Source organism: Leisingera sp. ABM4_101 (assembly GCF_056158725.1).
Genome location: NZ_JBSWTV010000002.1, coordinates 1,744,888 through 1,855,747, shown reverse-complemented (window position 1 = coordinate 1,855,747; position 110,860 = coordinate 1,744,888). Strand labels below are relative to the sequence as shown.

Here is a 110,860-nt window from a genome sequence, read left to right as displayed (position 1 = left end):
CCCGATGTCCCAGGGCATCGCACTGGAGGGCATGCGGCTGGTCAAACACTACCTGCCGCGCGCCTATGCGGATGGGACGGACATCGAGGCCCGCGCCCAGATGATGTCGGCGGCGGCAATGGGCGCCACCGCCTTCCAGAAAGGCCTCGGCGCAATCCACGCGATGAGCCATCCCATCGGCGCCCATTTCAACACCCACCACGGTACCACCAACGCGGTCTGCATGCCCGCCGTTCTTGAGTTCAACGCGCCGGCGATTGCGGACCGTTTCACCATGGCGGCGGCTTACCTGGGAATTGCGGGCGGCTTTGACGGCTTCCGGCGCTTCGTGCAGGAGCTGAACAACTCCTTGAGCATCCCACGCGGTCTCTCGGAGCTGGGTGTCACTGAGGCTGCCGTCCCCGAACTGGTCAAGGGCGCCATCACCGACCCCTCCTGCGGTGGCAACCCCATTGAGCTGACCGAAGAGAACCTCACCCAGCTGTTCAAAGCTGCAATGTGAGGAACAAGCCTTTTGCCAGGCTGCAGCGCTCTCCGTCCTGCGGGGAGCGCTTTTTCATGCAGCGTCAGCCGCTGACGTAGACCTTGTCCTTGGGGTAATAAAAAATCTTCTGATTGTGCAGGCGGCCCAGCAGTTCGTGGACGCGGCGCAATGTTTCCTCCGCGCTGCTGCCAGGGACAGGCTGGCTCTCAGACAAGCTGTCCCTAGTGGTCTGCAGAGCGGTTTCGATCAGTTCCATGTCCTCAACGGACAGTTCGAACATGTCGTTATACTGGGGCATCTCGGCTCCTTTTCCGGCTGGCTTGACTGGACTGGCTGTCCACAGGCTGCCCCACGGGGCGCCGCAAAGCTACTGAAAACCGTTCTGCTGCCTATTGCCTTCGCCGGAAACAGCTGCCGCATTCACCAGCACCGGGCTATAGAGTTTCCCCTAAGCTGATCGCAGGTGTCAGACGGTCGAAAACCAGCCTCTCTGCCCCGCGGGTTTCCCGTGATTTCAGGATGATCCGCGCCGCACGCTCTCCGATTTCATGGCGGCAGGCATCGGTGGTCGCCAGTTGTAGCGGCAGCCCCTGCAAAATTTGCAGGTTGTTGAAGCCTGCCAGCGCAATATCGCCGGGAACCGACAGTCCCGCGACCAAACAATGCATCAGCCCGCCCACGCTCATCACATCGCTGGAATAGTAAATGCAATCAAGGTCCGGGCTGCGCGCAAGCATCTGTGACGTCAGCTGGCGGCCGGTCTGGATCGAGCTTTCGCCGGAATAATGTTCCAGGTCGGCAAGTGCCACACCTTGCGCTGCCAGTCCGTCCGTGAAGCCGTCAAACCGTTTCCGGGCGCGGAAATCCTGCGGCATCTTGGTTCCGATAAAACCGATCCTGCGGTAGCCGCCTACCAGGATCTGCTCTGCCATATCGCGGCCAGCCTGCAGATGTGAAATGCCAATGCAGTGCCGCACCGGATCACCATCCACATCCATCACCTCAACCACCGGGCAATCGGCCTGCTGCAGCATGCGCCGTGTAGCCTCCGTATGCTCCAGCCCGGCAACGATCAGTCCCGAGGGCCGCCAGCTGAGCATTTCACGGATGACACTTTCTTCTTCCTCCAGATCATAACCCGACACCCCGACCACCGGCTTCAAAGGGCTGTCTTTCAAGACAGCAGAAATACCCGAGAGCACCTCGGGGAAGACGAAGCTGTTGAGCGAGGGCACCACCACTGCCACCAGGTTGACCGATTGCGAGGACAAGGACCCGGCAATCCGATTCGGCACGTAGCCATGGGTGCGGGCAATTTCCTCGATCTTCGCCTTGGTCTTGGCGGAGACATCCGGGGCGCCGCGCAGCGCGCGGGAGGCGGTCATTTCGCTCACTCCCGCCAGTTTCGCGACGTCTTTCAGCAGCAGTTTCTTCGTCATGCACCCATGCTCTTGCAGTTTGCTGGCCGCTGCAAGGGGCCGCTGGCGGGCGCGGGGGTTGATTTAGCCTACCGTTATCGATATCGGTACCGGTATCGAAATCGTTATCGCTACCGGATTCACTTCCGGTGCAACAGCCGGAGATCAGAGATGACACTGAAGATTGCAATCAACGGCTTCGGGCGGATTGGCCGCGGGGTGCTGCGGGCGCTGCTGGAAAGCGATGCCAAGGATATCGAGGTGGTGGCCATCAACGACCTTTCGCCCCCGGAGACTCTTGTGCACCTGCTGAAATACGACAGCGTTCACGGACGCCTGAAGACACCCGTGTTTTTGGCCGATAACTTGATCCGCGTCGGTCCTCACAGCATCCGTCTGAGTGCGATACGCAACCCGGAAGATTTGCCCTGGCAGGATGTTGACATCGCCTATGAGTGCACGGGCCTGTTTACTGCCCGCGCACAGGCAGCGCGGCATCTTCAGAACGGCTCCAGGCGGGTGCTGATCTCCGCCCCCGGCAAGGATGCCGACCGCACGGTGGTCTATGGCGTCAACCACATGGATCTGGCAGCGGAAGACCTGATCGTCTCCAACGCCTCCTGCACCACCAACTGCCTGGCGCCGCTGGCCAAGGTGCTGGACGACGCCTTTGGCATCAAGACCGGCTACATGACCACAATCCACGCCTATACCGGCGACCAGCCGACCCATGACACCAGCCACGAGGATCTCTACCGCGCCCGTGCAGCCTCACTGTCCATGATCCCCACCTCCACTGGTGCGGCCCGGGCGATCTCCGAGGTCCTGCCGCATCTGAAGGGCCGGCTGGAAGGCTCTGCCATCCGGGTTCCCACCGCCAATGTCTCCGTTGTGGATCTGAGCTTTGTGCCTGAGCGACCTGCCACGGTTGAAGCTGTCAACGGCGCGGTCAAGGCAGCCGCCGGAAACGGTCTGGAGGGGGTTCTGTCCTACGAGGAGGATCCGCTGGTCTCTGTCGACTTCAACCACGACCCCCACTCCAGCTGCTTTGCTGCTGCCCAGACCTCCGTTACCGCCAACGGGCTGGTGCGTGTTGTCAGCTGGTATGACAACGAATGGGGATTCTCCAACCGGATGCTGGACACTGGCCGCCGCATCGGCACTGTGATGAATGCTGCCGAGGTCGCGCTGGCCAGCTGACTGGATCCTCCCGCCCGTCCTCGGCCCCGCGGGCCTCCTCCCGTTGGGCCCAGCGCCGCTCTGAAGCGCGGCGCTGCAGCGTTTGCCGCAAGGCCTTTGGCCCTCAACAAGGCCAGCCGGCAAAAAAGCTGACTCCAGGATGCGCTAAATCAAACTCCCGTCCGGGTACCGCTGGCATGACCCGCTGAATTGCGCCAGAAATAGCGCAAGACATGACCAGCTACAGGAGACCGGCGTGACCGTCACCCGTGAAACCGTCCTCGAGGCGCTCAAATCCATCACCGATCCCGTCAGCGGCGGCGACATCGTCAGCGCAGGCATCGCCCGCGCGGTGACCGTCGACGGCAGCACCGTCCGCTTTGTGCTGGAGATCGATCCCGGAAAGTCCGAAGCATACGGCCCGGTACGCGACAAGGCCGACGCAGCCGTCGCAGCGCTGCCGGGGGTGGAGAAGGTCTCTGCCATGCTGACCGCCCATTCGGAAAAGGCGCCGCCGGACCTGAAGCCAAAGACAACTGCCCAGCCCCAGCAGCAAGCGCCGCAGAAAGTGCCAGGCGTGGCACGGATCCTCGCCGTAGCCTCGGGCAAGGGCGGCGTCGGCAAATCCACCGTCTCGGCCAACATCGCCTGCGCCTTGGCGATGCAAGGGCGCAAGGTGGGCCTGCTGGATGCCGATGTCTATGGCCCGTCTCAGCCCAAGATGCTGGGCGTCAGCGGCCGCCCCGCGAGCCCGGACGGCAAGACCATCCTGCCTCTGCGCAACCATGGCGTCACTATGATGTCGATGGGGCTTATGACCGGCGAGGATCAGGCTGTGATCTGGCGCGGACCGATGCTGATGGGCGCTTTGCAGCAAATGCTTCTGCAAGTGCAATGGGGCGAGCTGGACGTGCTGATCGTCGACCTGCCGCCGGGTACCGGCGACGTGCAGATGACGCTGGCGCAAAAAACTCATGTGGACGGCGCCATCGTGGTCTCCACCCCGCAAGACGTGGCGTTGATCGACGCGCGCAAGGGCATCGACATGTTCCGCAAGATGAACGTGCCAGTCTTGGGCATGATCGAGAACATGTCCACTCACATCTGCTCCAACTGCGGCCATGAGGAACACGTATTCGGCCATGGCGGCGTGGCGCAGGAAGCGCAAAAGCTAGACGTGCCGCTGCTTGGCGAAGTGCCGCTGCACCTGGACGTGCGGCTGGCCGGCGACAACGGCACCCCAATCGTGGCAGCCGAGCCCGGCAGCCCCCAGGCCAAGGTCTTCCTAGACATTGCCACCCAACTGGTCGACGCAGGCGCCGCCTGACCTCTGCCAGCCCCGGGTCAAGGGCCGCAAAACGGCGGCGCGCAGCGCTTTTTGCCCTTGAGGCGGGGCTGGCAGACCTGAGAATAGAACTGGCGCTTCAGGGCACACCTGCCCCTGAAGCGCTTCTCAGCAGACTGAATTCGCCGCGCAGCGGCGCCACGCCCAACTGTGAGGCACATTCTTCGAATGTGCAGCAGCAGGCGGGAGTATTTGCATTCCGGATCAAGAGTACTTTTCCAGGAACGCTTCTGCCCGCAATATGCGGAAATCCGGCAGCGCGGTGCGCAGCGCATCGTGGCTCCAGTTCCACCAGGCCAGGTCCATCATCTGCTCGGCAACCGCTTCAGGATAACGGCGGCGGATCACCTTGGCGGTGTTGCCGCCAACGACCGTGTAAGGCGCTACATCCTTGGTCACTACCGCGCCTGAGGCCACAACAGCGCCATGCCCGATGGTCACCTCTGGCTTGATCATCGCCCCATGGCCGATCCAGGTGTCATGTCCGATACTGGCAGTACGCCCGGCGCGGCGGTCAAACCACTCCGCGTCATCTTCCGCATCATCCCAGTAGCTTGCCGAACGGTAGAGAAAGTGGTGCAGAGAAGCTTTCTCCATCGGGTGGTCAGAGGCGCCGATCCGCACGAAGCTGGCAATATTGGCAAACCTGCCGATCTCTGCGTTGGCAATGTCACAGATCCGGTCGCAATAGCTGTAGTCGCCGAGCACCGCGTTTGCCACCCGGCTGCCGGCCCCAATCTCCACATAGGCACCTAAACTACTGCCAGTGATCGTGCAGTCCGGGTGGATGAGCGGCGCCTCGCCCTGTAAACGAGCCATGAGCTGTCCTATTGTTGAAATCCGAAACCGGGTCAGGGCAGCAGAAAGGCTTCGCCCTCTGCTTTCCGCGGCTTGCGCTTGGCCTTGCCGCCCTCGCCCTCGCCCTTGATCAGGCGGCGGCGCAGCCAGCCGGAGAACCAGTCCATCAGCATCACCATCAGAATTATCAAGGTAATGTAATAGGCCACCTCCTCCCAGTCCTTCTGGGTGATGATCGCCTGGGTCAGCAACAACCCGATGCCGCCACCGGTGATCGCGCCGATTATGGTCGCCGACCGTGTGTTTGACTCGAGAAAATACAGGAGCTGGCTCAGCAGAACCGGCGTAATCTGCGGGATTACCCCGAAGCGGTAGCGTTGCACCGGCTTGGCTCCGGTTGAGGCCGCCCCCTCGATCTGCTTCTGGTCAACGTTCTCCAGCGCCTCGGAGAAGATCTTGCCAAAGGTGCCGGTATCGGTCACCAAAATCGCCAGCGCGCCGGTCAGCGGACCGGGGCCAAAGGCCCGCGCCAGCACCACCGTCCAGATCAGCGAATCGACGCCACGCACAAAGTCGAAGAGGCGGCGCATGGCAAAGCGGATGCTGCGCAGGGGCATGAAGTTTCGGGTCGCCAAAAAGGCCAGCGGCAGCGCAATGATGCCCGCACCAATAGTACCCAGGAAGGCCATCAGCAGGGTCTCAGCAATGGCCCAGGCCACATCCTGATGGCGCCACATCTTGTTGGTCCAGAACTCCTGGAAGATTGCACCACCCTCGCTGGTGGCAGCGCGCTGCAGAAGTTCCCCTGCCCCCATGCCGTAATACGGGCTGTCGAGGGTAAAGAAGAACAGCTCCCATCCCGCGAAATAGCGGAAAACTTCCGCCCGGTCGCGGGTCACGGTCAGGCGCCCGGCCTCCGTGGTTATGGCCAGGCGGTTCTTCGAAACGCTGATCCATTCCGGCACATCACCGGCAGGCAGTTCCGCTTGCACGCCCGCGCCGCGGCTCGGGCTGGCCCGCACAGTGCCATAGCCGGGGATCACGTATGCGATGGCCTCCGGGCCGAAGGTGACCCTATGCCCGCCCTCCAGATCAATGACTGTGGTCTCGCCCAGGGCTACCCACTCCGGTGACATGCCATCGGGATAGGCCGCCTTGCGCTCGCCCTCAATCGCCACCGACACCTCACCGCTGCGGTTGTCGCGGGTGACATGGGTCTTGTAACTGTAGCTGTCGCTGACCAGGGTCTTGGCGTTGTCCAGGCTGGCACGCTCCCACAGGCCGGCCATGTCAAAGGCTACAAGAACATAGGCCAGATAGGCCAGCACCGCAGCGGGCAGGGCAAAGTTCATCAGCCGCTTCCTGAGGAACAGCCGAGAAATGTCATACTTCAGGTCCGACGGCGTCAGGGTGGTGTCAAAAGTGGTCATGCCTTCGCTCCATTGGTCAGGCGGTCACGCAAGAGGCCGGACAGCTGGTCAACGGCCACGATGGTGACAAACAGAAGAAGGAAGATCGCGGCGGCCTCGTCGTAGCGCCCCTGCCCCCAGGACATGGCGTTCTTCAGCTCATAGCCGATGCCGCCCGCACCGACAAAGCCAAGGATGGCAGAGGCCCGGATATTGATCTCAAACCGCAGCAGCGCATAGCTCACATAATTCGGGCCGACCTGCGGAATGACCCCCAGTGTCATCCGCTGCGCCCATGTGGCCCCGACCGAGGTGAGGCCCTCAACCGGTTTCAGGGAGGCATTCTCGTTCACCTCGGAAAACAGCTTCCCCAGCGCGCCGGCGGTGTGGATGGCGATGGCGATCATCGCTGGCACCGGCCCGCCGCCCAAGACAAAGATCAGCACCAGCGCAATGACGATTTCCGGTATGGCCCGGCAGATGTCGCTGATGCGGCGGAACAGCGGGATCAGCATAGGCCAGGGCGCCATGCCACGGGTCGCCAGCAGTGACAGCAGGGTGCCAAACACGGCCCCAATCAGGGTCGAGGCGGCGGCGATGTTCAACGTCTCCACCAGTGCCGGAAAGAAATGCACCACATGCCCCGGCAGCTGCGCGGCCTTTTCGGCGGCTTCCGCAAGAACCTCGGACGGGTAATCAAAGATGCGGGTGAACCCGTCGGCAAAGGAGCCTGCATTGCGCGCATCCGCAGTGCGGAACCCCGCGGCCATCAGCGCCACAAAAACCGCCAGAAGGATACCGCCATAGAGCCGCTTGCGCTGGGTATGAGCAGTGTAGTGCCGCCGGATGTCCTCGATGCCCGGCCGGGCGGCTGTTAAATCTGCCATTTGGGTTTCCTGGTCTTCAAATGATGCCCGATGCAACTGCTATCGGGAAATTACGGAGTTCCAGTGCACGCCCGGAACCCCGCAGAGCACAGTTGAATAAGTCCTGGGCTGAAATTACTCGGACTTCAGTTTCCGGGCTTCGATGATGACCTCATAGGCGTCATGGGTGATCGGCATCAGGCCTTTGGATTCGCCGCCCAGCACGTTATACATGCAGTCCGGGTCGATGGAGTTCATCGAGGCCAGCAATCCGGTCATCTTGACCTTCACATCTTCGGGCAGCTCGGTGCGCAGCACAAACGGGCCTTCCGGGATCGGTGCGGATTTCCAGATTTCGACCATGTCGTTCATGTCGACCAGGCCTGCATCAACCGCACGACGCAGCGCGCCGGAGTTGTAGCCGTCTTCCCACTCACCCAGGCCGTCCGCCCAGGTCACGCCGCCCTGCACATCGCCATTGGCAACCGCAACGATGGTCTGCTCATGCCCGCCGGTAAATTTCACTTCACCGAAGTAGTCGCCGGAGTCCATGGTGGCTCCGGTCACCTGCGGGATTTCGATCGAGGGGATCAGGTAGCCCGAGGTGGAGTTCGGGTCGCCGAAACCGAAGGTCTTGCCCTTAAGATCCGCCAGCGAGGCAACTCCGCTGTCCTTGCGGGCAAATCCGATGGAATAGTAGCCATAGCCGCCATCACTGTTGACCTTGACCAGAACCGGTTCAACCGCTTCAGGATCTGACAGATAGGTCTTGGCATAGCCAGAGGCACCCAGCCACGCCATGTCGATGGTGCCGCCCAAAAGGCCCTGGATCACGCCATTATAGTCGGCAGGGGCAAACAGCTTGGTCTCGACACCCAGCAGCTCCTCGCTCTGTTCACGCAGACACTCCTGCTTGCTCAAACGGTCCTGAGCGTTTTCGCCGCCCAGAATACCGATGCGGAATTCCTTGATCTCTTCTGCCGCAACAGGGGCAGTCAGCGCAGTGGTTGCCAGAACGGCAGCAATCAGTTTCTTCATCTCATGTCTCTCCGGTTGGGTCCCGGCAGAGCAGCCCGCCGGGTCGATGAATTCAGGTTCGGGCTTACTCAGCGGGAATGGCGGAGCGCATCGCGTCCGTCTTTTCCAGCCTTTCGATCTCGGTTGAGGTGGCGGCCTCGGAAAATTCCTCTCCGGCGCCGTAGATCTCCCGGGCCACACCGGTGGTCAGCTGCTCCGGCAGCCCGTCAAAGACGATGCGCCCGTCGCGCATCCCGACCACCCGGTCGCAATAGCGGCGCGCGGTGTCCAGCGTATGCAGGTTGGCAATCACGGTGCGCCCGTCTTCCTCGTGGATGCGGCGCAGTGCCTCCATCACGGTTTGGGCGTTCATCGGGTCCAGCGAGGCAATCGGCTCATCCGCCAGAATGATTTTCGGGTTCTGCATCAGCGCCCGGGCAATCGCCACCCGTTGCTGCTGACCGCCCGACAGCGCCTCCGCCCGCTTTGCCGCATGTTCGGCAATGCCGAGGCGGTCGAGGATGTCGATCGCCGTGTGAATATCAGCCATTGGGTACAGGTTGAACAGCGTCGCCATCGCATTGCGGCGGTTCAACGTGCCGTGCAGAACGTTGGACACCACATCCATCCGCGGCACCAGGTTGAACTGCTGGAAAATCATCGCGCACTCGGACTGCCAGGCGCGCTTGTCCCTGCCCTTCAGGCCGGTGATTTCGCGGTCCTTGAAAAGGATGCGCCCACTGCTGGCGTCCTCCAGCCGGTTCAGCATCCGCAGCAAGGTGGATTTGCCTGCGCCGGAGCGGCCAATGATGCCGATCATGCAGGGCTTGTCGATGTCCAGCGTGGCGGTATCCACCGCGATCTTACCGCCGAAACGTTTGGTCAGTTTGTCAATGCGCAGCACCGGGGCGCTCCCTTCTCGTTCCGGGATTGCCTAGCCGCCCTGCTCAAAGCTCATGTGTCACTGCCGTGAAAGTTTTGTAACGCGGCCCGGCGCAACCCGAAGGCGCGGCACTCAAGGAAACGGACCCGCTGCGCAATCTGCCCCCTGTGCACAGCGGTCCGGACAGTCTATACGGCCTGCGACTCCTCATTTCCCTTTGCAAAAGGAAGCTGCCAGATGTCCTTTGACCGCAAGATCAAGATTGCGCCCTCCATCCTGTCTGCCGATTTCGCCAACTTTGGCCAGGAGATCCAGGCGATCGAATCCCAAGGCGCAGACTGGGTGCATGTGGATGTGATGGATGGGCATTTCGTGCCGAACCTCACCTTCGGTCCGCAAGCCGTGAAGGCGTTCCGCCCGCATGTGAAAACCGTGATGGACGTGCACCTGATGATCGCGCCGGTCGATCCCTATATCGACGCCTATGCCGATGCCGGTGCCGATGTGCTAACCGCCCATATTGAGGCAGGCCCGCACATCCACCGCACCCTGCAGGCGATCCGCGGGGCGGGTATGAAAGCAGGCGTCGCGCTGAACCCCGGAACCCCGGCTGAGGCGGTGGAACATTTGCTGGACCTGACAGACCTTGTCTGCGTGATGACCGTGAACCCGGGCTTTGGCGGCCAGAAGTTCATCGACATGACCGCCAAAATCCGCCGCCTGCGTTCGATGATCGGCGACCGTCCTGTGCATATCGAGATCGACGGCGGTGTCGACCCCACCACCGCGCCGCTGGTGGCCGAAGCCGGCGCCGACGTGCTGGTCGCAGGCTCCGCAGTGTTCAAGGGAGGCTCGGTCAACACTCCGGAAGTCTACGGCGAGAACATCCGCAAGATCCGTGCCTCGACCGAAGGCACCTGGACCTGAGCACCGGCCTCTCCCGCCAATCGCCGGGCGCATCCAAGATGCGCTGCTCTTGTTGGGCCAGGCGCCGCGCGTTCCGCGCGGCGCTTTTTCGTGCTACGGTCAGCGTTTGCGTGCCCAGCCCGGCAAAGCCGGGCCGCGTCCTGATGGCCCTCGACGGGCCGGAAGGGCGCCTGCCCGCCAGTTCAGCTGCTTTTGTTCAGTGAGTCGAAGGTTTTGCCCTCAGCGACCAGCTTCTCAAGCAGCGGCGCGGGCTGCCAGAAGAACCCGTCCTCAACCGCATAGGTCTTGATATCGGCCAGGATGCCATCCAGCCCCTGCAGATCCGCCCATTTCAGCGGCCCGCCCCAGAAGCGGGGGAAGCCATAGCCGAACAGCATCACCATATCCACATCCAGCGGGCGCCGGGCGATGCCTTCGCCCACCACCTTGGCGGCCTCGTTGACCATAGCGCACATATAGCGGCGCAACACCTCCGCGTCGGAGAACTCCCGCGGGGTCACACCCTGCTGCTCCTGATCCTTGGAAATCAGCTCCGCCACCTCCGGGTTCGGCACGCCGCCGCGCTTGCCTGCCTCATAGACATAGAATCCCTTGCCGGTCTTCTGGCCGAAATCGCCGCCCTCGCAGAGCAGCTCGTAGAACCGCGGCACCCGCTCGCGCGGATCCCGCGTCGGCGCACGGCGCTTGCGGGCGGCCCAATTGATATCCAGCCCGGCAAGATCCCCCATTGCAAACGGCCCCATGGGGAAACCGAAAGTGGTCACCACCTTGTCCACCTGGTAGGGCGACGCCCCATCCAGCACCACATATTCCGCCGCCTTGCGGTAGGCGTTCATGATCCGGTTGCCGATGAATCCGTCACAGATGCCAGAGCGCACAGCGACCTTCTTCAACCGCTTGCCCAGGGCAAAGCCGGTGGCCAGAACTTCCGGCGCAGTCTTCTCCGCCACCACAACTTCCAAAAGCTTCATCACATGCGCGGGCGAGAAAAAATGCAACCCAATCACATCCTGCGGGCGGGAAGTTGCCGCGGCGATCTCATCCACATCCAGATAGGAGGTATTGGTCGCCAGCACCGCCCCCGGCTTGCAATGCGCGTCAAGCTTGCCAAAAACCTCACGCTTGACGCCCATGTCCTCGAACACGGCCTCGACCACCAGATCCACCTGGCCCAGCGCGGCATAGTCCGTGGACACGGTCAGTGCCTCGCCGGTCAGCTGATCATATTGCGCCTGGGTGATCTTGCCCCGTTTCAGGGCCCCCTGCAGATTACCCTCGATCCGGCCGCGCGCTGCAGCAACCCCCTCTTCGGTCATTTCGACCAACACCACCAGCAATCCAGCCAGCAGCGCTGCAGTGGCGATGCCCGCGCCCATGGTGCCGCCTCCGATCACCCCCATGGCGGAAACGTCCCGCGGTTCAACGCCTTCCAGTTCCGGCAGCTTGCTGACCGCCCGCTCCGAGAAGAAGGCATGGATCAGCCCCTGCCGCTGATCCGATTCCATCAGCTCAGTGAACAGCGCGCGTTCGCGCTTGAGCCCGGCTTCAAAGCTCTCAGCCTCTACCGCCGCCTGCACCGCCCGCACGGCCGTCGCCGGAGACAGCTGGCCGCGGCCTTTCTTCAGCGTCGCCTCATAGGCTGCATCAAAATCCACCGCTTCCGGCGCAGGCATTTCCCCAACAGCCCGGCGCGGCGCGCCGGCATCCAGCAGTTCCTGCGCATACGTCAGGCCGATTTCACGCGGCTCGCCCTCTTCGATGCGGTCGATGATACCCTTGTCCAGCGCCTCCGCCGCGCTGATGTGGCGGCCCGTGGTAATCATCTCCAACGCCACCTCAGACCCGGACAGACGCGGCAGCCGCTGGGTGCCGCCAGCCCCGGGCAGGATGCCCAGGTTGACCTCCGGCAGCCCCATCTTGGCCGAAGGCACCGCAATCCGGTAATGCGACGACAAGGCCACCTCCAGCCCGCCGCCCAGCGCAGTGCCGTGCATGGCAGAAACCACGAGCAGCGGCGAGGCTTCGATCCGGTTGCACAGGCCCGGCAGCCAAGGTTCCTGCGGCGGTTTGCCGAATTCGCGGATATCGGCGCCAGCAAAATATGTCCTGCCTTCACCGTAGATCAGCACCGCCTTGGCACCCTCCACTTCAGCACGCTCAACCCCGGCCAGCAGCCCCTTGCGCACATCAATGCCCAGTGCGTTCACAGGCGGGTTCTGCGCCTTCAGAACGGCAATATCGCCGACGCGCTCATATGCAATGGCTTCACTCATCCGGTTTTCCTCTCTCTTCCGCGGCGGCAGTGCCTGCGCCTGGCTCCCAACAGATTAGGCACAGCAGCCGAACCGGCGCCAAGCCCCAATGGCAGCAGAAAAACCGCAAACCCCGCGTCGCGGTGCCCACAGCCTCAGGCCGCCTGTCATGCTGGCGGTTACGTAACAGAAACCGATGTAAATGGAAACTTTTTGAAACACCTTATCAGGCAAACCAGCAATGTGGCCTATCAGCTGGCTTCGACCACTCCGCTGCTGATCCAGCCATCCAGGATTTCCAAGACCTTGGCAGAGAACTCTGCATCATTGATATGGCAGTCCAACTCATGCAGCTGAGCATTCCCCGGGCAGCCGCGCCGCATTTCATCACAAAAGACCCCCAGCCCCTCCGCATCATACAGTGGAGCGCCGGGGCGGTCCCATTCGTTGCAGCCGCCAGCCGGCAGCAACAGCGCCACCGGAGCTTGCGCAGAAGAGAGCTTGCCGCAGATCGCCTGCGCCACCTGCCGCCTTTCCCCCGCTTCCAGCATGGCAGAGGTCAGCAGCCGGTTGTGGGCATGTGTCTCCCGGTCTCGCAGCTGTGTCGGCGTCTCCTGCCAGCCCACAAAATCCACCAGATCGTAGCAGCCCGGCGCCACCATCTGCGGCGTGCCGGATTTCCCGGCATTGGTCATCCGGTCCGCCCCAGCCGAAAGCCCGCCGAACAGGTGGTTCGAAACCTCTTGCGGGGCAAAATCCATCACCGCGGCAAATGCGCCCTCCGCCGCCAGGCTCTCAAATGCGCGCCCGCCCATTCCGGTGGCGTGGAACACCGCCACTTCGAACCCGCGGTCCTCCAAGGCGGGTTTCAGCGCCACCATATAACGCAGCACGGTCTTACCGAAGGAGGTCATGCCAATCAGCGGCCGGCCGCGTTTGGGCGGCTCCACTGCCCGCGCAGCCCCCAGCACCGCACCGGCTGCCTGGCTGAGCGACGCCTTGCAGATCGAGTTGAGACCGTAAAGCCCGCCCGCCCAAAGGATCATCTGCACATCGGCCGGCATCCGCTCCGGAGGCATCAGCGGTGAAAACGCAACGGTGGAGACTATGTACTTGGGCACCCCCACCGGCAGGGCCGCGCACATGTCCAGCGCCAGATCCGTGCCCATAGTGCCGCCCAGCACGATCACGCCATCAATGCGGCCCGCACGGTACAGCTCCAGAGCCTTGGCAGCAGCCCCCGCACCCATGATCTGCATGGCAGTATTCTCGTCACCGGAGTCGATTGCCGCCTGGATCGAACTGCCCCCGGCCTCAGCCACCTCATGCTTGCTGACATCTGTTGGCTGGCTGGGATCGCCCAGCACGCTCACATCCATTGTCAGCACATAGCCGCCCTGACCGCGGATCACCTCTGCCAGATATCCCAGCTCATCGTCCTTGGTGTCATAGGTTCCGGCAACCAGGATCGTTTTGCTCGTCATATTCCGTTCTCCCTGCGGCCTGCGCCCTGAAGCACATAAGCCCTTTCATCTTTCCCCAAATACTCCCGCCGGAGGCCGCAGGTTTTGCCTCGCAAAACCTGCTTTACAGTTGGATCCACGCGGTCTTCAGGTCGGTATATTTGTCCAGCGCATGCAGCGATTTGTCATGCCCATTTCCGGACTGGCCGACGCCGCCCAGCGGTACAGTGTTGTCTGAACCACCATAGGTGTTCACATGCACAACGCCTGCCCGGATACCCGCCACCATCCGGTGGGCTCGGGACAGATTTGCGGTCCACACTCCTGCGGCAAGGCCATAGTCGGTGGCGTTAGCAAGGCTCAGCGCTTCTTCCTCGGTTTCGAAACTTGTCACTGCCAGCACCGGCCCGAAGACCTCGCGCTGGAACAGTGCGTGATCGCGGGCCACATGGGTGACGATGGCCGGCGCCATATAGGTGCCGCCGGTCTCTTCCAGAATGCGCGTGCCCCCGGTAATCACCTGCCCGCCCTCAGCCCGCGCCATATCCATGAAAGACAGGTTCTGGCGCAGCTGAGTTTCGGAGTTCACAGCACCAACCTGCGTGCCTAGATCCAGCGGATCGCCAACCCGCAGCGCTTCGGTCTCGGCCTTCAGCATTTCCACGAATTCGTCGTGAATGGAGGCTTCGACCAGCAGCCGCGAGCCTGCCACGCAGACCTGGCCCGAATTGCGGAAAATACCTGCAGCCGACACTTTGGCCGCCTTGGCCAGATCCGGTGCATCCGCAAAGACGATGTTCGGAGACTTGCCGCCCAGTTCCAGATAGCAACGCTTGAGGTTTGAGCGCGCCGAGGCTTCCAGCAGCTTGCGGCCAGTCGCACCGGAGCCGGTGAAGGCGAGTACATCCACATCGTTTGACATCGCCAGTGCCGCACCGGCCTCGGCGCCGGAGCCAGTCACCACGTTCAGCACCCCGTCCGGCAATCCGCATTCGGAACAGATCTCTGCCAGCCTGAGCAGCGTCAGCGAAGCGGTCTCAGCAGGCTTCAGCACAACCGAGTTCCCCATTGCCAGCGCAGGCGCGAGCTTCCAGGCGCCGATCATCAGCGGGAAGTTCCAGGGCACGATGGCGCCCACCACCCCCACCGGCATCCGGTGAACCAGCCCCAGCACATCCGGTGCGGTTGGCGCGACCTCTCCGGCCACCTTGTCCAGCGCCTCGGCGTAATAGCGGAAGGTGCCCGCCGCCGATCCTGGCTCGGCCTTCAGCGCCATGTTGAATTCGGTACCGTTGTCGCGCACACCCAGCACTGCCAACTCAACCGCCTCGGCCTCGATCCGGTCCGCAATCCTGTGCAACACCTGCTTCCGTGCGGCGGGGCTCTGTCCCGCCCAGCGGCAGTCCGCAAACGCCCGCCGCGCCGACGCCACAGCGTTTTCGACATCTGCTGCAGAGGCGCCTGCCAGTGTCGTCAGAACAGATCCGTCAACCGGCGAAGCAACTTCGAGTGTCTGGCCCGAACCTTCTTTCCATGATCCTTCAAGAAAGAGTTTCTGCGGCGCCACATCAAGCTGCCGAAGCTTGTCGATGCGCTGTTGGTCTGCCATTCGGCCTCCTTCAGTTCTTTCCGGTCCTTCAGCACCCGCAGGATATGGACCGCCAGAACGATGATGATGATGCAAAACAGGATGAACGCCACCGGACGGTCAATGAAATCAAGGGGTTCCTTCACCCGCGCCATGCCCGCGCGCAGCTTGACCTCCATGATGCCGCCCAGGACCATGCCCAGAATGATCGGCACGGAGGGCAGCGACAGGCGCTTCAGCACGTAGCCGAGGATGCCGAAGGCTGCAGCCATCACGCAATCGGTAGCGGAGTTGCGCAAGCTGTAGACCCCGACGAAGCTGAGCGTCAGGATGCAGACGCCGAGGAAGCGGTTGGGGATGCGCACCACCTGGATCAGCGATTTGGTAGCAAAGAGCAGGAAGACAAGAACCAGGACATTCAGCACCAGCAGCGCAAGGTACAGCGCGACGACAAAATCCATGTCGTTCTGGAACAGCCCCGGCCCCGGCACCACGTTGTGCACGTAGAAGACCGAGAGCATCATCGCCGTCAGCGCCTCGCCCGGGATGCCCAGCGCCAAGAGCGGAACCATGGCGGCGGCGGGCACGGCGTTGTTGGCGGTTTCTGCCGCGATCAGCCCTTCGGAGGAACCATTGCCAAAGTCCTGCGGCCGTTTCGAGGTCTTCTGCGCATAGGTGTATGACATGAACTGGGCGGTGAATTCGCCAACGCCGGGGATCATCCCCATCAGCACGCCGAAAGATGCGGAAACGCCAGCCACGCGGGGGTGGCGGGCCAGCTCGCGCAGCCCCTGGAACATGCCGCCGCGCAGGCGGGTCAAGCGCACCTTCTCATCCTCGTCCGTCAGCAGCACAAAGGCCTGGGAAATGGCGAACAGGCCCAGCACCACCACGATCAGGTTAATGCCGCCGCCCAGGAAGTCCTGACCGAATGTGTAGCGCTGGGTGTATTTCACCGGCTCCAGGCCGATGGTCTGCAGGAAGATCCCGAAACAGGCCAAGGCGCCGGCAACCAGTGCCTGGCCTCGGTGGGCGACAACCACCAGGATAAGGCCCAACAACGCCGCCAGGAAGATCTCGCGCGAGCCGAACATCGGCGCGACCTTGGCCAGCACCGGCGCAAACAGGATCAGGCAGATGACCGAGAAGATGCCGCCGAAGAAACTGGCGGAGTAAGCAAGGCTCAAGGCCCTGCGCGGCTCTCCCCGCGCGGTCATCGGGTAACCGTCATAGGTGGTGAGCGCATTGACCGCGGTGCCGGGCGTGTTGATCAGGATCGCCGGGATAGAGCCGCCGTACATGGACGATCCGTAGATCCCCAAGAGGACCGTGAGGCCGACAATCGGGTCCATCGAGAAGGTTGCGGGCAGCAGGATCGCAATGGCAACGGCGGGGCCGACGCCAGGGATAGCGCCGATCAGCACGCCGCCGACCGAGCCCGCTAGCAGCGCCAGCGCCACGTCCCAGCGCATCAGGATGTCAATTGCAGAGAGGATCAGATCCATGACAGGCGCTCAGAGGTAGAGAATGAAGAAGCTGCGCAAAGCGCCGGGCAGATACTCATAGACCAGCGCGCCCGGGATCTTGACCGACAGGAAGCCCTTGAACAGCACCACGACAATGATGGCAAAGGCAACGCCTGCCCAAAGCATGAAGCGGCTGCGGTAGCCCATCCGCCGGCACAGAAGCGGCACGAACGCCATCGTTACAGGCAGGTAGCCGATAATAGGCACCAGCAGGACGTAGCCCATGAACCAGCCTGCAAATTCGAACACCTGCCCCCAGCGTTTCACTTCCCACAGGTCATAACGGCTGACCCGCCGCCAAGGCAGTTTGTAGAGATGCAGGCCGCCCATCAGCGCCATGCCGCCAATGGCGACGGCAGGCCAGAACCGGGGCTGGGCAAACAGCTTGGTCTTCTTGACCCAAGCGGTCTGGTCACCGATCAGGGCCAGCAGCAGCAGCGCCGTGCCCAACAGGATGAGGCCAAAGACCAGCTGTCCGCGCCGCGGCCCGGCAAAGCGGTGTTCACGTTCCGAAGGCATAAGAGGAGTTCTTTGTCCGCGCGAGTGAAAAGGCACCGGGGCCAGTCACGGCCCCAGTGCAGGGGGAGATTTACTCAGACAGCAGACCACCGATGCGGGCCATGGTGCCGATATCATTGGCGACACGGGCCGCACTGTCGTCCGCGCTTTGCCAATAGACCAGCGCGCCGGTTTCCTTGGCGACGTTCTGGGCACGTTCACTCATCACGGTCTTCTCTGCGACGGCAATGATCTTGTCGCGCACGTCCTGCGGCGTGTCCTTGGTCACAAAGAGACCGTTCCACAAAGCGATGTTCAGGCTCGCATCCAGCTCGCCGATGGTCGGCGCATCAGGCGCCAGCGGAATGCGCTCATCGGTGATCGAGACCAGCACTTTGACCTGATCCAGGCAGGGCAGCACCAGCTGCAGCGTGGTGTTAATCACATCCGCGTCGCCGGAGGCTAGCGTGTTGCAGTCCAAGGCGTCAAAGGCCGCGTCCGAGCCCCACTCAAAGCCGGCGTTCTTGGCATAAGCCTTGGTCACCTGAGTCGGGGTCAGCACATCACCAAAGTGCCCCAGCGCCACGTCGTTTTCCTTGGCATAGGCCGCCAGTTCTTCCATCGTGCTGTAGGGCGCATCGCCGGACGTGGCGATCACGAAGGGATAGGTCAGGAAAATCCCCAGCGGGTCGAATTTTTCAGGCGTCAGCGGCGGGATGTCGATCTGGTGGCCCATCACCGGCACGCCGATCACGAAAGAGCCGATGGTGTAGCCATCGCTGGGCGCATTGGCGACCTCGATCGCACCCGGGAACGGCCCGCCGCCGCCGCCCGGCTTGTTCACCACTGCAGCCGCGACGCCGTATTCGTTCTGGAAGTCCTCTGCGATCATCCGGGTCAGCACATCCTCCAAATCACCCGGAGGCCAGGGCACGATGAAATTCACCGGCTTCTCCGGATATTCGGCCTGCGCGGCAACCGCGCTCAGCCCCAAAGCCGCGGCTGCAACCGCACCTTTCATCAGGGTCTTGAGTTTCATGGCTTTCCTCCCAGCTTTTTAGATCGGTTCATTATTCGAACCATTGGTTTGAATTTAGATTGACAGTCCACCCCGTTATCTGTCAACAAAATTGCATCACGGGTGCGCCTTTTTCGAAGATAGCCGCCCGCAAGGACGACACAGGGAGCACAGGCAAGCGCATGGGAACTGTATCCAAAGCCTTGTCATTACTGACATATTTCAACCACGGCAGGACCGGAATCGGGCTGAGCGACCTCACGCGCCTGTCCGGCATGAATAAGGCAACCGTCTACCGGATGATGACCGAGCTGCAGGAATTGGGCTTTGTCGAACAGACCGATGGCGACCGGATGTACCGGCTTGGCCCGCAGGTTCTGCGGCTTGCCGCCCTGCGCGAGGCAGCGGTGCCAATTCTCTCGGTTTCGCGCCGGGTGCTGCGCGATCTGAGCGATGAGACAGGCGAAACCACCCACCTTTCGCTTTTGCAGGGCAGCCAGCTGAATTCGCTGTCGCATGCCTACTCGCCGCGCCATGCCACCAAAGTGATGATGGAAGATGCAGAGGTGCTGACCTACCACGGCACCAGCTCCGGGCTTGCCGTGCTCGCCTATGCCGACCCCGGATTTGTCGACGGCGTGCTGGCCCAGCCGCTGCAAGCCCACACCACGGAAACCGTCACCGACCCGCTGCAGATCCGCATTCAGATTGCCGAGATCCGCGATACAGGCATGGCCCAGTCGATCGGCGGTTTTGAGGCCGATGTGCACTCCCACGCGGTGCCGGTCTTCGGCCCCGACCGCCAGGTAATCGGCGCGCTGGCCGTGGCGGCTCCTGTCTCACGCATGAGCCCCGAACAGAAGCAATTGATCCCGGCAGCCCTGCGCCGCGCGGGTGCCACCCTCACCCATCGTATCGGCGGCTCTGCCCCCGCGGACTACCCGCAGGACGATACCGCCTGACTTCCCCTTCTCCAGCCCCAGCAGGGCTGCATCCAGGAGCTGACCGCATGAAAGACTCCAACTTCCTGAAAGAACACAATGCCAAGTCGCTGTGGCACCCGATGGCGCATCCCGGCGACAGCCTGGCCAATCCGCCCGCTATCATCACCTCTGCGCAAGGGGTGAAGATCACCGATGTGGACGGCCATGAGGTGGTCGATGCAGTCGGCGGCCTGTGGAACGTGAACCTCGGCTTTTCCTGCCAGCCGGTGAAAGACGCCATCGCCGCGCAACTCGATGTGCTGCCCTATTACTCCACCTTCCGCGGCACCACCAATGATCAGGTGATCCAGCTGGCCGAGGAACTGCGCAAGTTCTTCGCACCCGATGGTCTGACCCGCGCCTTCTTCACCTCCGGCGGCTCGGATTTAGTGGAAACCGCGCTGCGGCTGGCGCGCCAGTACCACAAGATCCGCGGCGCAGAAGGCCGCACCAAATTCCTGAGCCTCAAAAAAGGCTACCACGGCACCCACATGGGCGGTGCTTCAGTGAATGGCAATGCCAACTTCCGCACTCAGTACGAGCCGCTCTTGCCCGGCTGCTTCCAGATCCCGGCACCGTATACCTACCGCAACCCGTTCAATGAGAGCGATCCGGAGCGGCTGGCCCAGCTTTGCCTGCAGGCGCTGGAGGACGAAATCGCCTTCCAGGGCGCAGGCACTATCGCGGCTTTCATCATGGAGCCGATCCTGGGTGCAGGCGGTGTGATCCCGCCGCACAAGAGCTTCATGCCCGGCGTGCGTGAGATTTGCTCCAAACACGGTATTCTACTGATCGCTGACGAGGTGATCACCGCTTTCGGCCGCACCGGCTCCTGGACCGGCTCGCGGCACTGGGGGGTGCAGCCCGACATGATGGCCACGGCCAAGGCGATTACCAACGGCTACTTCCCATTCGGTGCGGTGATGATCGCGGACCATTTGACCGAGACTTTCGAGAAGGACACCAGCGGCAAAGCCGCCATCGGCCACGGCTACACCTATTCCGGCCATCCGGTTGGAGCCGCGGCGGCGCTGGCTTGCCTGGAAGAGACGCTGAAACTGAATGTGCCGGAAAACGCCACTGCCCGGGGTACCCAGCTGCATCAGGGACTGCTGTCGCTGCAGCAGAAATACGAGCTGATCGGCGACGTGCGCGGCGGCCATGGGCTGATGAGCGCGCTGGAACTGGTTTCAGACTGCGCCACCAAGGCGCCGGTAGACAAGAAAACCATCGGCAGGCTGCAGGAGGTTGCCTATGAGGCTGGCGCCATGGTGCGGGTCTCCGGCCCCAACATCATCCTCTCACCGCCGCTGGTGCTGAGCGAGGCGGAGGCAAATACCATCCTCTCCGCCCTGGACGCAGGCTTCGCGGCGGTGAGCTGACCCAGGCGGCAACCGCTGCCGCGCCCGGACCGCCAGGTCCGGGCGCTACCAGATGCCATGGCGGGCCCGAAGCATGTGCTTCGGGCCTGCGCCTTCGGTGGCGCCGCTGACGCGGCGCGGTTGCGTAATACGGAAACGGACCCAGCCGCCGCAGCCGCGCCTGTTGCATCAAGCTATGATCATATTCCGGGTCAGACCGCCGGTATTTCCAGTACCAGCCCGCCCAAGTCCGGATGCGTCTCGATCTGGCAGCTGAAACGGCTGATTTCCCGCCGCCCCTCAGCAAGATCCAGCACTGCCTCTTCGAATTCGCCGGCCTCACCGCATTCCGCCGCCCACTCCGGATCCACGAAGACATGGCAAGTGGCACAGGCGAGACAGCCGCCGTACTCGCCCGCCACACCAGGCACATCATGTGCCAGCGCCGCCTCCAGCAGGCTTTGACCATAGTCCACTGTTGCCGTGACAGCCCCTCCACCCGGCAGCTTCCAGGTGACTTGCATCGGTTTTCTCCGCGGGTAGTCAGATGAAATGCACGTAAAAATCGCGCATACCGTCGCCTTCCAGATCGCGGGTCTTGCGCACCTCCTTGCGCTTCATGAAGACGTGGTTGGCGACCAGTTCGGACCCGACGGCACCGGCAAGCACAGTGTCCTTCTCCAGATCAGCCACAGCCCCCTTCAAGTCTATTGCCGTGCCCTCGCGGGCATCGGTGCGGTCGAACCCGTCTCCGGTTTCCATCGGAGGCAGCTCGTGGCCGGTCTCTACCCCAAGGCGTGCAGCCTGCAAGACAGCCGCAACCGTCGTGTAAGGGTTGGAGGAGGCATCCGCCATCCGGTGCTCCAGCCGCGCCTTGGCACCGCCTTCCGAGCTGATCCGCGTTGTCACATTGCGGTGGTCGCCGCCCCAGTTCTGCCAGTAGCCCGACAGCGACCCCGGCTGCAGCCGCATGTAGCTGTTGGCGGTTGGCGCAATCAGCCCCGCCAGCCCCTTGTGGTGATGCAAAAGCCCTGCCAGGCAGCCGCGTGCCAAATCGTTCATATGCTCCGGCCCGCCCCGCGGCCCGGAGGACAGCGCGTTGCCGCCCGCCTCATCGGCGAAGGAGAAGTTGATATGCATGCCCGAGCCGCCGGCCTCGGCCACTGGTTTCGGCATGAAGGTCAGGACAATGCCGTATTCCAACGCCACCTCCCGCGCCATCAAGCGGAACAGCACGATGTCATCCACCGCCTTCACCGCGTCGTCAAAGGTGAGCGTGTATTCAAACTGCGGGCTGTCGAATTCAGCGGTGATCATGTCGAGCGAAAAGCCCATGTCATCCGCCATCGCCCAGATCCGGTCATTGAACCGCAAGGGGTCGGCAAAGGGCCCAGTACCGTAGACCACTCCGCCTGGCGCATCATAAGGCATCAGCCGCCCACGGTCGTCTGCCTGCAGGGCAAAAGCTTCCAGCTCAATCCCGACTTTGGGGGTCAGCCCGTGTTTCTGCCAGTCCGCAACCGCCCGCTTCAGCGCCCAGCGCGGGCACAGCGCCAGCGGCTGGCCTTCATCATCGTAAAGATCACCCAGCACCACCTTTGTAGAGGCGTGCCAACTATCGCGGATATCGTCATGCAGCCATTTCAGCTCCATGTCCGGCAGTCCCTGTTTCACCATCGAACCGGGCGCATCCAGCAGATCCTTGTCGTAATGGGTGCCAAAAACTGAGCGGCAAAAGCGGGTCGAGTCATCGCCGATCTTGGAATTCGGCAAGTACTTTCCCCGCATGATGCTAAGGTGGTCGCAGAACATCGCGCGCAGACGGGTCTTCATGGCTCTGGGTCCTTCTCTGCTGGACAGTCATCGGCATCGTTTGCCCGTGCCTTATTACTTAACATATTTAGCGGTTATTGCGGAGTCTTTCCTGCCAGACAGCGCCCTCACACAGCTTCCACACGCACCGGCAGCTGCTTGATGCCGCCGACAAAGTTCGAGCGCAGGAATTTATGCGGACCGGCGGCCTCGATGTGCCGGATGCGCTTGGCCAGCTCCTGGAACAGCACCGTGACCTCCAGCCGCGCCAGCCACATCCCCAGGCAGACATGCGGGCCGAACTGGCCGAACGACAGATGCCGGTTCGGGCTGCGGTGCAGATTCACGTGAAATGGATCCTCGAAATAGCCCTCGTCCCTGTTGGCTGAGGCAAACCAGTACAGAACCTTGTCGCCTTCGCGGATGGTCTTGCCATGCATTTCCACATCCCGCGTCGCGGTGCGGCGGAAATAGAGCGCCGGTGTCGCCCAGCGGATGATCTCATCGGCCGCCGTCTCCCAGACCGCACCACCCTCCTGCATCTGCGCCAGCAGTTCGGGCTGATGGCACATCGCCTGGATACCTGCAGCAATGGAATAACGTGTGGTGTCATTGCCCGCCGCCACCAGCAGGCAAAAGAAATTGCGGAAATCGGTCTCGGTAATCACCGAGCCATCCTTGGCCGGTTCCAGGATCAGGCTCAGCACGCCCGAAGTATCGCCCTTCTTCGCCTTTTCCTCCATCAGCTCCTTGGCATAGATGTACAGCTCCGCCCCGGCGGGCGAGTTGAACGGCATCATCCGGAACTCATCCGTCTGCATCTTGTCCAGCACGTGGGAGGTGAAATCCGGATCGGTATTGGCAATCAGCGCATCGCCTTTCTCGACCAGCCAGGGCAGGTCTGCCTCCGGCAGCCCTACCACCCTGCCCAGCATCCGCATCGGCAGCTGACGGGCGATTTCCTTGGTGGCGTCGAACTCCCCCTTGGCCAGCGCCTGATCCAGAATATCGGCGCAGAGCTCGCGAATGTCCTGCTCATACTGTGCCATGGTGGTCTTGGAGAACGCTTTCAGCAGCTTCATCCGCACCTTGGAATGTTCCGGCGGATCGGTTTCCTGAAAGGTGCGCCGCGCCAGGTATTCCTCGTAGGACTGATCCTCCATCCGGATCCCGCGCGCAGAGGAGAACACCTCGGTGTTCTTGTTCATCACGGTGATGTCTTCATAGCGCGTCACCGACCAGAAATTCTTGCCGCCTTCGTATTCGGTCCAATGCAGCGGATCCTCCCGCCGCAGCCGGGCGAAGGTGTTGTGCGGTGCACCATGGGCAAAGGTGTCATGGCTGGTCAGATCCGCATAACCGTCGTCGGTGGGGGTCCAAACTGTCATTGCGGGCTTTCCTAAGTTGCTTGCTTAATGTATATTAATGAGCACCATAAATATGTAAACGAAAATCTTGCGAGCCTTCTCATGCACTTGGCCATCCTGATGACCAACACCGACGAAAGCGGCTTTGCCCAAAGCCACCCCAAGGACGGCGAAAAATTCACCGACCTGGTCCTGATGGCACGGCCAGGCTGGCGCACCACGGTGTTTGCCGTAAAGGACGGTGTATTCCCGCAGGATCTGTTCAAATTCGACGGCGCGATGATCACCGGCAGCCCAGCCTCGGTCCGCTCCGGCGCGCCTTGGATCACACAACTGCTGGCGCTGATCCGCACTGCCCACGCCCGGCAATTCCCACTGTTCGGGGCCTGCTTCGGCCATCAGGCAATCGCAATGGCACTTGGCGGCAGCCTGGATCACAATCCCGGCGGCTGGGTGCACGGGCTTACCCGCAACCGCTTGCTTACCCGCCCGGACTGGGCCGCCGCCCTGCCGGAAGAGTTGAAACTCTACGGCTCACATTGTGAATACGTCAGCCGCCTGCCGCCAGACGCGGTCCCGCTCACCAAGAGCAACGGGCTGAATTCGGGCTGCACCCTGGGCAGGCATATCTTCACATGCCAGCATCATCCGGAGATGACACACGGGTTCATCTCCGCTCTGACCGAAGAAATGAGGGACACGCTTGGCCCCGGCGCCTATGCCCGCGCGGTTGCAAGCCTTGCGGAGCATTCCGACCAAACAAAATTTGCCGAGAGCCTGGCGGCGTTCTTTGAACAGGCTGCCCGTCCCTGACGCGCCGGCTTCTTTCTGGTTAAATATACCCTGCCGAAGGCCCGGAGCCGAAAGGCTCCGGATCATCCCAGCGCTGCCAGCAGATCCATCACCGTGACCTGGTCGAATTGCACATGCGCTATCATCGCGGCCTCTGCCCCCTCCCGGTCATGGGCAAGGATCAGCTGCGCAATCTTACGGTGCTCTTTGGCCGACTGCGCGATGACGCCGGGATAGCGGTAGCGCGCCCGGTAATAGGCCATCAGCTTGCGCGCATTGGTCTTGATCATCTCGACAAGAAACGGATTGCCGGAGCCTTCCGCAACACAGGCATGGAACCGCAGGTTCAGCTGGTAATAGCCAGCCGGATCATCATCCTGCTTTTCCGCTGCATGTGTCTCGCAAGCCGCCACGGCCGCTTGCAGCTCTGCCGCTTGCGCTGGAGACAACCGCCGCGCCGCCAGCGCCGCCGCCTGCCCCTCCAGCCGGGCATGCACTTCCAGGATCGCCAGGAATTCCTCCAGCGTCGGCTTGAACAGCACCGCCCCTTTGCGCGGCAAACGCTTGATCAATCCAATGGCTTCCAGCTGGATGAAAGCCTCGCGCACCGGTGTGCGGGACACGCCGTGCCGCTCCACCAGCTCGCTTTCCTCCAGCGGCGCGCCGGGCACCAGGCGGCCTGCCTCGATATCCTGAAGGATTGCGTTCAGAACCTGTTCTGTCTGCCCTGCCATTGCGCCGCCTTTGATGCGTTTGAGGCCAATTTATGCGCCTCTTCTCTGCTTGGCAACGCGCGCCGGGGGCGCTGCCCCCGCCCTTGCGGGCTCCCCCGGAGTATTTTTGGCAAGATGAATGACGGTCTCAGGCCTGAGGCACCGGGCCGCGGTATTTCTCCGTCAGTTCCGGTGCAACCTCATCTGCCTCAAAGACGCCCAGCAGGATGCCTTTGCGCCCGGACTTGCCGCGGCGAGCCTTGATCTGGGCGTCGGAAAGCGTGATCCGCTGCGACATACGCAGCCCCCATTTCAACAACCGGTCATACATCAGGTCAATGACCTCCTGATGCGCAGCGCCCTTGGCGAGATCCACAAGCTCGTCCGGGTCATTCTCCATATCAAACAGCATTGGCCGCAGCCCGCCTTCGGCATGCATGAACTTCCACCGCTTGTCTGTTACCATGAAGAGGCGCGCATCTTTCGGCTCCAGCCCCAGTTTGTCGCACAGCGGCATGGTGGAGTAGTCGAACTCAGCAATGGCATAGTCCCGCCACTCCGGTATTTCCCCGTGCAGGAAGGGCATCAGCGAGCGCCCCTCCAGGATATGCGGCGCCGGTTCGCCGCCAGCTGCCTCAAGGAAAGTGGGCAGCAGGTCGATCGCCTCCACCAGCTCATCACAGGTGGTGCCGCGGGAGGCATCGGCCTCTGCGCGCGGGTCATAGATGATCAGCGGCACCTTGATCGAGGGCTCGTGGAACAGGTTCTTTTCCCCCAGCCAGTGGTCGCCCAGGTAATCGCCATGGTCCGAGGTCACCACGATCATCGTGTCCCGCATCCGGCCGGTTTCCTCCAGCCAGGCAAACAGGCGGCCCATCTGATCATCGGCCTGTTTGATCAGCCCCATGTAGGCGGGAATGACTTTCTCCCGCACCTCATCACGGCTGAAGGTCTTGCCGATCTGGTTATTCATCATGCCGTTGAACACCGGATGAGCAGCCTCCCGCTCCGCATCCGAGCGCACCACCGGCAGCACATGCTCCGGCCCGTACATGTCATGGTACGGCGCGGGCACGATATAAGGCCAATGCGGCTTAATATAGCTGAGGTGAGCACACCATGGCCCCTCAGCCTGCTCTATGAATTCCATAGCCTGCGTAGTCAGCCAAGGCGTTTCACTGTCTTCCCCGGCGACATTGGCAGGCTTGTCCGCATTGACCATGAACCAGCCGGAAGCGATGTCCCCCCCCTCAACCCCGGCATTTGCAAAGTCGTTCCAAGGGTTTTCCCCCGGGTAGCCCTTCGCCTTCAGATACTCATTATAGGGGCTGCGCTTGCCGTCATAGAACCCGTCCGGCCCCTCCGCCCACAGCCCGTCGTCGCGCACCCAAGGATCAAAACCGCATTCCGACTGGCGCACGCCGATCACACTGTCCGGCGCCAGCCCCAGCCGCTGCATGCCCTCCGCATCCGCCACCATATGGGTCTTGCCGATCAGGTGGCAGCCCATCCCCGCCTTGCGCAGGTGGTCCCCCATGGTCCATTCACCGACCCGCAAAGGGTAGCTGTTGAACTGCACCCCGTGGCTGGAGGGGTAGCGCCCGGTATAGCTCGACATCCGCGAAGAGCCGCAGGTCGGCGACTGCACATAGGCGCGGGTAAAGCGCACGCCTTTGGCCGCCAGCCCGTCAATATGCGGTGTCTGCAGATGCGGGTGGCCGGCACAGCTCAGATAGTCGAACCGCAGCTGGTCGAACATGATATAGAGAATGTTCATCGGCGCCTCCTGCTAAGTCCGGCCGCAGTATTAAACAAGTAAAGCAATCCTGGCGAGAAGATCTTCTTGACCACCCGGCAGGGATCGCAGAACAGTTAAACTCTTTGCAAAGCTGATTTCAGAATTCCGCCATGTCCCGGGAAGCCCCCGCAACAAAAATCCGCCCAGCCGCTGCACAGGATTGCGCCGCCCTTGCCGCGCTTTCCATCGAGGTCTGGCTTACCACATATCTGCGGGACGGCATCAGCCAGGGTTTCGCAGAATATGTGCTGAGCGAGTACACGCCCGGCCATTTCGCCGCGGCGCTCCAGCGGGCAGAAGAATGCCTGCTGGTGTCGCAGAACAGCCAGGATGGAATCGACGGCTATATCCGGCTGGTGCACGGGCGCCCAAGCCCGGCAGGCGCCTCTTCCTGCACTGAAATCGCCACGCTTTACGTCCGCCCTTGCGCCCAAGGCAGGGGTGCCGGCCCTGGACTGCTCCAGGCCGGGCTTGAGGCCTGCGCAGCCCGCTCCTGGGACGCGCCCTGGCTGGCAGCGAATACAGAGAACACGCGCGCCACCGGCTTTTATCTCCGGCACGGATTCGAGCGCACGGGCCTAACATATTTCCAGCTGCAGGACCGCCAGTACCCCAACGATGTCTTTCAGTACCGCGGCCCGATACCTGCTGCCGCAAACTAACCGGCGCAGCCTCCCGTCCGCCGCCAGTCTTTCCAAGGAAAGACCTCCTCCGGCTGAGTTTTCAATGCCCCGGCGACGGGCAGAAGAGCCCCCTATTGCTCAAATGCCAGCGGTGTCCACCCCCCGGTCCATTTCGAACAGCAGCTGCCCGGCCGCGACCTGCTGCCCTTGCAAGACTGCAACCCGGACGATCCTGCCCGCGCCCGGCGCCAGGATCTCATGCTGCATCTTCATCGCCTCCACCACCGCCAGGCGGCTGCCTGCTGCAACGGTTTCTCCCTCGCCCGCGCAAATCTCCAGCAAAAGCCCATGCATTGGCGCCATAACGCGGTCCGATGCAGTGCCGCGGTGTTCTTCGGACCCAGCCTCGCGGCGGCACAGGCTGAATATCCGCCGCTCCGTCGCAATATGCAGCCTCTGCCCTTCCATCCGGCAGGACCGCAGGCCGGCCTGCACCCCGTCAACCTGCGTCTGCGCCTGCGTTCCAGCCACCAAGTGCCGGGCAGAGCCGCAGCGCACAACGGTTCCCCCGCGCCGGTGCTCCAACTCCGCATCGACGCGCTCTCCGCCGCATTCCAGCCTGAAACAGGAAAATAAGGCCCCTTGGCTCGACCAGCCCAGCAGTTCCGGTGCAACCCCGCCAGCAGCTTCAGCACAGCGCGCCTGCTCCGCCCTGAACAGCAACGCCGCGCCCAGCGCAACCTCCCTGCTGGACGGCGCGGTGCGGAACCCATTCGGAAAATGCCGGGAAATGAAACCCGTCGCCGCCTGCCCGGCTGCGAATTCCGGATGCTGCAGCACCTCGATCAGGAAATCCCGGTTGCAAACCGGCCCCAGCAGCACGCACTCCCCCAACGCTGCGGCCAGGCGCTGGCGCGCGTCCTCCCGGGTTTTGCCACGGGCCGCCAGCTTGGCCAGCAACGGATCGTAGAAAGCCGTGACCTCCTGCCCGCCGGCAATTCCGGCGTCGACCCGGACACCGCTGCCGCCCGGCGGCTGCCACTGCAGGATCCGCCCGGCCTGGGGCAGAAACCCGTTTGCCGGATCTTCCGCATAAAGCCGCACCTCAATGGCATGGCCGTCAAAGCGCACATCTGCCTGCGCCAGTCCCAAGGCCTCGCCCCGTGCGACGCGTATCTGCATCTCCACCAGATCCAAACCGGTGATCATCTCCGTGACCGGATGCTCCACCTGCAGCCGGGTGTTCATCTCCAGGAAGTAGAAGTCTCCGCCCTGGTCCAGCAGGAACTCCACCGTGCCCGCCCCCTGGTAGCCAATGGCCTCCGCAGCCTTGACGGCCGCCGCTCCCATACGGCGGCGCAGGGCGGCGTTCACAGCGGGGCTGGGCGCCTCTTCCACCACCTTCTGGTGGCGGCGCTGGATGGAACAGTCGCGCTCCCCCAGGTGGATCACCTGCCCCTGCGCATCGCCAAAAACCTGAACTTCCACATGCCGGGGATTGGCAAGTGCCTTTTCCAGGATCACCTCACTGGAGCCAAAGGCCGCCAGCGCCTCACTGCGCGCCAGTGCCAAGGCGCGGTCAAAACCCGCGGCATCCTGGACCAGCCGCATCCCCTTGCCTCCGCCGCCCGCGGCAGCCTTGATCATCAGCGGATAGCCGATGGACGCCGCCGCCCGGGCCAGCACCTCTGCATCCTGATCCGGTCCCTCGTACCCCGGCAGACAGGGCACAGCCGCTGCGGTCATCCTGCGCTTGGCGGCGGCCTTGTTGCCCATCAGGCTGATGACCTCCGGCGAAGGGCCGATGAACACCAGGCCAGCCGTGGCGCACGCACGGGCAAAGGCCGCACTCTCTGACAGAAACCCATATCCGGGATGGACCGCGCCGGCGCCGGCCTCTTGTGCGGCAGAGATCAACTTTTCAATCGACAGGTAGCTGTCCGCCGCCGGGCCATCGCCGATGCACAGGGCGCAATCCGCAAAGGCAGCATGCGGGCTGCCAGCGTCTGCCGATGTGTAAACCGCAACGCTCCGCAACCCCATGCCCCGCAAAGTGCGCATCACCCGCAGCGCAATTTCTCCGCGGTTGGCAACCAGGACCCTGTCAAAACTGCTCATCCCCGCCCCCATCAGATCCGCGCCACGCCAAAACTGTTCGGGTGGAGCTGCCGCGCCCGCGCCTCCTGGCAGGTTTGCAGGCAGAAGCCGACCACATTGCGCGTATCGCGCGGATCAATCATGCCCATGTCCAGCACCCGGCCACAGGTGTAAAACGCATCCGACTGCCCGTCGAAATGCGCCGCGATCCTCTTGCGCTGCGCGGCCAGCCGCACCTCATCCGGTGCCGCGCCCTGACGTTCAGCAGCGCGCCGGGCGACCTGCTCCATTGTCAGCGCCGCCTGATCGCCGCCCATAACCCCGGTCACCGCATTCGGCCAGGTGAACAGGAAATCCGCACCGAAGGCACAGCCGCACATGCCATAGTTCCCGGCCCCGAAACTGGCGCCGGTATAGATCGAGATCTTCGGCACCCGGATATTTGTCACCGCCTGGATCATCTTGGCGCCATGCTTGATCATGCCTGCCCGCTCAGATGCGGTGCCGACCATAAATCCGGTTGTATTGTTCAGAAAGACCACTGGCGTGCCCGCCTGGTCCATCGCCTGCAGGAAATGCACGGCCTTGGCGGCGCCGTCCGGGTCCAGGGGACCGTTGTTGCCGAGGATCCCGACGGCCTGCCCCATGATCCGCGCCTGCAGGCAGACCGTCGCTGGCCCGTAATCCGGCTTGAAATCCCGCAGCCTCGAACCATCCACGATCCGCGCCGCCACTTCGCGCATGTCATAGGGCTTGCGGTAATCCACCGGCACAAGGCCGGCGATGCCGTCCCCCTGCAGAACCGGAGCTTCACACGTCTCCATAGGCGGCGCACAGCGCGCCCAGCCCAGCCCGGCCACCACCTCGCGGGCCAGCGCAATTCCATGGGCGTCATCTTCCGCCAGGTATTCCACCAGCCCCGTGGTCCGGGCATGCATCTCTGCGCTTCCTAGATCCGCGTCTTGCGCTTCCTCGCCTGTGGCCGCCTGCACCAGTGCGGCGCCCGCCAGCATCGCCATGCCGTTCCCCTTGACCCCGATCACATAGTCCGACAGCCCCGGCTGATAGGCTCCGCCCGCGGTGGAGGCCCCATGCAGCACGGTGATCACCGGGATACCCGCTGCCGACAGCCGCGCCAGCCCCGCAAACATGCCGCCGCCATGCGCCCAAAGCTCCACCGTATAGCGCATCAGATCAGCGCCGGCGCTTTCCACCAGATGGATAAAGGGCAGTTTCTGCTTCTCGGCAATAGCCAGCGCACCCAGCGCCTTATCCACCGATTTCTGCGTCATCGCGCCGGCATTGATCCCGGCGTCATCGGCAAAGACCATCACCCGCACGCCCTCGGCATAGCCAATCCCGAGGATGATCGACGCACCAGGAATTGAGGTCTCCGGGTCCGGATCATCAACCAGGTAAGAGGCCATGTTATAGAGCTCCAGGAACGGCAGCCCCGGGTCCAATAGCGCCGAGACGCGCTCTCGCGGCGAAAGCTGCCCCCGCTTGTCGAAGACCGGGCGGCGTTCTTCGGATTTCGCCGCCGCGCGGGCCTCCAAATCACGCATCCGCTTGACTAGCTCCAGCATGTCCTTGCGGTTTTGGGCAAAGGTTTCGCTGCCGGTGCTGATTTTGGTTTCGACGGCTGTCATCGCAAGTCTCCGCCTTTCGCCCGGCGAAGCCGGGCAGTGCCCGGCCGCCCCCATGGGCGGGCACTTCGTTTCCGCCCGCGGCCGGACACCGCCCTCTGCGTCATGCTGCAGCATTCCGGCATTCTCAAATCTCCTCCAGCAAGTCCGCGTCCACCCGCACCGGTGCCGCCAGCAGCAATTGCGCATAGCCCTTGCCCTGCGGATCATTGCGCAGGGACGACGTGCCGCCGCCGCCCAGCGCGCCGTGCAGCAGGATATTCATGGACAGGCTTCCTGGCAGATAAAACCGCTCCAACCGGCCCTCCCAGAAATGCCCGAACACCCGGCGCAGATGGGCCTCGTCCAGCGCCTCCCAGATCCAAGGCATCACGTCGGGCCTGCGCGCGATCACGCCGATATTGGCAATGTCGCCTTTGTCACCGCTGCGTGACCAAGCCAGGCGCATCAACGGCACCTCCATCACCCGCGCCGCTTGCGGCATAGGCGGCGGCGCAGGCGGCTCTACCATCTGCCGCGGGACACCTGCGGCTGCCGGCACGGCGCTGTGGCCCGCAGCGTCCCATACCGTCACCGGCATCTTGGGCAGCAGGCAGGAAAACAGCGCCAGCACCGGCGATGGCTTGGGCCGGGCGCCCGCAAAGCCGCTGAGCCCCGGCGGCGCTGACAAACCCAGGCCGACAGCCTCTTTCAGGAACACCCCCACCCCGCGCGCCTCCTTGTGGCGCACAGCGATCTTGGCCGCCACCTCCCGCGCGGGTCCGCTCTGCCGCAGCCCGCCGAACTGGCTTTCGCTGCCGATCAGCTCAATACACACATCGCTGAAATCCGGCAGCTTCATCCCCTGCAGCACGTCCCGCGACCGGGCCAGCGCCGCCTTGGCAAAGGCCCGCGCCTTGGCCTCGGCATCAAGGCCATAGAAGGTAAAGTGTTGGCCGCCGCGGAAACCATCCTGCCAGGTGATACAGATCTTGCAGGTATCCGGCACGCCGCGCCCCCTGGCACCGGCCACCCGCACCCGGTCCGCCCCGGCCTCCGTCAGCGTGACCCCGGAAAAGTCGCAGACCACATCCGGCAGCACATAGGCTTGCGGATCACCGGTTTCATACAGAAGCTGCTCCGCTACCGTCCCGCGCGCAACCAGGCCGCCGCTGCCTGCAGGCTTGATCACATCAAAGGAGCCATCCCCGCGGATCTCCGCAATGGGATAGCCGATCCCGGCCATGCCCTCGTCCACGTCCTGCCAGTCGGTGAAATTGCCGCCCGTGGCCTGTGGCCCGCATTCCAGGATATGGCCCGCCAGGCTGCCGCCCGCCAGCAGGTCCAGATCCCGCGGCCTCCAGCCGAAGTGATGGATGCAGGCGCCAAGCGTCACCGCGCTGTCAACGCAGCGCCCGGTCACAACGATATCCGCGCCCCGGTCCAGCGCCGCAGCAATGGGAAAGGCCCCGAGATAGACGTTGATGCTGGCAATCTTCTCCAGCGGCGGGAACGGCGCACCCGTAAACATGTCCCGCGGCGCGGCCTCCGCCAGCTCTGCAGCCCGCCCGAGCAAGTCATCACCTGCAACCACCGCCACCTGCAACTCCAGCCCCTGCGCGGCAATCTCCCGCCGCAAGGCCGCGGCGCAGGCCTCTGGGTTCACCCCGCCCGCGTTGGAAATGACCCGCACACCCTGCCCCGCAATCCCGGCCAGGTTCGGCGCCATCGCTGCCGTCACGAAATCGGCCGCATACCCGGCTTGCGCGTCCTTCGCACGCGCCCGCGCCAGCACCGCCATAGTGATCTCCGCCAGGTAGTCGTAGACGAGAAAATCCAAGCCCCCCGCTGCCAGCAGCTGCGGCGTGGCCAGGGACGCATCTCCCCAGAACCCGGCAGCTCCGCCAATGCGCAGCACCTGTTCCATCGCTCCTCCTTCCTGCTGGCGGCCCATAAGTTACTATAGACCATTTCCACCGCCTGACGCCCCTGCCCTGTTGGAGCCTCCGCCGCGCCAACAGGGCAACGCTGACCCCGCGCCCGCCCATTAGCGTTACAGAATTGTCCAGGTATTCAGGATTGAGTTACATTTAACTTGCCGCGAATCATCTTCCGGCGTATCACCGACCCAACGGTCGGCTTATCCTGCCGCCGCCACAGGAGACGCGAACACCCATGGATGCTTTCATCTGCGATGCCACCCGCACCCCGATCGGCCGCTATGGCGGCGCGCTGAGCCAGGTGCGCACTGATGACCTTGCCGCCCTGCCGATTGCCGCGCTGGCGGCGCGTAACCCGGATGTGGACTGGGGCAGCCTGGATGACGTCATCCTGGGCGATGCCAACCAGGCCGGCGAAAGCAACCGCAACGTGGCCCGCATGGCGGCGCTGCTGGCAGGCCTGCCCACCTCTGTGCCCGGCACCACCATCAACCGCCTCTGCGCCTCCGGCATGGATGCGGTCGGCATGGCGTCCCGCAGCATCAAGGCCGGCGATTATGACATGGCCATCGCAGGCGGCGTCGAAAGCATGAGCCGCGCGCCTTTTGTGATGCCCAAGGCCACATCCGCCTTCACCCGCGCCAATGCGGTCTATGACACCACCATCGGCTGGCGCTTCGTGAATAAGAAAATGCACGAGATGTACGGCACCGACTCGATGCCGCAGACCGCGGACAACGTGGCCGAGGACTACGGCGTCTCCCGCGCAGATCAGGACGCCTTTGCCGCCCGCAGCCAGGCCCGATGGGCCGCCGCGCATGAGGCCGGCATCTTCCAGGACGAGATCACCCCGGTCACCATCCCCCAGCGCAAGGGCGATGACCTGGTGGTGGAAACCGATGAACACCCCCGCCCCGGCACCTCGGCCGAAAAGCTTTCGGGCCTCAAGGGCGTCAACGGCCCTGACAAGAGCGTGACCGCAGGCAACGCCTCCGGCGTCAACGACGGCGCCGCGGCCATCCTGATGGCCAATGAGGCCGCGGCCGCGAGAAACGGTCTGAAACCGATGGCCCGCATCGTCGGCATGGCCGCTGCGGGGGTTGAGCCGCGCATCATGGGCATCGGCCCGGTGCCCGCCACCCGCAAGGTGCTGGCCCGCACCGGCCTGACCATCGAACAGATGGACGTCATCGAACTGAACGAGGCGTTTGCCAGCCAAGGCCTGGCCACCCTGCGCGAGCTTGGCGTTGCGGACGATGCGCCCCATGTTAATCCCAACGGCGGTGCGATTGCACTGGGCCACCCGCTCGGCATGTCCGGCGCGCGGCTGGTGCTGACCGCCGCCTATCAATTGCAGCGCACCGGCGGGCGTTACGCCCTCTGCACCATGTGCGTCGGCGTCGGACAGGGCACCGCTCTGATCCTCGAACGCGTGTAACGAACTTTAGGGAGGTCCCAGACATGTATGCTCAGATGATCAAATCCGAGGCGACCCAGGACGATCCGGAAAAGCTGGCCGCCTTCCAGGCGCGCATCGACGCCGGCGAGAAGATCGAGCCCAAGGATTGGATGCCCGAAGGCTACCGCAAGACGCTGATCCGCCAGATCGGCCAGCACGCCCATTCCGAAATCGTTGGCCAGCTGCCCGAGGGCAACTGGATCACTCGCGCGCCGACACTGGAGCGCAAGGCGATCCTGCTTGCCAAGGTGCAGGATGAGGCGGGCCATGGCCTGTACCTGTATTGTGCGGCGGAAACCCTGGGAGTTTCCCGTGACGAGATCACCGAAATGCTGCTGGATGGCCGCATGAAGTACTCGTCGATTTTCAACTACCCGACGCTGAACTGGGCCGACATCGGCGCGGTCGGCTGGCTGGTGGACGGCGCAGCGATCATGAACCAGGTGCCGCTGCAGCGGACCTCCTTCGGCCCCTACTCCCGCGCGATGATCCGCATCTGCAAGGAGGAAAGCTTTCACCAGCGCCAGGGCTATGACGCGATCCGCAAGATGGCCGAGGGCACGCCCGAGCAGAAAAAGATGGCTCAGGACGCGCTGAACCGCCTCTGGTACCCGTCGCTGATGATGTTCGGCCCGTCTGACAAGGACTTAGTCCATTCCGCCCAGTCTATGGCCTGGAAGATCAAGATGAACACCAACGATGAGCTGCGCCAGAAGTTCGTCGACCAGACTGTGCCGCAGGCCGAATACCTCGGCCTCACCATCCCCGACCCGGACCTGAAGTGGAACGAGGAGCGTGGCCACTACGATTACACCGACCCGGACTGGAGCGAGTTCTTCGAGGTGATCAAGGGCAACGGCCCCTGCAACACAGACCGGCTCGCGGCCCGCAACAAGGCCTGGGACGACGGCGCCTGGGTCCGCGACGGCCTGCTTGCTCACGCCAAGAAGAAAGCCGCGCGCCAGCACGCCGCCGAGTAACCCCAAGCATTCCGGCGCTCCGCCCGACGCGCAGCGCCCCCTCAGCCAGGAGGATTTGAGACATGAAAAACGAATGGCCCCTCTGGGAAATTTTCATCCGCGGCCAGCACGGCATGAGCCACCGCCACGTCGGCTCCCTGCATGCGCCGGACGCTGAAATGGCGATCAAGAACGCCCGCGACGTCTATACCCGCCGCAACGAAGGCGTGTCGATCTGGGTGGTGGAAGCAAACCACATCGCCGCCTCCTCGCCCAGCGACAAAGGCCCTCTGTACGAGCCGTCGGAGTCCAAGGTCTACCGCCACCCGACCTTCTTCGACATCCCCGAAGAAGTGGGGGCGATGTAATGACCCGCGAAGACGCATTTTCCCAGTTTCTGCTGCGGATGGGGGACAACACCCTGATCCTCGGCCACCGGGTCAGCGAATGGTGCGGCCACGCGCCGGTGCTGGAAGAGGACATCGCGCTGGCCAATACCGCGCTTGACCTGATCGGGCAGACCCAGATGTGGCTGGGCCTCGCAGGTGAGGTGCAGGGCGATGGCAAAACCGCTGATGATCTTGCCTTCCTTCGCGACGCCTGGGATTTCCGAAACGTGCTGTTGTGCGAGGTGCCCAACGGCGACTTCGGCCGCACCCTGATGCGCCAGTTCCTGTTCGACGCCTGGCATTCGATTCAGCTTGGCCGGCTGATGAAATCCTCGGACGAGCGGGTTGCCGCGATTGCCGAGAAAGCTTCGAAAGAGGTTGCCTATCACCTCGAGCGCTCCGCCGACACCGTCGTGGGCCTGGGCGACGGCACCGAGGAAAGCCACCGCCGCATGCAGGAGGCGCTGGACTATCTGTGGCCCTACGTGGGCGAGATGTTCCAGTCCGACGAGGTCGACGCCGAAATGGTCAAGGCGAGCATTGCCCCCGATCCGGCGGCCCTGCGCGAAGAATACGACGCGCTGGTCTCCCGAATCCTGGGCGACGCGACGCTGACCATCCCGGAGAGCCGTTTTGCCCATAAGGGCGGGCGCACCGGTGCGATGCACACCGAGCACCTGGGCCACCTGCTGACCCAGATGCAATGGCTGCAGCGCGCCTATCCGGGCGCCAAGTGGTAAGACAACGGCCAAAGAACTGAGGGCATCGCCCGTCCGGCAGGGCGGGCGGGAAACTCCCGCCTCGAGAGGAGGCTGGACGGGTGTTGCCCGGCGCACTGCCGGGCAGAACAGCCAATGAGGGTAACCGCATGAGCCAAGTGACAACTCAGCCAAGCATTGACCAGATCTGGGAATGGCTCGACGCCGTGCCGGACCCGGAAATCCCGGTGATCTCGCTGGTGGACCTGGGCATCATCCGCGGCGTCGCCTGGGAGGGCGAAACCCTGGTGGTCACCGTCACCCCGACCTACTCCGGCTGCCCCGCCACTTCGGTGATCAACATGGACATCGAAACCGCCCTGCGCGGCCACGGCATCACCGATCTGAAGCTGAAGACCCAGATCTCCCCCGCCTGGACCACCGACTGGCTCACGGAGAAGGGCCGCACCAAGCTGGAGGAATACGGCATTGCCCCGCCCCAGCCCGCAGGCGGCCCGGAAAAATGCCCGCACTGCGGCAGCAAACATGTCACCAAGGTCAGCCAGTTCGGCTCGACCCCCTGCAAGGCCCACTGGCGCTGCCAGGACTGCCTCGAACCCTTTGATTATTTCAAGTGCATCTGAGGAGACCCTGATGGCGCGCTTTCACGACCTAGAAGTCACTGACGTCCGCAAGACCATCCGCGATGCGGTGGTTGTCACCCTGAAGCCCGTGAACGGCGCGGCTGAAGAGTTCGATTTCACCCAAGGCCAGTACCTGACCTTCCGCCGCGACTTTGATGGAGAGGAACTGCGCCGCAGCTATTCGATTTGCGCCGGCAAGGACGAAGGCATCCTGCAGGTCGGCATCAAACGCGTCGACGGCGGCGCGTTCTCGACCTGGGCCAACACCGAGCTGAAGGCCGGCGACACCCTGCAGGCGATGGCGCCGATGGGAACCTTCTTCACCCCGATCGATGGGGCGGCTGAGAAAAACTACCTAGGCTTTGCCGGCGGTTCCGGCATCACGCCCGTGCTTTCGATCCTCAAGACCACTCTGGCGGCGGAACCCAAGTCCTCCTTCACACTGGTCTACGCCAACAAGGGCGTCAACACGATCATGTTCCGCGAGGAGCTGGAGGACCTGAAAAACCTCTACATGGGCCGCTTCAATGTGATCCATGTGCTGGAAAGCGACGCCCAGGAAATCGACCTGTTCACCGGCTTGGTCACCGAAGAAAAATGCGCCCAGCTGTTCGAGCACTGGATCGACATCAAATCGGTCGACACCGCCTTTATTTGTGGCCCGGAACCGATGATGCTGGGCATCGCCAGCGCCCTGCGCATTGCCGGCCTCGATGACAGCCAAATCAAGTTCGAGCTGTTTGCCTCTGCCCAGCCGGGCCGCGCCAAACGCAAGGCCGCCGCAACAGATGCTGCGAGCAGCGCCAACCAGACCAAGGCCGCAATCACCCTGGACGGCGCCACCCAGACCATCGAGATGGGCAAGGACATGACGCTGCTGGACGCGGCGCTGGAAAACGCGATGGACGCGCCCTATGCCTGCAAGGCCGGGGTCTGTTCCACCTGCCGCTGCAAGGTGCTGGAGGGCGAGGTCGAAATGGTCGCCAACCATGCGCTGGAGGATTACGAGGTCGAAAAGGGCTATGTGCTCTCGTGCCAGGCCTATCCGGTGACCGATAACGTCGTGGTCGATTACGACCAGTAATACCTGCCCGAGGGAGGAAAGATCATGACTGACGAAATGAGCATTAGCAGCTATCTGGCCCAGGGCGGCGTGCTGTCCAACCCGTCCAACGTGCCGCCGCGCTACCGCGCCGAGCTGATGAAGATGATGGCAACCTTTGTCGACAGCGAGCTGGCGGGTGCTGCGGGCTTTGCCGACATCATCAACGAAGGACCAGGCATCAAGGCGCGCATCGCCGCTGCCAAGATCGTGCTGGAAAAATCCGACAGCGCCGAAAAGGTGCTGCGCATCATGGGCGATTTTGGCGCCGACACAGAGCGGTACGCCGACCACCACCCCTGGACTGCGCGGCAGGAACGGGGCGCCGACATCGGCCAGACCCGCACCAAGCACGACATGCGGCTGGCGGTGTTCAACTACCCGCTGGAAGGCTGGGCCGACGCGGTGGTGATGAACCTTCTTATGGGCAGCGCGGTTGCGGTTCAGCTGGAGGAGCTGAGCCATGTCTCCTACCAGCCGCTGGCCGAAGCTTTCCGCATTATCCAGCCGGTTGAGGCGCACCACGCCGAACTGGCCGAGGAAGGCCTGATGGTGCTGGTGGAAGCACAGGGGCCAGATACCCTGCAGGAACTGGTCGGCTATTGGTGGCCGCGGGTCGCGGCAAGCTTTGGCTTTGAGACCTCGCAGAAGTTCGAGGGTCTCAAATCCATGGGCCTGCGCCGCACCCCGAATGCAGAGCTGAAGGCGCGCTGGGAACAGGCCGCCTCTGCCGTTCTTGCCAAGGCCGGACTGAACCCCGCCGCCTGATTTCCAGTGGAAACACTCCCGCCCGGGCGTCAGCGCATCACAGATGCGCAGGCCCGGTTGGGCCCGGCGCGCCTGGCGGCGCGCTGGCCATGCCGCGCTGCCAGGCTGTGCAAGTCCGCAGGGAAATGGTGCGGCGCTGCGGAATGGAACCTGCACCGCGCCGCCTCCATATTGCTGGAAACAAGCAATTGGAGACCGACATGAGCACCGGCACCGGCACCGCTCCCCTGCCCGCAGGCACCCGCATCGGCCATGTCCACCTGAAGGTTTCGCACCTGGAGCGGGCAATCGCCTTTTACAGCGGCGTACTGGGGTTCGAAGTGACCCAGCGGCTGGGCGGCTCTGCCGCCTTCCTGTCGGCAGGCGGCTATCACCACCACATCGGCCTCAACACCTGGCAGTCGCGCGGCGGCCCCGCTCCGGCGCCCAGCATGACCGGCCTCTACCACACCGCCATTTTGCTGCCGGACCGCAAAAGCCTGGCTGCTGTGCTGCGGCGCGTCCTGAATGCAGGCATCGCGCTGGAAGGCGCCGCGGATCATGGCGTATCAGAGGCCATCTACTTGCGCGATCCGGATGGCAACGGGGTGGAACTCTACCGTGACCGTCCCGAAGCAGACTGGCCGCGGGGGCCGGATGGCAGCCTCGCCATGGGCACGGAGGCCCTGGACCTGCACGCTTTGCTCGCGGAGGTTGAGTAGGTCAGTACTACTGCCCGAATGTTTCGCGCGCGAAACATTGGGTCAAAACTGCTGACCCAATGGACGCGGCGTCAAATTACGCGCCGCAGCGGCGCAACCTTCTGCGAACAAACAGAAAACGCGCCTCCAACGCATTCTGAAAGGCATCAGCAGACGATGCCGGGTCTAGACCTCAAACCTTTCCCTGCCTACCGTTGCGGCAAACAGAAGGAGGCAGAACATGGCTGTGGGCAAGACGGTCAGGACCTATTTTGAGGGCAGCTGGCATGATGGAAACGTCGCAGTCATGCGGGCCGCGGATCACGCGATGTGGCTGGGCTCGTCCGTGTTTGACGGTGCGCGCTTCTTTGACGGCAGAACACCTGACCTGGACCTGCATTGTGCCCGCACCAATGCCTCGGCTGAGGCGCTGATGATGTCTCCCACCCACTCAGCGGAGCAAATGGCGGAAATCATCCGCGACGGGCTGGAGGGGTTTGCCCCCGCCGCCGCGGTCTATATCCGGCCGATGTACTGGGCTGCCGATGGCGACGAAACGCTGATTGCGCCCAAGGCGGACAGCACCCGCTTTGCCGTCAGCCTGGAAGAAATCCCGATGGCGGCCCCTGAGGCCTCCGCCACGCTGACCCGCACCCGCTTCCGCCGTCCGGTTCTGGAAAACGCGGTGGTGAATGCCAAGGCAGGCTGCCTCTATCCCAACAACGCCCGGATGCTGCGGGAGGCACGCAGCAAGGGATTCAGCAATGCACTGGTGCTGGATGCCATGGGCAACGTCGCCGAAACCGCCACCACCAATGTCTTCATGGTCCGCGACGGCGAGGTGTTCACGCCAATCCCCAACGGCACCTTCCTTGCAGGCATCACCCGCGCCCGCCACATCAGCAACATGCGCGCCGACGGTATCACCGTGCATGAATGCGTTCTGGGCTATCAGGATTTCGAGGAGGCGGACGAGGTTTTTCTTTCCGGCAACCTGAGCAAAGTGACACCTGTCACGGCGTTTGACAGGTGCCGCTACCAGGCCGGTCCGGTCGCCAAACGGGTGCGCCAGCTCTACTGGGACTGGGCCGCCAGCCAAGGATAAGACCTGCGGCCCGGCACCGCCAGCAAAGGCTCCCGCCCGTTCCGGGGTTTCTTGCGAAACCCGCTGCACTGTTGGGCATGGCACCGTGCGGCTGCACGGTGCCGCGCCGCGCGATGCGCGGCGCCCGGCCCAAGGCCGCCAAGGGTGTTCCGGCGCAGCCGGAAGATCCTGCGGGCGCGGGAGCCGCTTCCCTCCCTGCCCCTAGAGCCAGTTTCCTGAAACAGCTCAACAGCTTTGGCTCTATTGCCTGACGCGCCCGCTTGCGCCATGATCCGCGGTGGAGCAACGAGAGAGCAAAGATGCGCAAATTCCTTGTGGTGCTGGACGACAGCCGCGAATGCCTGAACGCCATGCGCTTTGCCGCGATGCGCGCAGCCCATACCGGTGCAGGCGTGATCATCCTTTCGGTGATCCCGCCGGACGAGTTCAACCACTGGATCGGCGTCGGCGAAGTGATGCGGGAGGAAGCCCGCGAACGCATCCATGCCCATTTCGAGGTGTTCGCCAAATGGATGCGTGACCGCCAAAGCGTGGACCCCGAACTGGTGATCCGCGAAGGAGAAGCCGTTCCGGAGATCCTCGACTATATCGAAGGCGACCCGGAAATCGGCGTGCTGGTGCTGGGGGCCGGCACCGGGCGCAAGGGGCCGGGGCCGCTGGTCACCCAACTGACCAAGAACTCCGGCACATTGCCGATCCCGATCACCATCGTGCCGGGCGATCTGTCGAAAGAGAAACTGGAAGCGATCACCTGACCGCACAACACAGGAAGGCAAGGCAGAGGCGATGACCGGCAAGATTACCTTCTGGTTCGAGTTCGCCTCCACCTATTCCTACCTCAGCGCGATGCGGATCGGCGAAATGGCCGCCGCCCGCAGGGTTGAGGTCAGCTGGAAGCCGTTTCTGCTGGGGCCAATCTTTGCGGCTCAGGGCTGGGACACCTCCCCCTTCAACCTCTATCCGGCCAAGGGACGCTATATGTGGCGCGACATGGAGCGGATCTGCGCCGCCCGCGGACTGCCGTTCCGCCGCCCGGAGGTGTTTCCGCAAAACGGGCTGACGGCGGCGCGCCTGGCTTTGGCCGCAGCAGAACGGGGCCGGATTGAGGCCTTTGCACAGGCTGTGTTTCAGGCCCAGTTCGGCGGCGGTGCGGATATAACGCGGGAGGTTGTCCTGCTGGATTGCCTGCAGGCGGCTGGCCTGGACGGGGCACTCCTGCAACGCGCGCAAGCGCCGGAAATCAAATCAGCCCTGCGGACACAAACAGAAGGGGCCATTGCCGCTGGGATCTTCGGCGCGCCGTCTTTCATCAGCGGACAGGATCTGTTCTGGGGCGACGACCGGCTGGAACAGGCCCTGGACCATGCCGCAGGCATCACGATTTAGAATCGTTCCAAATCTTGACTTGGCGGCGCGCAGGGCGCATATCGGGGGCACGCTTAACGGAGGCCCGACATGTTCATTCAGACTGAATCCACGCCCAACCCGGCGACGCTGAAATTCCTGCCGGGCCAGACCGTTCTGGAGGCCGGCACCGCCGACTTCCCCAGCGCCGAGGCTGCAGGCAAATCGCCGCTGGCCGCCCGCATCTTTGCGGTTGCGGGTGTGACCGGCGTGTTCTTCGGCAATGACTTCGTGACCGTGACCAAGGCCGATGGCGTCGAGTGGGACCACATCAAGCCGGCCATTCTGGGCGCGGTGATGGAGCATTATCAGTCCGGCCAGCCGGTGATGGCGGATGGCTCCGCCGATCCGGCTTCGGGCCATGCCGAGCACTCCGGAGAAGACGCCGAGATCGTCAACCAGATCAAGGAACTGCTGGACAGCCGCGTGCGCCCGGCAGTGGCCCAGGACGGCGGCGACATCACGTTTCACGGCTTTGACCGCGGCGTGGTCTACCTGCACATGCAGGGGGCCTGCGCGGGCTGCCCCTCCTCGACCCTGACGCTGAAAATGGGCATCGAGAACCTGCTGCGCCATTATATCCCTGAAGTGACCGAGGTGCGCCCGGTTGCCGTCTGAGGCAGCCGCTCCCATCACAGGCCGCTGTTACTGCGGCGCGGTGCGGCTGAGCTTTAGCGCCCGCCCGCAGACGGTGGCCTATTGCCATTGCAGCGACTGCCGCCGCTGGACCGGCGCTCCGGTCGGGGCCTTTGCAGCCTTTGCCGAAAGCAGCCTGGCCGCGGAACCGGGGCTGGGTCCGTCCTTTTCCAGCCATCCCGGAGTGACCCGCTGGAACTGCCGGGACTGCGGCTCGCCGCTGGCGGCACAGTTCGATTACCTGCCGGGTCAGACCTATGTCCCCATTGGCATTCTGGACCAGGCGGCGGACCTGCCGCCGGAAATCCACTGCCACGACGGCGCGCGCCTGCCTTGGCTGCATTTCACCGATGATCTGCCTCGTGCCGGCGGGTCCGGGCGACAGGCGCTGAACGCCGGCAATAAGAGCTGACCATGCAAGATACTTCCGTTGCAGCAGAAAACAGCGCAGCACCGCTGGTTCTGGGATTTGATACTTCCGCAGGCCATTGCGCTGCGGCCCTGCTGCGCGGGGAAGTGGTGCTCTCTTCCCGGCTGGAAGAAATGACCCGCGGCCAGGCCGAACGGCTGATGCCGCTGCTGGAAGAGGTGCTGGCCGAAGGCGGTGCCGGCTGGAAGGATCTGGATGCCATCGGTGTTGGCGTGGGTCCTGGCAACTTCACGGGTATCCGAATTGCTGTCTCCGCCGCGCGCGGGCTGGCGCTGGGGCTGGAGGTTCCGGCCGTCGGCGTCGACGGGTTCGAGGCCCGCGCCGCCGCAGGCACCCTGCCCGCAGTGCCCGCGCCGCGTGATCAGGTCTATGCAGCTTTGCCAGGCGAAGCACCGCGTCTGCTGCCGCGCCAGGAGGCTGAGGACGCCGCCCGCGGTGCCGGGCTGGCCTTTGCGCCCGAGGCAACCCCGGGGGGAATTGCCGAAGCCATTGCGCGCATCGCCGCAGCACGGTTTGAAACCGCGGCCGAACCGCCTGCGCCGCTGTATCTGCGCGCCGCTGATGCTGCACCCTCCAGCGACGTGCCGCCTGCGTTGCTGGATGAGTGATCTCCTGACCCCAGGGCAGATGGCCGCAACCCATGCCGCGGCCTTCACTCAGTCCCGCCCGTGGAGCACTGCGGAATTCGCTGCGCTGATGGACAGCCCCCTGGCCTTTGCCGCGGGCGATGGGCGCTGTTTCGCACTGGTCCGGGTGATCGCGGATGAGGCAGAGCTGCTGACCATTGCCACCGCCCCCGGCCATCAGCGCCAGGGCCTGGCCCGGACCTGCATGGCCGAGTGGGAATCAGAGGCTGCCCGGCGCGGCGCGGCAGAAGCCTTTTTGGAAGTGGCGGCGGATAACAGTGCTGCACAAACGCTCTACCACTCCTGCGGATTTGCGGAATGCGGGCGCCGCAAAGGATATTACCCCCGCCAGGATACCGCCGCAGCGGATGCGATCCTGATGCGCAAAGCTTTACGTTAGGCCAGTTGCGCGGATTCCGCACCAAATGGTCAAAAAGCGGTTGACCCTCTCCCTGCCCTGCAGGCTAAATTGCCGCACCCTCTATGGCCTGAACGGGGCCGGGCAGCGGAAAACCCCCGCTGCATCCAACAAAAATGACAGTGGGAGTTAACCTGATGACCCTGATGAAATCGCTGATGGGCGCAGCCGCGTCGCTGGCCCTGACAGCCGGTGCCGCGCTGGCCGAACCGGCGCTGATCTTCGACCTGGGCGGCAAGTTCGACAAGAGCTTCAACGAAGCCGCGCATAACGGCGCCCAGCGCTGGGTTGAGGAAACCGGCGGCAAGTACCGCGAAATCGAGCTGCAGTCCGAGGCCCAGCGCGAGCAGGCGCTGCGCCGCTTTGCCGAAGCCGGTGCCAACCCGATCATCACCATGGGCTTTGCCATGGCCGACCCGCTGGGCCAGGTGGCCGCGGATTATCCGGACACCAAATTTGTTGCGGTGGACGTGACCTGGCTGGACGCCCCGAACGTGCGCCAGATCGGCTTTGCCGAGCATGAAGGCTCCTATCTGGTGGGCATGATGGCGGCGATGGCCTCCAAGTCGGACACCGTCGGCTTCATCGGCGGCATGGATATCCCGCTGATCCGCCATTTTGCCTGCGGCTATGCCCAAGGCGCCAAGGCGGTAAACCCTGACGTCAATGTGGTGGCCAATATGACCGGCACCACCCCGGCGGCCTGGAACGACCCGGTCAAAGGGTCTGAGCTGACCAAATCGCAGATCAGCCAGGGTGCTGACGTGATTTATGCCGCGGCCGGCGGCACCGGCGTGGGCGTGCTGCAAACCGCCGCCGACGAAGGCATCCTGTCGATCGGTGTCGACAGCAACCAGAACCACCTGCACCCGGGCAAGGTTCTGACCTCCATGCTCAAGCGCGTCGACGTGGCCGTTTATGAAGCGATGAAAGCCGGCGAAAACCTGGAAACTGGTGTCTTCACGATGGGCCTGGCCGAAGAAGGCGTTGGCTATGCGCTGGATGACAACAACGCGCCGCTGGTCTCGGACGAGATGAAAGCCGCAGTCGATGCAGCCCGCGAACAGATCATCGCAGGCGAGGTGAGCGTGGCCAGCTATTATGAAAACGACAGCTGCCCCGCGCTGAGCTTCTAAGACGAAAGCCCCAGGCCATGACGGATTCCTTAAATACTCTGTTTGCGGCCTGGGGCGACCCATCGTCCGAAACCCGCGCCGCCAAGACGGACGCGGCCATCGGGCCCGGTTTCTACTACTCCGATCCCAACACCCCCGCCCCCATCGAAACCCGTGACGCCTATCTGGACTACATCGCGCAGTTTGCTGCGATGATGCCTGGCGCCACCGCAAGTGTCGTTGCCGTCTCTGAACACCACGGCCATGCACGTGCCACGGTGGATTTCGAGAAGGACGGCCAGCGCATGGTGCGCGGCCAGTATTTTGCCGATCTGCAAGACGGCAAGGTGGTGCGGCTGATCGGATTCACAGGCATGGGAGAGCCCGATTGACCGCCCCCGCCATTGAACTCAAAGGCATTTCGAAGGCCTTTGGCCCGGTCCAGGCAAACAAGGACATTTCCATCAGCGTCGCCCCCGGCACCATTCACGGTATCATCGGTGAAAACGGTGCGGGGAAGTCGACGCTGATGTCGATCCTCTATGGCTTCTACAAAGCCGATTCAGGCGAGATCTGGATCAAGGGCAAGAAGACCGCGATTCCGGACAGCCAGGCAGCGATCGCCGCAGGCATCGGCATGGTGTTCCAGCATTTCAAGCTGGTGGAGAATTTCACCGTGCTGGAAAACATCGTGCTTGGCGCCGAGGACAGCGGCATGCTGATGCCCTCGCTCCGGCGCGCCCGCAAGGAGCTGAAGGCGCTGGAGGAGGAATACGAGCTGTTCGTCGACCCCGACGCCCGCATTGACGAGATCGGCGTCGGCATGCAGCAGCGGGTGGAGATCCTGAAAGCGCTCTACCGCAAGGCCGAGATCCTGATCCTGGATGAGCCGACCGGCGTGCTGACGCCCTCTGAGGCCGACCAGCTGTTCCGCATTCTCGACCGGCTGCGCACTGAGGGGAAAACCATCATCCTGATCACCCACAAGCTGCGGGAGATCATGGAATACACCGACACGGTATCCGTCATGCGCCGCGGCCAGATGACCGCCACCGTCAAGACGGCTGAAACCAGCCCCGAGCATCTGGCCGAGCTGATGGTGGGCCGCAAGGTGCTGCTGCGCGTGGACAAGGTGCCTGCCCAGCCCGGCGCCCCGATCCTGGAGATAGAGAACCTGCGGGTGGTGGACAGTGCCGGCGTCGAGCGCGTCAAGGGCATCGACCTCACGGTGCGTGCGGGTGAGATCCTCGGCATCGCCGGCGTCGCTGGCAACGGCCAGTCGGAACTGCTGGAAGTTCTGGGCGGTATGCGCCCCGGCACCGGCGGCATCAAACTGCACGGCACCCCCCTGCCCTTGCACGGCCAGGGCTCGGATGCCGCCGCGCGGCGCGGTGCCCATATCGGCCATGTGCCGGAGGACCGCCAGCGTGAAGGCCTGATCATGGACTTCCACGCCTGGGAGAACGTGGCCTTTGGCTATCACCGCGACGCGGCCTATAAGAACGGCGTGCTGATGAACAACGCAGCACTGCAGGCCGATACCGAGGCCAAAATGGAGAAATTCGACGTCCGCCCGCCTGATCCCTGGCTGGCCGCCAAGAGCTTCTCCGGCGGCAACCAGCAGAAGATCGTCGTCGCGCGTGAGATTGAGCGCAATCCGGACCTCTTGCTGGTCGGCCAGCCGACCCGCGGCGTCGACATCGGCGCAATCGAATTCATTCACAAGCAGATCGTCGAGCTGCGCGACCAGGGCAAAGCAATCCTGCTGGTCTCGGTAGAGCTGGAGGAGATCCTGTCGCTCTCCGACCGGGTTGCGGTGATGTTTGACGGCATGATCATGGGCGAGCGCCCGGCGGATCAAACCGATGAGAAAGAACTGGGCCTGCTGATGGCCGGTGTCGCGGGGGAGGCCGCGTAAATGGAAAAGATGCCGAAATGGGCCGATGTTGTGCTGATCCCTCTGATCAGTCTTCTGCTGGCCGCAGTCCTGTCGGCCCTGGTGATCCTCGGGATCGGCGAAGACCCGGTCGCCGCGGTCAAGCTGATGGTCGAGGGCGCCCTGGGTTCCACCTACGGCTGGGGCTACACGCTTTATTACGCCACCAACTTCATGTTCACCGGCCTTGCAGTGGCGGTGGCTGCCCATGCAGGCCTGTTCAACATCGGCGGCGAGGGCCAGGCGATGCTCGGCGGCCTGGGCGTGGCGCTGGTCTGCCTGTTCATCCCCTGGCCGCATTGGTCGCTGGCGCTGATCGCGGCGGCGCTTGGCGCCGGGCTGTTCGGCGCCGCCTGGGCCGCGGTCCCCGCCTATCTGCAGGCCAAGCGCGGCAGCCACATCGTGATCACCACCATCATGTTCAACTTCATCGCTGCGGCGGTGCTGAACTATTTCCTGGTCAACAAGCTGCGCCCCGAAGGCTCGATGGAACCGGCCAGCGCCCGCTTCCCGGAAGCGGTGCATCTGCCCAGCCTGCATGAGCTGCTGGCCCCGCTCGGCATCAGCTTTTCCAAGGCGGGCCCGGCCAATGTCAGCCTGCTGGTCGCCATTGCCGCCTGTGTCTTTGTCTGGCTGCTGATCTGGCGCACACCGCTGGGCTATGAAATCCGCTCGCTTGGCAAATCGGAACCGGGCGCGCGTTACGCCGGCATCTCCTCGGTCCGGATCATCATGGTCACCATGCTGATCTCCGGCGCGCTGGCCGGCATGATGGCCGTGAACAACGTGATGGGCGAAGCGGAACGCCTGGTTCTGAACGCCACCGAAGGCGCCGGTTTCATCGGTATCGCGGTGGCGCTGATGGGGCGCAATCACCCGTTTGGCGTGTTCCTGGCCGCGATCCTGTTTGGCTTCCTTTATCAGGGCGGGGCTGAACTGGCACTCTGGACCTCGATCCCGAGGGAACTGATCGTGGTGATCCAGGCGCTGGTGATCCTGTTCACCGGCGCGCTCGACAACATGGTGCGTATGCCGCTGGAGCGGATCTTCCTGGCGATGCGGAAGGGGCAGAGCTGATGGATTTCCTGACGATCATCCAGGTTCTGGATTCCACCGTCCGTCTGTCGACGCCTCTGCTGCTGGCCTGCCTGGCAGGCCTGTTCTCGGAGCGCGCCGGCATCTTCGACATCGGCCTGGAAGGCAAGATGCTGATGGCGGCATTCTTCTCTGCCGCCGTAGCAGCGGTGACCGGCAATGTCTGGCTGGGACTGCTGGCGGGCATCGCCTCTTCGCTCTTGCTGGCGGCGCTGCACGGGGTGGCCTCGATCACCTTCCGCGGCAACCAGCTGATCTCCGGCGTCGCCATCAACTTCCTGGCCGCGGGGCTGACGGTGCTGATTGCCCAGGACTGGTTCCAGCAGGGCGGCCGCACGCCGTCATTGTTCAGCGGCGGCAGGTTCACACCGATTGACCTGCCCCTGGCAGAGAGCCTGTCCGGCGTGCCGGTGCTGGGTCCGGTCTATTCCGAACTGCTCTCGGGCCACTCGATCCTGGTCTACATCGCCTTCCTGGCTGTGCCTGCCACCTGGTGGGTGCTGTTCCGCACCCGTTTCGGCCTGCGTCTGCGCGCTGTGGGCGAGAACCCGGCCGCGGTGGATACCGCCGGCGTCTCGGTTGTCGGCCTGCGCTATGCGGCTGTGATGATCTGCGGCCTATTGTGCGGTATTGCCGGCGCCTATCTGGCCACCGCGCTGCAGGCCGGTTTTGTCAAGGACATGACCGCGGGCCGTGGCTTCATTGCTCTGGCGGCGCTGATCTTTGCCAAGTGGCGTCCCTGGCACGCAATGGGCGCCTGCCTGCTGTTTGGCCTGCTGCAAGCCATCGCCCTGCGGTTCCAGAACATCGAGCTCGGCGGCATCACCATCCCGGTGCAGGCGATGGATGCGCTGCCTTACGTGCTGACGGTGGTGATCCTGGCCGGTTTCGTCGGCAAGGCAATCCCGCCCCGCGCCGGCGGCGAGCCATATGTGAAAGAGCGTTAAGCGCAGCGCAAGAAGCACCAAAACGCCCGGTCCCATGCCGGGCGTTTCTCTTTGCCGTCCTTCGTCTTTTCCGGGTCAAGGGCCGCGCAGCGGCGGCGCGCAGGCGCCGTTCACCCTTGACGCGGCAAAGACGCAAGCACACTTGGCATGGCTCACTGAGGGGCAGCTCTGCCCCTCAGTGAGCCTCTCAGCAGAAAGCCCCTTGCGCCGCACGCAGTGCGGTGCCCGGCCCAAGGCCGCCAAGGCGAAGGGCATTGCCCTTCTCCTGCGGGCGCGGGAGAGCCCTGCTCATAGGTCCAGATCTTCATCCATTGTCGGTCCTGCCCGCCGCAGTGCCGCCTGGCCGGTTGACCCGGCGCGTTCCGGTTGCTGTATGGCGCCATGCACATCTTCCTCCCCATCGCCGAGGTCTCGGTCAATTTTCTGGTGCTTTTGGGCATTGGCGGCGCTGTTGGCGTGCTGTCCGGCATGTTCGGTGTCGGCGGCGGTTTTCTGATCACGCCGCTCCTGTTCCTGATCGGCATTCCGCCGGGGGTTGCGGTTGCGACCTCTGCCAACCAGGTGGTGGCCTCATCCGTTTCCGGCCTGATGGCGCATTTCCGGCGCCGCACGGTGGACCTCAAGATGGGCTATGTCCTGCTAGGCGGCGGCCTGTTGGGCGCGGCACTTGGGATGGCAGTGTTCAACTGGCTCAAACAGCTGGGCCAGGTCGATCTGGCGGTGCAGCTGTGCTATGTGCTGTTCCTCGGCGTGATCGGCGCGCTGATGTTCATCGAAAGCGTCAACGCGATCCGCAGGGCGCGGCAGGCCGGCGGCGCGCCTGCATATAGGCGGCGCCAGCGGTCCTGGGTCCATGCCATGCCCTACAAGATGCGGTTTCGCGCCTCCGGCCTCTATATCTCTGTCATTCCGCCCGTTCTGGTCGGTTTCGGCGTTGGCGTCCTGTCAGCAATCATGGGGGTTGGCGGCGGTTTCATCATGGTGCCTGCGATGATCTACATCCTTGGCATGCCCACCAAAGTGGTGATCGGCACCTCGCTGTTCCAGATCATTTTTGTCGCCGGTTTCACCACCCTCATGCATGCCACCACCAATCAGACAGTCGACGTGGTGCTGGCGCTGTTCCTGCTGATGGGCGGTGTGGCGGGTGCACAGCTCGGCACCCTGATCGGCGCCCGCCTGAAGGCAGAGCAGCTGCGGGTGCTGCTGGCGCTGCTGGTGCTGTCAGTGTCGGTCAAAATCGGCTTTGAGCTGCTGCTGGAACCCGCAGATCTATTTTCACTGACAGAGCTGTGACAGGGCACAGGCATAAGTCCAGATTGCTGCGTCAAATCAGTCCTGCACGCTGCAGGGCGGCATAGATCATTGATTTTTGAACGGTCCGCGGTCTAACAAAGATCATGCAGATATACCTTCCCATAGCTGAGGTCTCAGTGAATGCCTTCCTTCTCCTGGGACTTGGGGGAATGGTCGGGGTTCTCTCGGGCATGTTCGGAGTTGGCGGCGGCTTCCTGATGACGCCGCTCTTGTTCTTTATCGGCATCCCGCCGGCGGTGGCGGTGGCCACCGAGGCGAACCAGATTGTCGCCTCTTCCTTCTCCGGCGTGCTGGCGCATTTCCGAAGGCGCACGGTCGATATCAAGATGGGGCTTGTTCTGCAGGCCGGCGGCCTGATTGGCGCGGCGCTCGGGGTTGTTGTGTTCAACTACCTCAAGGCGCTTGGCCAGGTCGACCTGCTGGTCAAGCTCTGTTACGTCGTCTTCCTGGGCGTGGTCGGCGGGCTGATGTTCATCGAAAGCCTGAACGCAATCCGCAAATCCAAGAAGGCAGGCGGTGCCGCCCCTGCCCCGCGCCGCCAGCGCGGCTGGGTGCATGCGCTGCCATTCAAGATGCGCTTCCGCACCTCCGGCCTCTATATCTCGGTGATCCCGCCCGTTCTGGTTGGCGTCTGCGTTGGCATTCTGGCCGCGATCATGGGCGTTGGCGGCGGCTTTATCATGGTGCCTGCGATGATCTACATCCTCGGCATGCCGACCAAGGTTGTTGTCGGCACCTCGCTGTTCCAGATCATCCTGGTCACTGGCTTTACCACCATGCTGCACGCCACCACCAACTATACCGTGGATATCGTGCTGGCGGTGCTGCTGCTGATCGGCGGCGTGGTCGGCGCCCAGATCGGCACCCGGATCGGGGTCTACCTCAAGGCGGAACAGCTGCGCATTCTGCTGGCGCTGATGGTCATTGCCGTCTGCGTGAAACTGGGCCTCGATCTGTTGCTGCAACCTTCCGAACTGTTCTCGCTCGGCGACGCAGGAGGCCACTGATCATGCGCAAACTGCTCCTGTCAGCACTGACCGCCGCCGCCCTGGCGCTGCTGCCGCAATCCGCCGCCCTCGCTGCCAAGGAAGAGGTGGTCCTCGGCCTCAGCCAGGACCGGGTGGCGATCACCGCCACCTTTGATGGCTCGGAAATCCTGATCTTCGGCGCGGTAAAGCGCGAGGCTCCGATTCCTGCCGACGCCCCGCTGGAAGTTGTCGTGGCTGTCTCCGGCCCCGCCCCTGCCGTCATGGTGCGCCGCAAGGAAAAGAAAGTCGGCATCTGGGTCAATGTCGACAGCGTGCTGGTCGACTCGGCCCCAGCCTTCTATGCGGTTGCGACCAGCGCACCCTTTGACACCGTGCTGACCGACACCGAAGACCTGCGCTACCGCGTCTCTATCGAACGCGCGATCCGCTCGGTTGGCGCGGCGATGCACATCCGCGGCGCCCAGGCCTTTGCCGATGCGGTGGTGCGCATCCGCGAGAAGAACGGGCTCTATTCCCTGCGCGAAAACACCGTCGCGGTGGACGAGCAGACCCTGTTCCGCACAGCGATCAAAATGCCTGCCGACTTGACTGAAGGCGACTATCAGACCCGTATCTTCCTGACCCGCGGCGGCGAGGTGGTGTCGAGCTATGAGACCACCATCGACGTGCGCAAGGTAGGGCTGGAGCGGTTCCTGTTTTCACTGTCGCGCGAACAACCGTTCCTTTACGGCCTGATGTCGCTGGCGATTGCCATCGCCGCCGGCTGGGGCGCCTCCGCTGCGTTCAGCCTGCTCAGGAACCGGTAAGCAGGGGTGCTGACCCCGCAGGCTGAACTGGAAGAGGGGCGCTGCCCCTCTTGGCCTTGCGGCCAATTCACCCCGGAGTATTTTCAACCAGAAAGAAGCCTGGGTTACGCCGCTTCTTTCTGGTTTGAAGCCCCTCCGCCACGGGCGCGCTGCGCGCCAGCGCAGCGCCACGCCCAACGGGAGCGGGGCATCTCAGATGCACCAGCGACGGGCGGGAGAGCCTAGCCGCGGCCGATATAGGGCATCTTTGTCGCCATAACTGTCATGAACTGGACATTGGCCTCCAGCGGCAGGTTGGCCATATGCAGCACCGAATTGGCCGCATCCTCCACCGCAAATGTATGCATCGGTTCCGCATTGGGGTTGGCCTCCGCATGGCGCTGGCTCAAGTCCTCGACCATCGGCGTGCGGGTGTTGCCGATATCGATCTGACCGCAAGCAATGTCAAAGGGGCGGCCGTCCAGCGACAGGCTTTTGGTGAGGCCGGTAATGGCCGCCTTGGTGGCCGCATAAGGCGCGGAGTGGGGCCGCGGCACATGGGCCGCGATAGAGCCGTTGTTGATGATCCGCCCGCCCTGCGGCGCCTGGTGGCGCATCTGGCGGAAGGCAGCGCGGGCAGTCAGGTACATGCCGGTGAGGTTCACGTTTACCGAAGCGAACCAGTCCTCCAGCGGGATCTCGTCGATGGTGCCAGGCGGGGTGAAGATGCCCGCATTGTTGAACAGCACATCAAGCCGCCCCGTCGCCACGGCAAAGCTGTTCACCGCATGGTCCACTGCGGCCGGATCACTCACATCGGCCGGCAGGACATGGGCGTTCACAAACCCCTGTGCCACTTCCTCCAGCTTCTCTGCCCGGCGTGCTGTTAGGCCGACCTGCCAGCCCTCAGCCAAAAACAGCTCTGCAACAGCCCGGCCGATGCCGGAGCTGGCGCCGGTGATCAGGATCGATTTGCTCATGCCGGGGTTTCCTCCTGTGCTTCCAGTGTCAGCGCCGCGGCTGGCAGCGCCTTCAGGTCGTCCACCGGCAGCGGACCGGAGGGTTTCGCCAGCCGGTTGCGGACCACCCAGATCAGCCGCTCCTGCGCGCGGGTGATGGCCACATAGGCGAGCCGTTTCCACAAGGGCTGCCCCGCCTCCACCCGGCCCATGCGGGCGGCGGCATAGATATCGGGCGCAAAGACCTGCGCGGTATCCCACTGCGAGCCTTGCGCCTTGTGAATGGTCACGGCCGCACCATGCAGGAAGGTGGCGCCCATGCGGGCGGCGTAGGGAATGAAGGGTTCTTCCTCATCCGGCTTTTCGATCTTGACGATGGAGGCGGCAGAGACCTGCGGATCCTCTGCCCCCATCACATGCAGCCGTGAAAACCCGGGCTTGCGGCCGGCGCCCAGATAGATCACCTGCGCGCCTTTGATCAGCCCGCGGGCCTCCAGATCCAGGCGTTTCTTGCGGTGCTTCATCGGCAGCTCGATACCGTCGCAAATCAGCGGCTCGCCCGCGATCAGCTCATCCTCCGGCGCGCCATAGACGGTGCGGAAAGCGTTGATCAGGCGGATGCGGGTATTGTTGCGCCAGACCAGCACTGGCGAGCGCGCCATCAGGTCTACCTCCACCCGCTGGCCCCAGACCACGCGCTCATCGCGCCGCGCGGTGTCCTCAATCATCCGCTCGAAATCCTCGAACCCCAGCTGCGGGTCGGCCAGCGCGTGCGCAAGATCCAGGATCGGGTTGCCCGCCTCCTGCCGGTGGATGCGGTTCAGGATCAGGCGGCGGGGTTCCGGCAGCGCGTCGAACACCATCGACCCCGACTGGTTCACCGGTGCCAGCTGGGCCGGGTCGCCGAACAGGATCAGGTTCGGGAAGATTTCCTTCAGATCCTCGAACTGGCGGTCGTCCAGCATTGAGGCCTCGTCGACAAAGCCGATGTCCAGCGGCTCCTCGCGCCGTTTCCAGCCAGTGATGAAGTCGGAACCGCGCAAGCCCGCTGCCGCCAGCGCCCCGGGGATCGACTTGTTCTTCTCGTAAAAGGCGGCGGCGCGGGCCAGCGCCTCTTCGGTCAGCCCCTCGATCTCGGGCTGGTCGCCCTGCCCTGCCAGCCATTCGGCGATCTTTTCGAACTCGGGATCATAGACCGGTGTATAAAGGATGCGGTGTATGGTGGTGGCCGGCACCCCGCGCAGGCGCAGCACGCTGGCCGCCTTGTTGGTGGGCGCCAGGATGGCAAGAGTGCGGCGGTCGTCGCCCTTCTTGCGGCTTTCGTAATCACCGGAGACGACCTCGACCCCCGATTGTTCCAGCGCCTTGTAGAGCTCTGCCAGCAGCAGGGTCTTGCCCGACCCAGCCTTGCCGATCACCGCCATCACCCCGGCATCGCCGCGGGGCGGGTGCAACAGCCCGTCGTCAAGGTCCACCCCCGCCTGGCGCAGGAGCTCGGTCACGCTGTCAAAAGCGGTGGCCTGGTCGTCGGAAAACTGTACGGGCAGAGCTGTCATGGCGCGACCCTACAGCCGCGGGGCCGGGTCCGCCAGAGGCTCCGGCCCCGGAGATCGTATCTGTCAGGCGGTAAGCGCCAAGGGCTCAGCCGCCCGCGCCCCGCCGAACGAACGGTCGAACCAGAGCTGCGAAAGCTCCGGCGCGATGCCTGCTTTAGCGGCCACGTTCAGGTAGACCTCAGGCGCGTATTCCCAAAGCCCCAGGCAGATGCGCTCCCGCCCCTCTCCCTGGGTGCCGATCACCTCCGGGCTGAAGCCCAGGCTGCGGTAAATCCGCACCATGCGGCGATCGAAGACGCCCGCGAAATGCGCGACAGCGAAGTTGCGCATGATCTCGACCCCGCCCAAGGTCAGCGCCCCGGCAACATTGCGCCCCGCGTCGCGGGACAGGCAGAACCGGGTGCATTCCCAGATCAGCGGGCTGCAGATGGGCACCCCGCCTGCCAAGTCCAGGAACACATCGTTCACCATCACCGGCCCTGTGGTGGGCAAAAACCTCATGGAGCCGCCGTGGTTTCCGTCGGGCAGTTCCCAGATCACATAGAGAGGGTCAAGGCCGTCGTATTGATCCCTCTCCTCACCGTTCCCGTCCACGTGCACCTCCCAGCCAAGCCGGGTTTTGAACTGGTCGGCCCGGTCGCGGAACATTGAGCGCGCCAGCTTTGCATGGGCGTGAAGATCATGGCCGTAGATATAGCGAAGCATAGTTTAGTCCCCTTCTGGTAGAACAGTGGGGACAGGTTACGCCTGAAAAGAACAATCTCAGAGTGTATTGATGTTCAGTCTTGCAATCTTGCGTTAAATCACAATCAAACCGAGCGACATGGCACGGGCAATGGCATGAGTGGTATTGATCGCGCCCAGCTTGAACCGGGCGCTCTCAATATAAACTCGCAGCGTGTGTTCCGAAATCGCCAGTGTCTGCGCCACCTGCGCCCGGCTGTAGCCGATTGCCAGAAGGGTCAGCGCGTCGACTTCCCGGGGCGACAGCGGCTGGGTTTGCTCCGGGGCACGGTCAGGTTCGAATTCCAGCGCCTTGCGGTTGAAATAGTGCGCCATCAGGATCATGTCGCGGCTGTAGCGCTCAGTCAGCTTTTCCCAGGCCTCGTCGTCGCAGTTATGGCTGACGGTGAACACTGCAAACTGACCGTTCGGCCCGCGGATCGGAATTGAGTACCCCTGATTGCCAACCCCGTGTGCCAGCGCATCCTTCAGGAACGCCCGCGCAGGTTTGGGCGACCAGTCGAGCCGCTTCCAGTCGACAGGATGAAACCGCTGGTAACAGCCCGCAACCACAGGGTCTACGCGGACATAAGCCTTTTCCTGATACCGCTCGACCCATTCCTGCGGATAGGTGCCGAAATAATAGTGATCGCCCGCACTGTCGACCCAGTGATACATCGCGTGGTCAACACCGAACACATCGCAGACCTGCTCAATGATTTGCTGCAAGCCATCAAGCGTCCCGGTCGCGTCGAGCGCCTCTAGAATGCGGTCCAGTTCTGCTTTGTTAGCCATTCTTGCGTACCGTCATATTCTTAACCGGCCTATGCCGGAGCGGTGCAACCTGCAAGGTGCAAGCCGCTTTGCCTTCATCGTTTAACGGTTGTTTTGCAGTGGCTGCCGGCTTGGGGTCAATCACAACCTCTGGCAGGGCCGGAGTTTAATTAAAATCACTCACCCATAACGGGACCATTCCCGAACAAAAACCGCCATAAGAACAACTCAACGCTTTACCTCCCCCAAAATAGCGAGACGCAAGAAGCTAAATGACTGAAAAAGTTAAAATTATAAATAAAATCTCCCGCGAACCACAAATGTGATTCGCGGGAGAAATTCAGACCAGCCTCTATCTTCTGCGGGCCAAGCTCAGGCGTCGAGCACATCCTGCAGGGTGCGCAGGCCTGTCTTCGGCGCCTGCACCAGCACTGACATATTGCCCGGCAGGTGCTCGTTGCGCAGCATCTTCATATGCGCTTCCGGCAGGTCGGCCCAGGTAAAGACCTCGGACATGCAAGGGTCCAGACGGCGCTCCACCATCAGCTTGTTGGCGGCCGCAGCCTGTTTCAGATGCGCAAAGTGCGAGCCCTGCAGGCGCTTCTGGTGCATCCACATGTAGCGCACGTCGAAAGTCAGGTTATAGCCGGTGGTGCCGGCGCAGATCACAACCATGCCGCCCTTCTTCACCACAAAGGTGGAGACCGGGAAAGTGCTTTCACCCGGGTGCTCAAACACCATGTCGACGTTCACACCCTTGCCGGTAATGTCCCAGATAGCCTTGCCGAACTTGCGGGCCTCTTTGAACCACTCGGCATATTCCGGGGTGTTCACCGTGGGCAGCTGACCCCAGCAGTTGAAGTCCTTGCGGTTCAGAACGCCTTTGGCGCCCAGGCCCATAACAAAGTCGCGCTTGCTTTCGTCAGAGATCACACCGATGGCATTGGCGCCGGCGGTGTTGATCAGCTGGATCGCATAGGAGCCGAGGCCGCCCGAAGCGCCCCAGACCAGCACGTTCTGGCCCGGCTTCAGGTCATGCGGCTCATGTCCGAACAGCATCCGGTAGGCGGTTGCCAGCGTCAGCGTATAGCAGGCGCTTTCTTCCCAGGTCAGATGCTTGGGGCGCGGCATCAGCTGCTGGGCCTGCACGTTGGTGAACTGGGCAAACGATCCGTCCGGGGTCTCATAGCCCCAGATCCGCTGGCTGGGGGAGTACATCGGGTCGCCGCCGTTGCATTCCTCGTCGTCGCCATCGTCCTGGTTGCAGTGGATGACCACCTCGTCGCCGACCTTCCAGCGGGTGACCTTGGAGCCCACCGCCCAGACGATGCCCGAGGCATCGGAGCCGGCAATGTGATAAGGCGCCTTGTGGCCGTCAAACGGCGAGATCGGCTTGCCCAGCGAAGCCCAGACGCCGTTGTAGTTGACGCCAGCTGCCATCACCAGGACCAGCACCTCGTTGCTGTCCAGTTCCGGCACGTCGACCACTTCCTGCTGCATCGCGGTGTTCGGCTCACCGTGGCGCTCCTTGCGGATGGCCCATGCGTACATCTTCTTGGGCACATAGCCCATCGGGGGAATTTCCCCCAGTTCATAGAGATCTTTCTCGGGCGCCTCGTAAGACATGACGTCAGTCTGGGTATCCAATGCCATGATGGCCTCCTTTGCATCCTGTTCTTTGCCGCGGTGCAGAATCGCAGCGGTTACCTGATGGATAGGATTGGGAAGGTAATATTGCAACCACTTTTGCGGCGTTTGGGTAACTTTATGACCCTGCAGATGCAGCATCACTCTTAGCAGGTGCAGAAAAATCACTGCTTCCGCCGGGCAAGCCATTGTCCTCGGGCAGCAGGTGACGGATAGAGTTGGCATAAAACTCCAGCAGATCCCGGCGGTCTGCCTTATGCGCGATCTGCCCGCCCGTTTCCGTGACCAGCCCGCGCCGGAGCAGCTGATTCAGGCCCGCCTCAGCCGCATAAGACAGATCGTCCCGCGGAATATGGACATGCGCCAGCGGCATTGCCGCAAGCAAATCTTCAAGCCTGTGCTCAATCGCTGCCCGGCTGAGCGGCCCGTGCCGCAGCAGGATAGCAGAAATCAGCGGCACCGGCAGAACCGGGACAATGACGCTGATCCGCTGCATCAGCTCCCTCGCCAGCGGCTTGGTGATATCGCCCTCGCGCCCAGCGCCGAACCCGGCGAGGCTCAGCGGGCGGCCAAAGTTCACCGCTGCGTACCCCGCCCGGCGGTAGCGGCCGGTCATCCACAGCCACAACTGCCGCAGGAGCCGCAGCGCCACCAGCCCGATCCGGGCCTTGAACCGGCGGTCGCCCGCCTTGGCCGCAGAGGTCAGAATGCGGTCTTCCAGCACTCGGTCATAGTTCAGCGCCACCGGCACAAAGACCACATCACGCCGGTCCGGGTCATAGCCCTCGACAATGTATTTGAGCAGCCCCAGCCGCGGCGCAGCCAAGGCGCCGTCCAGGCTGAGCCCGCCCTCGGGGAACATCGCCTGGGTGGAACCGCCGCGGGTGGCCAGCCGCACATAGGCGGCCAGCACCTTGCGGTAGAGGTCGTTTCGCGAGCGCCGCCGGATGAAATAGGCGCCCATCGCCCGGATCAGGCGGCTGAGCGGCCAGACCCGCGCCCACTCCCCCACCGCATAAGACAGGGCAGAGCGTTCCGCCGCCAGATAGGTGACCAGCACGTAATCCATGTTGGACCGGTGGTTCATAACAAAAACTACGGTTGCATTGGGGTCGATGGCGCGCAGCACCTCCTCGTCCTGGTGACCCAGCCGCACCCGGTAGACCGCATTGGACAGGAACCGCGCCGCCCGGATTGCCAGGCCAAAATAGGCAAATGCGGAGAAGCCCGGTACAATTTCGCGCGCGTAGCGTCGCACCTGCTCAAACGCCACGTTTTCCGGGATGCCTTCAGCCGCTGCGTGATCCGCAGCGGCCTGCGCGACCTGCGGATCATGGATCAGCCGCTGGATCATGTCATGGCGCCGCGCCAGCTTGAACGGCTCTATCGGGCGTTCCAGCCGTTTGTTCAGCCGTGCCACTGCCCGCTCCAGCCGCCGCCGGAAGAACCAGCGCACCGAGGGAAACAGAAAATGCGACGCAAAGGTCACCGCGGCAAAACCCACGATCAGCACGAATAGCCACAGCGGCAGTTCCACGGTTTGCGTCATATGTGAACAGTTGCGCATGGCAACCGCCTTTACAAGCGTCAAGCCATCCGGGTTTCCTACCCCGGCAGAAGGTTTGCCGCAACGCAGCGAATTGACATGGGTTGAAAATTGCAGTTTACATCTGCGTGACGAAATAAAATTACCGACACACTGACTCGCGAGGCCCGACATGCCGCAGATGCAAAAAGACCGCCCCTGGCTGATCCGCACCTATGCCGGCCACTCCACGGCATCGGCATCCAACGCGCTTTACCGCGCCAACCTGGCGAAGGGGCAAACAGGTCTGTCCGTAGCCTTCGACCTGCCAACCCAGACCGGCTATGACAGCGACCACGTGCTGGCCCGCGGCGAAGTGGGCAAGGTTGGCGTGCCCGTTTGCCACCTCGGCGACATGCGCACCCTGTTCGACGAGATCCCGCTGGAGCAGATGAACACCTCGATGACCATCAACGCCACCGCCCCCTGGCTGCTGGCGCTGTACATCGCGGTGGCGGAGGAACAGGGCGCGGATGTGTCCAAGCTGCAAGGCACCGTTCAGAACGATCTGATCAAGGAATACCTCAGCCGCGGCACCTATGTCTGTCCGCCCAAGCCCAGCCTCAAGATGATCGCGGACGTGGCGGAGTACTGCTACACCAACGTGCCCAAGTGGAACCCGATGAACGTCTGCTCCTACCACTTGCAGGAGGCAGGTGCGACGCCGGAGCAGGAGCTGGCCTTTGCCCTGGCGACCGCGCAGGCGGTGCTGGACGAGCTGAAGCCGCGCATCGCGCCGGAAGACTTCCCGGCTATGGTCGGCCGCATCTCCTTCTTTGTGAATGCGGGAATCCGGTTCGTCACCGAAATGTGCAAGATGCGCGCCTTTGTCGATCTGTGGGATGAAATCTGCGAGAAACGCTATGGCGTCGCCGACCCCAAGTTCCGCCGCTTCCGCTATGGCGTGCAGGTGAACTCGCTGGGCCTGACCGAGCAGCAGCCGGAAAACAACGTCTACCGCATCCTGATCGAGATGCTGGCAGTGACGCTGTCCAAGAAAGCCCGCGCCCGCGCGGTGCAGCTGCCTGCCTGGAACGAGGCGCTTGGCCTGCCCCGCCCCTGGGACCAGCAATGGTCGATGCGGATGCAGCAGATCCTGGCTTATGAGACCGACCTTCTGGAATACGGCGACCTGTTCGACGGAAACCCCGCCGTGGACGCCAAGGTGGAAGAGCTGAAGGAAGGCGCCCGCGCCGAGCTGGCCAACCTGGAATCTATGGGCGGCGCCGTCGCCTCGATCGAATACATGAAGGGCCGCCTGGTCGACTCCAACGCCGAGCGCCTGAACCGGATCGAGAAAAACGAAACCGTTGTGGTCGGCGTCAACAAATGGACCGAGGGCGAACCCTCGCCGCTGCAGACCGAGGACGGCGGCATCATGGTGGTCGACCCGGCGGTGGAGCAGGAACAGATCGCGCGCCTGAACGCCTGGCGCGGCGACCGCGATGCGGCGGCTGTTGAACAGGCTCTGGCTGCCCTGCGTGCCGCCGCGCAAAGCGGCGCAAATATCATGGAGCCCTCGATTGCCGCGGCCAAGGCCGGCGTCACCACCGGCGAATGGGCCGAGGAGATGCGCAAGGTCTATGGCACCTACCGCGGCCCGACCGGCGTGTCGGCCTCTGTATCCAACAAGACCGAAGGCCTGGACGATCTGCGCGATGCGGTGAACGCGGTCAGTGACGTGCTGGGCCGCCGGATCAAATTCGTAGTCGGCAAGCCCGGCCTGGACGGCCACTCCAACGGCGCCGAGCAAATTGCCTTCCGCGCCCGCGACTGCGGCATGGACATCACCTATGACGGCATCCGCATGACCCCGGCTGAACTGGTGGAGGCGGCGCAGAAAGACGATGCCCATGTGGTCGGCCTGTCGATCCTGTCCGGCAGCCATCTGCCGCTGGTCGAGGAAATGATGTCCCGGATGAAGGACGCGGGCCTAGATCATATCCCGGTGATTGTCGGCGGTATCATCCCGGACGACGACGCGCAAAAGCTGAAATCCATGGGTGTTGCACGCGTCTATACGCCGAAAGATTTCGAACTCAATTCAATCATGAGCGACATTGTCGACCTGGCAAAGCCATCGGAAATTGCAGTGAATTAACTTTTCCTGCGCAATTTTCCGCGAATTTCAAAAAAGATGCTGAAAGGCGTCTGGCATTTGCTCCATAAAGAATGGCATACCGGGACTTCCGGTATGTCATTTTAATGTGGAGAACAGAATGGCTATTGATCTTTCGGCAATGAGCAGAAAAGAGCTTCTTCAGCTGCAAAGCGATGTGGAAGAAGCCCTGCGCACAGCAGAGCTGCGGGAACGCCAGGAAGCCCTGAAAGCGGCTGAAGAAGCCGCAGCAAAATACGGTTTCTCGCTGGATGAGATTGCCAGCGCGTCGCGCCAGGGCGCCAAGAAAAACAAGGCAGCTCCGAAATACCGCAATCCCAGCAACCCCGAAGAAACCTGGACCGGACGCGGCCGAAAACCGCATTGGGTGCATGCCGCACTGACCGCCGGCATGGATATTTCAGAACTGGAAATCTGATCCCGGCGGCGGAGCAAAGCCATGACCATTCACATTGGCGCCGCCAAAGGCGACATTGCGGAAACCGTGCTGATGCCCGGCGACCCCTACCGGGCGAAATGGGCCGCGGAGACATTTCTGGAAGACGCCAGGCTGGTCAACGAAGTGCGCGGAATGCTGGGTTACACCGGCAGCTGGAACGGCCACCGCGTCACCATCCAAGGCAGCGGCATGGGCATGCCGTCGCTATCGATCTACGCCAATGAGCTGATCCGGGATTTTGGCGCCAAGACGCTGATCCGCATCGGTTCCTGCGGCGGGATGCAGGACAAGGTCAAGGTCCGCGACGTAATCCTGGCAATGACGGCCAGCACCGTGAACAGCCCCTCGAGCGGAATTTTCAAGGAGCTGAATTTTGCTCCCTGCGCCGATTGGGGCCTGCTGCAGGCCGCCGCCCGGGCGGCTGCAGAATACAATACGGCAACACATATTGGCGGCATCTATTCGTCCGACGTGTTCTATGACGAACGCCCGGATCTGAACGAGCAGATGGTGCGCCACGGCATCCTTGGCGTGGAGATGGAAGCCGCTGAACTCTATACTTTGGCGGCGCGCTATGATTGCCGGGCACTGGCCGTGCTGACGGTCTCGGACCACTTGGGCACCGGCGAGGCGCTTCCCTCCAGCCAGCGCGAACGCAGCTTTGGCGAGATGGTGGAAATTGCCCTGAAAGCCGCCTTCAGCTGACCTTAGGTAAACAGTTTTTTTGGAACAGGGCAGAGATTTTTCTCTGCCCTTTTTTCCGCTGTAAAATTGACCAGAAAGTAAATTCCCGCAAAGCCACCCTCAACTGCGGTGCAACTTTTGAACTCTCAGGAAATCCACCCTCAAAACCAGCCTGCCGTAACGTCAATTCGGCAAGTTTGCAGAGTTCACGCCAATTCTGGCGGGAACCCGGAAAATGGCCTGAAAATCAGTTCCTGAATTAACCGCAGCCATGGCTGCGGTCATAGCCGTTCGGCGGCGGGCTCTGCCAATTGCCAAGCGCACCTTTCGCCGGAGCGAAGGTTTCAATCAGCAACGGGTAGCAGGCAGCAGCATCGCTGGAATGCTCAGCTGAGCAATCCCCGCCCGGACAAGCGCTGAGGCTGCCCAAAAGGTCGATCTCGGCAAAAAACTCCAGGTAATCGCCGGGCCGCACGGGGCTGGCCTTCATGAAGTACTGGCCAGTATCCCGGGTGAAACCGGTGCACATGAAGACATTCAGGACATCATGCACATGCGGCTCAGCCTCCGCTGCGGAAACCCCCAAATGATCCGCCAGAGCCCGGCTCAGGTTGGAATGGCAGCAATGATGGTACTGGCTGCCCGCCAGCAGATTGCCGGTATAGGGGTCGCAGCGGGTGCCGATCACATCATGCACCGAACCGCCGTATTCATCCATGCCGTACCAGCCCAGGGTATCCGCCACGATAGTCGCCATCGGACGCAGATGCGGGAAGCTGGTCCACATCCGTTCGCCCGTGGTGATATGGGTGCCATGCAGAGCACGGGTCTTACCGGAATAGAACCGCTCGCTAAGGTCGTTCTTGTTCCACAGGTTCAGATCGCCCACCTGCGGCCCCTCAACCGAGGTGATGCGGAAAAAATGCCCGGCCGGCACCTCAAAACAGGCCGCATCACGGGGTTGCGCCAGCACTTCTCCGGTTTTCACCGCGCCCTGCCGTGCTGCCTGGTACAGCGGCAGGTCCGGCACCGGCAGGGTTTCATTCGGATAGCAGATCACTGGCTTGATGGCGCGGCGGGCCTGGGCATCGGCAGGCGCGGCGGGTGTTTGTGTCATGGGGCAAACCTTCCTGTTCGTTTGCCCCATCAAGACTGCGCCGCGGATGGTTTGCAAGCCTTGTCAGGCAGTGGTCAGATCACCACCACATCCAGCGGCGGGAAGCCGTTGAAGCCGACCGAGGCATAGGTCGAGGTGTAGGCACCGCAGGAATGGATCACTACCCGGTCGCCCCCCTTAAGCCCCAGCGGCATCTGGTAGGGTTTACGCTCGTACAGAACATCGGCACTGTCGCAGGAGGGGCCTGCCAGGATGCAAGGGCCGGTGGTCTCATGGTCGCGCTCCGTGGTGATCCGGTAGCGGATCGCCTCGTCCATGGTTTCGGCCAGGCCGGAGAACATGCCGATATCCAGATAGACCCAGCGGTGCAGATCGTCATCATGCTTGCGCGACACCAGCAGCACTTCGGCAGCAATCGCGCCGGCTTCGGCCACCAGGCCGCGGCCTGGCTCCGCCATGATCTCCGGCACATCGCCAAAGCGTTCGTTGACCAGAGCCATCACCGCACGGGCATAGTCTTCGGCCGGCATCATGTCCGTTCCATAAGAGGCCGGGAAACCGCCTCCAATGTTCAGCAGGTTCAGATTGTGACCCGCCTCTGCTGCCTGGTGCCAGACCTGGGCGACCTGCTCCAGCGTGCCTGCCCACATCCGCGGCTCGCGGGTCTGAGAGCCGACATGGAACGACAACCCATCAACCTGCAGCCCCAGGTCTTTGGCATAATCCATCAGTTTCAGCGCCTTGTCCGGCGTGCAGCCGAACTTGCGGCTGAGCGGCCAATCGGCTTCGCTGGCCTCCACGATCAGCCGCAGGCAGACCTTGGCGCCCGGCGCGTGCTCGGCCAGCTTGTCCAGTTCCTCGCGCTCATCCGCGGCGAAGTGGCTAAGCCCGGACTGATGGGCAAAGGCAACATCGGCAGGCCGTTTGATGGTGTTGCCAAAGGTAATCTGATGCGGCGCAGCACCGGCGGCCAGGCACATTTCGATTTCCGCCCGGCTGGCGGCATCAAAGCAGGAGCCTTCCTGCACCAGCCGCTGCAGGATGCCTGGCGCCGGGTTGGCCTTGACCGCATAGTGAATGCGCGCCCGGCCCAGGCCACGGGCGAGCGCCTGGTATTTGGCGGCAACGGCCTCAGCGTCGACAACCAATGTCGGCCGCTCAAAACGGTTAGCCGCAATGAAGCTCAGAGTACGGGATACAGTTTCGCAAGTGCGGGCAGCCAGCCCGGCTACGTTTGCGTTCATGGTCATCTCCAAAAGACCCGGCCATATATGACCGCTCAGTTCTGTCAGAGACGTTACCGTCGCTACGTAACCGTAGGGGCGTGACCCCTTTCGCCAGAGGCGCGTGCGTTGGCGTCTTGGGCGCCCGTATCGGACATGTGCCCGAGTTTTTCAAGTGTTTTCTGCAGCTTGCCCCCTGCGCAGCCGCGGCGGTGCTCCCGCCTGCTTCAGGGGCTTTTGCAAAGCCCCGCGCAGTTGGGCCTGGCACCGCGCAGCGCGCGGTGCCAGGCCCAACTGCGCGGAAGGCGCGCCGGGGCAGCCGGGGCACCTGCGGGCGCGGGAGCGCTGCGTCAGGCCTTGCGCTGAGGATTGCGGCAGTGGCGGGGGGCGGCGGCGCCAGGCTCTGCTGCGCCGCAGTAACTGCAGCGCCAGACCCCTTCCGCCCGGGCCTGGCGCCAGCGGCAATTGCGGGTCAGGCTGGTGGACATGCGGCGCCACAGGAAGTAGCCGAACACGCCAGCCAGCAGAATAAGAAGCAATACGGGCATGGCCTTGTTTAATCCGAGGCCGCCCGGGCCTCAACAGCCATGCGCTTCAGGCCGCCTGGTAATAGGGGACGGGCCAGTCTTCCGCCTCGGCAGGTTCTGCCGCGGGCAGCGGCTCAGGGCTGAAATAGGCAAAGGCCTGCTCCAGCGCCGCAAGCGCCTCTTGCGCGGTCTGGTCATGTTCTGTGCTGCGCGGGTCCATCGGGTTGCCTCCGTAGTCTGGCACGATCCTCCCCTGGACTGAATACTAGGCTCTGCCTGCCGCCTCCGCATCAGCTGATTGCGCAAAGGCGCAATGCAGGCAGTGCATTGCACAGGTTCCGGCAGGCTGCGTCAGCCGATCAGCAGTTCCCCCGCCAGCCCAAGCGCAAAGCCGGCAACCGCCCCTAGCGCAGGCGCGCTGCTGCGGCTGCTGTGCGCCTTGGGTGCGATGTCCTGAAACAGCAGATAGAGGATGCCGCCCGCAGCAAAGATCATAATCGCGCCCAGCACCGCTGACGCCTCGGCCAGCCAGATCAGCCCCGCCAGCGCACAGAGCGGTCCCAGCACCGCGAGACCCAAGAAGGCCAGCAGCACATGGCTGGCCGGGCTGTCGCCGCTCCAGACCTCCCGGAAAGCAGCAAAACCCTCGGGCAGGTTCTGCAGGAATATCATCAGCGCCAGCAGCTTGGCGGTGGCCGCATCAGCCACCAGCATCGCCCCCAGCGCCATCGCCTCCGGCAGGTAATCCAGCAGCATCGCCAGCAGCAAGGCGCCGCTGCCGCCATGGCGCTGCAGGAGGGTATCGACCAAGTAGAACACCAGACCGCCCGCGGCAAACAGGCCAACCGCCCAGGCGGCAGGCAGCGCCTCCGCCGCTTCCGGAACCAGCACCAGTGCCACGGCTGAAGCCAGGGCGCCGCCGCCAAAGGCCGCAATCGTGTGCAGTACCCGGTCGCGCAGCATCGGGTCGCGGATATGCTCGCACCAGGCCAGAAGCCCGCCCAGCGGCATGGCAAGCCCGGCGATGCCGGCCAGCAGGATGGCATAGAAATGCGGTTGCATTCCGGCAGCTTAGGGCACAGCCTGACGCCTCTCAACCGCTTTGGTTCAGCTGTTGATGCAGCTTGTCGCCTGTGCCGCCTGCACCTCTGTCACGGTGCCGCCAGGCTGCACCGTCCGCAGCACCGTGGCCCCGGCCCCATGGCCAAGGAATTCCGTGCTCACCCGGTACGGGCCGGCAATCCCGGCGGCCTCTATGCAGCCGGGGATCCTTGCGTCAGTCGCCGCCAGCTGGGCGCCGATGCGGTCGTGGTCCGTTGCTGTCATGCAGCCCGCCAGGGTGATCAGCGCGCCCGCAGCACATCCAAGAAACTTCATGCCCGACTTCCAAAGCCTGCCAAAAACATACCCCCGGTTTCGCAGGAAACCGGGGGTCATGCAATTTTCATCATTGCAAACGGCGGATCCTTGCGGACCGCCGCCGGCATCACACGGTGCGCTCGACCATCATCTTCTTAATATGCGCGATCGCCTTGGCCGGGTTCAGGCCCTTGGGGCAGGTCTTGGCGCAGTTCATGATGGTGTGGCAGCGGTACAGCTTGAACGGGTCTTCGAGGTTGTCCAGACGCTCGCCCGTGGCTTCATCGCGGCTGTCGATGATCCAGCGGTAGGCATGCAGCAGCGCGGCCGGCCCCAGATAACGGTCGCCGTTCCACCAGTAAGAGGGGCAAGAAGTCGAGCAGGAGGCGCACATCACACATTCATACAGCCCGTCCAGCTTCTTACGGTCCTCGATGGACTGTTTCCACTCTTTCGCCGGGCGGTTGGTCTTAGTCTCCAGCCACGGCATGATCGAGGCGTGCTGGGCATAGAAATGCGTCAGATCCGGGATCAGGTCCTTCACCACCGGCATATGCGGCAGCGGGTAGATCGCGACATCGCCCTTGATCTCATCCATGCCGTAGATGCAGGCCAGCGTATTGATGCCGTCGATGTTCATCGCGCAGGAACCGCAGATGCCTTCGCGGCAGGAGCGGCGGAAGGTCAGGGTCGGGTCGATCTCGTTCTTGATCTTGATCAGCGCGTCCAGAACCATCGGGCCGCAGCTGTCCATGTCGACGAAATAGGTGTCGACCCGCGGGTTCTGGCCGTCATCGGGATTCCAGCGGTAGATCTTGAACTTGCGCACGTTGCTGGCGCCCTCCGGCTTGGGCCAGGTTTTGCCGGTGGTGATCTTGGAGTTCTTCGGGAGGCTGAATTGAACCATGGTCTGTCTCCTTAGAACGTCCGCGCCTTGGGCGCGATTTTCTTGAGGCTGATGCCGCCTTCGCCTTCGGTGGTCAGCGGATCCACGATCACCGGGCGGTAGGACAGATCAACCTTGTTGCCCTCCACGCGGGAGACGGTGTGGACACGCCAGTTTTCATCATCACGCGCTGTGAAGTCCTCATGCGCATGGGCGCCGCGGCTTTCCTTGCGCGCTTCGGCGCCCACGATGGTGGCCAGCGCGTTTGGCATCAGGTTGGTCAGCTCCAGCGTCTCCATCAGGTCGGAGTTCCAGACCAGCGAGCGGTCGGTGACGGCCAGATCGTCCATCTTGGCAGCGATCGCGGTCATCTTCTCCACGCCTTCGGCCATGGTTTCCGCGGTACGGAACACCGCCGCATCGGCCTGCATGCACTTCTGCATCTCCAGCCGCAGATCCGCGGTCGGATTGCCGCCCTTGGCGTTGCGCAGAGTGTCGAAACGGTCAAACGCCTTGTCGACAGAGGCCTGGTTCAGCACCGGGTTCGCCGCGTCGGCATCCACTACCTTGCCCGCACGGATGGCGGAGGCCCGGCCAAAGACCACTAGGTCAATCAGCGAGTTGGAGCCAAGCCGGTTGGCGCCATGCACCGAGGCGCAGCCCGCCTCGCCCACCGCCATCAGGCCCGGCACCACGGCAGTCGGATCCTCGGCGGTCGGGTTCAGCACCTCACCCCAATAGTTGGTCGGAATACCGCCCATGTTGTAATGCACGGTGGGCAGAACCGGGATCGGCTCCTTGGTCACATCCACCCCGGCAAAGATCTTGGCGCTTTCCGAAATACCCGGCAGCCGTTCCGCCAGCGCCTCGGCCGGCAGGTGGGACAGGTTCAGGTGAATATGGTCGCCCTCGGCGCCCACACCGCGGCCTTCGCGAATTTCCATGGTCATCGAACGCGAGACATAGTCGCGCGGCGCCAGGTCCTTGTACTGGGGCGCATAGCGCTCCATGAACCGTTCGCCTTCGGAGTTGGTTAGGTAACCGCCCTCGCCCCGCGCGCCCTCGGTGATCAGACAGCCGGAGCCGTAGATGCCGGTCGGGTGGAACTGCACGAACTCCATGTCCTGCAGCGCCAGGCCTGCCCGCGCCACCATGCCGCCGCCGTCGCCGGTGCAGGTATGCGCCGAAGTGGCGGAGAAATAGGCGCGGCCATAGCCGCCGGTCGCCAGCACCACCATTTTAGCGTTAAAGACATGCATGGTGCCGTCGTCCAGCTTCCAGCAGACAACACCCTGGCACTGCCCGTCCTCGGACATGATCAGGTCGATGGCGAAATACTCGATATAGAATTCCGCGTTGTTCTTGAGGCTCTGGCCATAGAGCGTATGCAGGATCGCGTGGCCGGTCCGGTCGGCGGCGGCACAGGTGCGCTGCACTGCGGGGCCTTCACCGAACTCGGTAGTGTGGCCGCCGAACGGGCGCTGGTAGATCTTGCCTTCCTCGGTGCGCGAAAACGGCACGCCGTAATGCTCCAGCTCGTAAACCGCCTTGGGGGCCTCGCGCGCCAGGTATTCCATCGCGTCGGTGTCACCCAGCCAGTCCGAGCCCTTGACGGTGTCATACATATGCCACTGCCAGCTGTCCGGGCCCATGTTGCCCAGGGACGCGGCAATGCCGCCCTGCGCCGCCACGGTGTGAGAGCGGGTCGGGAACACCTTGGTCACACACGCGGTGCGCAGGCCCTGTTCGGCCATGCCCAGCGTCGCACGGAGGCCAGCCCCGCCGGCGCCAACCACGACCACGTCATATTCATGTGTTTCGTATTCGTAAGCAGCCATTGATGGAAACCTCGGGGAGTTACAGGGCCAGGCGGATCAGCGCATAAACGCTGGTCGCGGCGACGGCATAGGACAGGCAGTTGACCAGAATGATCGTCAGGCGGCCTTTCAGCCCGTGAACATAATCCTCGATCATGGTCTGGGCGCCGGATTTGAAGTGCATCATGCCGACCCACATGGTCAGCGCCGCCACGATCGCCGGGAATGGCCGGGAATAATAGGCAGTGATTTCCTCATAAGTGCCGCCCAAAGCGCAGCCGAAGGTGAAGACAAACAACGGCACCAGGATCAGCAGAGCAATCGAGCTCACCTGCATCGACCAGTGATGTTCCGTTCCGGATTTTGCTGCGCCCATACCAACGGCGCGCTTGCGGTCAGTCAGATATCGCATTGCGTGTGCCTCCCGGGCTTAGACGATGATGATGGTCAGGACGGTCAGAACGGCAGAGCCGATCACCACGAACCAGCCCAGCTTCTCGGCCTGCTCCAGATCCAGCATCATGCCGTTGTCCCAGATCAGATGCCGGATGCCCGCCAGCGTGTGATACCACAGGCCCAGCGCCGACAGCGTCATCACCAGATCGCCGAACCAGCTGGTCAGCAGGCCGTTGGCAACGGCGAAATACCCGGGCGAGGTTGCGGCGGCCAGGAACCACCAGGCGATCAGCAGCGCCGAGACGATCAGCGCATTGCCGGTGATCCGTGTCAGGATCGACGTCACAGAGGTCAGCTGCGGCCGGTAGACCTGCAAGTGCGGCGAAAGCGGGCGGTTGCCCCGATTGACATCGGCCATGTTGGCTCCTTTCCGGTTGGCTGACGACGTTTTAGCCGATTTTTACGTCGTGTCACCCGAAGGAAGGGTTAAAAACCGTGTGAAATTGCTCCGTTGGCGCTAAAAGGCCACGGCTTGTGATCACAGCAAATAATTAGTGATCACAAATCTCCGGATTGAAAAATTTTTGCAGAATCAGGGGCTGTTCTGCAAATCACTGCAAAGCCCGCGCCCGTTTGCCCGCCCCCGGGAGAAGCGCCGCGGTCTGCCTGGCAATCTCTCTCACCAGTTTTTTGCGTATTCTTGACGGATAGTCGGCAAAGCTGGCGGCTGTGACCACAAAGGCCCCTTCGCCGCGGATCACATTTTCATAGAAATAGGCGGTCAGGTCCGGCTCGCTCTGTTCGATCGCAATGGCATTCACGGTTACTCCGGCAGCCGCCAGCGCTGCATGGGCCTCGCGCGGCTCCGCACCTTCATTGGAGAACCCGTCTCCGGACACATCTATCACCCGGCGCCTGCACTCCGGCACAGCCGAAAACTGCTCCAGCGACAGAAACAGCGCCTCCCCTACTGCGGTGGAATAATTGCGCCAAGGCCGCGGCGCTTGTTCGATCCGCTGCGCCAGCGCTTCGACGTCAGCAAAACCCTGCACTTGCGCCCAGGGCAGCGTCACCTCCTGGCGCAACTCGCCTGACCATTGCAGCAGCAGCACCTGAGCGCGCGCTTTGACCAGCGCCTCTGACACTACCCCGTCGCGCAAGCCGGCCGCCAGCCCATCCATCTGAACACGGTATTCATCGGCATCGACAGAGCCGGAGACATCCACAGCAAGGACCAATGCCAGATCGCAGGCCGCCGTGCGCAGCGGCCAGAGGGAGAGCATGGAGAAAACCAGAAGCTGCAAAACCCGCATGCCGCCAGCTTAAGCGGCAATCCCGGGAAAGGTCATCACTTTTCTGCCAGCAGGGGATGCCCCCTGCCGCTTCTTTCTGGTCCGAAATACTCCGGGGGTGAGCAGGCCGCGCCTGCGAGGGGGCAGCGCCCCCTCTTTGATTACTTCGGCATCAAGGCCCAATAGTCGAGATCCAGCAGCACATCCTGCAGGTACTTGCCGTCCTCGCCCTTCAGCTCAAACGGCGCGCCGCCCCTGGTGGCCACCAGCCGCAGCCGGATTGCGCCGACGCCAGGTGCCGTGGTATCCGCCTTGTCCAGCACCTCGGACCAGGCCCGCACCGTCAGACCCGACAGGCAGGGGTTGGCGTGCGCCCCGCCGTTCAGGCCGACGATCATCTGCGCATTGGCAAGGCCGTTGAAGGACAGCGTCCGCGCCAATGAGATCACATGGCCACCGTAAATCAGCCTTGTGCCATCGGGGCGCGCCGTATTGTCGAAATGCACCTTGGCAGTGTTCTGCCACAGCCGGGTCGCCATCATATGCTCGGCTTCCTCGATGGTGATGCCATCCACATGGTCGATGGTCTCACCCACCTCGTAATCGCCCCAGCGGTGCGGCTCGCCGGCCAGAGTGAAGTCGTAGTTGCTGAAATCCAGTCCGGCAGGGATCACCAGCTGGTCTGCCGGGATCACCTTGTTCAACTCGGGGATCACCGTTGCCGGTGCTGGCGCATCCAAGTCGCGTTTACGCACCATCACCCAGCGCACGTATTCCATCACGCATTCATCACGCTGGTTCAGCCCGCGGGTGCGCACATAGACCACGCCGGATTTGCCGTTGGAGTTCTGCTTGAGGCCGATCACCTCGGACTCCGAGCGCAGCGTGTCGCCGGGATAGACCGGCAGCAGCCAGCGCCCCTCGGCATAGCCGAGGTTCGCCAGCGCGTTCAGAGAAATGTCCGGCACCGTCTTGCCGAACACCACATGGAAGGCCGCCAGATCGTCCAGCGGCGCCGAGGGCAGACCAGAAGCCCGGGCAAATTCATCCGAAGAATAGAGCGCATGGCGCGCCGGGTAGAGCGCATGGTACAGCGCCCGCTCGCCGCCCGATACAGTGCGGGGCACTGCATGGCGGATCACTTCGCCGACGGCATAGTCTTCGAAAAACCGGCCCGGATTGGTCTTGGCCATCAGTGTTCTCCCAGTTTGGTCTCAGGGGTGTAGGTTCCGTCCGCTTCCTTCACCACTGCCTGGCCGCAGCGCATGATCCCCTTGACGGGATCAAAGGTCTGGGTCGGGCTGCCATGCAGCTCCCAGCCCTTGTTCAGCGCATCGGTCACCTTGTGGCAGAAGGCAGAGGTGTCGTCCTCGGACAAAAATCGGTAGAGTTTCATGGCTTCCTATCTTGCTGAGGGCCTATCCCGGAAAAGGCGACGGCCCGACCATGGAATGGACGTAGCCGATCACCCCCATCAGGACAATCGAGGCGGCAAAGAACATCGCATCCTTGGCAATCGAGCCCTTCGGCCCCGGCTGCCACTCAGGTTCGGACCGGTTGATCACGATGACCTCAGCCACCGCCCAGGCCAAAAGCCCGCCGAACAGGATGATCGAAGCCAGATCGCCATTGACCAAGAGATGCGCCGTGGCCCAGAGCTTGAAGCCCGCCAGCATCGGATGGCGCATGCCGCTCAGCAGCGCGCCTTTCTTCGGCGCCGGGCTCATCATGTAGATGGCGATCAGCACCAGCAGGTTGTTGATATGCACCATGAAGGACGGCGGCGCCCAAACATGGATGAAATCCGTGCTGCGGTAACCCAGCACCATCAGCACAACGCCGGCAACCAGCACCAGCGCAACCGCGCCGCGCCCGCCGTTGCCCATGGCGGCGCGGGCATCCGGCGCCAGCCGCTTGAACAGGTGGCCGCCCCACCACAACAGGATGCCTATGAGCAAAAGCGTCATCTCAGTCTCCCAAAGCTGTTAAACGCGTCAACAGCTAGGCCGAAAGCGCGGCGATTGCATCCGCTTTTGCCAGGATCTCACGCGCCGTCACCACATGCAGGTTCTCAACTATCCGGCCATCGACGACAGCAACACCCTGCCCTGCGGCCTGCGCCTCGTCAAAAGCGGCGATCTGGCGGCGCGAGGTATCGATCTCGCGCTCGGTCGGGGCAAAGGCAGCATTGGCCACCTCCACCTGCGCCGGGTGGATCAGGGTCTTGCCGTCAAAGCCCATGTCGCGGCCTTGCGCGCATTCCGCCGCCAGCCCCTCAACATCCTTAAACGCGTTATAGACGCCATCGACGATCACCAGCCCCTCGGCCTTGGCCGCCAGCAGGCACAGGCCCAGCCCTGCCATCATCGGCATCCGGTCGGGACGGTAGCGAGTCTGCAGTTCCTTGGCCAGGTCATTGGTGCCCATCACCATACCCTGCAGCCTGGGGTGCGCCGCAATCGCCGCGGCATTCAGCATCCCGCGCGGTGTTTCCATCATCGCCCACAGCGGGATATCCCCGGTGATTTCGGCCAGCGCATCCAGGTCCTCCGGCGCACTCACCTTGGGCAGCAGAATCGCGTCGCAATCCATCTTGGCCGCGGCAATGGCATCCTCGCGGCCCCAGGGCGTGTCCAACCCGTTGATGCGCACGATTTTCATCCGCGCGCCATAGCCGCCGGCCTCCAAGGCTTGTGCCAAGGTCGCACGGGCATTGGGTTTTTCATCGGCCGAGACAGCGTCCTCCAGATCAAAGATCACGGCGTCCACCGGCAGGGTTTTGGCCTTCTCCAGCGCACGCGCGTTGGAGCCGGGGATATACAAAACCGAACGGTAAGGGCGCGCGCGCGGGTCCATGGAACCTCTCCAAAAGTTATTTTGTTGCGTAAAGCGGTACAGATTCGATTGTATACTTTCAAGTACAATTCCGCCGCAGCGCAGCGTAACCTTTCGCGCGATTGCAGCAAGCAACTGATAAAATGTGTGAATTTCCGGCGAACGCCCAGTTAACCACTTATCAGCACCTGGCAGGCACACTGAAAGATACCAAGGCACAGGACACTGCCGCCGCACCAGGCCGCACCTGATGCCTGCAGGCATGGGGCCTGCATTTCGAATTGCGTTACACACCGGCCCGCACAGGGACACCGGGGGCTGCCGTCAGGCACCCTGCTCTGTCCGGCCGTTCCGGAAAGGGTAAAACGAGATGAAACACTCAATCTTCGCACTGCCGCTGGCGCTGGCCGCGCTGGCCCTGGCCGCCGCGCCTGCCACCGCCCAAAGCCGCAACTGCGCCCCGCGCGATACAGTGGTGAAACGGCTGGCCGAAAAATACGGCGAAAGCCGCCAAAGTATCGGCATGGGCCAGCAGGGCATGGTGATGGAAACCTTCGCTTCCGCCGACACCGGCAGCTGGACCATCACGGTGACCACCCCCAACGGCATGACCTGTCTGGTCGCCTCCGGCCAATCCTATGAAGTGCTGGCAGAGGCGCTGCCGGACGCCGAAAGCGACGCCTGAGCAGTCTTTGAGGCAGGTTTCCAGGCTGTCTGACAAGCGGCCGGGGATGCCGTGCGGGCTGGCCGCAGAAAGCAACTGATGAGCAGCAGTCAGGTCAGCCCGTCCCAGATCAGCTTGGTGCCGGTCACCAGCAGCAGCACATAGGTGAACGCAAAGAACCAGCGTTCCGGAATGCTATGATGCAATTTCACTCCCAGCCAGGCGCCGAGCAAGGCAAAGGGCGCCAGCAGCAGGTCCAGCAGCAGGGTTTCACGTGTGAACATCCCCAGCCCCGCATAGGGCACCGCCTTGGCAATATTGATCGCCCAGAAGATCAGAACCGTGCAGGCCTGGTATTCAGTCTTCCGCAACTTGAGGCTGAGGAGATAGACCGCGGCCGGCGGCCCGCCCGCGTGGCTGACAAAACTGGTGAACCCCACCGCCAGCCCGGCCAGCGCCCCTGCCCCCGGTGGACAGCGGCGTCTCAGTGGCCAGCCGCAGCCCCAGACGCCCGCGCAGCTGCCACAGCACAAAGCCAACGGAAACGGCTCCGATCAGCACCCGCATCGCATCCGCATCCACCGCGGCGTAAAGCCAGGCGCCCAGTGCCACGCCGGGCAAGCCGCCGCCAATCAGCAGCAATGACGCCCGCAGGTTCCAGCGCCCCCAATAGGGCCGCAGCGTGGCCATGTCGATCAGCATCAGCAAGGGCAGCATCAGCGCCAGCGCCATGCCCGGCTCCAGCACCAAAGCCAGAATCGAAGCCGAGGCAAAGGCCGCGCCGGAACCGAAACCGCCCTTGGACACGCCCGCAAAAACGACCGCAGGAATGGCAAAAACGAAAAACATCGCATCAATTGCTGCCATCACCCGCCCTCTGAAACCCCCGGATTACTGACGGTTTAGCGGTATCAACGCGGTATACACAAGCATACAGCACCCTTTGCCGCAGCGCAGAACCCTTGCACGGCCCGGTTTTACGCCGTAGGCATCAGGAAATTTCAACCGGACCGGAGACATTTTCCAATGGCACGACCCAAAATCGCCCTCATCGGCGCAGGTCAGATCGGCGGCACCCTCGCACATCTCGCAGCCCTCAAGGAACTGGGCGACGTCGTTCTCTTCGACATTGCCGAAGGCATCCCCGAAGGCAAGGCGCTGGACATCGCAGAATCCGGTCCCTCCGAGGGCTTCGACGCCTCCCTGAAGGGCACCCAGTCCTATGAGGACATCGCAGGCGCCGATGTCTGCATCGTGACCGCCGGCGTGCCGCGCAAGCCGGGCATGAGCCGCGACGACCTGCTGGGCATCAACCTGAAGGTGATGAAATCCGTCGGCGAAGGCATCCGCGACCACGCGCCGAACGCCTTCGTGATCTGCATCACCAACCCGCTGGACGCGATGGTTTGGGCCCTGCGCGAATTCTCCGGCCTGCCCCACTCCAAGGTCTGCGGCATGGCCGGCGTGCTGGACTCCGCCCGCTTCCGCCACTTCCTGGCCGAGGAATTCGGCGTCTCCATGAAAGACGTCACCGCATTTGTTCTGGGCGGCCACGGCGACACCATGGTGCCGTCGGTGCGCTATTCCACCGTTGCCGGCATCCCGCTGCCCGACCTGGTCAAGATGGGCTGGACCACCCAGGAGCGCCTGGACGCGATCCTGCAGCGTACCCGTGACGGCGGCGCCGAAATCGTTGGCCTGCTGAAAACCGGTTCCGCCTTCTACGCGCCGGCCACCTCCGCAATCGAAATGGCCGAGGCCTATCTGAAAGACCAGAAGCGCGTGCTGCCCTGTGCCGCCTATTGCGACGGCGAGCTGGGCGTCAAGGACATGTATGTGGGCGTGCCCACCGTGATCGGCGCCGGCGGCATCGAAAAGGTGGTGAACATCCAGCTGAACGAAGAAGAACAGGCCATGTTCGACAATTCGGTCAACGCCGTGAAAGGCCTGGTCGAGGCCTGCAAGGGCATCGACAGCTCACTGGCCTAAGCCGCAAAGCTTCAGACAGTTCAGAGGGTCCGCTTCGGCGGGCCCTTTTCCTTTTGCCGCAGCGTCGCGGTTCCGGCGGCTGACGTTTTTGCGCCATGATACGGCGGTAGCGGCCTATGGCATGCAACCTCGAATCACAGCCGTTAAGCTTCCGCTAATTTGTGATCACACCCCTGAAAACCGTGATCACAAAAGTTGAAAATCTTCATCATTTCCCTGCCCCCTGTCAAAAAAGCCTTTAACACTTGGCTTTAAGACGGCCTATTGAAGCCAGACAATTGCAGCCAGACGGGACAGTTTCAAATGAACATCCACGAATATCAGGCCAAAGCCCTCCTTCGCAGCTACGGTGCCCCGGTGTCCGACGGACGCGTGGTGCTGAAGGCCGAAGACGCCAAAACCGCCGCAGGCGAACTGGACGGGCCGCTTTGGGTCGTCAAGGCACAGATCCATGCAGGCGGCCGCGGCAAGGGCTCCTTCAAGGAAGCCGACGCCGGCGAAAAAGGCGGTGTGCGCCTGACCAAATCCGTGGAAGAAGCGGCCGAGGAAGCCAAGAAGATGCTGGGCCGCACCCTGGTCACGCACCAGACCGGCCCGGCCGGCAAGCAGGTGAACCGCATCTACATTGAGGCGGGCTCCGGCATCCAGACCGAGCTGTACCTGGCGCTGCTGGTGGACCGCCAGACCTCGCGCATCTCCTTTGTCTGCTCCACCGAGGGCGGCATGGACATCGAGGAAGTGGCCGCCGCCACCCCGGAAAAGATCCTGTCCTTCTCTGTCGACCCGGCCACTGGCTACCAGGCCTACCACGGCCGCCGCATCGCCTTCTCGTTGGGCCTTGAGGGCGCTCAGGTCAAGCAATGCGTCAAGCTGATGGGCCAGCTCTACAAAGCCTTCGTCGAGAAGGACATGGAGATGCTGGAGATCAACCCGCTGATCGTCGGCGACGACGGCAGCCTCAAGGTGCTGGACGCCAAGGTCGGCTTTGACGGCAACGCGGTCTACCGCCACGCCGATGTGGCCGAACTGCGCGACACCACCGAGGAAGACCCGAAAGAGCTGGAAGCCTCCAAGTACGACCTGAACTACATCGCGCTGGATGGCGAGATCGGCTGCATGGTGAACGGCGCAGGCCTGGCGATGGCCACCATGGACATTATCAAGCTTTACGGCGCTGAGCCTGCCAACTTCCTTGACGTCGGCGGCGGCGCCACCAAGGAGAAGGTGACCGAGGCGTTCAAGATCATCACCTCCGACCCCAACGTCAAAGGCATCCTCGTGAACATCTTCGGCGGCATCATGCGCTGCGACGTCATCGCCGAGGGCGTGGTTGCCGCGGTCAAGGAAGTCGGTCTGAAGGTACCGCTTGTGGTCCGCCTTGAAGGCACCAACGTTGAGCAGGGCAAGGAGATCATCAACACCTCCGGCCTCGACGTGATCGCCGCCGACAACCTGAAAGACGGCGCCGAGAAGATCGTGAAAGCGGTGAAGGGCTAAGGGCCAGATCCGGTGAAGGCGGCTGTCTACCTCATAGGCTTGCGGCAGGCGACGGGCCGGGCGGAGCTGATGCAGCGGGAGCTGGATCAGGCCGGGCTCTCGGCTGAGCGCGTTGATGCGGTGGACAGCACCGAGATCAGCCGCGAGGAGATGCTCAAACAATGCGCACCTGAGGGCAACTGGGGCTATTTCCAGACCAAGGACATGGCCTGCACCCTCAGCCATGCCAAGGCCTGGGAGGCGCTGCTGGCGTCAGACGCCGATGTGGCGCTGATCCTGGAGGATGACGTTTTCCTGTCGCCCGACACCGGCGCCTGGCTGGCGGATCTGTCCTGGTGGCCCGCAGATGCCGGCATCGTCAAGTTCGAACGCTGGCGGGCCAAGAAACTGCAGGTGGCACTTGGCAAGGATGGCTTCACCCATCTTGGCCGCGAGGTGCGCCAGATGCTGTCCCGCCATGCCGGCGGCGCGGCCTATGTGATCTCGCGCCAGGCTGCACAGCACCTGCTGGACAGCCGCCCGTTCGAAATCACCCTGGACAACTTGCTGTTCAACTTTGACGCCTCGCTGCCGGCGCGCGCGCTCAAGGTCTATCAGGTGCAGCCTGCACTTGCCGAACAGGGCAACGAGGCCCCCGGCGAGCACGCTATCGGCCCGACGCGCCACCGGCCCAAGGGCTGGCCGCTGATCCGCCAGAAACTCCGGCGCGGGATCTATGAGTTCCGCGGCGGCTTCCGAATACTTCCCAGCGTGGTCCTGGGGCGGGCCACCCTCGAAAAAATCCGCTTCGACGGCCGTTCCCTGGCCACCCCGCAGACCCAACATACACATACCGCTTGAAGGAACCAAAAACATGGCAGTCCTCATCGACGAAAACACCAAGGTCATCTGTCAGGGCTTTACCGGCTCTCAAGGCACATTCCACTCCGAGCAGGCCATCGCCTACGGCACCCAGATGGTCGGCGGCGTGACCCCCGGCAAAGGCGGCCAGACCCACCTGAACCTGCCGGTCTTCAACTCGGTGCATGAAGCCAAGCATGTGACCGAAGCCAATGCCTCCGTGATCTACGTGCCGCCGCCGTTTGCCGCGGATTCCATCCTTGAGGCGATCGACGCCGAAATGGAAGTGATCGTGGCGATCACAGAAGGCATCCCGGTTCTGGACATGATGAAGGTGAAGCGGGCGCTGGAGAACTCCTCCTCAATCCTGATCGGCCCCAACTGCCCCGGTGTGATCACCCCCGACGCCTGTAAGATCGGCATCATGCCCGGCCACATCCACCGCCGCGGCTCCGTCGGCGTGGTGTCCCGCTCCGGCACCCTGACCTATGAGGCGGTGAAGCAGACCACCGACGTGGGCCTGGGCCAGTCGACCTGCGTCGGCATCGGCGGCGACCCGATCAAGGGCACCGAGCATATCGACGTGCTGGAATGGTTCCTGGCCGACGATGAGACCGAGAGCATCATCATGATCGGCGAAATCGGCGGCTCCGCCGAGGAAGAAGCGGCGCAGTTCCTGGCCGATGAGGCCAAGAAGGGCCGCAAGAAGCCGGTGGCAGGCTTCATCGCAGGCCGCACCGCCCCTCCGGGCCGCCGCATGGGCCACGCGGGCGCGATTGTCGCCGGCGGCAAGGGCGGCGCCGAGGACAAGATCGAAGCGATGAAATCCGCAGGCATCGTTGTCGCCGAAAGCCCGGCCGGCCTGGGTGAAGCGGTGCTGAAAGCGATCGGCAAGTAAGATGGCTCCCGCAGCGCGCCATGGCAGTGTCCAGCGCTCGTCCCGGCGGGGAGGGTGCGAAGCGCCCGCCCCGTTTTGCCGGAGGCAAACCTCCGGTTTGACGGGGGCGGGACGGGCGCTGCCAGGCGCCCTGCGCCGGGCAATCGTGTGCATGCTTGCTTTAGGCATATGCCCTGCTGCCAATGCTGAAGCCCATGAATTCAAAGAATTTGCCAGCCTTGTTTCCGCGTGTATCGATGAAACCAGCTACGATCTTGAAAGGCATGGCGCAGTTGCACGTTTGCATTCCGAGCTTTCGCTTCGCCCGCTCGCTCAAAACGAAGAAAAGAAATTCGCGTCACTTTCCTTAAATGCGGCTTTGAGCAGATCGTTTGTTTCTCTTGAAGATCTGCCTGCTGAGGCGCTGAAGAAGTTTTTTTCCAATGATGATTTTTCCGAGCGCTGGTATGACAGAATTCATGAAAAAAACCGTTCGGAACTAAGCCGCGCAAAGCAGCCTGCGTTGTTTAGAGAAAGCGCCATGCTTGACGACAAGCGGCGTGTGCGCTCCCTTTGGTGGTTCGATGGCGATCACAAGCTGCCTATCGAGTTTTCCCTTTCCAGCTTGGTCAGAGGTGCTTTTGCAGTCTGCACCGTAACAAACATTCCTGAGGATTGGGCAACAGCTCTGTTGTCGCACGAGGACCTGTCATTTAGCGCGTCCAGGGCGGATAGCTATGAGCACTTCACTGCTAAGATTGACACATTTCCTGGCATTCTGACGTCTCTGTTCCACTCGGCAACCGGGCGCGAACAAGAGCATGACATGCTGCAGGCAGAAATTCACCTGATGCAGTTTCCCGATTTTTTACCCGAGGGAAGTAGTTCTTCCCCTTGGGTACTTACCGTCAAGACAATCCCGACCCTGTGAGGCTAAGATGACCGAACAAAGCCCAAACGACCTCTTCCACGCCTCCTCTTTCATGCAGGGGCACAATGCGGAGTATCTGGAGCAGCTCTATGCCCGTTACGCCAATGACCCGGGCGCGGTGGATGCCGCCTGGGCCGAATTCTTCCGCCAGATGGGCGACGCTGAACTGGACGTGAAGGCAGAGGCCAAAGGCCCCTCCTGGGCGCGCGGCGACTGGCCGCCGGCCCCAAATGACGTTCTGACCGGCGCGCTGACCGGCGAATGGCCGGCCCCCGCCGAGGCCAAGGGCGCGGGCAAGAAAATCAAGGACAAGGCCGCTGCCAAGGGCGTTGAGGTCACCGATGATCAGATTCAGCGCGCGGTGCTGGACTCGATCCGCGCCCTGATGCTGATCCGCGCCTACCGGATCCGCGGCCATCTGGCGGCTGATCTGGACCCGCTGGGCATGCGCGCCGCCACTCCGCATCCGGAGCTGGACCCGAAATCCTATGGTTTCACGGACGGCGACATGGACCGGCCGATCTTCCTCGACAACGTGCTGGGCTTGCAGGTCGCCACCATGCGCCAGATCGTCGAGATCGTGAAACGCACCTACTGCGGCACCTTTGCGCTGCAGTACATGCATATCTCCGACCCGGAGCAGGCCAGCTGGCTGAAAGAGCGGATCGAGGGCTACAACAAGGAAATCACCTTTACCCGCGAGGGCCGCAAGGCGATCCTCAATAAGATGGTCGAGGCGGAGGGCTTCGAGAAATTCCTGCACGTCAAATACACCGGCACCAAACGGTTTGGCCTCGACGGCGGCGAGAGCCTCATCCCGGCGATGGAGCAGATCATCAAGCGCGGCGGCGCGCTGGGTGTGCGCGACATCGTGATCGGCATGCCGCACCGCGGCCGCCTGAATATCCTCGCCAATGTGATGCAGAAACCCTACCGGGCGATTTTCAACGAGTTCCAGGGCGGCAGTTTCAAGCCCGAGGACGTGGATGGCTCCGGCGACGTGAAATACCACCTCGGCGCGTCATCTGACCGCGCGTTTGACGGCAACAATGTCCACCTTTCCCTCACCGCCAACCCCTCCCACCTGGAGGCGGTGAACCCGGTAGTTCTGGGCAAGGTCCGCGCCAAGCAGGATCAGTTGGGCGACAAGGACCGCAGCCAGGTGCTGCCGATCCTGCTGCATGGCGACGCGGCCTTTGCCGGCCAGGGCGTGGTGGCGGAATGCTTTGCGCTCTCGGGCCTCAAGGGCCACAAGGCCGGCGGCACCATGCATATCGTGGTGAACAACCAGATCGGTTTCACCACCGCGCCGCATTTCTCGCGCTCCTCCCCCTACCCCACCGACAACGCGCTGGTGGTTGAGGCGCCGATCTTCCACGTGAACGGCGACGACCCGGAGGCGGTGGTGCACGCGGCCAAGGTCGCCACTGAGTTCCGCCAGAAGTTCCACAAGGACGTGGTGCTGGACATCTTCTGCTACCGCCGCTTCGGCCACAACGAAGGCGACGAGCCGATGTTCACCAATCCCTTGATGTACAAGAAGATCAAGGGCCACAAGACCACCCTCAGCCTGTACACCGACCGCCTGGTCAAGGATGGCCTGATCCCCGAAGGGGAGATTGAGGATATGAAGGCCGCCTTCCAGGCGCATCTGAACGAAGAGTTCGAAAGCGGCAAGGACTACAAGCCCAACAAGGCCGACTGGCTGGACGGGCGCTGGTCGCATCTGGACAAGAAGGACGCAGACTACCAGCGCGGCCGCACCGCGATCGCGCCAGAGACCCTGGCCGAGATCGGCACCGCCCTCAGCCGCGTGCCCGAGGGCTTCCCGCTGCACCGCACCGTCGGCCGGGTTCTGGACGCCCGCGGCAAGATGTTCGAGAGCGGCGAGGGTTTTGACTGGGCCACTGGCGAGGCGATGGCCTTTGGCTCGCTGATGCTGGAAGGCTACCCGGTGCGCCTCGCGGGCCAGGACGCCACCCGCGGCACCTTCTCGCAGCGCCATTCCGGCATCGTCAACCAGGAGACCGAGGAGCGCTACTATCCGCTCAACAACATCCGCGCGGGCCAGTCCCAGTACGAGGTGATCAACTCGGCGCTCAGCGAGTATGCGGTGCTGGGTTTTGAATACGGCTACTCGCTGGCGGAACCCAATGCACTCACTCTGTGGGAGGCCCAGTTCGGCGACTTCGCCAACGGCGCCCAGATCATGTTCGACCAGTTCATCTCCTCCGGTGAAAGCAAATGGCTGCGGATGTCGGGCCTCGTCTGCCTGCTGCCGCACGGGTTTGAGGGCCAGGGGCCGGAGCACTCCTCCGCCCGGCTGGAGCGCTTCCTGCAGATGTGCGGCCAGGACAACTGGATCGTGGCCAACTGCACCACGCCGGCCAACTACTTCCACATCCTGCGCCGCCAGCTGCACCGCACCTTCCGCAAGCCGCTGATCCTGGTCACGCCGAAGTCGCTGCTGCGCCACAAGCTGGCGGTCAGCAAGGCAGAGGAATTCACCACCGGCTCCAGCTTCCACCGGGTGCTGTGGGACGACGCGCAGCACGGTAACTCCGACACCCAGCTGGTGGCGGACGACAAGATCAAGCGTGTGGTGATGTGCTCGGGCAAGGTCTACTACGACCTCTTGGAAGAACGCGACGCCCGCGGCATCAATGACGTCTACCTGATGCGGATCGAGCAGTTCTACCCGTTCCCCGCCATCTCGATGGTGAAGGAGCTGGAACGCTTCAAGCAGGCGGAAATGGTCTGGTGCCAGGAAGAGCCCAAGAACCAGGGCGCCTGGACCTTCATTGAGCCCAACATCGAATGGGTGCTGACCCGCATCGGCGCCAAGCACACCCGGCCCGTCTATACAGGCCGTGCCACCTCGGCCTCGCCCGCAACCGGCCTGGCCAGCGAACACAAAGCCCAACAAGCAGCCCTCGTGAACGAAGCGCTGAGCATCTGAGGATAAAGAGACATGACAACCGAAGTCCGCGTACCCACCCTGGGCGAATCCGTGACCGAGGCCACCGTGGCCACCTGGTTCAAGAAGCCCGGCGACAGCGTCAATGCCGATGAAATGCTTTGCGAACTGGAAACCGACAAGGTGACTGTCGAAGTGCCCTCGCCTGCCGCCGGGACATTGGGCGAGATCGTTGCCGCAGAAGGCGACACCGTCGGCGTTGATGCGCTGCTGGCCACCCTGACCGAAGCCAACGGCGCTGCCGCAGCCCCTGCCGCGCCCTCTGCTGGAAAGGCGGCGGCACCGGCTCCTGCTGCTGCGTCCTCCGGCGATAACGGCGCGCCGGTGCCGGTCATGGTTCCCGCACTTGGCGAGTCGGTCTCCGAGGCGACTGTGTCCTCCTGGTTCAAAAAGGTGGGCGACAGCGTCGCGCAGGATGAAATGCTGTGCGAGCTGGAAACCGACAAGGTCTCTGTCGAGGTTCCCGCCCCCGCACCCGGCGTGCTGACCGAGATCATGGCGGCGGAAGGCGCCACCGTGCAGGCTTCCTCGCAGCTGGGTGTGATCGCCTCCGCCGCCGCCGGTGCCGCCGCAGCCCCTGCCGCAGCCCCTGCCCCGGCCGCCGCTGCCGGCAGCTCCAAGGATGTGGCCAACGCACCCTCGGCCGAAAAGGCTATGGCAGAAGCCGGCATTGATGGCACGCAGGTCGCCGGCACCGGCCGGGACGGGCGCATCATGAAGGAAGACGTCGCCGCCGCCGTGGCCGCTGCCAAGGCGGCGCCGCCCGCGGCACCTGCCCCGGCACCTGCCCAGGTGCGCGGCCCCGTCACCGCCGATGACGCGGCGCGTGAAGAGCGGATCAAGATGACCCGCCTGCGCCAGACCATCGCCAAGCGCCTGAAGGACAGCCAGAACACCGCCGCCATGCTGACCACCTACAACGAGGTCGACATGACCGAGGTGATGGCGCTGCGCAACGAGTACAAGGACCTGTTCCTGAAGAAGCACGGCGTAAAACTGGGCTTCATGTCCTTCTTCACCAAGGCCTGCTGCCACGCGCTGAAAGAAGTGCCGGAGGTCAACGCCGAGATCGACGGCACCGACATCGTCTACAAGAACTTCGTCCATATGGGCATCGCCGCGGGCACCCCCACGGGCCTGGTGGTGCCGGTGATCCGCGATGCGGACGCGATGTCCTTTGCCGCCATTGAAAAGGCGATTGCCGAAAAAGGCGCCCGCGCCCGCGACGGCAAGCTGTCGATGGCCGAGATGCAGGGCGGCACCTTCACCATCTCCAACGGCGGCGTCTACGGCTCGCTGATGTCCTCGCCGATCCTGAACCCGCCGCAGTCCGGCATCCTGGGCATGCACAAGATCCAGGACCGCCCGATGGCGATCAACGGCAAGGTGGAAATCCGCCCGATGATGTATCTGGCGCTGAGCTATGACCACCGCATCGTCGACGGCAAAGGCGCCGTGACCTTCCTGGTCCGCGTCAAGGAAGCGCTGGAAGATCCGCGGCGTTTGCTGATGGATTTGTAATTAGCTAATTTCCTCTCCGCTGGGCGGGCTATTCCGCCCAGCGGGCAATTCTAGTAACAATACCTCTATTCGATTGGTTTCCCTGAGATGGACCCTAAATGGACAAATCCCGGTATTGAGAACCAAAGAAAAAGAGAATTTTGCAAATTCACCAACGACCTCTTTAAAGAGACTGATCGTGGATGTGTCATCTCGGCCGTTTCGTACCTTGAACTTTTGGTGGAGCGCATCGTTCTTGCACAACTTGGCGACAGCAAAGCTGCGAAGAATTTGACTGGTACTATGCGTCCTCTAGGGGAGTTTAGTGCGCGGTGTGATTTTTGCCTCTGTTTGGGTTTTATTAGTTCAATCGAGCGAAGTGCACTTCGCCAAGCTGCAGAAATTCGCAACAAGTTTGCGCACAATCTTTTTATCGAGTTTTCGGACGAGAGCATTCGAAGCAAAGTTGGCGAACTCAGAAAACATCCTTCGAAAGAAGTCGATGAACAAGAGCTAAATTGGGTTGCCAAGAGCGACTACCGAGCGACCTTTGTAAACTGTGTGAGTTTGCTAGCTTCAAAGATGTTACATCGAGACTTTCTTGTTTCTGAGTCAGTTCGGGAACGAACTGTCGACATCCCAAAGCAGCATACCGAACTCCTAGCACTCATGGACCAACCAGAGGCAGGACAGGCATGACCCTCCCGCTCTGGGGCCTTGTCTGCCTCTCGATCCTCGCCCTGATCCACGTGAGCTGCGACAGCTTCCTGCTAAAGCTATCCGTTGGCAACGCCTGGACCGCAGGCCCGCGCGACACAGCCGTCAGCCGCGGCGCGCGGGCAGGGCGGGCGCGGCGGGCCTTCACCAACTTTCTGGAAACCGCCCCGGTCTTCATCAGCCTCGCCCTGGTTGCGGAACTGGCCGGCCTCAAAAGTTCCCTGATCACCACCGGGCTCTACACCTACCTCGCGGGCCGCGCCCTCTGCCTGCCCGCAAACCTCAGCGGCGTGCCTTACCTGCACACCGCAATCTGGCTCATCGCGACCAGCGGCCCCGCCGCCATGCCCGCAGGGGCGCTCCGCGCATGATGCTTCTTCTGGCCGAAAATATCCCGGGGGAGGCCCGCCAGGGCCGGGGGCAGCGCCCCCTTCCTGACACGGCCAAGCGCACGACGGGATTTCTTGAGCGTAGTCAAAGCGCTCCCCTGCCCTTCCGGTCCATCCTGCTTCCAGAACGGAATAAGGAGAAGACCAATGGCAACTCATGTGCTCTGGCAGGCCGACGTAGCCGATTTCAACGCCTGGCTCACCGTCTTCAGGCAGGACAAGCGCAACCGGCAGGCCGCCGGCATCACCGATCTGAACGTCTGGAGCGATCCGGACCGGAAAAACCACGCCGTGGCGCTGTTCGCGATCACCGATCTGGAGAAGGCCCGCGCCTTTTTCGGCTCGGAGGAACTCGCCATGCACCTTGAACGCGACGGGGTCACCAATATCTCGATCAAGATGTTGACCCCCGTCTGATCCTAAGACCACTATCCCCTAACGCGTGTTCCGCCAAACGGAACCAGGGAGAACAGAGGAAAACCGACCCATGTCCCAATATGACGTCATCGTAATCGGCGCCGGCCCCGGCGGCTATGTCTGCGCCATCCGCTGCGCCCAGCTGGGACTGAAGACAGCTGTTGTCGAGGGGCGCGAGACCCTTGGCGGCACCTGCCTGAACGTCGGCTGCATTCCCTCTAAGGCGCTGCTGCATTCAACCCATCTGCTGCATGAGGCGGAGCACAACTTTGCCCATATGGGCCTCAAGGGCAAAAGCCCCTCGGTCGATTGGGACCAGATGAAGGCCTACAAGGACGAGGTCATCGGCCAGAACACCGGCGGCATCGAGTTTCTGTTCAAGAAGAACAAGATCGACTGGATCAAGGGCTGGGCCTCCATCCCGGCGGCCGGCAAGGTGCAGGTCGGCGGCGAGGTGCATGAGGCCAAGAACATCGTGATCGCCTCCGGCTCGGTGCCCACCTCCATTCCGGGTGTGGAGATCGACGAAAAGATCGTGGTCTCCTCCACCGGCGCGCTGGAGCTGCCGAAGATCCCCAAGAAACTGGCGGTGATCGGTGCGGGCGTGATCGGGCTGGAGCTGGGTTCGGTTTATGCCCGCCTCGGGTCGGAAGTGACCGTGGTGGAATACATGGACGCGGTCTGCCCCGGCATGGACAAGGACGTGCAGCGCAGCTTCAAGCGGATCCTGGAAAAGCAGGGCCTCAACATCATCCTGGGCGCCGCGGTACAGGGGGTGGAGACCACCAAGACCAAGGCCAAGGTCAAATACCAGCCCAAGAAAGGCGGCGACGAGGTCACGCTGGACGCCGATGTTGTGCTGGTAGCCACGGGCCGCAAACCCTACAGCGACGGCCTCGGCCTGGATGCGCTTGGCGTCAAGATGACCGGGCGCGGCCAGATCGCCGCCGACAACCACTGGCGCACCAATATCCCCGGCATCTATGCCATCGGCGATGTGATCGAAGGCCCGATGCTGGCGCACAAGGCCGAGGATGAGGGCATGGCGGTGGCCGAGGTGATTGCCGGCAAGCATGGCCATGTGAATTACGGCGTCATTCCGGGTGTCGTCTACACCACGCCTGAAGTGGCCACCGTGGGTCAGACCGAAGATGCGCTGAAGGCCGAAGGCAAGAAGACCAAGGTGGGCAAGTTCATGTTCATGGGCAACGCCCGCGCCAAGGCCGTCGGCCAGGCTGAGGGCGGCTTTGTCAAAATCATCGCCGACAAGGAAACCGACCGCATCCTGGGCGCCGCGATCATCGGCCCGGCGGCGGGCGACATGATCCACGAACTGTGTGTGGCAATGGAGTTCGGCGCCTCGGCCGAGGATGTGGCGCTCACCTGCCACGCCCACCCGACCTATTCCGAAGCCGTGCGCGAGGCCGCTCTGGCCTGCGGCGACGGACCGATCCACAGCTAAGCGCCGGGCAGAGAGAATTCAGCAAAAAGGGCAGCTTGACGCAGCTGCCCTTTTTCCATTGGCAGGGCGGCAAAGACCGGCTCTAGTGCCCCTGCAATGCAGCCACAGGAGGCCATCAATGCCCGTTTCACTGCAAGTCATCTACCCTGTCAGCGAAGAAAGCCGGTTCGATCACGGCTATTATGCCGCGGCGCATATGGCGCTGGTGGACGAACATATCGCACCGCACACCCAAAGCATCATTGTGACCAAAGGGCTGGCCGGCGGCACGGATGCGCCCGCGCCTTACCATGCTGTCGCAACTATGGTTTTTGCCGATCAGGCGGCAATGGATGCGGCGATGCAGGCGGCCGGCCCCGCCCTGGCCGACATCCCGAATTTCACCAACGTGCAGCCGCAGATCCTGATTGGCGAAGTGATCCGCTGAAAGGGCGCCGGGCTGGCAAGGGGTTGTCCTGCCAGCCAGGCCCGGCACAACGGCCGGCAGGTGAGTGGTGGCGCAAACGCCGGACGGTTGCGCTGGCTGAAATACAAACGCGCAGCAGCCGGATTTCCGCCGCAGGTTCCGAAAGCCGGCGCACAAAAGTTTTGCAAAAACTTTTGCCAAGGAAATTTGAATTTCCTTGCGCCGCCTGCCGCAGCCGCCGCCGCAGATCAGCTCTGCAGCGCGGGCTGTCCTGGATCGAAGCCCGCCTCGCGCATCAGCGCTGCGGAACGGCCTTCAACCCTCGCTTCCAAGTCTTTCATGAAGGCTTTTGGCCGCATCCCGGGCGCCATCGGCTCAAGGAATTCCACCACCCCAAGGCCCGGGTTTCGCATCAGCCCGTTGCGGGGCCAGAAAACGCCGACATTGGTTGCCACGGGAACACAGGCTTGTCCCAGCCCCTCATAGAGCACCGCTGTGCCAACTTTGTATGGTTTCTCGGCGCCCGGCATCACCCGCGTCCCCTGCGGGTAGATCACCAGCTGGCCCGGCTCCCGGCTTTGCGCAGCGACATCTTTGACCATCTTGGCAATCGCCGCACCGCGCTTGCCGCGGTTTACCGGCACGCAGCCCAGACGGCGGGCATAAACCCCGATCACCGGCGTCCACAGCAATTCCCGCTTCATGATGAAACGGGCCGAAGGCAGCGCGTTGAAGATGATCAGAATGTCCAGAAAGCTCTGATGCTTGGCGGCAATGATCACCTCGCCCTCAGGCACCGGGCCGCGCACCTCGGTGCGGATCCCCACCATCCAGGACGCGCTCCACAGCACCCAGCGGCAATAGGTTTTGCAGGCCGCCCGGGCGCCCTTGCGCGACACCACCGCCCAGGGCGCGAACACCAGGCCCAGAACCAGCATCGAGGCATAAACATGGATGTCAAACAGCACCGAGCGCAGCAGCCGGAAAAGACGCATCACGACAGTTCTCCCAAACGTTTGGTGGCCGCGCGGGTGGTGGCGGCAAAGGCCACCAGCGCACCCAGCGGCGGGATCAGCAACGGCACCAGCCAACCCCAGCCCTGAAAGCCAAGCCCGGTGAGGAAACCGCCCTCGTCAGAAGCTTCCGGCATCAGCCAGACCCCGGTCATGCCCAGTGCCACACCTGCCGCGGCGCCGGTCAGCGCCCGCAGCGTGAAGCGGCGGATGAAGGCCTGGGCGATATAGCTGTCCAGCGCGCCGACCAGCCGCAGCACCTCGATCACCTGGGCGTTGGCGGCCAGCGCCGCATTGGCGGCCAGGGTGATCATCGCGGCGGTGGCGCCGCCGATCAGCAGGATCGACACCCAGGCCAGCCGCCGCAGCGCCTGCGCGGCCTCTACCAGCGGGGCCCGCCAGCGGGTGTGGTCATCCAGCACCGCGCCCGGCACTTCGGCCTGCAGGCGCAGCCGCAGCCCCTGGGCGTCATAGCCGCTTTCCTCCCCTGTCACCTCGATGAGCTGCGGCAGCGGCAGGTCGCCCAGCGGCAGGCTGGCGCCGAACCAGGGCGCCAGCAGCGCCGCCTGCTCCTCGCCGGTAAGCGCGCGGGCAGTGGCCACGCCAGGCGTCTGGCGCAGGATGTCCAGCGCCGCCTCTGTCTGCGCCGCGCGCTGCTCTGCCGGGGCATTGATGCGCAGGGTGGCGGCACGCGCCAGCTCCGAGGCCCATTGGTCTGCCAGCCTGCCTGATGCCATCGACAGCGCCAGCGCAAACACCGCCAGAAAGGCCATGGCGCCGGATACAAACAGCGTCAGCTGGGCGGTAAAGCCGCTGGGCGGCACCACCCGGTTGGCCTGGGCATCGCCCAGGATCAGCTTGCGCAGCCTGCCCTCGCTCATAGATCCGCCCCCGCCAGCTGCAATTGCCGGTTCGAAATCCGCAGCACCCGCGCCTGCACCTGGTTCTTGGCGGCGCGGATCAGCGACAGGTCATGGGTGGCGACCAGGATGGTCTTGCCCATCCGGTTCAGCTCCACCAGGAGCTGCAGCAGCCGCTGCGACATTTCCCAATCCACATTGCCGGTGGGTTCATCCGCGATGATCACATCCGGCGACAGGATCACCGAGCGCGCAAGCGCCGCCCGCTGCCGCTCACCGCCCGACAGCTCCGGCGGCAGCGCATGGGCGCGTTCCGACAGGCCGACCCAATTCAGCAATTCCCGCAGATTGGCCTCCTCATGGTTCAGCTCGCGCCCCGAAACCAGCAGCGGCAGGGCAATATTTTCAATGACCGGCAGATGGTCCAGGAACCGGCAGTCCTGATGCACGACCCCCACCCGGCGGCGCAGATAGGCCATCTGGTCGCGGTCCAGCCCATGCACATCCATGTTGAAGGCGCGCACCCGGCCCGCGGTTGGCATCAGCGCCCCGTAGCAAAGCTTCAGAAGGGTGGTCTTGCCAGCGCCGGACGGTCCGGTCAGAAAGTGGAAGGACCCCGGTGCCAGCTGCACCGACACGGCATCCAGCAGCTCGCCGCCGCCGTAGTTATAGCCTACATTTTCCAGCTCAATCACTGCCGCCCCCTGATTGCGCGCCAGCTGGCGCCCGGGTGTTTTGCCCCATGGGGGCTGCAGTTTCAATGGGGGCTTCAACGGGCGTTCTGTTGCCGGGAAACCCGGGCCCGGCCCCGGCTGGGCGGGCTTGGGCGATTGACTCTTTCGCCAGACGGCCCGGCTGCATATAATCGAATGAAAACAACCTGCCGCCAGCTGGACGGCGGAATGGTGCCGAGGAGAGCATGATGCGCCTGACCTGCCCGAATTGCGCAGCCCAGTACGAAGTGCCCGAGGATGTGATCCCTGCGGAAGGCCGGGACGTGCAATGTTCCAACTGCGGCCAGACCTGGTTTCAAGCCGCGCCCGGCATTGCCGCAGCTGAAGAACCGGCAGAGGTGGCAGCCGCTGCCCCCATGCCGCAGGAAGCCGCGCCGCAACCGCCCCTGGACAGTGCCGAGGAGCAGCCGGAAGCGGACACCTCCCTTGAACCGGAGGCAGAAGCAGCGGCAGAAGCCGAGCCTGAGGACACGGCAGATTATTCCTATGATACGGCACCTGCCCAGGAAGCAGCTGAACCGGATAGCCCCGAAGTAGAAGATGCCCCCGCCCCGGCAGAGGAGGTGGCAGAGGAGATGCCAGAGGACAGCGCCGGCACTGCGCCGCCGCGCAACCGGGCGCTGGATCCGGCGCTGACGGACATTCTTCGCGAGGAGGCCGAACGCGAAGCCTCGCTGCGTGCTGCCGAAAGCCAGGGGCTGGAAACCCAGCCCGATCTGGGGCTTGAGGAGGCCGCGGCCGCAGAGGACGAGGCCGCCCGCCGCAGCCGCCAGGCGCGGGACCGGATGGCGCGCATCCGCGGCGAGGACCCGCGCCAGATTGCCGCCGCCGAAAGCGGCTCCCGCAAGGAACTGCTGCCGGATATTGAGGAAATCAATTCGACCCTGCGCTCTGCCGGCGGTGCGGCCCCCGCCCCGCAGACCGATCCGCAAGACCAGGCTGCGCGGCGTAAAAGCAGCTTTGCCCGCGGCTTCTCGGTCTCGGTCATTGCCGCACTGATCCTGGTCATGGTCTATGACAATGCGCCACTGATTGCCGAGAAGCTGCCGCAGGCGGATTCCATGCTTACCAGCTATGTCGGATGGGTGGATCAGGCCCGGCTGTGGCTGGACGGTCAGGTCAAATCACTGACCGGCGTCCAGTAACCCGCACTCAGCAACTCACATTCAGTGAGCCGCGTCCAGTGACCGGTACGGCCTGACCGGCCTCTTTCAGGCGCTCAGGACGGGCCGTCATCCGGACCCGGCATGTGGCACCGGCGCTCAGAACCGGTCCAGCAGCCGCTGCAAATAGCCGCGTTCGCGCTCGCTGCGCTCCCGCTCGCCGGCCCTGCGGCGGATATCCTCCAGCAGATCCCAGGCGCGGCGGTAGGCATTGCCCTCGCCCACCTTGCCGCCGTCGCTGATGCTGCCGTTGTTGCGGCCCAGCGGGTCCAGGCGCTCTCCCTGCGCGGTGGCAGAGGGCTGCTGCCCGTTCTGCTGCCCCGGCTGCTGTTGCTGCGCCAGCGCCTCGCCCAGGCTGCGCATGCCTTCGCGCAGCGCTTCCATCGCGTCGGATTGCCGGTCAATAGCCTCGGCATTATCGCCGCCGCGCAAGGCCTCCTCGGCCCCCTCCATAGCGCGGCCTGCCCGGTCCAGCGCCTCGCGCGCGGCCTCGCCGGCCTCGCCGCCCAGATAGGGCAGCCCGTCCTGCTGCTGCTGCAACTGCTGGCGCAGCGCCTGCTGGCGGTCGGCCAGCGAGCCGCCCTGCCCTGGCTGGTCGCGGCCGTCGCTGCCCTGGCCGCCGGGATTGCGGCTGTCCGCACCCTCGCCGCCCTGACCGTCCTGGCCCTCGTCACCGCCCTGGCCGCCCTGGTGGCTCTGGCCGCGGCCCAGGCCGCCGTCGCGGCCCTCGTTACCCTGGCTCTCGCCGCTGCGGGCGCCGGGGTTGAACTGCTCCTGCAGATCACGGAAGGCCTGATCCGACAGGCCCTGCTGCTCGCGCAGGGTCTCGGCCAGCCCCTCCATCGCCTCCCGGCCCTCATTGCCCTGGCCCTGCCCCTGCTGCGAGCGGGTCATGCGCATGTTTTCCATCATCTGCTGGAACTCGCGCAGCGCCTGCTCCGCCTCGGCCATGCGGCCCTGCTCCATCAGCTCCTGGATGCGGTCCATCATCGCCTGCAGGTCGTCCTGGCTGAGGGTCATCATGTCGTCAGGCATCTCGCCCGGCTCCATCATCTCGCCATTGTTTTCGGCCATCCGGCTCAGCTGGCGCAGGTAATCCTGGGTCGCCTCGCGCAGCTCCTGCATCAGGTGGGCGATCTCCTGCTCGCTGGCACCATCGCGCATCGCCTGGCTCAGCCGCTCCTGCGCCCGCTGCATCCGTTCCAGCGCGTCGCCCACATCACCCTCTTCCAGCTGGATCGCCAGATCCCACAGCGCGGCGGCGATCTCCTCCTGCTGCCGCTCGGGGATCGCGCCGGCAACGGTATAACTCTCCAGCCGCCGCAGGATGGTGCGCAGCCGCAGATAATCGCCGTAGTCGCGGTAGAGCCCCTCGGGCCGGTGCGACAGGGTACGCAGGATCTGCGCCACCCGCGGCGCATTGGCGCGTGCCCACAGCAGGTCGCGGCGCTGTTCGATCACCGCCGCAGCCAGCGGGTCAAAGAAACGCCGGGTCAGCAAATCTGTTCCGAACCCGGCCGCTGCCGCGGATTGCCCCGCCTCATCCATAGCAGAGAAGGTGAAGACCACCGGCAGATTGGCCCAGGGGTGCCGGGCAAAATCCTCGATCAGTTTCTCGGTGAAATCCTTGCGCGAACCTGACAAGGGCAGCGGCAGGTCCAGCACTAGCGCCTCGCGCGGGTCGGGGTCCGCGGCCAGCCCGTGGCGCCGCTCCACCGCAGCCAGATCCAGGGTGATCCGCACCTGCCCGGCCGCCACGCCGTAATCATCCTGCGCTGCAAAGGCCAGGGCGGTAAAGCCATCGTTTTCCAGCTCAGGCTGGCCAGCGACGGCCACCTTGGGCGGATTGTCCGGGATCACCTCCACCTGCCAGCTGCGCCCGCCTTCGCCCTCGATGGCAAAACTGCCGCTGCGGGTGACGCCGAATTCCATTGCGGTCTGCAGGGCATCCGCTTCGCCCACCTGCTGGCCGGAGACAGTCTCCGCCAGCTCCAGCGCACCCACCTCGCCGTAGAAGCGCAGGGTGACGCGGCTGCCCTGAGGCAGTTTCAGCACGTCACCGTCCTGGTCATTCAGATAGAGCACCGGCAGGCGGGTATATGCGGGCGGCTCAGCCCAGCCTTCCCAGGCCGGGCCGTTCAGCACGCCACCGCCGCCCTTGCCCAGGTCCTTCACCGTGGCCACCTGCCAGATCGACCCGAACAGCACCGCCACCGTCAGAAACAACCCCGCCATGTAGCGCAAGGCGTAGGGATCAAAGGAGGCAATGTTGAGATCAGGCGCCGGAGCCTTGGCCTGGGCCGCCGCCGCTGCCATCCGGCGCTGGTGCGCCTGCCACAGCGCGGCTGAGGCGGCGTCGTCCGCGCCAATGGCCTGCGTATCAAGAAGCGCGGCAACGGGACGGCCCGGCAGGGTCTGGTCCAGCCGCGCCAGCGCCGCGGCCTTGCTGGGCCAGCGGAAGCGCCACAGGCCCCAGCCCAGCGCCGCCGCCGCGGCAATCAGCACCGCCATCGCGCCGGTCCAAACCAGCCGCTCCGGCAGCAACTGGTGCAGCCCCAGCATCAGCGCCGCCAGCGCCGCCATCAGCAATGAGGCCAGCGGCCAGAAACTGCGCAAGGCACGCTCCGCCGCCAGCCCGGCCCGCGTCAGGCCCAGCGGCCAGCGCAGGTGTTTCAGGACCGGATCGGCCTGCCGGTTTCTAAGGCGGTCAAAGGGCATTCGGGCCTCATGATCTGATGGCCCGCGCCGGATCGCGCCCGGATCGCTTCAGAGCCACTCCGGGATGGTATCGCGGTTTATCATCTCTTCATAGTCCGGGCGGCGGCGAATAACCGCGAATTGATCCCCGTGCACCAGCACCTCCGGGATCAGCGGGCGGGAATTATATTCGCTGGCCATTACCGCGCCATAGGCGCCGGCGCTGCGGAAGGCGACCAGATCGCCCGATGCCAGCGGCGGCAGGTCGCGCTGCTTGGCAAAGGTATCGCCGGTTTCGCAGACCGGGCCAACGATGTCATAGGGCTGGCTTTCCACACCCGCCGCGGCTTCCTCGACCGGGATGATGTCGTGATGCGCCTCATACATCGCCGGGCGGATCAGGTCGTTCATCGCGGCGTCCAGAATGAGGAAATCGCGCCCCTCGCCAGACTTCACATAGATCACCTTGCTGACCAGCTGGCCCGCGTTGCCCGCGATCAGCCGGCCCGGCTCGATCTCGATCTCGCAGCCCAGGTGGCCCAGGGTCTGCTTGACCATCTGGCCGTATTCAACCGGCAAGGGCGGTGCAGTGTTGGAGCGCTCATAAGGAATGCCAAGACCGCCGCCCAGATCCAGGCGGCGGATGTTATGGCCCTCAGCGCGCAGGACCTCGGTTAGCTCCGCCACCTTCTGATAGGCCAGCCGGAAAGGCTCCAGGTCAGTGAGCTGCGATCCGATGTGGACGTCGATCCCCACCACCTCCAGCCCCGGCAGCGCGGCGGCGCGGGCATAGACCTCACGCGCGCGGGCAATCGGGATGCCGAACTTGTTCTCGGATTTTCCGGTGGCAATCTTGGCGTGGGTCTTGGCGTCCACGTCCGGGTTCACCCGGATGGTGATCGGGGCTTTGGTGCCCAGCTCCGCAGCCACGGCGCTGATCACGTCCATCTCCGGTTCGGATTCCACGTTGAACTGGCGGATACCGCCGGTGAGCGCCACGCGGATTTCCTCTGCCGTCTTGCCGACGCCGGAAAACACAATCTTGTCGCCCGGCACCCCTGCCGCCCTGGCGCGCAGGTATTCGCCCTGGCTGACCACATCCATGCCCGCGCCGGCCTGCGCCAGTGTCTTCAGGATCGCCTGGTTGGAGGCCGCCTTCATCGCAAAGCAGACCAGGTGATCGGTGCCCTCCAGCGCCTCGTCGAACAGGCGGAAATGGCGCAGCAGGGTGGCGGTGGAATAGACATAGAACGGAGTGCCCACCGCCGCGGCGATCTCGGAGATGGGAACGTCTTCGGCGTAAAGCGCGCCGTCGCGGTAGAGAAAATGATCCATGGGCCTGCGTTTAGGGCAAAAGGGGCAGATGGATCAAATGATTCCGCCCTGCACGCCCTGCCGGACACAAAGGCGCTCTCCCGCCCGCCGCAAACGCATCAAAGATGCGCCCGCGCCGTTGGGCCGTGCGCCGCGCTGACGCGCGGCGGGGTTTGAGTATTTGCCTGCAAGGTGACAATGGGCTGCTCTTTCATCTTGCTTCAAATACTCATTGTAAAACGGTTGCGACAAACGAGGCGTCCTGGGTGTTGCACACCCGGCGCACGCCCCTGTCACGGCATCTTAAGCCCGAACTGGCATACTGCCCCTGATCGCGGTCACTGCCGGGCCTGACATCCCCGGCACCTTGGAACAGGGCCCTTTGGCACGGGCACGCACAGACGACGTTTCGCGTGCGGGAGCAACCCTCCCGTCCCGCCTCCGCCCCTTGGCGGCGCCGCCACTCCTTACCGCTGGCCTCAGCAGATCAGAAACGGAATGCACAACAGCAGCAAACAACCGGACGGGGATCAGCCCCGGACGGCAAATGCGCTGTTCAGAACGTGTGGGACACGCCCGCGCGGGCATAGCCGGAGACCGAGACACCCGGCTCCGCGGGCTGATGCTTTTGCGGCGCATTGGGCGCTGGTGCGCTGGTGGCCGCCGGCAGGCCTGTGTCGCAGGCGGCCAGGCCGGCCAAGGCAAGAAAAACAATCGCAAGCTTCATTCCAGCATCCTTAATAAAAACCGCCCCGGCGGCAGGCCGGGGCAGATCCTAGGTGGTGTTTCTGCATTGCGGCGTCAAGGGCGCCGCAGGCGCTAGAAGCCCAGAAAGACGCTGACCGGCCCCTTGTGCAGCCCGACCGCGCCGCCGACATGGACGCCGCTGCCGCCGACACCGATACCTGCGTTCAGGGTCGGCTGCACCGGCTCGCCGTCCACCCCGCAGGCGGCCAGAACCGCCAGCCCGAGCAAAGCATAGATCATGTTGCGCATTGTCTGCCTCCTTGCCGCAGCCGGCTGCGCGGGCGTCAGCCCGCCAGGATGCCCTGCCAGCGGGCGATCTGCGCCCGCACCTGCGCCGGCGCGGTGCCGCCGTAGGACATGCGGGAGTTTACCGAGTTTTCGACGCCAAGCACAGTGAAGATGTCCTCGGTGATGCCTTCGTGAACGCCCTGCATATCCGCAAGCGAAAGGTCCGGCAAATCGCAGCCGCGGCATTCCGCCATCGCCACCAAGGTGCCGGTCACGTGGTGGGCATCGCGGAACGGCACCTTCAGCACCCGCACCAGCCAGTCGGCCAGGTCGGTGGCGGTGGAGAAGCCGGAGCCTGCGGCGGCCGCCAGGCTCTCGCGGTTGCCGGTCATGTCGCGCACCATGCCTTCCATCGCCGCCAGCGCCAGCATCCAGTTGTCGGCGGCGTCAAACACCTGTTCCTTGTCTTCCTGCATGTCCTTGGAATAGGCCAGCGGCAGCCCCTTCATCACCATCATCAGCGCGGTATTGGCGCCAAAGATCCGGCCCACCTTGGCGCGGATCAGCTCGGCCGCGTCCGGGTTCTTCTTCTGCGGCATGATCGACGAGCCGGTGGAGAAGCGGTCCGACAGGGTGACAAAGCGGAACTGGGCGGAGGACCAGATCACCAGCTCTTCGGCAAAGCGGGAAAGGTGCACGGCGCTGATCGAAGCCACGCTCAGGAATTCCAGTGCAAAGTCGCGGTCGGAGACCGCATCCAACGAGTTCGCGGCGGGGCGGTCAAAGCCCAGCGCAGATGCGGTCATCTCCCGGTCGATCGGGAAGGAGGTGCCCGCCAGCGCCGCCGCGCCCAGCGGCAATTCGTTCATGCGTTTGCGTGCGTCGCGCACGCGGCTGAGGTCGCGGCCGAACATCTCCACATAGGCCATCATGTGGTGGCCCCATGTGACCGGCTGCGCAGTCTGCAGATGGGTAAAGCCCGGCATCACCCAATCGGCGCCCGCCTCGGCCTGGCTCAGCAGCGCGCGGATCAAGGCCAGCAGGCCGCTTTCCGCCGCGTCCAGCTGGTCCCGCACCCAGAGTTTGAAATCGGTCGCCACCTGGTCGTTGCGCGACCGGCCGGTGTGCAGACGCCCTGCAGGCTCGCCGATGATTTCCTTCAGCCGCGCCTCCACATTCATGTGGATGTCTTCCAGCGCAGTGGAAAACTGGAAACTTCCGCCCTCGATCTCTGACAAAACGGTGAGCAGCCCTTCCCGAATGGCCTCAGCATCATTATCCGTAATGACGCCTGTCGCGGCCAGCATCGCCGCATGGGCCCTGGAGCCTGCGATGTCCTGTGCTGCCATCCGCTTGTCAAACCCGATCGAGGCGTTGATCGCCTCCATGATCGCGTCGGGACCTGCGGCAAAGCGGCCGCCCCACATCTGGTTCGAGGATTGATCTGTCATGGTGTGGAACCCCGGAGATAATATGCGTCTGTTTCGTCAGCTTTCCCTTTATATGGCCCTCGCCTTGGGTGCAAATGCCGCGGCTGCGGCAGATCAGGCGCAGCTGGAAGCGCTGCGCGAGGACAGCCTCAAGCGGCTGGTCGTGCATTCCGAGCCGCGCGACACCTCGGCCGCGGCGTTTGAGCTGGCCGACGGCGCCGGCACTGCCAGCCTGGAGGATTACCAGGGCAAGGTGGTGCTGCTCAATTTCTGGGCCACCTGGTGCGCCCCCTGCCGCAAGGAGATGCCGCAGCTGTCTGAGCTGCAGGAGGAATTCGGCGGCGAAGACTTCGAGGTGCTGACCATTGCCACCGGGCGCAACTCGCCCGCGGGTATCCAGAAGTTCTTTGACGAGGTTGGCATCACCAAACTGCCCCGCCACCAGGATCCGAAACAGGCGCTGGCCCGTGAGATGGCGGTGATCGGCCTGCCGATCACGGTGCTGCTGGACCGCGACGGCAAGGAGGTCGCGCGGCTCCTGGGCGACGCCGAGTGGAATTCAGACAGTGCCAAGGCGATTGTTCAGGCGATGATCGCCTCAAAGTAGCTTGCGCTTGAAATTCAAGTGAGTAGCTTGGGGCCGGAATACTGGCCCCAGGAGACTATTTTGACAAAGATTCTTACCGGCTTGTCAGCAGCAGCCATCGCACTTTTTGCAAACATTGCTCCCCTCCAGGCGGAGATTTTGCTCGAAGGACACCGGTCCAAGGTCACAATTCATTCTGCTGAACGTTTGAAGGGCGAAGTCAAGAAAGACTTCGCCCACTTCAAGAAAAATGCAGATTATTATGGCGCACTTTATGTCAACCAGCAGGAAGACATATCTGCCGAATTCTGGGACACAAGGAACATGGAGCTGGCCAAGCAAAGTGCTCGGAAATCCTGTCACCTTAAGTCGCAGAACCCATCCCACTGCGAGCTTTACGCAACCGTTGGTCCTAAGACCCCTGCAACGGGGAACGGTGTCACTTTAAGCCAAACTGGAAACCGTCTTTTCAAAAAGTACCAGCGACTGCAAAAGGACGGCAAATTCGGCGCATTCGCAACAACCGATTTCGGTGCCCCTGGGTATAGCTGGGGATACGACACAGAGATCGAAGCAAAGGCTTCGGCGATACGAGGCTGTGAATCCAGTATTGAAAAAATCAATAGCAATACTTCAGCTCACATCGTGCAAAATGTTATGAAGAATGAAGGCGACACCTGCCGCGTCATCCATGTCGCCCGTCCGTAGCAACTCCTGACCCGGCAGAGTTTCGCACTACCTGTACCTTGAGGGACGCCCCGAAACGGCGCCCCTGTGCTGGGTGGAGAATGATATGAAACCTGTTGTGTTACTGATCGGCAAGCTGCCGCATGTGATCGGCAATGTGGCCGAGCAGCTGGACCATCTGCCGATCCAATGGCTGGGCGCCCATGACCAGCCCGAGGTGGTGCGCCAGCTGGAAACCGAGCCGCGCATCGAATGCGTGATCATGGGTGCGGGTCTGGACGATCAGATCCGCGGCGACCTCATCGGCATCATCGCGGCGCTGAGGCCCGATGTTTGCATTCACCTCAAGGACCGCGCCTCCGGTCCCGAAGGGCTGGTGCCCTTTGTCGAGCGGGTGGTGCAAATGCAGGTGCTGCCAAAGGCGCAGCGCGCGGCTGCGGCGATGTAGACCCCGGCTTGCCAAGGCCAGCCTGCCCTTGCCCCCGGAGCTGGGGGCGGGGACGGCCGCGGTTGACCCCACGCCACCTTTGACAGCCTTCCGCCCGCCCGCCAGTCTGCCTGCGGGAGGACGCTCATGCCGCTGGAACTGCTGCTGGCCCTGGTCGCGGGCGGGATATCAGCAATTGCCATTCTGCTGCACGTGACGGGACGCTCCCGGCAGACCGTGGTGACCGCGGCAAGCGCCCGCGCGGCCTGGTTGCGCCATTTTCCGGAGGACACCGTTATCAAGGTGCTGCCCGCCGCCAGCGGACGGGCCGCCCTGGTTGCGACCGGAACCGGGCCCGGGCTGCTTTGGGCCTTTGGCGCCGATACCGTTGGCCGCCATCTGACCGGCAGCAGGATCCGCGAGACCGCCGCCGGGCTGCGCTTTGAATTCAACGACTTCGCCGCCCCCGGCCTCTCCCTGTGCCTGGCAGAGGCGGAACGCCGCCAATGGCTGGAACTGATCGCACCCCCAGCGGAGGCCGCATGACCGCAGAGATTTCATACCCTGACGCGACCCAGCTGGCGGTGCCGTTCTTCATCGCCGCGATCCTGGCCGAGCTCCTTTGGATCGCCCTGAAGAAGCGTGGCGGACGCTATGAGACCCGCGATGCGGTGACCTCCCTCATCATGGGCGCGGGCAGCGTTGCAGAAGGGCTGCTGCTGGGCTTCATCGCCTGGGGTTTTCTGATGTTCCTGTGGCAGCTGACGCCGCTGGACATGGGGACTTCAGCCGGGGCGGTCCTTGTCTGCTTTGTGCTCGATGACCTGCGCTATTACTGGGTGCACCGGCTTGGCCACCGGGTGCGCTGGGTCTGGGCGTCGCATGTCAATCATCACTCCAGCCAGCACTACAACCTGACCACTGCGCTGCGGCAGACCTGGACCGGGACCTTCACCTTTATGATGGTGGTTAAGGCGCCGATGGTGCTGCTGGGGTTTCACCCGGCGCTGGTGCTGTTTTGCGGCGGGCTGAACCTGATCTACCAGTTCTGGATCCACACCGAGGCAGTCACCCGGCTGCCGCGCTGGTTCGAGGCGGTGATGAATACCCCCAGCCACCACCGCGCCCACCATGGCAGGAACCCGCGCTACCTGGATTGCAACTATGCCGGCGTCTTCATCATATGGGACAGGATGTTCGGCACCTTCGTGCCGGAACAGGACCACGACCGCCCAGATTACGGCCTGGTGCATAACATCGCCACATTCAACCCGCTTAGGGTCGCCTTTCATGAATGGGTCGGCATTTTCAAGGACATGGCCCAGCCCGGGCTGACCTGGAAACAGCGTCTGCTCTATGCCTTTGCGCCGCCCGGCTACAGCCATGACGGCAGCCGCGACACCTCTGCCGGGATCAAGGCGGCGCATCTGGCACGCCACCCCGAAGATGCCGGCACCCCGGGCTTTGACGGCTGAACACCGGGCGGCTGGAGGGCAGATCGTTCAAATTCGAATTTTAATCCCGCAGCAATCCTTTTGCAGGACACTGCCTGGAGCATCATATTAAGTGACATCTTTGCCGGAACAGGGCCTGAGCTGAACATGAAAAGACGAAATGCCAAGGCAGATCTCCCCGAAGGCTCCGAAAACCCGCTGAACGCCGCGGTGGCCGGGCGCGACCGCTCCACCCTGGACATGGTTGCCGACGCCGTGCGGCACAATCAGACGGTGCTGGCCTATCAGCCCGTCATGCAGGCCATGGCGCCGCACGGGGTCGCCTTTTACGAGGGCTATATCCGGGTGCTGGACCCGACCGGCCGGGTGATTCCCGCCCGCGAATTCATGCATGTGGTCGAGGACAAGGAAATCGGCCGCGAGATGGACTGCCTGGCGCTGCAGCACGGGCTGAAGGCGCTGGAGAAATACCCGCAGATCCGCCTGTCGGTGAACATGTCTGCGCGCTCCATCGGCTATCAGCGCTGGAACCAGGTGCTGGACCGGTTCATGAAGCGCGACGCAACGCTGGGCGAACGGCTGGTGCTGGAAATCACCGAGGCCTCCGCCATGGCCGCGCCGGAGCTGGTGACCGACTTCATGGGCCGGATGCAGCAGCACGGGATTGCCTTTGCGCTCGACAACTTCGGCGCCAGCACCACCTCTATCGGCAATTTCCGCCAGTTCTTCTTTGACGCGGTCAAGATCGACGGCCAGTTCGTGCGCGGCATTCACGCCAGCCACGACAACCAGTCGGTTGTCCGCGCCCTGATCGGCATTGCCAAGCAGTTCGACATGTTCACGGTCGCGGAGTCGGTGGAGAGCCAGGAGGATGCGGAGTTCCTGGTCGAGAACGGCGTCGATTGCCTGCAGGGCTACCTGTTCGGCGCGCCATCCGTCACGCCGCCCTGGATCGAAGAAATGAAACGCCAGGAGGCTGGCTGAGCCGCCTTGCGGACCGGACCAGGCCCGGCAGACCACTGCTGCCATGGGCTGATGCGCGCGCGGCAGCGGTCTGCTCCCCTCCTGCCGCCCCGGAATTTCACCGCCCCGGCAGCAGCTTAGCCGCCTGTGCCTGTGCTGCCTTGCAGCATTATCCGCCGCGGCTGACGGAATTCCTGCATCCAAGGGCGTTTCTGGCGGTTGACTTTGCCGCACCCCCTGGGACACGCTGGCAATTGCTGCACGTGCAGCAATAGATTATGTCGGTACCCGGAGGATACGGGAAAGATTCTTGCGCGGACGATTCTGCATCGTGTGCGCGGCGCTCTCCCGGGAGACCAGAATTGATGGCAGAGGACCAGAAATCAATGACCAATGTTGTAATCGCATCCGCCGCGCGCACCGCCGTCGGCTCCTTTGGCGGCTCGTTCGCCAATACCCCGGCCCATGACCTGGGCGCCGCGGTGCTGGAAGCCGTTGTGGAACGCGCCGGTGTGGACAAATCCGAAGTGTCCGAAACCATCCTGGGCCAGGTGCTGACCGCGGCGCAGGGCCAGAACCCGGCCCGCCAGGCCCATATCAATGCAGGCCTGCCCAAGGAAAGCGCCGCCTGGGGCATCAACCAGGTCTGCGGCTCGGGCCTGCGTGCCGTGGCACTGGGCGCACAGCACATCCAGCTGGGCGATGCGTCCATCGTCGCCGCCGGCGGCCAGGAGAACATGACCCTGTCCCCCCATGCCGCGCATCTGCGTGCCGGCCACAAGATGGGCGACATGAAATACATCGATACGATGATCCGCGATGGCCTGTGGGATGCCTTCAACGGCTACCACATGGGCCAGACCGCCGAGAACGTGGCTGAGCAGTGGCAGATCTCCCGCGACATGCAGGATGAATTTGCCGTTGCCTCGCAGAACAAGGCGGAAGCGGCGCAGAAGGCGGGCAAATTCGCTGATGAGATCACCCCATTTGTGGTCAAGCACCGCAAGGGTGACATCACCGTGGACGCGGACGAATACATCCGCCACGGTGCCACCATTGAAGCGATGCAGAAACTGCGCCCGGCCTTTGCCAAGGACGGCTCGGTCACCGCCGCCAACGCCTCTGGCCTGAACGACGGCGCCGCTGCCACCCTGCTGATGAGCGCCGATGAGGCCGAGCGCCGCGGCATCGAGCCGCTGGCCCGCATCGCGTCTTATGCAACCGCCGGCCTGGATCCGTCGATCATGGGTGTGGGCCCGGTCTACGCCTCGCGCAAGGCGCTGGAGAAAGCCGGCTGGTCGGTCAATGACCTGGATCTGGTCGAAGCCAACGAAGCCTTTGCCGCCCAGGCCTGCGCGGTCAACAAGGACATGGGCTGGGATCCGTCGATTGTGAACGTGAACGGCGGCGCCATTGCCATCGGCCACCCGATCGGTGCCTCCGGCTGCCGGGTTCTGAACACCCTGCTGTTCGAAATGAAGCGCCGCGGCGCCAAGAAAGGCCTCGCCACCCTGTGCATCGGTGGCGGCATGGGCGTCGCCATGTGCGTCGAACGCCCATAAAACCGGCAACAAACCGTTAAATCTGAAGGACGCCCCCGGGCGTCCTTTTTCTTTTACATGGGCGCCTTATACTGCAGGTGCGACAATTTTTTCGCGGCATCGCAGAATTTTGCCGCGCAATATTGTTGCGCTTGCTCACCGCAAACTGTAGCAAGATTACCAAGAGACTATTACTGGAGGATTCTTGAATGGCACGTACTGCACTCGTCACCGGCGGCTCCCGCGGCATCGGCGCAGCAATTTCCCAGGCGCTGCAGGCGCAGGGCTGCACTGTGGCAGCCACCTATGCCGGCAATGACGAAGCCGCGGCAAAGTTCACCGAGGAAACCGGCATCAAGACCTATAAGTGGAATGTCGGCAGCTACGAGGAAAGCGCTGCAGGCATTGCCAAGGTCGAAGCGGACCTGGGCCCGATCGACATCGTGGTGGCCAACGCCGGCATCACCCGCGACGCGCCGTTCCACAAGATGACCCCGCAGCAGTGGCAGGAAGTGATCGACACCAACCTGACCGGCGTGTTCAACACCGTGCACCCGATCTGGCCCGGCATGCGCGAGCGCAAGTTCGGCCGCGTCATCGTGATCTCCTCGATCAACGGCCAGAAGGGCCAGTTCGCCCAGGTGAACTATGCCGCCACCAAAGCCGGCGATCTGGGCATCGTGAAGTCGCTGGCCCAGGAAGGCGCGCGGGCAGGCATCACCGCCAACGCCATCTGCCCCGGCTATATCGCCACCGAGATGGTGATGGCGGTTCCGGAGAAGGTCCGTGAGTTGATCATCGGCCAGATCCCGGCCGGCCGCCTGGGCGAGCCGGAAGAGATCGCCCGCTGCGTGGCCTTCCTGGCCTCCGACGACTCGGGCTTCATCAACGGCTCGACCATCTCTGCCAACGGGGCGCAGTTCTTCGTCTAAGCTGATCTGCCAGCGAAAACGGCAAGGGCCGGTCCAGATGGACCGGCCCTTTTCCCATCCCGTAAGGACGCGTGCGCGCTCAGGCCCAGCGGGAAACCTTGGGGCGGAGGGCTGGCACCGGCCGCTTGCTGAACAGCCAGATCCATGCTCGCTTCAGTACCTGCCCGCGTTCGGCATGGGCGCGGGCCATGGCAGTCTTGGTGGCGGCATTAGCAGAATATTCCAGCATGTCAGGCCTCCTTTCCTCGGATCAGTATCCTTTACCTGCACCCAATATGAGGACGTTCCGTCAAACGGACAAACGAGACTTTGCCAAGCTTCAGTTAAAGTATACTTACGTGAACATGACTGACCGCCTGCCGCCCCTCACCGCTTTGCGCGCCTTTGACGCTGCTGCCCGCCATATGTCCTTTGCCAAGGCGGCGGAGGAGCTGAACGTGACCCCTGCGGCGCTGTCCTTTCAGATCAAATCGCTGGAGGAGCATCTGGGCCAGCCGCTGTTCCGCCGCCTGAACCGGGCGGTGGAGCTGACCGAGGCGGGCAAGACCCTGGCGCCCGGCGCGGCGGAGGGGTTCGAGGCGCTGACGGCGGCCTGGCGGGCCACCCGGCGGCTGCAGGACAACACCACGCTGACGGTGACGGCCGGACCGGGGCTGACGGCGAAATGGCTGGCGCCGCGGCTGTATGAGTTTGCCCGGGCGCATCCGGAGATTGACCTGCGGTTTTCAGCGACACTGCGGATGCTGGATTTTGTGCGCGACGAGGTCGATGTGGCGATCCGTTTTGGCTATGGGCCGGATGAGGGGCTGTATGTGCTGCCGGTGCCGCCGGAATGGGTGACGCCGGTGATGTCGCCGGAGCTGGCGGAACGCTACACCACGCCGCAGAGCCTGGTGGAGGCGCCGCTGATCTTTGATGAGTCGATTGACTTTCTGGACCCGCCCTGCGACTGGCCCGCCTGGTTCAGGACACAAGGCATTGATTTTACCCCGACGCATGGCTCGCATTTTTCGCAGGCCGATCACGCCATCGACGCAGCTGTGGCGGGGGCCGGCGTGGCGCTGGGGCGGCGGGGGATGGCGATCACCGATCTGCACGCAGGCCGCCTGGTGGCGCCGTTCAAGACCGCGATTGAGACCAAGGCGCATTTCCGGTTCCTGTGTGCGCTGGGAACCGAGACCCGGCCGCAGATCGCAGCGTTCCGCGACTGGTTCATTGCCGAGATCGAAAAAACCGCCTACGTCTCGGAGGAATTTGAGATCATCCCCGTCGAGGACATTCCCCCGCCATGACCAAGACCCGTGCGACCGCCATCGGCTTTATCGCTGTTCTTCTGTGGTCGCTGCTGGCCTTGCTGACCGTCGGATCGGAACCGGCGCCGCCCTTGCTGCTGAATGCGCTGTGCTTCAGCATCGGCGGCACGCTGGGGATTTTCTGGACCGCGGCCGCTGGCAAGCTGGGGCAGCTGAAAGACGTGCCTTTCAAGGTCTACGCTTTTGGCACGCTGGGGCTGTTTGGCTACCACGCGCTGTATTTTTCGGCCCTGCGGCTGGCGCCGGCGGCGGAGGCCGGGCTGATTGCCTATCTCTGGCCCCTGCTGATCGTGCTGTTCTCGGGCCTGCTGCCCGGAGAGAGGCTGAAAGCGGGGCATCTGATTGGCGCTGGCTTGGGTTTTGCCGGGGCGGCGACGATCATTTCGGGCGGCGGCGGCGGGTTTGAGGCGCAGTATCTGCCAGGCTACGGGCTGGCGCTGCTCTGTGCACTCACATGGTCCGGCTATTCGGTGCTGTCACGGCTGGTGGGCAAGGCGCCAACCAGTTCGGTTGCGGTCTTCTGCCTGGCCACAGCTGCAGCGTCCTGGGGGCTGCATTTCGCGCTGGAGGAGACGGTGTGGCCTGCGGGCACGCTGGGCTGGATCTCGACCCTGCTCCTGGGCCTCGGGCCCGTCGGGCTGGCGTTTTACGTCTGGGATATCGGGGTCAAGCAGGGCGATATCCAGATGCTGGGCACCAGTTCCTATGCGGCTCCGCTGCTGTCGACGCTGATTCTGGTGGTGGCGGGGATCGCCGCGGCCTCTTGGGGGCTGGCGCTGGCGGCGGCGCTGATCACCGGCGGGGCGCTGATTGCGGCGCGGGCCAGCGCCAGCCGGCCCCCCAAATGAAAAGAGGGCCGCCACACTGGGCAGGCCCTCCAAAACTTGTGCCGGTCTTGCCCGGCGGAACGCTTTAGACTGCTTCCGCTGTCAGCCGCGAAATCTCTTCCTTCAGCTTCAGCTTCTGCTTTTTCATTGCCGCGATTTGCAGATCATCGGTACCGGGTGATCGTTGGGCCTGTTCCACTTCCATGCTCAGATGCTCGTGCTTCTTCTTAAGTTCGGTCAGATGCGAGCTGAGGCTCATGGCAACCCTCCTTCTTTGAGCTAGATGTGTTTGACAGGAAGAGTGGACCACAAGTTTTCGCGTCTGTCACGCTGCAGCCGCACTATTTTTGTCATGAAATTTTCATATCGGCTATGCGCCGCGCATTTTGCCGCAGGCCAAAGCGCGTTTTTGCAGAAACCAGCGAATTTGGTTTCGCCAAAGGTTGAATCCCGCGCATGCCGCCCCTAAGTTTGCGCCGCTGTAAAAATCCGCCTCAGCCTGGCCAAGGCAAGGCAGCTGCGTCGCGCAATACGGCGCGGATTTCGGGGCGGTAGCTATCCCCGTCGCGCTCATGCCGGGTGCCTTCATGCAGAATCAGCGGCGCATGCAGACGGAAATCCGCCCGCCCGCCCTTGCGCGCCCGCAGGATCACCAGCTCTGCAGCGCGGGTCTGGCGCGGCGCCAGCGGCAGCACCTCCACCGAGCCCAGAACGCAGGCGCAGCCCGCAAGCATGTCCGGCAGCCGGTCCGCCCGCTGGATCATGTGCAGGTAGCCCTTAGGCGTGAGGCGCCGGGCGGCGGCGGCGATCCAATCAGCCAGCGGCGTGCCCTCGCCCAGCGCCACCTTGCGCCCCTCGTCGCGGGCCTGGCTGTGGGCGCCCGCCTTGTAATAGGGCGGATTGGCAATGACGTGATGGAACTGGCGCTGTTTCAGCGGCTCTGGAAGGGCGGAAAGGTCAGCCTCGAACACCTCGATGCTATGACCATTGGCTGCGGCGTTGCGGCGGGCCAGATCCGCATAAGGCGCCTGCAGCTCCACCCCCGTCAGCGCAACCCCCGGCACCCGCGCGCCAAGGCACAGGAGCACCTGGCCGGCACCGCAGCCAAGCTCTAGCACAGCCTCCCCTGCCTGCGCGGGAACGGCGGCCGCCAGCAGCACCGGGTCCACCCCGGCGCGGTAGCCCTTTCTAGGCTGCCACAGCTGCACCCTGCCGCCGAGGAATCCGTTGCGGGTCAGTTCATCATCGCAAAAGCCCGTCATCGTACAGGCCTCATCGGCCAAGCGGGATTTCATTGTCGCGCATCACCACCAGCGCGTCCTCGTAGTCATCCTCGTGAACCATCAGACGGCGCGGGAAAATTCCGATCCCGCCTTCCAGGATGCTCATATTTACGTCCATTTGAAAGCAGTCTATATCCTCTCCCTCAAGGAGGGCGGAGGCAAAGGCCATGATCGTCGGATCGGTGCTGCGCAAAAGCTCTTTCATGGGGATGGATCTAAGGGCAAGGCACAGGCGTTGTCGAGACTTGCGAGCGGGAAAGTGATGGACCAAGTGATGACCAGGAAACCGCATGAGATGCTGGCCGCAACCCTGAGCGGGGAGCTGGAGGCGGTGAATGCGCTGATCCGCACCCGGATGGCGTCCGAACATGCGCCGCGCATCCCCGAAGTGACCGCGCATCTGGTCGAGGCCGGCGGCAAGCGGCTGCGGCCGATGCTGACGCTGGCCGCGGCGCGGCTGTGCGGCTACGAGGGCGACCATCACCTGAAACTGGCGGCGACGGTGGAGTTCATTCATACCGCGACGCTGCTGCATGACGATGTGGTCGACGAAAGCGCCCAGCGGCGCGGGCGGCCGACCGCGAACCTTCTTTGGGATAACAAGAGCTCGGTTCTGGTCGGTGACTACCTGTTTGCCCGCAGCTTCCAGCTGATGGTCGAGACCGGCTCCCTGCGGGTGCTGGATATCCTGGCCAATGCCTCCGCCACTATTGCCGAGGGCGAGGTGCTGCAGATGACAGCAGCGTCGAACCTGAAGACGGATGAGGACATCT

The 110,860-nt window shown here is 63.4% G+C and carries 113 protein-coding genes and 1 pseudogene (2 of these 114 running past the window's edge); 59 read left to right on the top strand and 55 right to left on the bottom strand.

Features of this window, described 5'->3' with window-relative positions; all coding sequences use genetic code 11:
• Nucleotides 1–502, top strand: the final stretch of a protein-coding gene (locus tag ACXAEK_RS10165) for an iron-containing alcohol dehydrogenase (RefSeq protein ID WP_475041655.1). Its footprint begins 644 nt before the window's first position; only the last 502 of its 1,146 coding nucleotides appear in the window; its start codon lies beyond the left edge, outside the window; it ends in the stop codon at nucleotides 500–502.
• A 64-nt stretch (nucleotides 503–566) separates the two neighbouring features.
• On the opposite strand, the gene ACXAEK_RS10160 is transcribed toward ACXAEK_RS10165, so the two are convergent.
• Both ACXAEK_RS10160 and ACXAEK_RS10155 read right to left on the bottom strand, forming a co-directional pair.
• On the bottom strand, nucleotides 567–782 hold the full coding sequence (locus ACXAEK_RS10160; RefSeq protein WP_475041653.1) for a hypothetical protein: 216 nt from the start codon (nucleotides 780–782) through the stop codon (nucleotides 567–569).
• A gap of 136 nt (nucleotides 783–918) precedes the next feature.
• Nucleotides 919–1,923: a LacI family DNA-binding transcriptional regulator gene (locus tag ACXAEK_RS10155; protein WP_475041651.1), complete on the bottom strand. Its 1,005-nt coding sequence runs from the start codon at nucleotides 1,921–1,923 to the stop codon at nucleotides 919–921.
• A 150-nt stretch (nucleotides 1,924–2,073) separates the two neighbouring features.
• Between ACXAEK_RS10155 and gap the strand changes: the two genes are divergently transcribed.
• Both gap and ACXAEK_RS10145 read left to right on the top strand, forming a co-directional pair.
• On the top strand, nucleotides 2,074–3,102 hold the full coding sequence (gap, locus tag ACXAEK_RS10150; protein WP_475041649.1) for a type I glyceraldehyde-3-phosphate dehydrogenase: 1,029 nt from the start codon (nucleotides 2,074–2,076) through the stop codon (nucleotides 3,100–3,102).
• 235 nt (nucleotides 3,103–3,337) lie between these two features.
• Complete coding sequence (locus tag ACXAEK_RS10145) at nucleotides 3,338–4,408, top strand: Mrp/NBP35 family ATP-binding protein (protein ID WP_475041648.1); 1,071 nt, start codon at nucleotides 3,338–3,340, stop codon at nucleotides 4,406–4,408.
• A 222-nt stretch (nucleotides 4,409–4,630) separates the two neighbouring features.
• On the opposite strand, the gene ACXAEK_RS10140 is transcribed toward ACXAEK_RS10145, so the two are convergent.
• The 5 genes from ACXAEK_RS10140 to phnC all read right to left on the bottom strand — a co-directional run bounded on the left by ACXAEK_RS10140 (nucleotide 4,631) and on the right by phnC (nucleotide 9,420).
• Entirely contained in the window at nucleotides 4,631–5,245 is a 615-nt protein-coding gene (locus ACXAEK_RS10140; RefSeq protein WP_475041646.1) for an LbetaH domain-containing protein, read from the bottom strand.
• A 32-nt stretch (nucleotides 5,246–5,277) separates the two neighbouring features.
• Nucleotides 5,278–6,654, bottom strand: coding sequence for a phosphonate ABC transporter, permease protein PhnE (gene phnE, locus ACXAEK_RS10135; protein WP_475041644.1), 1,377 nt, complete (start codon nucleotides 6,652–6,654; stop codon nucleotides 5,278–5,280).
• On the bottom strand, nucleotides 6,651–7,520 hold the full coding sequence (gene phnE / locus ACXAEK_RS10130) for a phosphonate ABC transporter, permease protein PhnE (RefSeq protein WP_475041642.1): 870 nt from the start codon (nucleotides 7,518–7,520) through the stop codon (nucleotides 6,651–6,653). Before phnE (ACXAEK_RS10130) ends, phnE (ACXAEK_RS10135) begins: the two co-directional genes overlap by 4 nt.
• Before the next feature lie 114 nt (nucleotides 7,521–7,634).
• Nucleotides 7,635–8,537: a phosphonate ABC transporter substrate-binding protein gene (gene phnD / locus ACXAEK_RS10125; protein WP_475041640.1), complete on the bottom strand. Its 903-nt coding sequence runs from the start codon at nucleotides 8,535–8,537 to the stop codon at nucleotides 7,635–7,637.
• Nucleotides 8,538–8,601: 64 nt separating this feature from the next.
• The gene (gene phnC, locus ACXAEK_RS10120) at nucleotides 8,602–9,420 is read right to left on the bottom strand and encodes a phosphonate ABC transporter ATP-binding protein (RefSeq protein ID WP_475041639.1); all 819 of its coding nucleotides are present in this window, start codon (nucleotides 9,418–9,420) and stop codon (nucleotides 8,602–8,604) included.
• A gap of 216 nt (nucleotides 9,421–9,636) precedes the next feature.
• Here phnC and rpe point away from each other — a divergent pair, with 216 nt between their 5' ends.
• Nucleotides 9,637–10,326, top strand: coding sequence for a ribulose-phosphate 3-epimerase (gene rpe / locus ACXAEK_RS10115; protein ID WP_039174918.1), 690 nt, complete (start codon nucleotides 9,637–9,639; stop codon nucleotides 10,324–10,326).
• Nucleotides 10,327–10,508: 182 nt separating this feature from the next.
• On the opposite strand, the gene ACXAEK_RS10110 is transcribed toward rpe, so the two are convergent.
• From ACXAEK_RS10110 to ACXAEK_RS10085, 6 genes are all read right to left on the bottom strand, one after another.
• Nucleotides 10,509–12,599 carry a 3-hydroxyacyl-CoA dehydrogenase NAD-binding domain-containing protein gene (locus tag ACXAEK_RS10110; RefSeq protein ID WP_475041638.1) on the bottom strand — a complete coding sequence of 697 codons (2,091 nt, stop codon included), beginning with the start codon at nucleotides 12,597–12,599 and terminating at the stop codon, nucleotides 10,509–10,511.
• Between the two features lie 230 nt (nucleotides 12,600–12,829).
• Nucleotides 12,830–14,062: a Tm-1-like ATP-binding domain-containing protein gene (locus ACXAEK_RS10105; protein WP_475041636.1), complete on the bottom strand. Its 1,233-nt coding sequence runs from the start codon at nucleotides 14,060–14,062 to the stop codon at nucleotides 12,830–12,832.
• A gap of 103 nt (nucleotides 14,063–14,165) precedes the next feature.
• Nucleotides 14,166–15,608 carry an aldehyde dehydrogenase gene (locus ACXAEK_RS10100; protein WP_475045244.1) on the bottom strand — a complete coding sequence of 481 codons (1,443 nt, stop codon included), beginning with the start codon at nucleotides 15,606–15,608 and terminating at the stop codon, nucleotides 14,166–14,168.
• Nucleotides 15,515–17,134, bottom strand: a complete 1,620-nt coding sequence (locus ACXAEK_RS10095; protein WP_475041634.1) for a tripartite tricarboxylate transporter permease — start codon at nucleotides 17,132–17,134, stop codon at nucleotides 15,515–15,517. The genes ACXAEK_RS10100 and ACXAEK_RS10095 overlap by 94 nt, the downstream gene beginning before the upstream one ends.
• Nucleotides 17,135–17,143: 9 nt before the next feature.
• Nucleotides 17,144–17,674, bottom strand: a complete 531-nt coding sequence (locus ACXAEK_RS10090) for a tripartite tricarboxylate transporter TctB family protein (RefSeq protein ID WP_475041633.1) — start codon at nucleotides 17,672–17,674, stop codon at nucleotides 17,144–17,146.
• Between the two features lie 70 nt (nucleotides 17,675–17,744).
• A complete protein-coding gene (locus ACXAEK_RS10085) occupies nucleotides 17,745–18,692 on the bottom strand; it encodes a tripartite tricarboxylate transporter substrate binding protein (protein WP_475041631.1) in 948 nt (315 codons plus the stop codon).
• 161 nt (nucleotides 18,693–18,853) lie between these two features.
• Between ACXAEK_RS10085 and ACXAEK_RS10080 the strand changes: the two genes are divergently transcribed.
• On the top strand, nucleotides 18,854–19,633 hold the full coding sequence (locus ACXAEK_RS10080) for an IclR family transcriptional regulator (protein ID WP_475041629.1): 780 nt from the start codon (nucleotides 18,854–18,856) through the stop codon (nucleotides 19,631–19,633).
• Between the two features lie 47 nt (nucleotides 19,634–19,680).
• Nucleotides 19,681–21,036 carry an aminotransferase class III-fold pyridoxal phosphate-dependent enzyme gene (locus ACXAEK_RS10075; protein ID WP_475041628.1) on the top strand — a complete coding sequence of 452 codons (1,356 nt, stop codon included), beginning with the start codon at nucleotides 19,681–19,683 and terminating at the stop codon, nucleotides 21,034–21,036.
• Between the two features lie 191 nt (nucleotides 21,037–21,227).
• On the opposite strand, the gene ACXAEK_RS10070 is transcribed toward ACXAEK_RS10075, so the two are convergent.
• The 3 genes from ACXAEK_RS10070 to ACXAEK_RS10060 all read right to left on the bottom strand — a co-directional run bounded on the left by ACXAEK_RS10070 (nucleotide 21,228) and on the right by ACXAEK_RS10060 (nucleotide 24,215).
• Nucleotides 21,228–21,539, bottom strand: a complete 312-nt coding sequence (locus ACXAEK_RS10070) for a 2Fe-2S iron-sulfur cluster-binding family protein (protein ID WP_475041626.1) — start codon at nucleotides 21,537–21,539, stop codon at nucleotides 21,228–21,230.
• Nucleotides 21,540–21,558: 19 nt separating this feature from the next.
• Entirely contained in the window at nucleotides 21,559–22,848 is a 1,290-nt protein-coding gene (locus ACXAEK_RS10065) for a type I glutamate--ammonia ligase (protein WP_475041625.1), read from the bottom strand.
• Nucleotides 22,849–22,955: 107 nt separating this feature from the next.
• Nucleotides 22,956–24,215, bottom strand: a complete 1,260-nt coding sequence (locus ACXAEK_RS10060) for a cytochrome P450 (RefSeq protein ID WP_475041623.1) — start codon at nucleotides 24,213–24,215, stop codon at nucleotides 22,956–22,958.
• 81 nt (nucleotides 24,216–24,296) lie between these two features.
• On the opposite strand from ACXAEK_RS10060, the gene ACXAEK_RS10055 reads away from it, so the two are divergent.
• Nucleotides 24,297–25,007 carry a type 1 glutamine amidotransferase gene (locus tag ACXAEK_RS10055; RefSeq protein WP_475041622.1) on the top strand — a complete coding sequence of 237 codons (711 nt, stop codon included), beginning with the start codon at nucleotides 24,297–24,299 and terminating at the stop codon, nucleotides 25,005–25,007.
• Between the two features lie 62 nt (nucleotides 25,008–25,069).
• Here ACXAEK_RS10055 and ACXAEK_RS10050 read toward each other — a convergent pair whose 3' ends face one another.
• A complete protein-coding gene (locus ACXAEK_RS10050; protein ID WP_475041621.1) occupies nucleotides 25,070–25,720 on the bottom strand; it encodes a GntR family transcriptional regulator in 651 nt (216 codons plus the stop codon).
• 127 nt (nucleotides 25,721–25,847) lie between these two features.
• A complete protein-coding gene (locus ACXAEK_RS10045; RefSeq protein WP_475041619.1) occupies nucleotides 25,848–27,476 on the bottom strand; it encodes a sulfatase-like hydrolase/transferase in 1,629 nt (542 codons plus the stop codon).
• Nucleotides 27,477–27,607: 131 nt separating this feature from the next.
• Here ACXAEK_RS10045 and ACXAEK_RS10040 point away from each other — a divergent pair, with 131 nt between their 5' ends.
• On the top strand, nucleotides 27,608–28,159 hold the full coding sequence (locus ACXAEK_RS10040; protein ID WP_475041617.1) for a GNAT family N-acetyltransferase: 552 nt from the start codon (nucleotides 27,608–27,610) through the stop codon (nucleotides 28,157–28,159).
• 99 nt (nucleotides 28,160–28,258) lie between these two features.
• On the opposite strand, the gene ACXAEK_RS10035 is transcribed toward ACXAEK_RS10040, so the two are convergent.
• The 3 genes from ACXAEK_RS10035 to ACXAEK_RS10025 form a co-directional block, all read right to left on the bottom strand.
• On the bottom strand, nucleotides 28,259–30,238 hold the full coding sequence (locus ACXAEK_RS10035) for an acetyl/propionyl/methylcrotonyl-CoA carboxylase subunit alpha (RefSeq protein ID WP_475041615.1): 1,980 nt from the start codon (nucleotides 30,236–30,238) through the stop codon (nucleotides 28,259–28,261).
• An 11-nt stretch (nucleotides 30,239–30,249) separates the two neighbouring features.
• Nucleotides 30,250–31,866 carry an acyl-CoA carboxylase subunit beta gene (locus tag ACXAEK_RS10030; protein WP_475041613.1) on the bottom strand — a complete coding sequence of 539 codons (1,617 nt, stop codon included), beginning with the start codon at nucleotides 31,864–31,866 and terminating at the stop codon, nucleotides 30,250–30,252.
• Nucleotides 31,867–31,990: 124 nt separating this feature from the next.
• Nucleotides 31,991–33,769 carry an acyclic terpene utilization AtuA family protein gene (locus ACXAEK_RS10025; protein WP_475041612.1) on the bottom strand — a complete coding sequence of 593 codons (1,779 nt, stop codon included), beginning with the start codon at nucleotides 33,767–33,769 and terminating at the stop codon, nucleotides 31,991–31,993.
• A gap of 248 nt (nucleotides 33,770–34,017) precedes the next feature.
• On the opposite strand from ACXAEK_RS10025, the gene pcaF reads away from it, so the two are divergent.
• The 23 genes from pcaF (at nucleotide 34,018) to ACXAEK_RS09910 (ending at nucleotide 53,305) form a co-directional block, all read left to right on the top strand.
• Nucleotides 34,018–35,220 (top strand): 3-oxoadipyl-CoA thiolase, encoded by a 1,203-nt coding sequence (pcaF, locus tag ACXAEK_RS10020; RefSeq protein WP_475041611.1) that lies wholly within the window; start codon nucleotides 34,018–34,020, stop codon nucleotides 35,218–35,220.
• 23 nt (nucleotides 35,221–35,243) lie between these two features.
• Nucleotides 35,244–36,221 carry a 1,2-phenylacetyl-CoA epoxidase subunit PaaA gene (paaA, locus tag ACXAEK_RS10015; RefSeq protein WP_475041609.1) on the top strand — a complete coding sequence of 326 codons (978 nt, stop codon included), beginning with the start codon at nucleotides 35,244–35,246 and terminating at the stop codon, nucleotides 36,219–36,221.
• 62 nt (nucleotides 36,222–36,283) lie between these two features.
• On the top strand, nucleotides 36,284–36,568 hold the full coding sequence (paaB, locus tag ACXAEK_RS10010; RefSeq protein WP_008557866.1) for a 1,2-phenylacetyl-CoA epoxidase subunit PaaB: 285 nt from the start codon (nucleotides 36,284–36,286) through the stop codon (nucleotides 36,566–36,568).
• Nucleotides 36,568–37,329 (top strand): 1,2-phenylacetyl-CoA epoxidase subunit PaaC, encoded by a 762-nt coding sequence (gene paaC, locus ACXAEK_RS10005; RefSeq protein WP_475041607.1) that lies wholly within the window; start codon nucleotides 36,568–36,570, stop codon nucleotides 37,327–37,329. The genes paaB and paaC overlap by 1 nt, the downstream gene beginning before the upstream one ends.
• A gap of 128 nt (nucleotides 37,330–37,457) precedes the next feature.
• Nucleotides 37,458–37,931 (top strand): 1,2-phenylacetyl-CoA epoxidase subunit PaaD, encoded by a 474-nt coding sequence (gene paaD / locus ACXAEK_RS10000; protein ID WP_475041605.1) that lies wholly within the window; start codon nucleotides 37,458–37,460, stop codon nucleotides 37,929–37,931.
• Between the two features lie 10 nt (nucleotides 37,932–37,941).
• Nucleotides 37,942–39,015 carry a 1,2-phenylacetyl-CoA epoxidase subunit PaaE gene (paaE, locus tag ACXAEK_RS09995; protein ID WP_475041604.1) on the top strand — a complete coding sequence of 358 codons (1,074 nt, stop codon included), beginning with the start codon at nucleotides 37,942–37,944 and terminating at the stop codon, nucleotides 39,013–39,015.
• A gap of 24 nt (nucleotides 39,016–39,039) precedes the next feature.
• Complete coding sequence (locus tag ACXAEK_RS09990; RefSeq protein WP_475041603.1) at nucleotides 39,040–39,801, top strand: Phenylacetic acid catabolic protein; 762 nt, start codon at nucleotides 39,040–39,042, stop codon at nucleotides 39,799–39,801.
• A gap of 200 nt (nucleotides 39,802–40,001) precedes the next feature.
• Nucleotides 40,002–40,502, top strand: coding sequence for a VOC family protein (locus ACXAEK_RS09985; RefSeq protein ID WP_475041601.1), 501 nt, complete (start codon nucleotides 40,002–40,004; stop codon nucleotides 40,500–40,502).
• A gap of 220 nt (nucleotides 40,503–40,722) precedes the next feature.
• Complete coding sequence (locus ACXAEK_RS09980; protein ID WP_475041599.1) at nucleotides 40,723–41,586, top strand: branched-chain amino acid aminotransferase; 864 nt, start codon at nucleotides 40,723–40,725, stop codon at nucleotides 41,584–41,586.
• 299 nt (nucleotides 41,587–41,885) lie between these two features.
• Complete coding sequence (locus ACXAEK_RS09975; RefSeq protein WP_475041597.1) at nucleotides 41,886–42,341, top strand: universal stress protein; 456 nt, start codon at nucleotides 41,886–41,888, stop codon at nucleotides 42,339–42,341.
• A 31-nt stretch (nucleotides 42,342–42,372) separates the two neighbouring features.
• Nucleotides 42,373–42,972, top strand: a complete 600-nt coding sequence (locus tag ACXAEK_RS09970; RefSeq protein WP_475041595.1) for a DsbA family protein — start codon at nucleotides 42,373–42,375, stop codon at nucleotides 42,970–42,972.
• A gap of 69 nt (nucleotides 42,973–43,041) precedes the next feature.
• Nucleotides 43,042–43,608 carry a NifU family protein gene (locus ACXAEK_RS09965; RefSeq protein ID WP_475041593.1) on the top strand — a complete coding sequence of 189 codons (567 nt, stop codon included), beginning with the start codon at nucleotides 43,042–43,044 and terminating at the stop codon, nucleotides 43,606–43,608.
• Nucleotides 43,598–44,038 (top strand): GFA family protein, encoded by a 441-nt coding sequence (locus ACXAEK_RS09960; protein ID WP_475041591.1) that lies wholly within the window; start codon nucleotides 43,598–43,600, stop codon nucleotides 44,036–44,038. The genes ACXAEK_RS09965 and ACXAEK_RS09960 overlap by 11 nt, the downstream gene beginning before the upstream one ends.
• Nucleotides 44,039–44,040: 2 nt before the next feature.
• A complete protein-coding gene (tsaB, locus tag ACXAEK_RS09955; protein ID WP_475041589.1) occupies nucleotides 44,041–44,664 on the top strand; it encodes a tRNA (adenosine(37)-N6)-threonylcarbamoyltransferase complex dimerization subunit type 1 TsaB in 624 nt (207 codons plus the stop codon).
• The gene (locus ACXAEK_RS09950; protein WP_475041587.1) at nucleotides 44,657–45,082 is read left to right on the top strand and encodes a GNAT family N-acetyltransferase; all 426 of its coding nucleotides are present in this window, start codon (nucleotides 44,657–44,659) and stop codon (nucleotides 45,080–45,082) included. Before tsaB ends, ACXAEK_RS09950 begins: the two co-directional genes overlap by 8 nt.
• A 155-nt stretch (nucleotides 45,083–45,237) precedes the next feature.
• Nucleotides 45,238–46,236 (top strand): BMP family lipoprotein, encoded by a 999-nt coding sequence (locus tag ACXAEK_RS09945; RefSeq protein ID WP_475041585.1) that lies wholly within the window; start codon nucleotides 45,238–45,240, stop codon nucleotides 46,234–46,236.
• A gap of 17 nt (nucleotides 46,237–46,253) precedes the next feature.
• Nucleotides 46,254–46,607, top strand: a complete 354-nt coding sequence (locus ACXAEK_RS09940; RefSeq protein ID WP_475041583.1) for a nuclear transport factor 2 family protein — start codon at nucleotides 46,254–46,256, stop codon at nucleotides 46,605–46,607.
• Nucleotides 46,604–48,133 (top strand): ABC transporter ATP-binding protein, encoded by a 1,530-nt coding sequence (locus ACXAEK_RS09935; RefSeq protein WP_475041581.1) that lies wholly within the window; start codon nucleotides 46,604–46,606, stop codon nucleotides 48,131–48,133. Before ACXAEK_RS09940 ends, ACXAEK_RS09935 begins: the two co-directional genes overlap by 4 nt.
• A complete protein-coding gene (locus ACXAEK_RS09930; protein WP_475041579.1) occupies nucleotides 48,134–49,228 on the top strand; it encodes an ABC transporter permease in 1,095 nt (364 codons plus the stop codon).
• On the top strand, nucleotides 49,228–50,193 hold the full coding sequence (locus tag ACXAEK_RS09925; protein ID WP_475041577.1) for an ABC transporter permease: 966 nt from the start codon (nucleotides 49,228–49,230) through the stop codon (nucleotides 50,191–50,193). The genes ACXAEK_RS09930 and ACXAEK_RS09925 overlap by 1 nt, the downstream gene beginning before the upstream one ends.
• 381 nt (nucleotides 50,194–50,574) lie before the next feature.
• A complete protein-coding gene (locus ACXAEK_RS09920) occupies nucleotides 50,575–51,489 on the top strand; it encodes a sulfite exporter TauE/SafE family protein (protein ID WP_475041575.1) in 915 nt (304 codons plus the stop codon).
• A gap of 104 nt (nucleotides 51,490–51,593) precedes the next feature.
• Entirely contained in the window at nucleotides 51,594–52,517 is a 924-nt protein-coding gene (locus ACXAEK_RS09915) for a sulfite exporter TauE/SafE family protein (protein WP_475041574.1), read from the top strand.
• 2 nt (nucleotides 52,518–52,519) lie between these two features.
• Nucleotides 52,520–53,305 carry a TIGR02186 family protein gene (locus ACXAEK_RS09910; protein WP_475041572.1) on the top strand — a complete coding sequence of 262 codons (786 nt, stop codon included), beginning with the start codon at nucleotides 52,520–52,522 and terminating at the stop codon, nucleotides 53,303–53,305.
• 221 nt (nucleotides 53,306–53,526) lie between these two features.
• Here ACXAEK_RS09910 and ACXAEK_RS09905 read toward each other — a convergent pair whose 3' ends face one another.
• The 6 genes from ACXAEK_RS09905 to ACXAEK_RS09880 all read right to left on the bottom strand — a co-directional run bounded on the left by ACXAEK_RS09905 (nucleotide 53,527) and on the right by ACXAEK_RS09880 (nucleotide 60,492).
• Entirely contained in the window at nucleotides 53,527–54,264 is a 738-nt protein-coding gene (locus ACXAEK_RS09905; protein WP_475041571.1) for an SDR family oxidoreductase, read from the bottom strand.
• A complete protein-coding gene (locus ACXAEK_RS09900; protein WP_475041570.1) occupies nucleotides 54,261–55,799 on the bottom strand; it encodes an ATP-dependent DNA helicase in 1,539 nt (512 codons plus the stop codon). The genes ACXAEK_RS09905 and ACXAEK_RS09900 overlap by 4 nt, the downstream gene beginning before the upstream one ends.
• 63 nt (nucleotides 55,800–55,862) lie before the next feature.
• Nucleotides 55,863–56,504: an acyl-homoserine-lactone synthase gene (locus tag ACXAEK_RS09895; protein ID WP_475041568.1), complete on the bottom strand. Its 642-nt coding sequence runs from the start codon at nucleotides 56,502–56,504 to the stop codon at nucleotides 55,863–55,865.
• Between the two features lie 93 nt (nucleotides 56,505–56,597).
• Nucleotides 56,598–57,317: a helix-turn-helix transcriptional regulator gene (locus ACXAEK_RS09890; protein ID WP_475041567.1), complete on the bottom strand. Its 720-nt coding sequence runs from the start codon at nucleotides 57,315–57,317 to the stop codon at nucleotides 56,598–56,600.
• A 351-nt stretch (nucleotides 57,318–57,668) separates the two neighbouring features.
• Complete coding sequence (gene ccrA / locus ACXAEK_RS09885; protein WP_475041565.1) at nucleotides 57,669–58,949, bottom strand: crotonyl-CoA carboxylase/reductase; 1,281 nt, start codon at nucleotides 58,947–58,949, stop codon at nucleotides 57,669–57,671.
• A 112-nt stretch (nucleotides 58,950–59,061) separates the two neighbouring features.
• On the bottom strand, nucleotides 59,062–60,492 hold the full coding sequence (locus ACXAEK_RS09880; RefSeq protein ID WP_475045242.1) for a 1-acyl-sn-glycerol-3-phosphate acyltransferase: 1,431 nt from the start codon (nucleotides 60,490–60,492) through the stop codon (nucleotides 59,062–59,064).
• Between the two features lie 169 nt (nucleotides 60,493–60,661).
• On the opposite strand from ACXAEK_RS09880, the gene ACXAEK_RS09875 reads away from it, so the two are divergent.
• The 3 genes from ACXAEK_RS09875 to deoD all read left to right on the top strand — a co-directional run bounded on the left by ACXAEK_RS09875 (nucleotide 60,662) and on the right by deoD (nucleotide 63,791).
• Nucleotides 60,662–62,629 (top strand): methylmalonyl-CoA mutase family protein, encoded by a 1,968-nt coding sequence (locus ACXAEK_RS09875; protein WP_475041562.1) that lies wholly within the window; start codon nucleotides 60,662–60,664, stop codon nucleotides 62,627–62,629.
• A gap of 118 nt (nucleotides 62,630–62,747) precedes the next feature.
• Nucleotides 62,748–63,065, top strand: a complete 318-nt coding sequence (locus ACXAEK_RS09870) for an H-NS histone family protein (RefSeq protein WP_475041558.1) — start codon at nucleotides 62,748–62,750, stop codon at nucleotides 63,063–63,065.
• A gap of 21 nt (nucleotides 63,066–63,086) precedes the next feature.
• Complete coding sequence (gene deoD, locus ACXAEK_RS09865) at nucleotides 63,087–63,791, top strand: purine-nucleoside phosphorylase (protein WP_475041556.1); 705 nt, start codon at nucleotides 63,087–63,089, stop codon at nucleotides 63,789–63,791.
• Nucleotides 63,792–64,029: 238 nt separating this feature from the next.
• On the opposite strand, the gene ACXAEK_RS09860 is transcribed toward deoD, so the two are convergent.
• The 15 genes from ACXAEK_RS09860 to ACXAEK_RS09790 all read right to left on the bottom strand — a co-directional run bounded on the left by ACXAEK_RS09860 (nucleotide 64,030) and on the right by ACXAEK_RS09790 (nucleotide 75,243).
• The gene (locus ACXAEK_RS09860; protein ID WP_475041555.1) at nucleotides 64,030–64,887 is read right to left on the bottom strand and encodes an urea carboxylase-associated family protein; all 858 of its coding nucleotides are present in this window, start codon (nucleotides 64,885–64,887) and stop codon (nucleotides 64,030–64,032) included.
• A 74-nt stretch (nucleotides 64,888–64,961) separates the two neighbouring features.
• Nucleotides 64,962–66,131: a type III PLP-dependent enzyme gene (locus ACXAEK_RS09855; RefSeq protein ID WP_475041554.1), complete on the bottom strand. Its 1,170-nt coding sequence runs from the start codon at nucleotides 66,129–66,131 to the stop codon at nucleotides 64,962–64,964.
• 329 nt (nucleotides 66,132–66,460) lie between these two features.
• Nucleotides 66,461–66,658: a hypothetical protein gene (locus ACXAEK_RS09850; RefSeq protein WP_475041553.1), complete on the bottom strand. Its 198-nt coding sequence runs from the start codon at nucleotides 66,656–66,658 to the stop codon at nucleotides 66,461–66,463.
• Nucleotides 66,659–66,704: 46 nt separating this feature from the next.
• Nucleotides 66,705–66,881 (bottom strand): hypothetical protein, encoded by a 177-nt coding sequence (locus ACXAEK_RS09845; RefSeq protein WP_475041552.1) that lies wholly within the window; start codon nucleotides 66,879–66,881, stop codon nucleotides 66,705–66,707.
• Between the two features lie 107 nt (nucleotides 66,882–66,988).
• Nucleotides 66,989–67,699 (bottom strand): ZIP family metal transporter, encoded by a 711-nt coding sequence (locus tag ACXAEK_RS09840; protein WP_475041551.1) that lies wholly within the window; start codon nucleotides 67,697–67,699, stop codon nucleotides 66,989–66,991.
• A 45-nt stretch (nucleotides 67,700–67,744) separates the two neighbouring features.
• The gene (locus tag ACXAEK_RS09835) at nucleotides 67,745–68,014 is read right to left on the bottom strand and encodes a hypothetical protein (RefSeq protein ID WP_475041549.1); all 270 of its coding nucleotides are present in this window, start codon (nucleotides 68,012–68,014) and stop codon (nucleotides 67,745–67,747) included.
• Nucleotides 68,015–68,123: 109 nt separating this feature from the next.
• Nucleotides 68,124–68,903 carry a succinate dehydrogenase iron-sulfur subunit gene (locus ACXAEK_RS09830; protein ID WP_475041548.1) on the bottom strand — a complete coding sequence of 260 codons (780 nt, stop codon included), beginning with the start codon at nucleotides 68,901–68,903 and terminating at the stop codon, nucleotides 68,124–68,126.
• 11 nt (nucleotides 68,904–68,914) lie between these two features.
• A complete protein-coding gene (gene sdhA / locus ACXAEK_RS09825; protein ID WP_475041547.1) occupies nucleotides 68,915–70,720 on the bottom strand; it encodes a succinate dehydrogenase flavoprotein subunit in 1,806 nt (601 codons plus the stop codon).
• 19 nt (nucleotides 70,721–70,739) lie between these two features.
• Nucleotides 70,740–71,111, bottom strand: coding sequence for a succinate dehydrogenase, hydrophobic membrane anchor protein (gene sdhD, locus ACXAEK_RS09820; protein WP_475041546.1), 372 nt, complete (start codon nucleotides 71,109–71,111; stop codon nucleotides 70,740–70,742).
• An 18-nt stretch (nucleotides 71,112–71,129) separates the two neighbouring features.
• Nucleotides 71,130–71,513: a succinate dehydrogenase, cytochrome b556 subunit gene (sdhC, locus tag ACXAEK_RS09815; protein ID WP_475041544.1), complete on the bottom strand. Its 384-nt coding sequence runs from the start codon at nucleotides 71,511–71,513 to the stop codon at nucleotides 71,130–71,132.
• A gap of 193 nt (nucleotides 71,514–71,706) precedes the next feature.
• Nucleotides 71,707–72,408, bottom strand: coding sequence for a DUF1194 domain-containing protein (locus ACXAEK_RS09810; RefSeq protein WP_475041542.1), 702 nt, complete (start codon nucleotides 72,406–72,408; stop codon nucleotides 71,707–71,709).
• Between the two features lie 140 nt (nucleotides 72,409–72,548).
• Nucleotides 72,549–73,580: a MaoC family dehydratase gene (locus ACXAEK_RS09805; protein WP_475041541.1), complete on the bottom strand. Its 1,032-nt coding sequence runs from the start codon at nucleotides 73,578–73,580 to the stop codon at nucleotides 72,549–72,551.
• Nucleotides 73,580–73,783, bottom strand: a complete 204-nt coding sequence (locus ACXAEK_RS09800) for a DUF1737 domain-containing protein (protein ID WP_024088976.1) — start codon at nucleotides 73,781–73,783, stop codon at nucleotides 73,580–73,582. Before ACXAEK_RS09800 ends, ACXAEK_RS09805 begins: the two co-directional genes overlap by 1 nt.
• Nucleotides 73,784–73,805: 22 nt before the next feature.
• Nucleotides 73,806–74,354 (bottom strand): NnrU family protein, encoded by a 549-nt coding sequence (locus ACXAEK_RS09795; protein WP_475041539.1) that lies wholly within the window; start codon nucleotides 74,352–74,354, stop codon nucleotides 73,806–73,808.
• A 34-nt stretch (nucleotides 74,355–74,388) separates the two neighbouring features.
• Nucleotides 74,389–75,243, bottom strand: a complete 855-nt coding sequence (locus ACXAEK_RS09790) for an HpcH/HpaI aldolase/citrate lyase family protein (protein ID WP_475041538.1) — start codon at nucleotides 75,241–75,243, stop codon at nucleotides 74,389–74,391.
• A gap of 349 nt (nucleotides 75,244–75,592) precedes the next feature.
• Between ACXAEK_RS09790 and ACXAEK_RS09785 the strand changes: the two genes are divergently transcribed.
• Entirely contained in the window at nucleotides 75,593–75,907 is a 315-nt protein-coding gene (locus ACXAEK_RS09785; protein WP_475041537.1) for a hypothetical protein, read from the top strand.
• An 89-nt stretch (nucleotides 75,908–75,996) separates the two neighbouring features.
• Here the strand turns inward: ACXAEK_RS09785 and ACXAEK_RS09780 are convergent.
• A pseudogene (locus tag ACXAEK_RS09780) lies at nucleotides 75,997–76,753 on the bottom strand (sulfite exporter TauE/SafE family protein).
• Nucleotides 76,754–76,912: 159 nt separating this feature from the next.
• Between ACXAEK_RS09780 and mdh the strand changes: the two are divergent.
• The 12 genes from mdh to ACXAEK_RS09720 all read left to right on the top strand — a co-directional run bounded on the left by mdh (nucleotide 76,913) and on the right by ACXAEK_RS09720 (nucleotide 89,909).
• A complete protein-coding gene (gene mdh, locus ACXAEK_RS09775) occupies nucleotides 76,913–77,875 on the top strand; it encodes a malate dehydrogenase (protein ID WP_475041536.1) in 963 nt (320 codons plus the stop codon).
• 303 nt (nucleotides 77,876–78,178) lie between these two features.
• Nucleotides 78,179–79,372: an ADP-forming succinate--CoA ligase subunit beta gene (gene sucC, locus ACXAEK_RS09770; protein ID WP_475041534.1), complete on the top strand. Its 1,194-nt coding sequence runs from the start codon at nucleotides 78,179–78,181 to the stop codon at nucleotides 79,370–79,372.
• Between the two features lie 12 nt (nucleotides 79,373–79,384).
• A complete protein-coding gene (locus tag ACXAEK_RS09765; RefSeq protein ID WP_475041533.1) occupies nucleotides 79,385–80,212 on the top strand; it encodes a glycosyltransferase family 25 protein in 828 nt (275 codons plus the stop codon).
• A gap of 13 nt (nucleotides 80,213–80,225) precedes the next feature.
• On the top strand, nucleotides 80,226–81,110 hold the full coding sequence (gene sucD / locus ACXAEK_RS09760) for a succinate--CoA ligase subunit alpha (protein WP_475041531.1): 885 nt from the start codon (nucleotides 80,226–80,228) through the stop codon (nucleotides 81,108–81,110).
• Nucleotides 81,111–81,261: 151 nt separating this feature from the next.
• On the top strand, nucleotides 81,262–82,020 hold the full coding sequence (locus ACXAEK_RS09755) for a hypothetical protein (protein WP_475041529.1): 759 nt from the start codon (nucleotides 81,262–81,264) through the stop codon (nucleotides 82,018–82,020).
• Between the two features lie 7 nt (nucleotides 82,021–82,027).
• Nucleotides 82,028–84,979 carry a 2-oxoglutarate dehydrogenase E1 component gene (locus tag ACXAEK_RS09750; RefSeq protein WP_475041527.1) on the top strand — a complete coding sequence of 984 codons (2,952 nt, stop codon included), beginning with the start codon at nucleotides 82,028–82,030 and terminating at the stop codon, nucleotides 84,977–84,979.
• A gap of 12 nt (nucleotides 84,980–84,991) precedes the next feature.
• A complete protein-coding gene (gene odhB, locus ACXAEK_RS09745; protein WP_475041525.1) occupies nucleotides 84,992–86,518 on the top strand; it encodes a 2-oxoglutarate dehydrogenase complex dihydrolipoyllysine-residue succinyltransferase in 1,527 nt (508 codons plus the stop codon).
• A gap of 87 nt (nucleotides 86,519–86,605) precedes the next feature.
• Entirely contained in the window at nucleotides 86,606–87,196 is a 591-nt protein-coding gene (locus ACXAEK_RS09740) for a hypothetical protein (RefSeq protein ID WP_475041524.1), read from the top strand.
• Nucleotides 87,193–87,585, top strand: a complete 393-nt coding sequence (locus tag ACXAEK_RS09735) for an MAPEG family protein (protein WP_475041523.1) — start codon at nucleotides 87,193–87,195, stop codon at nucleotides 87,583–87,585. Before ACXAEK_RS09740 ends, ACXAEK_RS09735 begins: the two co-directional genes overlap by 4 nt.
• A 165-nt stretch (nucleotides 87,586–87,750) precedes the next feature.
• On the top strand, nucleotides 87,751–88,020 hold the full coding sequence (locus ACXAEK_RS09730) for a hypothetical protein (protein ID WP_019297079.1): 270 nt from the start codon (nucleotides 87,751–87,753) through the stop codon (nucleotides 88,018–88,020).
• A 70-nt stretch (nucleotides 88,021–88,090) separates the two neighbouring features.
• Entirely contained in the window at nucleotides 88,091–89,482 is a 1,392-nt protein-coding gene (gene lpdA / locus ACXAEK_RS09725; protein ID WP_475041521.1) for a dihydrolipoyl dehydrogenase, read from the top strand.
• A 118-nt stretch (nucleotides 89,483–89,600) separates the two neighbouring features.
• Nucleotides 89,601–89,909 (top strand): EthD family reductase, encoded by a 309-nt coding sequence (locus tag ACXAEK_RS09720; protein ID WP_475041519.1) that lies wholly within the window; start codon nucleotides 89,601–89,603, stop codon nucleotides 89,907–89,909.
• A gap of 227 nt (nucleotides 89,910–90,136) precedes the next feature.
• Here the strand turns inward: ACXAEK_RS09720 and ACXAEK_RS09715 are convergent, their stop codons facing one another.
• From ACXAEK_RS09715 to ACXAEK_RS09705, 3 genes are read right to left on the bottom strand one after another with little or no spacing between them, the layout of a single operon-like run.
• A complete protein-coding gene (locus ACXAEK_RS09715; RefSeq protein WP_475045240.1) occupies nucleotides 90,137–90,883 on the bottom strand; it encodes a lysophospholipid acyltransferase family protein in 747 nt (248 codons plus the stop codon).
• Nucleotides 90,883–91,782 (bottom strand): cell division protein FtsX, encoded by a 900-nt coding sequence (locus ACXAEK_RS09710; protein WP_475041518.1) that lies wholly within the window; start codon nucleotides 91,780–91,782, stop codon nucleotides 90,883–90,885. Before ACXAEK_RS09710 ends, ACXAEK_RS09715 begins: the two co-directional genes overlap by 1 nt.
• On the bottom strand, nucleotides 91,779–92,456 hold the full coding sequence (locus ACXAEK_RS09705) for a cell division ATP-binding protein FtsE (protein WP_475041516.1): 678 nt from the start codon (nucleotides 92,454–92,456) through the stop codon (nucleotides 91,779–91,781). Before ACXAEK_RS09705 ends, ACXAEK_RS09710 begins: the two co-directional genes overlap by 4 nt.
• Nucleotides 92,457–92,683: 227 nt before the next feature.
• Here ACXAEK_RS09705 and ACXAEK_RS09700 point away from each other — a divergent pair, with 227 nt between their 5' ends.
• Complete coding sequence (locus ACXAEK_RS09700; protein ID WP_475041515.1) at nucleotides 92,684–93,640, top strand: zinc-ribbon domain-containing protein; 957 nt, start codon at nucleotides 92,684–92,686, stop codon at nucleotides 93,638–93,640.
• Nucleotides 93,641–93,757: 117 nt separating this feature from the next.
• Here the strand turns inward: ACXAEK_RS09700 and ACXAEK_RS09695 are convergent, their stop codons facing one another.
• The 5 genes from ACXAEK_RS09695 to argH all read right to left on the bottom strand — a co-directional run bounded on the left by ACXAEK_RS09695 (nucleotide 93,758) and on the right by argH (nucleotide 100,095).
• Complete coding sequence (locus ACXAEK_RS09695) at nucleotides 93,758–96,376, bottom strand: DUF4175 domain-containing protein (protein WP_475041513.1); 2,619 nt, start codon at nucleotides 96,374–96,376, stop codon at nucleotides 93,758–93,760.
• Between the two features lie 48 nt (nucleotides 96,377–96,424).
• On the bottom strand, nucleotides 96,425–97,690 hold the full coding sequence (gene lysA / locus ACXAEK_RS09690) for a diaminopimelate decarboxylase (RefSeq protein WP_475041511.1): 1,266 nt from the start codon (nucleotides 97,688–97,690) through the stop codon (nucleotides 96,425–96,427).
• A gap of 535 nt (nucleotides 97,691–98,225) precedes the next feature.
• Nucleotides 98,226–98,396: a hypothetical protein gene (locus ACXAEK_RS09685; protein WP_475041509.1), complete on the bottom strand. Its 171-nt coding sequence runs from the start codon at nucleotides 98,394–98,396 to the stop codon at nucleotides 98,226–98,228.
• Nucleotides 98,397–98,488: 92 nt separating this feature from the next.
• The gene (locus ACXAEK_RS09680; RefSeq protein WP_475041508.1) at nucleotides 98,489–98,665 is read right to left on the bottom strand and encodes a hypothetical protein; all 177 of its coding nucleotides are present in this window, start codon (nucleotides 98,663–98,665) and stop codon (nucleotides 98,489–98,491) included.
• Between the two features lie 35 nt (nucleotides 98,666–98,700).
• Nucleotides 98,701–100,095, bottom strand: coding sequence for an argininosuccinate lyase (argH, locus tag ACXAEK_RS09675; RefSeq protein WP_475041507.1), 1,395 nt, complete (start codon nucleotides 100,093–100,095; stop codon nucleotides 98,701–98,703).
• A 22-nt stretch (nucleotides 100,096–100,117) separates the two neighbouring features.
• Here argH and ACXAEK_RS09670 point away from each other — a divergent pair, with 22 nt between their 5' ends.
• The 8 genes from ACXAEK_RS09670 (at nucleotide 100,118) to phbB (ending at nucleotide 106,664) form a co-directional block, all read left to right on the top strand.
• Nucleotides 100,118–100,681, top strand: coding sequence for a TlpA disulfide reductase family protein (locus tag ACXAEK_RS09670; RefSeq protein ID WP_475041505.1), 564 nt, complete (start codon nucleotides 100,118–100,120; stop codon nucleotides 100,679–100,681).
• Between the two features lie 60 nt (nucleotides 100,682–100,741).
• Nucleotides 100,742–101,368 carry a hypothetical protein gene (locus ACXAEK_RS09665; protein WP_475041504.1) on the top strand — a complete coding sequence of 209 codons (627 nt, stop codon included), beginning with the start codon at nucleotides 100,742–100,744 and terminating at the stop codon, nucleotides 101,366–101,368.
• Between the two features lie 85 nt (nucleotides 101,369–101,453).
• On the top strand, nucleotides 101,454–101,795 hold the full coding sequence (locus ACXAEK_RS09660) for a hypothetical protein (protein WP_475041503.1): 342 nt from the start codon (nucleotides 101,454–101,456) through the stop codon (nucleotides 101,793–101,795).
• A 126-nt stretch (nucleotides 101,796–101,921) separates the two neighbouring features.
• Nucleotides 101,922–102,320 (top strand): hypothetical protein, encoded by a 399-nt coding sequence (locus tag ACXAEK_RS09655; protein WP_475041501.1) that lies wholly within the window; start codon nucleotides 101,922–101,924, stop codon nucleotides 102,318–102,320.
• On the top strand, nucleotides 102,317–103,249 hold the full coding sequence (locus tag ACXAEK_RS09650) for a sterol desaturase family protein (protein WP_475041500.1): 933 nt from the start codon (nucleotides 102,317–102,319) through the stop codon (nucleotides 103,247–103,249). Before ACXAEK_RS09655 ends, ACXAEK_RS09650 begins: the two co-directional genes overlap by 4 nt.
• 126 nt (nucleotides 103,250–103,375) lie before the next feature.
• Complete coding sequence (locus tag ACXAEK_RS09645) at nucleotides 103,376–104,212, top strand: EAL domain-containing protein (protein WP_475041499.1); 837 nt, start codon at nucleotides 103,376–103,378, stop codon at nucleotides 104,210–104,212.
• A 365-nt stretch (nucleotides 104,213–104,577) separates the two neighbouring features.
• Nucleotides 104,578–105,753, top strand: coding sequence for an acetyl-CoA C-acetyltransferase (locus tag ACXAEK_RS09640; protein ID WP_475045238.1), 1,176 nt, complete (start codon nucleotides 104,578–104,580; stop codon nucleotides 105,751–105,753).
• Nucleotides 105,754–105,941: 188 nt separating this feature from the next.
• Complete coding sequence (gene phbB / locus ACXAEK_RS09635; protein ID WP_475041497.1) at nucleotides 105,942–106,664, top strand: acetoacetyl-CoA reductase; 723 nt, start codon at nucleotides 105,942–105,944, stop codon at nucleotides 106,662–106,664.
• Nucleotides 106,665–106,743: 79 nt separating this feature from the next.
• Here phbB and ACXAEK_RS09630 read toward each other — a convergent pair whose 3' ends face one another.
• Entirely contained in the window at nucleotides 106,744–106,893 is a 150-nt protein-coding gene (locus ACXAEK_RS09630) for a hypothetical protein (protein WP_475041495.1), read from the bottom strand.
• 115 nt (nucleotides 106,894–107,008) lie between these two features.
• Here ACXAEK_RS09630 and ACXAEK_RS09625 point away from each other — a divergent pair, with 115 nt between their 5' ends.
• Nucleotides 107,009–107,956 (top strand): transcriptional regulator GcvA, encoded by a 948-nt coding sequence (locus ACXAEK_RS09625; protein WP_475045237.1) that lies wholly within the window; start codon nucleotides 107,009–107,011, stop codon nucleotides 107,954–107,956.
• Nucleotides 107,953–108,825, top strand: coding sequence for an aromatic amino acid exporter YddG (gene yddG / locus ACXAEK_RS09620; protein WP_475041494.1), 873 nt, complete (start codon nucleotides 107,953–107,955; stop codon nucleotides 108,823–108,825). Before ACXAEK_RS09625 ends, yddG begins: the two co-directional genes overlap by 4 nt.
• A 64-nt stretch (nucleotides 108,826–108,889) precedes the next feature.
• Here yddG and ACXAEK_RS09615 read toward each other — a convergent pair whose 3' ends face one another.
• The 3 genes from ACXAEK_RS09615 to ACXAEK_RS09605 all read right to left on the bottom strand — a co-directional run bounded on the left by ACXAEK_RS09615 (nucleotide 108,890) and on the right by ACXAEK_RS09605 (nucleotide 110,292).
• A complete protein-coding gene (locus ACXAEK_RS09615; RefSeq protein WP_475041492.1) occupies nucleotides 108,890–109,063 on the bottom strand; it encodes a YdcH family protein in 174 nt (57 codons plus the stop codon).
• 235 nt (nucleotides 109,064–109,298) lie between these two features.
• Nucleotides 109,299–110,066 (bottom strand): tRNA1(Val) (adenine(37)-N6)-methyltransferase, encoded by a 768-nt coding sequence (locus ACXAEK_RS09610; protein ID WP_475045235.1) that lies wholly within the window; start codon nucleotides 110,064–110,066, stop codon nucleotides 109,299–109,301.
• Between the two features lie 10 nt (nucleotides 110,067–110,076).
• Nucleotides 110,077–110,292: a putative signal transducing protein gene (locus ACXAEK_RS09605; RefSeq protein WP_475041490.1), complete on the bottom strand. Its 216-nt coding sequence runs from the start codon at nucleotides 110,290–110,292 to the stop codon at nucleotides 110,077–110,079.
• Between the two features lie 57 nt (nucleotides 110,293–110,349).
• Here ACXAEK_RS09605 and ACXAEK_RS09600 point away from each other — a divergent pair, with 57 nt between their 5' ends.
• Nucleotides 110,350–110,860, top strand: partial view of a polyprenyl synthetase family protein gene (locus ACXAEK_RS09600; RefSeq protein ID WP_475041488.1) — the 5' portion only. It continues 488 nt past the right edge of the window; 511 of the gene's 999 nt are visible here — the first part of the coding sequence; its start codon is at nucleotides 110,350–110,352; its stop codon lies beyond the right edge, outside the window.

Coding starts and splice junctions, on each gene's coding strand:
- ACXAEK_RS09655 (WP_475041501.1), top strand. CDS start 101,922: ATGCCGCTGGAACTGCTGCTGGCCCTGGTCGCGGGCGGGATATCAGCA.
- ACXAEK_RS09800 (WP_024088976.1), bottom strand. CDS start 73,783: ATGAAACTCTACCGATTTTTGTCCGAGGACGACACCTCTGCCTTCTGC.
- ACXAEK_RS09965 (WP_475041593.1), top strand. CDS start 43,042: ATGTTCATTCAGACTGAATCCACGCCCAACCCGGCGACGCTGAAATTC.
- ACXAEK_RS10140 (WP_475041646.1), bottom strand. CDS start 5,245: ATGGCTCGTTTACAGGGCGAGGCGCCGCTCATCCACCCGGACTGCACG.
- ACXAEK_RS09890 (WP_475041567.1), bottom strand. CDS start 57,317: ATGGCTAACAAAGCAGAACTGGACCGCATTCTAGAGGCGCTCGACGCG.
- paaA (WP_475041609.1), top strand. CDS start 35,244: ATGTATGCTCAGATGATCAAATCCGAGGCGACCCAGGACGATCCGGAA.
- ACXAEK_RS09870 (WP_475041558.1), top strand. CDS start 62,748: ATGGCTATTGATCTTTCGGCAATGAGCAGAAAAGAGCTTCTTCAGCTG.
- ACXAEK_RS09645 (WP_475041499.1), top strand. CDS start 103,376: ATGAAAAGACGAAATGCCAAGGCAGATCTCCCCGAAGGCTCCGAAAAC.
- ACXAEK_RS10160 (WP_475041653.1), bottom strand. CDS start 782: ATGCCCCAGTATAACGACATGTTCGAACTGTCCGTTGAGGACATGGAA.
- ACXAEK_RS09835 (WP_475041549.1), bottom strand. CDS start 68,014: ATGAAGTTTCTTGGATGTGCTGCGGGCGCGCTGATCACCCTGGCGGGC.
- paaC (WP_475041607.1), top strand. CDS start 36,568: ATGACCCGCGAAGACGCATTTTCCCAGTTTCTGCTGCGGATGGGGGAC.
- ACXAEK_RS09610 (WP_475045235.1), bottom strand. CDS start 110,066: ATGACGGGCTTTTGCGATGATGAACTGACCCGCAACGGATTCCTCGGC.
- ACXAEK_RS09660 (WP_475041503.1), top strand. CDS start 101,454: ATGAAACCTGTTGTGTTACTGATCGGCAAGCTGCCGCATGTGATCGGC.
- ACXAEK_RS09985 (WP_475041601.1), top strand. CDS start 40,002: ATGAGCACCGGCACCGGCACCGCTCCCCTGCCCGCAGGCACCCGCATC.
- paaB (WP_008557866.1), top strand. CDS start 36,284: ATGAAAAACGAATGGCCCCTCTGGGAAATTTTCATCCGCGGCCAGCAC.
- ACXAEK_RS10085 (WP_475041631.1), bottom strand. CDS start 18,692: ATGAAACTCAAGACCCTGATGAAAGGTGCGGTTGCAGCCGCGGCTTTG.
- sdhA (WP_475041547.1), bottom strand. CDS start 70,720: ATGGCTGCTTACGAATACGAAACACATGAATATGACGTGGTCGTGGTT.
- ACXAEK_RS09700 (WP_475041515.1), top strand. CDS start 92,684: ATGCGCCTGACCTGCCCGAATTGCGCAGCCCAGTACGAAGTGCCCGAG.
- sucD (WP_475041531.1), top strand. CDS start 80,226: ATGGCAGTCCTCATCGACGAAAACACCAAGGTCATCTGTCAGGGCTTT.
- ACXAEK_RS09975 (WP_475041597.1), top strand. CDS start 41,886: ATGCGCAAATTCCTTGTGGTGCTGGACGACAGCCGCGAATGCCTGAAC.
- ACXAEK_RS09810 (WP_475041542.1), bottom strand. CDS start 72,408: ATGCGGGTTTTGCAGCTTCTGGTTTTCTCCATGCTCTCCCTCTGGCCG.
- sdhC (WP_475041544.1), bottom strand. CDS start 71,513: ATGGCCGATGTCAATCGGGGCAACCGCCCGCTTTCGCCGCACTTGCAG.
- ACXAEK_RS09735 (WP_475041523.1), top strand. CDS start 87,193: ATGACCCTCCCGCTCTGGGGCCTTGTCTGCCTCTCGATCCTCGCCCTG.
- ACXAEK_RS09715 (WP_475045240.1), bottom strand. CDS start 90,883: ATGCGTCTTTTCCGGCTGCTGCGCTCGGTGCTGTTTGACATCCATGTT.
- ACXAEK_RS10080 (WP_475041629.1), top strand. CDS start 18,854: ATGGGAACTGTATCCAAAGCCTTGTCATTACTGACATATTTCAACCAC.
- ACXAEK_RS09970 (WP_475041595.1), top strand. CDS start 42,373: ATGACCGGCAAGATTACCTTCTGGTTCGAGTTCGCCTCCACCTATTCC.
- ACXAEK_RS09900 (WP_475041570.1), bottom strand. CDS start 55,799: ATGACAGCTCTGCCCGTACAGTTTTCCGACGACCAGGCCACCGCTTTT.
- ACXAEK_RS09650 (WP_475041500.1), top strand. CDS start 102,317: ATGACCGCAGAGATTTCATACCCTGACGCGACCCAGCTGGCGGTGCCG.
- ACXAEK_RS09685 (WP_475041509.1), bottom strand. CDS start 98,396: ATGAAGCTTGCGATTGTTTTTCTTGCCTTGGCCGGCCTGGCCGCCTGC.
- lpdA (WP_475041521.1), top strand. CDS start 88,091: ATGTCCCAATATGACGTCATCGTAATCGGCGCCGGCCCCGGCGGCTAT.
- pcaF (WP_475041611.1), top strand. CDS start 34,018: ATGGATGCTTTCATCTGCGATGCCACCCGCACCCCGATCGGCCGCTAT.
- ACXAEK_RS09625 (WP_475045237.1), top strand. CDS start 107,009: ATGACTGACCGCCTGCCGCCCCTCACCGCTTTGCGCGCCTTTGACGCT.
- ACXAEK_RS09950 (WP_475041587.1), top strand. CDS start 44,657: ATGAGTGATCTCCTGACCCCAGGGCAGATGGCCGCAACCCATGCCGCG.
- ACXAEK_RS09785 (WP_475041537.1), top strand. CDS start 75,593: ATGAAACACTCAATCTTCGCACTGCCGCTGGCGCTGGCCGCGCTGGCC.
- ACXAEK_RS10110 (WP_475041638.1), bottom strand. CDS start 12,599: ATGAGTGAAGCCATTGCATATGAGCGCGTCGGCGATATTGCCGTTCTG.
- ACXAEK_RS09855 (WP_475041554.1), bottom strand. CDS start 66,131: ATGAACGCAAACGTAGCCGGGCTGGCTGCCCGCACTTGCGAAACTGTA.
- ACXAEK_RS10055 (WP_475041622.1), top strand. CDS start 24,297: ATGCACTTGGCCATCCTGATGACCAACACCGACGAAAGCGGCTTTGCC.
- rpe (WP_039174918.1), top strand. CDS start 9,637: ATGTCCTTTGACCGCAAGATCAAGATTGCGCCCTCCATCCTGTCTGCC.
- ACXAEK_RS09940 (WP_475041583.1), top strand. CDS start 46,254: ATGACGGATTCCTTAAATACTCTGTTTGCGGCCTGGGGCGACCCATCG.
- ACXAEK_RS10035 (WP_475041615.1), bottom strand. CDS start 30,238: ATGAGCAGTTTTGACAGGGTCCTGGTTGCCAACCGCGGAGAAATTGCG.
- lysA (WP_475041511.1), bottom strand. CDS start 97,690: ATGGATCATTTTCTCTACCGCGACGGCGCGCTTTACGCCGAAGACGTT.
- ACXAEK_RS10060 (WP_475041623.1), bottom strand. CDS start 24,215: ATGACAGTTTGGACCCCCACCGACGACGGTTATGCGGATCTGACCAGC.
- argH (WP_475041507.1), bottom strand. CDS start 100,095: ATGACAGATCAATCCTCGAACCAGATGTGGGGCGGCCGCTTTGCCGCA.
- ACXAEK_RS09980 (WP_475041599.1), top strand. CDS start 40,723: ATGGCTGTGGGCAAGACGGTCAGGACCTATTTTGAGGGCAGCTGGCAT.
- ACXAEK_RS09895 (WP_475041568.1), bottom strand. CDS start 56,504: ATGCTTCGCTATATCTACGGCCATGATCTTCACGCCCATGCAAAGCTG.
- deoD (WP_475041556.1), top strand. CDS start 63,087: ATGACCATTCACATTGGCGCCGCCAAAGGCGACATTGCGGAAACCGTG.
- ACXAEK_RS09915 (WP_475041574.1), top strand. CDS start 51,594: ATGCAGATATACCTTCCCATAGCTGAGGTCTCAGTGAATGCCTTCCTT.
- ACXAEK_RS09925 (WP_475041577.1), top strand. CDS start 49,228: ATGGATTTCCTGACGATCATCCAGGTTCTGGATTCCACCGTCCGTCTG.
- paaE (WP_475041604.1), top strand. CDS start 37,942: ATGGCGCGCTTTCACGACCTAGAAGTCACTGACGTCCGCAAGACCATC.
- ACXAEK_RS10030 (WP_475041613.1), bottom strand. CDS start 31,866: ATGACAGCCGTCGAAACCAAAATCAGCACCGGCAGCGAAACCTTTGCC.
- ACXAEK_RS09640 (WP_475045238.1), top strand. CDS start 104,578: ATGACCAATGTTGTAATCGCATCCGCCGCGCGCACCGCCGTCGGCTCC.
- ACXAEK_RS10090 (WP_475041633.1), bottom strand. CDS start 17,674: ATGCCTTCGGAACGTGAACACCGCTTTGCCGGGCCGCGGCGCGGACAG.
- phnE (WP_475041644.1), bottom strand. CDS start 6,654: ATGACCACTTTTGACACCACCCTGACGCCGTCGGACCTGAAGTATGAC.
- ACXAEK_RS09840 (WP_475041551.1), bottom strand. CDS start 67,699: ATGCAACCGCATTTCTATGCCATCCTGCTGGCCGGCATCGCCGGGCTT.
- ACXAEK_RS09930 (WP_475041579.1), top strand. CDS start 48,134: ATGGAAAAGATGCCGAAATGGGCCGATGTTGTGCTGATCCCTCTGATC.
- ACXAEK_RS09680 (WP_475041508.1), bottom strand. CDS start 98,665: ATGCGCAACATGATCTATGCTTTGCTCGGGCTGGCGGTTCTGGCCGCC.
- phnE (WP_475041642.1), bottom strand. CDS start 7,520: ATGGCAGATTTAACAGCCGCCCGGCCGGGCATCGAGGACATCCGGCGG.
- ACXAEK_RS10040 (WP_475041617.1), top strand. CDS start 27,608: ATGTCCCGGGAAGCCCCCGCAACAAAAATCCGCCCAGCCGCTGCACAG.
- ACXAEK_RS09795 (WP_475041539.1), bottom strand. CDS start 74,354: ATGACGCTTTTGCTCATAGGCATCCTGTTGTGGTGGGGCGGCCACCTG.
- ACXAEK_RS09875 (WP_475041562.1), top strand. CDS start 60,662: ATGCCGCAGATGCAAAAAGACCGCCCCTGGCTGATCCGCACCTATGCC.
- phbB (WP_475041497.1), top strand. CDS start 105,942: ATGGCACGTACTGCACTCGTCACCGGCGGCTCCCGCGGCATCGGCGCA.
- sucC (WP_475041534.1), top strand. CDS start 78,179: ATGAACATCCACGAATATCAGGCCAAAGCCCTCCTTCGCAGCTACGGT.
- ACXAEK_RS10025 (WP_475041612.1), bottom strand. CDS start 33,769: ATGGAACAGGTGCTGCGCATTGGCGGAGCTGCCGGGTTCTGGGGAGAT.
- ACXAEK_RS09670 (WP_475041505.1), top strand. CDS start 100,118: ATGCGTCTGTTTCGTCAGCTTTCCCTTTATATGGCCCTCGCCTTGGGT.
- ACXAEK_RS09755 (WP_475041529.1), top strand. CDS start 81,262: ATGCTTGCTTTAGGCATATGCCCTGCTGCCAATGCTGAAGCCCATGAA.
- sdhD (WP_475041546.1), bottom strand. CDS start 71,111: ATGCGATATCTGACTGACCGCAAGCGCGCCGTTGGTATGGGCGCAGCA.
- phnD (WP_475041640.1), bottom strand. CDS start 8,537: ATGAAGAAACTGATTGCTGCCGTTCTGGCAACCACTGCGCTGACTGCC.
- tsaB (WP_475041589.1), top strand. CDS start 44,041: ATGCAAGATACTTCCGTTGCAGCAGAAAACAGCGCAGCACCGCTGGTT.
- ACXAEK_RS09695 (WP_475041513.1), bottom strand. CDS start 96,376: ATGCCCTTTGACCGCCTTAGAAACCGGCAGGCCGATCCGGTCCTGAAA.
- yddG (WP_475041494.1), top strand. CDS start 107,953: ATGACCAAGACCCGTGCGACCGCCATCGGCTTTATCGCTGTTCTTCTG.
- ACXAEK_RS09615 (WP_475041492.1), bottom strand. CDS start 109,063: ATGAGCCTCAGCTCGCATCTGACCGAACTTAAGAAGAAGCACGAGCAT.
- ACXAEK_RS09905 (WP_475041571.1), bottom strand. CDS start 54,264: ATGAGCAAATCGATCCTGATCACCGGCGCCAGCTCCGGCATCGGCCGG.
- ACXAEK_RS09880 (WP_475045242.1), bottom strand. CDS start 60,492: ATGACGCAAACCGTGGAACTGCCGCTGTGGCTATTCGTGCTGATCGTG.
- ACXAEK_RS09630 (WP_475041495.1), bottom strand. CDS start 106,893: ATGCTGGAATATTCTGCTAATGCCGCCACCAAGACTGCCATGGCCCGC.
- ACXAEK_RS09710 (WP_475041518.1), bottom strand. CDS start 91,782: ATGAGCGAGGGCAGGCTGCGCAAGCTGATCCTGGGCGATGCCCAGGCC.
- gap (WP_475041649.1), top strand. CDS start 2,074: ATGACACTGAAGATTGCAATCAACGGCTTCGGGCGGATTGGCCGCGGG.
- ACXAEK_RS09850 (WP_475041553.1), bottom strand. CDS start 66,658: ATGCCCGTATTGCTTCTTATTCTGCTGGCTGGCGTGTTCGGCTACTTC.
- ACXAEK_RS10105 (WP_475041636.1), bottom strand. CDS start 14,062: ATGACGAGCAAAACGATCCTGGTTGCCGGAACCTATGACACCAAGGAC.
- ACXAEK_RS09910 (WP_475041572.1), top strand. CDS start 52,520: ATGCGCAAACTGCTCCTGTCAGCACTGACCGCCGCCGCCCTGGCGCTG.
- ACXAEK_RS09605 (WP_475041490.1), bottom strand. CDS start 110,292: ATGAAAGAGCTTTTGCGCAGCACCGATCCGACGATCATGGCCTTTGCC.
- ACXAEK_RS09750 (WP_475041527.1), top strand. CDS start 82,028: ATGACCGAACAAAGCCCAAACGACCTCTTCCACGCCTCCTCTTTCATG.
- ACXAEK_RS09920 (WP_475041575.1), top strand. CDS start 50,575: ATGCACATCTTCCTCCCCATCGCCGAGGTCTCGGTCAATTTTCTGGTG.
- ACXAEK_RS09740 (WP_475041524.1), top strand. CDS start 86,606: ATGGACCCTAAATGGACAAATCCCGGTATTGAGAACCAAAGAAAAAGA.
- ACXAEK_RS10070 (WP_475041626.1), bottom strand. CDS start 21,539: ATGCAAGTCACCTGGAAGCTGCCGGGTGGAGGGGCTGTCACGGCAACA.
- ACXAEK_RS10045 (WP_475041619.1), bottom strand. CDS start 27,476: ATGAACATTCTCTATATCATGTTCGACCAGCTGCGGTTCGACTATCTG.
- ACXAEK_RS09860 (WP_475041555.1), bottom strand. CDS start 64,887: ATGACACAAACACCCGCCGCGCCTGCCGATGCCCAGGCCCGCCGCGCC.
- ACXAEK_RS09730 (WP_019297079.1), top strand. CDS start 87,751: ATGGCAACTCATGTGCTCTGGCAGGCCGACGTAGCCGATTTCAACGCC.
- mdh (WP_475041536.1), top strand. CDS start 76,913: ATGGCACGACCCAAAATCGCCCTCATCGGCGCAGGTCAGATCGGCGGC.
- ACXAEK_RS10095 (WP_475041634.1), bottom strand. CDS start 17,134: ATGGATCTGATCCTCTCTGCAATTGACATCCTGATGCGCTGGGACGTG.
- odhB (WP_475041525.1), top strand. CDS start 84,992: ATGACAACCGAAGTCCGCGTACCCACCCTGGGCGAATCCGTGACCGAG.
- ACXAEK_RS09990 (WP_475041603.1), top strand. CDS start 39,040: ATGACTGACGAAATGAGCATTAGCAGCTATCTGGCCCAGGGCGGCGTG.
- ACXAEK_RS10075 (WP_475041628.1), top strand. CDS start 19,681: ATGAAAGACTCCAACTTCCTGAAAGAACACAATGCCAAGTCGCTGTGG.
- ACXAEK_RS09790 (WP_475041538.1), bottom strand. CDS start 75,243: ATGGACCCGCGCGCGCGCCCTTACCGTTCGGTTTTGTATATCCCCGGC.
- ccrA (WP_475041565.1), bottom strand. CDS start 58,949: ATGGCATTGGATACCCAGACTGACGTCATGTCTTACGAGGCGCCCGAG.
- ACXAEK_RS09805 (WP_475041541.1), bottom strand. CDS start 73,580: ATGGCCAAGACCAATCCGGGCCGGTTTTTCGAAGACTATGCCGTCGGC.
- ACXAEK_RS09945 (WP_475041585.1), top strand. CDS start 45,238: ATGACCCTGATGAAATCGCTGATGGGCGCAGCCGCGTCGCTGGCCCTG.
- ACXAEK_RS10050 (WP_475041621.1), bottom strand. CDS start 25,720: ATGGCAGGGCAGACAGAACAGGTTCTGAACGCAATCCTTCAGGATATC.
- ACXAEK_RS09720 (WP_475041519.1), top strand. CDS start 89,601: ATGCCCGTTTCACTGCAAGTCATCTACCCTGTCAGCGAAGAAAGCCGG.
- ACXAEK_RS10155 (WP_475041651.1), bottom strand. CDS start 1,923: ATGACGAAGAAACTGCTGCTGAAAGACGTCGCGAAACTGGCGGGAGTG.
- ACXAEK_RS09830 (WP_475041548.1), bottom strand. CDS start 68,903: ATGGTTCAATTCAGCCTCCCGAAGAACTCCAAGATCACCACCGGCAAA.
- paaD (WP_475041605.1), top strand. CDS start 37,458: ATGAGCCAAGTGACAACTCAGCCAAGCATTGACCAGATCTGGGAATGG.
- ACXAEK_RS10065 (WP_475041625.1), bottom strand. CDS start 22,848: ATGAAGACCCGTCTGCGCGCGATGTTCTGCGACCACCTTAGCATCATG.